The sequence below is a fragment of the Neobacillus sp. DZ-9 genome, from assembly GCF_059587065.1.
On the sequence record NZ_JCAIOL010000006.1, the window covers coordinates 1 to 115,343 of the forward strand.

Below are 115,343 nucleotides of genomic sequence, written 5' to 3' on the forward strand. Positions count from 1 at the left end.
TTCCAGAACTCAGGCAAGTGTTTAAAGATGTAACGTGCAAAGGGGCAATCGCAACCCTTCGTTTATTTCCTACACCGGATGAGATTTCTTCACTAGAAACACTTGAAGTCATGATGGGTTGGAAGTCTTTAATGAAACGACAACCAGGACCCAAGAAGGCTCAATTACTAATCAATCTAGCAAAATCCTCTATTGGGACCGGACAAGCCCTGGATGCTTATAAATTCCATTTAGAACAATTATTAGAGGAATATGACCTCGCTGCAAAACAACTCGAAAGAGTTGAACAACAAGTTAAAGAAGTTCTCTACAAAATACCATTTGCCAAAAAGCTACTTATGATTAAAGGAATAAGTGACATTTCATTAGCCGGGATACTAGGTGAATCAGGAGATCTAAGTGGATTCTCTCACGGAAACTCTCTATTACGTCATGCGGGATTACATCTAGCTGAAGCAAGTTCAGGCAAATGGAAAGGACAGATTGTCATTTCAAAGCGTGGAAGGTCCAGACTGCGACGATTCCTCTACTTAGCAACAATGAGCCTTGTGATGAATAACCCTGAATTTAAAGCCCTCCATTCCCATAATGTGAAGGTAAAGAAGTTAAAGAAAATGAAATCAATCATGAAATTGATAGGAAAACTAGCAAGGATTTTTGTAGGAATAGCACGACGAAACGAGTCTTACTGTCCAAATAAAGTCCAAGTATTAATCCCTTTAGCAGCATAGAATTAAAACATTATTTATATTAAATGTATCTTTTAAAATAGGTAACTTTAATTTTGAATGTTGTCTTATTCGTAGGATTTCAAATATGTACGGAGTACCAGGTTTATTCAACAAAAGGGCACAGTGACCCATCAGGTTAGCATAACTGGCCTCCACCCCTTGGATAGGCATGACGAAGGAATGAGAGGGCAATTGACCCGTTGAGACATGGGAGGGAAAGCCTCCAGGGGCGGCGTGGAGATGTACATTATATGGTAAAATATGGAGTGGTAGCTGACTCCTTTATTTAACTATGCCTTCACGAAGCCAAAATGATCTGAACTCATTTCATTTATCCGAAAATCCAATTAAAAGGGTTATGAAATCCTGCGAATTAGGGAGCATTCGAGAGATATTCGTATTAAACTGAGGGAGTTAAATAAGGGGTTGGTTATGAATGTCGTATTTGACATAATTGCGACGAAAAAAAATCCAGTTTACCTACTGGATTTATTACGAGTTATGAATAATTGGAAGCCATAAATTACAAAAGCATAGCAAATGGCAGTGTAAAAGATGTGTTTTGGCTTAAAGTTTACCAAATTCTACACTTTTAATTTTTGCAATAATAAATTGACTGGGTAGGCTAGAAATAAATCCATCAACGTATTAGTCAAAAGGTATAACTAAAACTTTCCGAAAGTAAAACGAAAAACCAGATGGTTCCAATAAAAAATGGTCCTAATATAAAGCTCAAATCGGAAACCAGATGGCAAAGACATCTGGCTTACTAGCAGGCTATCATACCCGCCTCTCCTAGTAATGTTGCTAATATGGATCTCTTCTACTAAATAGCAGTATGCCCTGATTTAGTGATTAGTCTACTTGACCTTATTTTTTTGTCCAGTTAAGTGTAGCTGATTCAACGCATATATATATATAAATGGCATCAATTTGCTAGGACACCTTGATACTCTTCCTTACTTTCAAGAACACTTTTTGCGTAAGGACATACAGGAATAATATATAAGTTTTCCTCTCTAGCATATTCAGCTATCTTGTTTACTAATTCTTTGCCTAATCCACGACCATTATGTCCCTCGTATACAACTGTATGGCTTACAATAATTAAATTTCTTCCATTTACATCTTTTCCGCTTGGGATAAATTGAATTCTTGCAATAATTTCATTAGATTCCTCAATATAGAATTCATTCTTGCCCATTTTAATTTCAGTCATTTCCTCATTCTCCTAACTTTTTTAGTTCTGTTTATTTTTGCTCATAAGTAAGTGCTCTGCTTGGACAACGATCAATCACTTCCATGATTTTTTCAGCTGTTGCATTCTGTGGTGATACCCAAGGTCTTTTCTGGGTATTGAATACACCTGGCAATCCCTTTACACATTCTGCTGCATGTGTGCAAATATTGGGTTTCCAATATATTTTGATACCGTCAGCTTCATAAGTTTTAATATTTTCGCTCATAATATCCTCCTTATAATAGTTCTGTGGAAATTATAATTTTAAATTACTCTTAATTCTTCCTCTGATCTAAATTTCACAAAACTGTATGATGGGTTTTTACCAACAAACAAGCCACTTGGTAGCAACATGATAAATTTTTAAAAAACAATATTAATTTAATAGTACTTTATGTTATGAGGAATCTCCAATTTGAGACTTGTTATTTAAAAATAAAATAATGTAGACGTAGTGAAGTCAGTTATAATTGGATTTTATTCCACAGAAATATAAACAGTAAAGGGGCAGCATTCCTGTTTAATGGGTAGTTTCTCGGTCAGTAAAAAAGTTTTATATCTATTTGTTTTTGGAATGTTATTGATTGCTACTTCGTTATTCCTATTAACTTCGAATAAGGCTACTGAAATAAGTAGTCTTTTCTTTTTGTTTACATACAGAACCTTTGTTCGCATATAATATTATAGAGGTGATATTATGTCGATAAGAGATCGGGGTAAAAAGAAGTGGCAGTTTGCGTATGGTATGCCGGAACTAATTAAGGCGCAACGTGATATGTGGCACGATACTGAGCGGATAGGTAAGCCGATAATTGACGAACACGAAGCGGAGGAGTTTAACTTGCGCATTATGTACGCAATGGAATACGGTCATTCAGTAAAGCTTAGCGTGTGGGATGACGGATTTACTTCGGAGATGACCGGACTTGTTCATTACGTGGATCTATTGACAAAGGAGCTGCGGATAGAAGTAAAGGCGGGAGAGTTTGAGCGTGTGGTTTTCGATAGTGTTGTCGGAGTGAAGGTTGTAGGCTGATGTTATTCAACGTGACAGTATAGCGTAATAACCTACATTATTCCTTGTCGCAAAAAAATGGCAATTTTAAAGGGGATACACCGTTCTGAATGCTTTCAGTTAAGGTGTGAGGTATACAACGAAAAAAGTAGGAGAATAGCTGCCGAATTACTGGCTGAAGAGGTAGGGAATGAAGTTGTGTTTGCAAGATTTTTAGGCAACCTTAAATGGGAAAATGAAAATCGAATCATAATCACTTCAAAGACAAGTGGTTGGAAGTCTGAAATTAACCTTTAACAAGTTCATTAAATTCTTATAAATAACGGTGTCTTGGTCCAAGAAGGAATAAGACACATTTTTATTGAGGTTCTTCTTAAGCTAACTGGGCAGGTTTGTTGAAGAAGGAATTGCTAATAGGCAAAATTCACTTTGAATAAAAAAATCATATTATAAGAGGTAATGTCAAATATTATCACAATTAACTTTTCCTTGAATAGAATATACCAAGGACAAGTCCGAGAATAAATCGGGACAAGTCCTTTAGGAAAAAATAAGGAGAAGAATATATGGCAGTAATTAGGGTCACTAATACCAATGATAGCGGTCCAGGTTCACTTCGTAATGCTGTTGATTCAGCAAATCCAGGTGATGAAATTCTAATTGTTGTGCCTGGTACCATAATTTTAAATAATTCGATAGCTATTAATAAAACCCTAACTATACATGGAGTCATACCTAGTGGTTCGACAATCAGCGGCGGTAGTAATACGCGTATCTTTAATATTATCGGATCAAATACAACAGTAAGAATCGTTCGAATAACCTTTGAAAATGGTAATGATCTCACACTATATGGTGGAGGGGCGATCTTAAATGAAGTTGCCACATTGATTGTGATTGATTGTAAATTTTCAAACAACAAAGCTTTTACTACCGGCGGGGCTATAGCAAATCAAAATTCTGGTAGGGTTCATATTGTAAGGTGTTCTTTCACTGGCAACACCGCTCCTTCTGGCGGTGCTATATGTAATTTTACTTCACTTGCTAGAGTGGATATTAGCGAGAGTAGGTTTAGTAACAACAGTGCTACGACTGGTAAAGGTGGAGCTATCGTAAATGATGGCGCAACACTTACTGTGAATCAAAGTACGTTGGATCATAACAGTGCTCCGAAGGGCGTTGGTGGGGCTATTGCAAGTGATGGGAAAGCTACCATTATAAGAACATTGATCGAACGCAACACCGCTACGAGTGGTGGGGCTATAGCGAATACACCTCCTGGTACTATTACAATTATACAAAGTATTATCAGATTAAACAGTCTTCCTCAGACAATTGGTGTTGTACCCGTACCATCAACTGTTGATGAATCAAGTTCAGACAATTCCCATCATGACCAACATCACCATCATGATGAAAGTGATGACGAGAGTAGTAGTTGAAATTTGAATATATAATGAAAAACCGTTCTAACTTTTTAGATCTTTCTTTTGGGACAAGGTTTAACCTTCTAAAATGTCAGATTAACCATGTATGAACTCTTTGAGATGAAGATCTTTTTTCTTACTACAAAAAAGTTTGTGAAATATTGCACTTAAACAAACGGGTGCTAGAGTTAAAGATTGGGATGGCTGCGGCTATCCCATTTTCTTATTGTGCTATCGTAGCAGTTTAGTTTAAGAATGAATGAAAGGAATTTGTTGTAAATATATTGGTGATAAAGCCTAAATTGTGGTGGTGTACAATGAAAAATATTCCAAGTTTATTAACTTTTATTTTCCTTTTGATTGTTACAGCTTGTGGTGGTCCTTTTTCAACCACAACTTCCGAATTGAATATAGTAAAAAAAGCACATTCAAAGGATTATGAAAAAGCCTGGATAATTGCATTTGACCCCAACAGTATTACAGGTAAAAAGGAAATAAAAATTATGGTCAATGAACCAATGGTGTGGAACTTGATCGAGGTTAATAAAACTTATCTTACAACTTACTCGAAGGAAGGAGATACTCCTTGGGTTTTAGAGGAAATTGCACATCGTGGTGACGATGATACCATAAGATGAAAAAATTATTTAATAAGTTTTATTAAACTAACTGAAGGGTGCTTGAATTTATGAATATTGGCTGCTGCGGCAGCTTTTTCTTTTTCGACTAACAGGAGCAGTTTAGTTGAACAATCGTCATTAGCTTTTATTCTACAATCGGGACAGATTGTTGAATGACAATCTCAAATAAAATTGGATATTTATGTTGAAATAAGTTTATTAAGGCTTATACTTATGAATGGTGTAATATGGAATTTCTTTTGGTATTGTTAGTTTGTCCTATTGAATGTTAATAAGGGTAATACAAACCATTTTTTAAATAAGAATATTCCAATAATTGAGGCGACAATCACAAGAAAATAAGCGTTAAATGGGGAGATGTGGAGAAATGCAAACAATTTTAGTTGATGTCCTTACTTTTATAGTGCTGGTAGGTATAGGTGCAATTATTACAAAAAGCAGAAAGAACGAAATATAGAATAATTAGAATAATAAAAAATATATACAAAAGGAGTAATTTATGATGATACATATCATTAAAAATGAATTCTTTAATTCATTTAAAAGCTTTAAGTCTATAATAATTATCTCATTTTTCACACTTACTTCGTTTCTTACGGCTTCATTTTTATCTAAAAATGCATCTTTATTAGGAAAGTTAAACACTGACACTGGAACGGCATATACATCTAGTATAAAATTTTTAATCTTCTTCCTAGGCTTCCTTTTTGTGTTCTCCGTTTCTCATGATTTAATCAATAAAGAACTTGACTATCAAACAATTCGATTGTTGGTCACTAAAACCTCAAAATTTAATATTATCTTTGGAAAATTTTTGGGTGTTTATATGTTTTGGCTAGCTTCTATTACCATTAGTTTTGTAATTGTATCCGTTTATGCCCATTTCTGGTTTATTCTGGATTATATTACAGTACTTGTGTTCTTGTGTTTTATTGTTGGTCTTAATATTTTTCTTTCTACTATTATTTCTAAACCCGGAGTAACTATGTTTTTAGGAATATTTATAGGGATTATAGCTCCTATATTAGGGCTATGGGCTGCTTTTTCAACAAAATGGTACTTGCTCCCTTTTCGTTATACTCTCCCTTACTTTTATGTAACTAAATCAAACGGGTATTTAATCCTTCCGTTTGTTATGGGAATAGCTTTATTATACTTTTCTTACCTTATCTTTCAAAGAAAGGATTTATAATTATGTTTGCTATCGAAGTTAAAAACTTAGAAAAACAGTACCGATCTAAAAATGTACTAAAAGGAATTAATTTAACTGTCAATCAAGGAGATGTCTTTGGTCTTCTTGGACGAAATGGAGCAGGTAAATCCACTTTTATTCATATATTGACAGGAATCACTCAAAAATCAAACGGGTATTTAGAAATCCTTGGTGAACCGGACCAAAACCTTGATCTAATTAAAAAGAGAATAGGCGTTATGCCCGATACTTCAAATTTATATCAGCACATGAAAGCCCTGGATTTTCTTAAATACATGGCTGAATTAAAAGAAGATAAAAGTGATCGTCAAGGTTTAATAGCCTTATTAAATCAAGTAGGTCTTTTTAATGTAGAAAAGGAAAAAATAAAATCTTTTTCGTTTGGTATGAAAAAGAAAATTAGCATTGCACAAGCACTTTTAGGAAATCCGGAATTAATATTTTTAGATGAACCTACTTCTGGATTAGATCCTGAATCAGGTATTGAGATTCAAAAACTTATATTAAGTTTAAAAAACGATGGAAAAACTATCTTCTTAACTTCACATAATTTAAATGAAATAGAAAAGGTTTGTGACCAAGTTGCCATTATGAACGAGGGGAAGATTACAAAGATAGGCACAGTCGAGCAACTGAAAAGAAGTGCTAAGGAGTCAATACAAATTCATATTCGCACCAGCCCATTAATTAATAAACAACAGTTTAATAAATTGTTTCCTACATCTCTAGACTTACAAGCTAAATATATTAAACAACATCAAAACTTCAGCATTATTGAGTTGAATGATGAAGAAATAATACCTTCTATAGTGGAACGATTAGGAGCAAATAAATTTAAAATATACGAAGTTAAAATAGAAACCCAAACGCTGGAAGATGTTTTTATGGCTGTTTAAGAAAGTATTTGTATTGTTATATGATAAGCTTTTTTAGTGAACAAAAAAGAACATCAGAAGTTGAAAAGGAGATTAAGGAACTGTTGAAGTGACAATAGAGGTTACTCCATTAAAGGGCGCTTTTCTTGAGTAAGAATGCGTCTTTTTGATATTCCCCTACACATTAAGGGATTAGATTTTGTTAAGGTGAAAAAATTTGTGAAGATTTTCACTTAAACTAATGGGTGCGATTCTTCAATAAGGAAGGGTCGTTTTTTCTTATTAAAGTAACGAAGCAGTTTTTTGAATAAACAGGTTAGAAAAAGTTAAGAGTTGAAATAATTGCACTAATAGATTTTCTATTAACTGGGGATGAAAAGCATGTTAATGATTATAAGAATAATCCTTTTTATTATTTTATCGGTTTATGGCATTTACAGCTCAATCACGAATAATTTTGCGATACTTCCGTACATGATGGGTTTATTAGGGGTATTTATGGTTATTACGGGCATTTCAGAAATTCGCGAGCATAGAAAAACGACGGGTATTATTTGCTTCATTGCCACAGCGTTCGTATTGTTTGTTATTATTCAAACTACGCTATTTCGCTAACGGGTGCGATTCTTCAATAACAAAGGATCGCTTTTTGCTTATTGAAGTAACGAAGCAGTTTAGTTGAACAAAGAATTTTGATAAAATTGTTTGGATAATTTAATAATTGGTGATGTTGAGGTTTTTTCTTAGTAAGGAGAGAACAATGGTAAAATATAAAGAATTTGAATTAATAACGGTTGCATACGATGAATATGAGTTTCATCCATCATTTACTTCGAAGATGACAAGTCAACTTACAGAAAGCGGCAGTAAACTTTTGGAGGAACCCATTGCTAACTGTGTATGTGCACTCTTTATTAACGAAGATAAGGTGATTTTTGATAGTAATGGGAATGGCTTTTTAAAGGGGGAGGTTATAGATTGGAGTAGTTTTGGAAGAGATGTTACAGTCACATGGAGTTCTTCTATTAAAATGAATGTTCTACCAAGTGATAATGTTGAGGATTTAGATATAACATTCAGTTGGAGCGAAGATTTCCCAGTTAGTTCATTAAAAATAGGTAGCAAGAAAAAGACAAAAGTTGTTGACACAACTTCATATCTATTTGTAGTGGAATATTCAGGTTATCTCGAAACAGATGTTTCCTTTGAAATAAGTGTAAGTAAAAATAAAAGTGATGATAATAGTCAAATTTTAAAAAACACATTTAATAAAGCAATATGTAATTGGAATGATGATTTGAAAAGAACAAATGGTAAATTTATCAACTATTTAGGAGAATTTAAGAAAATAAGGGGAAAGTACAAAGTCCATATTGATTTAGGGAATGGCGGACATCAAGCAATAGATTATATATTAAATACATTAGCAGTGGAGTGCGTGGATTTTATCGAAAAAATTATAATTAAGCAAAGTTAACCACTGAATTGAGGAGTCAGCTGCCATTCCTAGGCAGCTTTTCTTTGTTAAGATAAGGTCAGGTTAATAGAAGAAGGAATAATTATTTACAATATAGAGGTTGTTCAATAAGTAAACGAAGTTCTGAAAAGGGGTTAGTAAATGTTTAAGATTAATTTTCAAATAGAAGACACACCATCACTAAGAAGTTGGCTAACCGAACCAGATTTTGACCCAGCATTACATTTAAATGGATTTATAGATATAACCTATAGAGAAAATAACTTCTTTTTGAATTACTTACAAACACCTTTGAACGGAAGGATTCCTTTTGAATCCAAAATGAAGTATCTAATTGTTAATATAGTTAATGATTTGTTGTATTTCTTAGCAGAATCAGATAAACCTGGCTTATATGAATTAGGTGAATCACCTAACATTTATAAGCTAGTCCTGGTAAATGAAAATAACCAAATTCAATTGTTTATGTACACCGATTTTGAGGACGTTGAAGAAGATATAAAAGTACATTGGTATGACGGTAAGAATATTTTATTTGAAGAAAATATGCCAATAAAGAGTAACTTTATTATCGATAAAGAGGAATTCTTAGATGGAGCGTTAAAATCAATCCAAGATTTTTTCAATACTGTAACTGATAAATTTCCTGAACTGATAACTAATGAATACTTTATTTTATTAAAAAGAAAATATAATAAAGTGAGAAAAATCTAATGCTGTTAAAAGATTTTTTGTGTGATTGTTAAAAAATATACTTACGCTAACTGGGTGCTTGAGTTCTAAAATGGGATTGCTACGGCGATCCCATTTTTCTTCTTCAACAAACGGAGCAGTTTAGTGGAAGATGGATAATGGTTTTTTATGGTAATATAAATTAGAGACGAGATTAAGGGGGCTGACTATGGAAGGATTAGATATATACGATTGGTCAAGATTAGTTTTTATTACACTTATGATCAGTTTAATTGTTATTTTCATTATTTTATTGATTCAAAGGAAACGAAGCAACATTGTTAATGGATTCACAGTTAGTATTATTTCAATAATTTCAATAATTGTTTCTGGTATTAATCTTATTATTATGGGATACATTGCTGATGAATTAGATTTAGCAGGGGACGCTATTTCCTCATATATGTTTCTTGTAATTTTAGGGTTAAGCATATTTAATTTGTTTATTTACTTTAAAAGTAAAACCAGTATTATTAGTGCCTAACAAAAAAATTTGTTCTTAAAATAACTGGTGCAGAAGTTGAAGAACGGAGTTGTCATTGTGGCAGCTTTTTTTATTGCGCTAACGGGCAGGTTAGCTGAAGAAGGAGAAATAAGAAAAAACAGCGAATTCATACAGGAATTGAACTAGGTTGGAGGAATAACGATTCGTGTAAAAGGAGAATTTTTAATGTTCAAGACCGTTGGTTGGCGTTTTTTTATAAATGCAAAAACTAAAGATAAAGCACAAAATGTTTTAACAAGAATTGAAAAAGTAGTTGGTAAACTCACAATTATTTCATTTGAACAATATTGGAAAGACAAATCACTATTTGAAATTGAATGTAAATCTTCGTTTCAGGAAAATGAACCAGAAAAAGCAATATTTAAAGTTCTCGTTTTGGTGAATCAATTAGGGCACGAGATAGATGTAATGGGTCCTCTTTTATATGAAAATGGACAAGTGGAATTTTCAGGTAATTGTTCAAGACCATCTATTGTTGGATTAAATTGGTTTCATTTTTATGTAGATAATTTCAGGTAAATGGTTTTTCATTTCAGGTTAGTTCTTTTCAATTAACGGATGCGTGTGTTGAACAGTGGGGTTACTGCGGCAATCCCATTTCTTATTCAACAAACGTGGCAGAATAGTGGAAGAAGGTATGTGGTATTTTTAAACTAAAAAAGTAAGGAGATTAGAATAGTCTAATCTCCTTTTTCATTAATCATTCTTTCTGCAATTAGTTTAAAATCTTTTTCACTTATTTCCAAATGGCCAAATCGAAAAGAATAACCCCAATATTTTGCACTCTTAATAAAAGAGAGTTGAGGAATTAATGGTTGGATGGACGTTTCGTTGCAAGAAATAAAATCTATATTTCTTCGGAAAGGAAAGAAGTTATTTCCTGCATCAAACTGAAAGACTACATCATCCATAACCCTTCCAATAGCAGTAAATCTTTGGTACGGAGCACTTTCTTTAAATTTAACTTTGGGAGAATAATAAATAATCCAATCACCAGAACTCATCTTTTTTAAAGGTTCTTGTTTGCCATGACAAAGTTGTGCAAATCCACCCTGAACTGCATTCATTACATGGTCTCGTGAAGAAACGCCAATCCAATACCTATTCAATTGCACTTGAATCAGCACCCACAGCTATCAGAAATGTTATCATTTTGAGACAAATCCGAAACAGGAAAGTTCATCTCTTTCCATGCCGCAATACCTCCGGTCAGTTCTTTCACTTTATAGCCACGTTCTAATAAAAATGAGGCTACTTTGACAGCTGTGTTACACCAAACATCCCAACAGTAAACAATAATTTCCTTATCTTTCGGTATTTCATTTAAACGATCTTGCAGCTCTTGTTGAGGAATAATGTGGGCATCCTTAATTGTTAAAGTTTTTACATGATCAGGACCATTTCTAACATCAATCAAAAAGTATTTATCTGGCTCAATTGATGCCAATCTTAAAAAATCCATAGGGCTAATTGTTGCTTCTAGACGTGCATTAAAATACTCAAGTGCATTCATAATTAGTACCTCCAGTTTTATAGGGTAGTCCAAATTTTAATAAGGAGCTCCTTCAACAATTGTTTTTCTTGATCGCTTAAAGGGGCTAAAACTTCTAATTCTGTATGGATTAAAAACTCCCAACGTGAATCTAATACATCTTTTCCTTTAGCTGTAATCAAAAGACTATAAGACCTTCTGTCATTTTGATTCCTTGTTCTCTCTACATACCCTAAACCTTCTAAGAGGTCAATATGACTAACCATTGTTGTTCGGTCGATTTGTAGTTTTTCAGAAATATCTTTTTGTGAAGAGTAAGGGTTCCCTTCAATAAATAAAAGAACCCCATATTGTCTAGCATTAATTTCAAATGGGGAAAGTCCTTCAACAAATTTAGTTTCCATTTTTTGAAGAACTTTTCCAAGCAAAAAACCATAAGATTGATTCCAATTTTCCAATAATTAATGTACACCTCCGAATATTAATCAGTTAAACATATAATCAGTTTAACTGATTAATTTCCGAAATTCAAGTAGATATATTTAATAAAAATTTAAAATATCAAAGAAACTGTAAAATAAGTTTGTGAAGAAATGTACTTAAACAAACGGGTGCAAGAGTTCAAGATGAGATCGCTGCGGCGGTCTTTTTCTTGTTCAGCTAACGGAGCAGTTTAGTTTAACAACGAAAAAAGTCTATATATAAAGGATAGTAATTTGATATAATTTGGAATATAAGAGAAATTTTAACTGCAACAAATGAGGAGACGATAAAATTGAATTTATTCCCTAAAAAATTTCCTAACGATGAAGATGGACAAGTGTTAAAAATGCTTTATAAGGAAGGTATTGACTTTAAAAAACCACAAAATGTTGATTTCTTTGTAGCGGTTCCAGATAAAAAGAGTGGCGAAGCAGTATTAAAAGTATTAAGCGAGGAAGAATTTAATTGCGAATTAGAACAAAATGAAGAAACTAAAGAATGGACTTGTTATTGTTTTGTAAAAATGCTTTTAATTCACGAAGATATTGTTGATATCCAAAAAAGACTAGATGAATTAAGTAAACCTTTTAATGGATACTCGGACGGATGGGGAGTAATGGTTGATTAAATAAATCCTACTTTAACTAACGAGGTGCTTGTGTTTTTTAAAGGATTGCTGCGGTGATCCTTTTTTGTTATTCAGCTAACGTGGCAGGTTGGTTGAAGAAGGAATTTCTCTAAACTTGGAAGAATTAATATTCAAAAATATGTTAAGGAGCTTGTGAATTATATGAAATCCATTAGCAAAAGCGAAGTGAAACTACGAGATATCACAGAGGAAGATCTTCCTATCTTTTTCGAACAACAACTAGATTCAACGGCGAACTATATGGCTGCCTTTACAGCTAAAGACCCCACTGATAAGGACGCATTTTTTGACCATTGGACAAAAATTATCGCTGACGAGACTATCACAATTAAGACTATATTATTCAATGGCATTGTCACTGGACACGTCTCGAACTTTGAACAGTTCGGCGAACCCGAAGTAAGCTACTGGATTGGGAAGGAATATTGGGGTCATGGTATTGCAACTAAAGCGTTGTCAGAGTTTCTGGGGTATATTAAGGTACGCCCGCTCTATGCTCGTGCCGCTAAAGATAACCTCGCCTCCATTAGGGTATTGGAAAAATGCAGATTTAAAATCATCTCTGAAGATAAGGGTTTTTCCAACGCAAGAGGCAAGGATGTTGAAGAATTTATTTTGAAGCTCGAACCTTATGATAGGTAATTTAATACCGTAATACGATTGGAGCGGTTATTGACTAAGAAACCTTCTGTTGTTTAACTAACGGGTGCTTTAGTTAAATAGGAATAAATAACAAATACACAAAATTCACCGTGCTAATTTCTAACGGGTTCCATTTCCTATCACAAACATTAAAAATGTAATGTAAAATGACCGACAAATTGTATGCCAATTTGTTGGTCATTTTAGTTTGATATAGAGGGATTTTAGTTATAATTTTAAGTGAATTTTTAGTACAATTTGCATATGGAAATGTATGGGTACAATAGCCAGTGTACCCATACAAATTACACAACATTTTTACTAACATATTGGGATACAAATATTTACTCTAAATTAGGGAATGGTTGTAATACCTGTTACTATACCTGATGGTTTTGATAAAAAAATATACAATTTAGAAAGTTAGATGGTGGGTAGCACACTTTGTATCAATATTTTGATACTTCTAGTATGTTGAATATTAGAAATAAACATATGTATGAACAATGGAATGGTTTCCAAAAAGCGACTATGAACTAAATTACATAAGAAAAATACCCGTCTAGGGATTACAATTGAAGAATGAAGGTGGAAGTAAATGTTTAATCGAAAAAAAATCAATGCTGATGTGAATGAAGGGTTTCCAATTGAACGAAACAAACGGCTGACGGCAATTGCTGCTACTGTACTTTTTGTTCTCATCATAGCGGAGTTTGTCACTATGGCGAACCTAGTTGAACTGATTTCTTACCATATTTATGTCGGTATCTTAATAGCTGGACCCCTTGTTGTCAAAATGTGTAGTACCAGTTACCGATTTTTTCGTTACTATACAAAATCTCCTGATTTTGTAAAAGCAGGTCCACCAATTATATTACTTCGACTCTTAGCCCCGTTCCTTGTTGTCATTACCGTTTTGGTAATGGTTAGTGGGTTTGGACTCGTATTGGGCGGACATGTCCATGAGGGATTGTTTCTTAAAATCCATGCTATTAGTGTAATTTTATGGTTGCCGTTACTGGCTGTCCATATTTTTGCCTATATTCGTAAGGCTTCTGGTCTAATTGCAAATGATTGGACCAGAAAATCTAAATACCGAGTACCAGGTCGGCAAGGGCGAATTGGTATTAACGTTGCAGCATTAATAGTGAGCGGAATTGTCGCTAACATCCTGACTCCGTTGTATCGGGGGGAGCCTGAACATGGAATACCTCCACTTGTTTTAGGAATTGTGGCTACCGTAATTGCGGTCATCATCGCTAGAACACACTTAGGTGTAACTAATAAAGGACCACGGTTATAGGTATCTATAATGAAACGACTTCTTTAAGTATATTGGTTTTTATGATTACTCTTTTGGAAATGTCTTTTTTAACTAGTGTGTGGGCTTGATTATACTTACTTTTTATTCAAGTAACGGGTGCAAGAGTTAAGGATTGGATGGCTGCGGCGATCCCGTGTTCTTAATGTGCTAACGTAAGCAGTTTAGTTTATGAAGGAATTATATATCCATTAATAGAATATTGATATAAAAAGTTGAGCTCTGGGAGAGTGTGAAATGGATCAATTAACACTAAAGGTAGAAAAGAGTAGCTGGGGCTATAGTAGGGAAAATGTACAAATATTTATTAATGGTGAAAATCTAATTAATATACTAAAAAAAATTTAAAGTCAATATGATACAGAAAATCCAGGTCATTATAGGGGACTAGCACCTGAAGACGTATATTTTCCTTCGACACATTTATTAGGTACATCTCATGAATTACTCTTTAACTACAGAGATAAATGTGTGGTATTAATTTGTGAATGTGGAAATCCAGGTTGTTGGGATTTTCGGGTGAAAATATCAACAAAAGACGATATAGTTTTATGGAGTGAGTTCGAACAATCATGCCGTCGCTGGAAATATGAAAGTTTAAGCCCCTTTGTTTTCGATAGGAAACAGTATGAATCTGAGCTCAATAGAAATATCTAATTCAACTAACGTGTGCATTACTTGAAGATTGGGCTGCCAGAATTGGCGGCTTTTTTGTTGTTCAACTAAAGGGGCAGGATAGTTGAACAAGAACCACTTCAATTTCGCTTGAGTATTGTATGTAAATCTAGTTTACATAAATACCGTTATCGGCAATAAAAAAAGGACCTTCCAGGAAGATCCTTTTTTTTGCTGCTTCTTCAACTAACGCACCCCAAATGAGAAATTAGGTTTTTTCATTAATAGAAAAAGACTTATAAGTATTTTTCACTAATCACTTTCATATGGTGTAACTCGTGCCCGGCAATGCCATATGCAATGGTACCTATCGAAACTGGACTGTTCATTACAGTTCCATTACGATCCCACGCTGCATCATCAATGGTTGAAATAAGGCTTAACGTGTTGGAGCGTACCGTGTCTAAACCAGCTAGTAGCTGCTCCCAGGATAATTTGTTGAAGTTTGCCGCAGAAACGTATTGATCCTGATCCATTGCTGGGAGTGGTGCACTTTCATTTCGTGCAATGGCAAGCATTCGATACGACATCACACGTTCTGAGTCGGTCATATGCCCAATCACTTCTTTTAAAGTCCATTTTCCTGGTGCGTACGCCTTCCTTGCTGACTCCTCTGATACGGTGCTTAAGAGGGTAATGGTCTTAGTTCGTTGCTTACTAAGTATTTCTAAAATATCTCCATCTGGCACAAGACTAGCATACCTATAATGCTCTGGATTTTCAATAGATAATGGTCGTGGACGCACAAGAATCCTCCTCATCGGAATAGTTAATTATGGTTCTAGGCAAATATTCGACTGTCAAGAAGATATTTCCTTTATTTTTGATATTTAATTTCATTACCGCAAAATAATTGCAAATTAAACAACTTTTTCGATACATATATTTTGAATTTCTTATGCAACTAACGGGTGCATTACTTCATAAAAGGGGTAATGCTTTTTTTATTGAACTAAATGTGGCAGGTTAGCTTAAGAAGGATTACAAAAATTGTATTTCTCTTCTCTGATACAAATACTAATATAGACGATTAGTATTTCTAAGGAGAGAGTTGTATGAAGAAATTGATAAGTGTGGGATTCATGGTAGGAATTTGTCTACTTTCAAGTTCACCAGGTTTGGCAAGGGAAAATGTAGGTACCACTAAAATAGAATCTCCACCTGAAGCACCATCAAATTATGTCTTTAAAAATCCAGACGCTAAAGCAAAAGCATCAACTGGTGATTTCTTTAGAGAAGTTAGTGGGAAGATGCAGGCTATTTTTAAAAAGTATGATGATGGGGAAATAGACGAGGCTGAAGTTGCTAGATTAATTAAAACTGAAATTTCTCCATTATTACCTAATAAGGAATTTGAAATAGCCCTTCAACTAAGTGAAAGTAAAGCGAAACAAGGTAAATGAAGAATTCATTTGTGAAATTCTACACTTAAAGTTACGGGTGCAATAGTTAAAGATTGGGATGGCAGCGGCGATCCCCTTTTTATTGCACTAACGAAGCAGTTTTGTTGAAGAGTAGTGTTTAACTTGTGTTCAACAATCGGGCCATTTAATGGAGTAAATTATTTTTAATTAAAGAAGTTAGATAGTTGGACAAAAGGTGTATTTATCTAAAAATTCATCCTTTTCTGTATTATTATGGTAAAATTTGAATTAGGGGAGGTGTTATCTGGGTGTTCATGAAAATATTAAATTGTAATGGGTGGAGGAATTTTAATGGATTTGTATTTCGAAGTTAATGGTAATGGTCATCCTGTGGTTCTCCTCACTGGTGGTGCTGATGTACGGAACTGGAAATTTGTCGCACCACTTTTAGCGAAACACTACAAGGTCGTTGCTTTTGACGGACGTGGGACCGGGAAATCACCGTCCCCTTTAGAAGATATCACCCCTGTTGAAGATTTGCTGTCACTGCTCGACCATCTAGAAATCAAACAGGCGACACTCATTGGCCACTCAATGGGTGGCCAAATTGCCACTGAATTCGCTCTGAATTATCCTGCAAGGGTTTCAAAACTTATTTTGCTTGCGCCTGGATTATATGGGTTTAGCTATTCAAAGGAATTTGAAGAGAATATGAAAAAGATTCATGAAGCTGCCCCCGATATTGATAAGATGGTTGAGCTTTTGCTCAGTGATGCATCGTATCGTGTAGTAACGGTGAGTCCTCACCGAAATTTGATGGTTCAAATGCTCCGGCACCATATGAACCGAATGTTTGAATGGCCGGCTGTTAAATTGATTTGGCAGCAACCACCGGCCATCGAAAGATTAGGAGAATTGACAGCCAAAACATTATTGATAATCGGTGAGGAGGATTCATCCGATAACCTTCGGGTTGCCAATTACTTTCGAAAGCATTCAGACGTTCGAATCATAGAAATTCCAGGTGCTGACCATATGGTCAATCTCACCCATCCCGAGAAACTGTATCTTCAAATAACTGGTTTTATGAAGGAATGAAAAGTTTACTATGCCAAGGACTCCGGAAGATAAGGAGGCACTATCCCTCCGTTATTAGTAGGTAACGCATGTAACGTTAGAATAGGGGCTTGAACTTAGTAGTAGGTGGCGATTTTCTTGAATAAGAAGGCGTCTTTTTGTATTGTACTGGATTCTGGAACAACACTTATTAGGGATTGGAGTTATATTAATGAGTAGAAAAGATTGTGAAGGATTACACTTAAACTATTGGGTAGCTTTAACGCAATAAGGAATAAAATTAAAGAGCCTAAAATATGCAAGTTTTTATGCACTACTTGCGTATTTTGGCTCTTTTTACATTCATAAAAGATACTGCCATTTATTGCATTTTTTTATTGCCAAATATACTGCGTTTAGGTTTCATTTCTTTGTTTAATGATGTGTTGCCAATTTGGAGGAAGATCGTGTGTTTCAAGATGATTAAATTTCATTAATTTAACTTTACCGGGTACTGGAGGAGCTATTTCAAATGTCAACCTGTCTTTTCCGACGGATATGTGTGGTCCGACAACTGGTGTAACTTCCAATGTAATTAAAAAGTGAAAGGCGCGAAATCTACCAACTCTTTTTACATTTACAATATCAACTTGATACGGATATACCGTGGGTAATTCAGTTAAATATTTGGAGTAATAATCACTGACGGCTTTTTCAATTTCATCATCTAACAAAACCATTAATATATCATTGATCATTAATGGTTTTGAATCTTTGGGAGGTTCGACATTTTCATATTTCCATCCGGCAAGGATCCAATCGAATAATACTGCTGATTTCAATCGAGTGCTCTGGTTATTTTGGGTATAGATTACTTCGTCATCTGCTAGCGTGCAGATATTTGTTTGGTTTTTACTGGAACAGTTGTATGCCGGTTCGACTACCGCAACTTCTCCATTTTTCATCGCCAATTTTAAAACGGCGGGACTTTTAATTTTGACATTAGCTTTTTCTATAGCCGGCATTGCTTCGTTAATCAACTCAACAACTTTTCTAACTACAGGTTCTTCATATCCATCATTTTCTCTAAATATGCGTGTTCCTCCGGATAAACGATGTACTTGAATATATTCGACATCCTCAGTTTTTATTGGAGAATTTGCCTTTGCCGACGAAATGGGGGCAAAAAATCCAGCAAATATCAAAATATAAATAAGGTTCTTTTTCATGTTGAACAAACACCTCTGGATGTTCAGACTTTTAGCCAACTACCCTGTATTTAAACGTTTTTCAAAATCCGCCTTAAACAACAGAATAGCATCAATATTTACAGCAAAATCGTGGTCACTGATATTAAAATTAGTTATAAACTCGTCAGACCTCTCACGCACCATAATTGTCGGACGGATATTGTCTCCAATAGAGTCCTGAGTTACACCACTTCCATAAAAATACCAGTTAGTTTCAGTAGGCTTATTTGCTGCATTTTTAGATAAGTCATTTTTTATTATTTCGCATAAATTACCCATAAAATCTTCATTAAGATTAATGTTTTTTCCATATTCACCATCAACAGTTATATCGGCATCTCCATACCAAATATTCCTGCTTGATCGCTTACCGTCATTTGAAGTGTAAGTTTCATCAAACAAAATCTTCATTTTCATTACCACCCCGTTAAAATACAATTTCTTCACACTATTATACACCAATTAGAAATTGTAAAATAGCTTGCTGTTAGTCTCACTAAACTTATAAGAGTTAGGCAAGCTAACTTCATAGTAGGGTTCCTCCTAAAGTTGTGAGTTAGAGTGGTGTCTATACTCGTATCTTACTGAGGAGCCCAATTTTTTAATAGAACTTATTAAGCTAAAGGGCTGTTTAGTGGAAGGTTTGGTCAATTTTATATAAAAAATCACCGGTTAGAATACTTACCATAAATAAACATTAACTTAATATTTGAAATATTAAATCTTAATAGGGTTAAAGTAAGATAAAAATAAAAAGGAGGAAAAGAAATGGAAATCGAGAAATATCGGCATCCAATTTTGTTCTATGGATTATCCATTGTAGTTCCGTGGATATTGTGGTTTATTGCTGCATATCTCAGTCATATTGAACCCAGTAGAAATCTATATGTTATTTTAGTAAGCATTTTGGGGCTTATTGGCTTATCGAGTCCATTGGTCATTGCTTGTATTTTAATACTCCCAGATTCTTACTTAAGAAAGGATTTATTGAACAGATTTTTTAATTTCAATACCATAAAACCATTTTATATTATTGTAACCTGCTTTCTTATGATCACGAGTATTCTTCTTGCACAGGCAATTTCCTTGCTTTTCGGATATAGTGCCTCTCAATTTGGACTCGCAGGAAAGTCTTCATTTTCAGCAGGTATTTTTCCAGCCTGGTTTTTGCTCTTTTTTGCTCCAATACTAGAAGAATTGGCTTGGCACTCATATGGCACAGACAGCTTACGAAAACGATTTAATCTTTTCACTGTTTCTATGATTTTCGCTATTTTCTGGGCATTTTGGCATTTCCCTCTAGGTTTTATTAAAGGTTATTATCAAAGCAATCTAGTCGAAACAGGGGTAATATATTCTATAAATTTTGTGGTTAGTCTCATTCCCTTTGTTCTATTGATGAACTGGTTATACTATAAAACAGGACGAAATATTATTGTTGCAATCGTTTTTCATATTTCAGCGGGGCTTTTCAATGAATTATTTTCAACACACCCTATGAGTAAAGTCATACAAACCGTTCTTTTACTTATATTAACTACAGTAATAGTAATAAAAGATCGGAATTTCTTTTTCAAGTTAGAATATCATGAAAAATGATATAGTTTTGATATTGATCCTAAAAATGAGAAACAACATCTAATAATCTATAAAGACCGCCTTCTAATAGCGGACTTTTCTAGTTAAAAAAAAATTATCGGCTACATAGTGAAGGACTTTAAATAAAAATATCTGAAATATGTAACAATTAAGTCACCTTCACAGGTGACTTTTTATTTATGTAACATAATACAAGTTTTGTTACATTGGAAGAATTTCAGATTTGTTGCTTATTAAGCTAAGAGGGAAGGTTAGTGTAATACGTTGAGGTAAAATAAAAGGCTGTTTTCATAAGTTGCTGTATTTTAAAAAAAAACGATTGAATTTACCATTAATTTACATTAATATCCAATTAGGGAGGGGTTTGAATGAAAAAGAATACTTTCTGGATTCCAATAATTGTATTTATCGTTACAACTTTTGTATTATATTTGTGCGGTCATTTGTTCAATATTGAATCTTTAAAATGGTTCAATTTTGAGGAAACCTCAAATGGCGGATTTACCTTTGATGGATCATTGAATCCAATTATCTTTGGTTTTGTTATTGGATTCATTGCGGAATGGATATATAAAAGCAGGAATAAAAAACGCACAGCTTAGTATAGAATTAGGTTTAAGAACATCTCCCTGGGGTAAAAAGAGATAACCCACCTAAAGAATTAGAGTGATAGCAGAAAATGTAGGAATAAAATTAAGTTTGGAACCCCCGTATACATTATTAACTTGGAAAGAATTAGATGAATACTTAGCGAAATATCACTATATAGAATAAAGAAAAAGGAAAGACCCGTCAAGAAAGAGGAAATAATATGTAGTGAGAGGATGAAGAAAATTTGGAAGCAAGTAACCATATCATTCAGATAAAGTCTTGGGAAGATAATGACCTTGATTTACTTTTTCGTATAAACGCTCCAGAAATGATGCAGCATCTTGGCGGTCCAGAGAGTAAAGAGCAGATTTTGAAACGACATAAACGATATCTTGAGCTTGGTAATAAAGGACGTATGTTTAGCATTATATTGTTACCAGAACTACAACCAGTAGGTTCTGTGGGTTATTGGCAAACTACTTGGAATACTGAAAGTGTATATGAAACTGGATGGAGCGTTCTACCTTCTTATCAAGGGAAAGGAATAGCTACAAAAGCAGTAAAGTTAGCAATTGAAGAAGCATCTCGTGAGAACAAATATGAATACATTCACGCATTCCCATCGATTGATAATCCTGCTTCTAATGCAATTTGTCGGAAGATTAACTTTCAGTATATCTCTGAATGCGAATTCGAATATCCTCCAGGAAGCTTTATGCGGTGCAATAATTGGCGTTATAACTTAATTGAAAATAGCTGATATACCAATAATGATGCCAATACGACTGTCATTTCGGCACGTATTTTTAGAAAAGACCTCAAACCGGAACCCTTTATTAAAAGGGTAGGAGTTTTTTTAATTTCGTTGTTTTTAACTAAATTTTTGTCTTACATATTTTAAATTTTCTAAAGGCCGAAAATATACAAGTTTTATACACTGTATATTTTCGGCCTATTTTCATTCAAAAAATATAGTACATTAACAGCTTTTATTTACTTCTCAATTAAGCGGATTGTTTTTTGTTTCGTTTTGTTCGTTCTTCTTCCTTTTTATTTGATTTAGGCACTCTAAATAATAATATCAATCCAGCATTAAACATAAGAGTCCATACGAGTGCGAATTTATTACCACTAAAATATATTCCTAAAACAGGTATTAACAGTAACGTGATGTTTTTCACATAATAATTTATTTTAGGATTAATAACCATAAAAACTGAAATAATCACAAGCACCGAAGCTATGATGTTATTTCCCAAAAAGGATTGATTCGGGTAATTTACATAGCCGTAGTACCCAAATGATCCGACTATTGCAAATAAGGAAAGATAAAACCTTATCAATGAATTTTTATAAAACAGGATCCAAACGGCAAGTAAATTAATACCCGCACACAATCCAAATACAATTATGGTATCCGTAAAATTACTAATCGGATTTTTCATATAGTTCAGAAGGTATTTGAAGTTGAAGTAAACTGCTCCCACTACCAAAATCTTAAAGACTAGTTTTAACCAGAACATCTCCAGCTTCTTTTTCTTATTAGACGAAGGGAACCTGAATTTCGAAAATACCCTTGCAAAGCCACCATCAACGGCTTTTTTCTTGTTCCTCCCCATGGACAATTCTTTATCTTCTCTTTTTTCTCGTTCCCTTTTTACATCTTGCCTCGTCGGGTAATCTCTTTCTATATATTCTTCATCATAAGCATTTTCTAATTGTTGGTCTGACTCTGAATTAAAATCCAATGCGTATTCACCTCAAGTATTTTAATTATGTAATAATATCATATTTCTTTAAATTAAGTTATTCTAAGCTGTTCACTAGGGCTGTCCACTTTAACCAAAGATAAAAATACAGATTAGTACTTTTTTCATAGCATATTTAACCAAAGTAGTAACATAGTTTAAACAGGGAACTATTGAGATAATATTCCAATAGGAGTAAATATTTACATAAACTAATTTCATCGTCCCAAAATTATCTGTATATTAATCAATCAATTTACGTGAAACGAAGGGGGAAATAGCATGCCAACTTTAACAGGGTTTCGGCCCAGCTCAGCCGGATTTAAATTTAGTAACAGCTTTCCACGTGTACCTTTAAAGACAATTAATGTTTTGGGTCAGCAGCTTTCGATAGGGGATGCATCTAACGGCCTTTGTGGCGGGATGGTTTTTGCTGCGAGGGATTACTTTGAAGCAACAATGCCGATCCCGCCGAATCTAACAGCTCCTTCTTCTGGTCCATTTTTTGATTATATTGCTAACCGCCTGATTGATAGCTTTAATTTGCCCGGTGGTCCACTTAAGTATATGGAATTGATGAATCCTACACTACCTGACCATGAAACAGCAGCTAGTAAAATAGGTCTTGCGCCACACGGAAGGGCGTGGAGAATGATCAAAGAGGAATGGCCAAGAATAAAAAGTGATCTTGATAACGGAAAGCTTTCACCGCTTGGTTTAGTAAAAGTAAAATCCCTAGATCCTTTTCAGCTTGGAAAAAATCATCAAGTCCTTGCATACGGTTATAATTTGAATCAAAACGATCTGTCTATCAACATCTATGACCCTAATTGTCCAAACGATGATAATGTAACCATTTCCTTAAATATTGGGAAGCCAGAATCCACAACAAGCGTTGTTCATTCCAGGTCCACTACTCCCATTTATAGTTTCTTCCGAACAGATTACACATTTAAAAGGCCGGTGGATTACAATTGGATTTTAAGCGGCCCGTTTGCTTCAGGGGAAGATATGCAGCCTGGTGAGAAACTTCAGTTTGATCAGGCCATTCACTCTAGCAGTGGTACTTATGCGTTTGTTTTCCAAGGAGATGGAAATCTCGTACTCTATAAAAACATCCCCAATAGTTCAAGAAAAGCGATTTGGGCTTCCGGCACCAACGGCAGGGGGCAGGTGGGAATCTGTATCATGCAGGGCGACGGGAACCTCGTCATTTACGACGCTTATCAAAAACCGATTTGGTCATCTGATACTTGGACACACCCGGGCAGCAGGCTTGTCGTTCAAAACGATGGTAACGTGGTCATATACCGGCCTGATGGAAGGGCAGTCTGGGCTACGAATACAGTTCAACGGTAAAGGTGTTTAGTTTGATTGCTAAAGTTTGGTACGTATTAGGAGATGAAGGAGAAGCAAATGCAGACCGTCTAAAAGCGGCAGGTGTACCAGTTGACGTAATAATATAAAGGATTAAACTAAATTCCAGAGGTATATATAAGGAGAAATCCAGCAATTAAAATTGCAGAAAATCCTCTTAAGAAAGCTTTTCATGCTGAAAATAATATAGTTTAATGTAAGTTTAAGAAATAACAAAAAAGAGACTCCAATTCCATTATGAATTGGGGTCTCTTTATGGTGCGTGAAAACTGTCCCCTTGTGTCTCATATGCGCGAAAATTGAAATCGTTTCCAAAGAATTTAATTGTTTACCCTTGAGCAAGTTTCAGGTTATAATAAAATTTAAAATTTAGGATAACGAAATAAATACAACAAGAAAAAAATATTTCTTTAATAGAAAGGCGATGGACATTGAATAAACCTAGTGGAAAAAAACGAATACAGCTTGCAATACTTCTTGGATCACTTGGACTGTTAGGACCTTTTACAATCGATACGTATTTACCGTCCTTTCCAACGATTGTAAACGATTTTCATACAACTGCTTCACTCGTACAAATTAGTTTAACTTCCTGTTTATTAGGATTGGGATTAGGGCAATTGTTTATTGGTCCTTTTAGTGATGTGAAAGGTCGCCGACAACCCTTGCTCATCTTTATCACATTGTACTTACTTGCTTCTATAACATGTGCGTTGGCGCCCAATATCTATTTTCTTATCGTTGCTCGATTAGTCCAGGGCTTTGCTGCGGCCGGTGGACTTGTGATCTCTAGAGCGATTGTTCGAGATCTTTTTAGTGGAAGGGAACTCACGAAGTTTTTTACGATGATGGTGTTAGTGGGTAACCTCGGGCCGATCGTGGCACCGATTGCTGGAGGGGGCATTCTTGCTTTTTCCAATTGGCATGGGGTTTTCCTAGCATTGGCTATTATAGGTGCGGTGTTGCTCTTTATTGTTGCTTTAAAATTAGAAGAATCGCTTCCAGAAGAAAAGCGTGTCCCAAGCAATTTCCCACAAATCATGAAAAACTTTGGTTCATTATTCAAAGATCGAACGTTCATGGGGTACGCACTAACGCAAGGTTTTACTACGGCAGGGATCTTTGCCTATGTATCTGGGATTCCGTTTGTCTATCAAAATATTTACGAAGTCACACCCCAGCAATTTAGTTTATTATTTGGAACAAATGGATTAGCCTTAATTATTGGAAGTCAGTTGGTCGGCCGCTTGGCAGACATTATTCCGGAGCGGACTTTCTTAAAGATAGGGTTAGCCATCTCTACCGTAGCAGGCTTATTGTTACTCATTGCACTGTTATTAAAAGCTCCGCTATTCGCTGTAGCTATTCCGATTTTCTTCTTTGTCGGTTCAATCAGTATTATTGGAACCACATGTTTTGCCTTAGCGATTGAAACGCAAGGACATATTGCTGGAAGTGCCTCTGCATTATTAGGTTTATTGCCATTTGTCCTTGGCTCATTAACGGCTCCACTTGTGGGAATAGCAGGGGCGTATACAGGCGTTCCTATGGGCGTGGTCATCTTTTGCTCCAGTTTTCTAGCTTTCCTTTCCTATTATTTGTTGGTACGAAAAGCTTCACTGCGTATTCAAATATCCAATGACCATGGCTCAGTAAAGAAACCCAGTATCTAAAAATTTTTAAAAAAGGAGCACACATTTCGTTAACCGCAAATGTGTGCTCCTTTTTTTTCTGCTAGTAATTTTATTAAGAAAATATAATTTAGGATCATATTGACTTGATCAATGTTGATAGATGTTTATACGTCAGCTACACCAACAAGTTTAAGCTGCCACGTCTCTACGTGTAAAAATAAGCCAGGAAATCAGATTAAACACAAGGAAATAGACTGCGAGCACGACGATGGAAAAGGACAATGTCATTCCTTCTTGGAAAGGATGTCCGGCCAGGTACTGGGTGAGATCGGTATTGGCGAACAACAAGTACTTGCTCCAATCGAACCGATGCAGTGCCCCGAGAACAATATTGCCTGCAAACAAGGCACCGATGGAAAAACCGATCGCCATCGCACTGCTTCGGAAGGCGGATGAGATCATAAAGGCCATGGTAATGTACATAACCGTGGATACACCATTAAGCATATACGTCTTCCACAGATTGAGGACCATAATCTTTTCAACGATTTGCCCATCCGCATTCATGCTGACCAACGGCAGTTCCATATATCCAAAGCCGTATAAGATTCCGTTCACCAGGACGGATATGACAAACAGAGTGAGTAACAACAGCATACCGAACAACAGAAAAGAGATATACTTGGAGAGGAGGATCTTTACCCGGCTAGCCGGCCTAATGAGCAGCAGCTTGATGGTACCGGATGAAAATTCACCCGCCACACTGTCTCCCACAATGATGATGGTGAAAATGGTAATTAAGATCATCATATTGGCCGAACTGTTCACGCCATCCCACATCGTGCCGTCCGTCGAGCGAATATTCTGCTCCAAGTGATAGTGGTTTAGGGCAATCTGCTCCTGATAGAACTTTCGGTCATCATCGCCAAGATGGGGCTGCTTCAGATTTTCGCTCCATTGCTTATTCTTCAGCTGCAGTTCTTGCCGCCATCCTTCGCCTTGCGCCTTTTTTCCATCGGAGTGCCATTCAATGATGTTGACGAAAAGCACAAAAGCGGCCATCAGTCCGACCAGGATCCATGTTCGTACCCGTCGGTAAATCTTCATATTTTCATTGAGTACTAGATTAACCAATTTGTTCAACCCCCGTTATTTCTAAGAATCGATCTTCTAAAGACTGGGAAACCATCTCCACGCCATAGATGCGAATATGGTTCTGCATCAGCACTAACAGAATGTCCGGGATACGCTCCCGCTCAGTTGTGACCTCGATGATTCCTTCCTGAGCAAGCTTGACCTCCTGTACGCTGTCCATGTGCTTCATCGTTGCCAATGCCTGTTCCGCTGGCTGTGCTTGGATTCGATACGTTTGAACTTGATCGTTCTCCCGGGTAAAATGCTGTACCGGCATTATATTGACTAGCTTGCCCCGCTGGAGGATGGCAACCCGGTCGCACATGAGCTCCATCTCGGACAACAGATGGCTGGAGACAATCACCGCGATTCCTTCTGTACGGGTCAAATGCCGCAAATAGTCGCGCAGCTCACGAATCCCCGCCGGGTCAAGACCGTTTGTCGGTTCATCGAGAATCAGCAGGGAAGGGCGATGCAGCAGCGCTTGGGCAACCCCCAGCCGCTGGCGCATGCCGAGCGAGTACTTTTTGACTTTGTCGTGAATGCGGTTTTCCAGCTTGACTAGCGATACCACTTCGTCAATTCGTTCCTTGGTTACCCCCGGGACCATGCGGGCATAATGAACAAGGTTGTGGTACCCGCTCAGATACTTATACATTTCCGGACTTTCCACGATGGCGCCGACGTGGCGGATCGCTTGCTCGAATTCAGTTTTGATATTTTTCCCCTTAATCAGGATCTGCCCCTTAGTTATCGACATCAGTCCGACGATCATTCGGATCGTGGTAGTTTTACCGGCGCCATTTGGACCAAGGAAGCCGAATATTTCGCCTTTTGGTACATCAAAGGTAAGATCGTTGATGAGGGTGGTCCGGCCAATGCGTTTCGTCACATGACTTAAGCTGATGATAGGTTCGTTGTTCATATTTGTGCTCCTTTAATAATGGATTTTGAACTAAATTTTATATAGAGTTTCTCTTAAAGATATGATTTCAATGTCTGTACAATAAAAGTGTAAGCTATCATCCTCGTAGTCTATTACTTCAAAATACTTACCTTCCCAACCTCTATCCCTTATATCATAAATCCCGATTGACAATTGATGATAAATACCCCCGCTTTCAAAATCGATACTATTGGGGTTGTAGAAGCGAAAGGAGGCAATATATTGTTTTTCTTTATCCTTCATAAAAAAATCTATGTCGAGAAAACAATTACCTTCAAACGTCTTATTTTGAAAGTTCAATAAGAATCTATCAATGCACTCTATGTTTTGTAATGAAAAATTGTTTATTTGATCAGTTATAAGGCTAATATTTTTTATCAATATGAATCACTCCTTGGTGAATCGTAATTGTTTTAAGTCATTAGGCTTGGGTGTCATCATCACTACGGTGTTCTAAAATATCCCCAGGTTGACATTCTAAAGCCTTACAAATCGCGTCTAAAGTGGTTAATCGAATCGCTTTTGCCTTGCCGTTTTTCAAAATAGATAGATTAGCCATCGTGACCCCGACCCTCTCTGAAAGTTCTGTTACGCTCATTTTCCTTTTGGCCAGCATCACATCAATATTGATTATCATTGCCATTATCATCCCCTCAGACGATTAAGTCATTTTCCGATTTTATATCAATTGCCTCTTGTAAAAGTCTTTGAAGAACAGCAGCGAATACGGCGATTACGATTGAAGTAAAGATAGGGACCATTCCGATTATGATGAGACCAGGTGCATCGTCTAGATCTGCAACGCGATAAACAAATGGCAAAATCACCACATACAAACCACTGATTGGCAATGCACAGATTTGATAATCTTTAGTGCTTTAACAGACATTTCAGAGAAAGCTTGGTTTTTGTCAATAAAGTTTAAAAGTTTAAAAGACTGATACAATGCCAAGAAATACGGTAATACTGATACATACACACCGATTAAAATGGGATATAGGATATGGTCATAATCAGGATTGACTGGGTTTTTAGCTAACCAAGGCAATCCAAATATGCACAAAGCAAGGACGGGAACTCCCATTAGAATAACAGCCGTCTTTAAAAAGAGAGTTGATCCTCGTTTCATAAAAAGCACCTCACTAAAATTCATTAAATTGATTATAAGAAAATATTTATCGAATTTCAATAAATTTTTTCTCTCATTTAATATTTTATTATCGATATATTAAATTCCATTCAATTTTAAAAAAAGAAAAACCACCCTTAGATTATAAGGATGGCCTCAAAATACCTTATGGATGTTTTCGACTGTTAAGCATTCTTCATAATAATTATTTCAAATGTATTAGCCACGGATTTACAGCCGTTAGCAATTTCTTCTAGCCCTTCATAAATTTGTTTGTATTTAATAATTCGAATAGGGTCTTTTTCGAAGGTAAACAAATTTTTAATGGATTCACGGAAAATCTGGTCACAATTGGATTCTATTTCTTTAATTTTGATTGCATGTTCTCTAATATTTAGCAATTTCTTTTTAGATAGGAGTTCAATCGCTTCATCAATTTCGGATGTACAATTTTTGATGGCATCAACAAATTTAAGCATAAAATCGTCCATTTCCATCATTGAGTACATTTCAAATAGGGCAGCTGTATGATATAGACCGTCCAAAATATCATCCATGCATATTGAAAGAGCTAAAATATCTTCACGATCTATTGGAGTGATGAAAGTATTATTAAGTTCGCTAATAAGATCATGTACTATGGTATCTCCGTTAGATTCAAATTCTTTCATCTTTTCAGAAAATACTTTAAGATCATTAACATTATTTAATTTATAATCAGCAAAATAGTTAGCGCTTACTTTTAAATTTAAAGAAATACTCTTTAAATAATTAAAAAACTTGTCTTCCTTTTTTGCCATTAAATTACCCCCACATTGTCCAATCAGTGTAACTGCAAAAAAGATTTTTATAAAACCTTGATCAGTGCGCTTTTAAATGCAGTTACTATAATAAATGCAACGATCGGTCAACTCGTAACGGCTTACGTCCAAATCCCAAAAGGTCGCTTAGATTATCAATAGGAAAATGTAGGCTTTTTTTATACTTGGGGCTTCTGATAATTCCCAAAAGAAGGAAATGTGAATAAAATAAATCCCAAAGATCAATGACTGTTGCTTTATTTTTACGAACATTTACAAGTAAAGGGGAGAGTCACTATGTCAGCCAAAACAGGGTTTCTGCCCAGCTCATCCGGTTTTAAATTTGAAAACAGCTTTCCGCATGTTCCATTAAAGAAAATTAATATATTGGGCCGGAAGATTTCAATCGGTAATGCATCGTACGGCCTATGTGGCGGAATGATTTATGCTGCCATCGATTACTTTGAAGCAAAAGAGCCGATCCCGGCCAATCCGGAAGCCCCTTCCTCTGGACCATTGTTCGACTTAATCGTTAATCGTCAGATTGAAAGCTTTCATTTGCCCTTTGGTCTTATTAAATATCTGTTTTTGATGAATCCCATTATCCCGGATCATGAAACAAAAGCTAGTAAACTAGGAGCTGCACCGCATGGTAGGGCGTGGAGAATGATGAAAAAGGAATGGCCGAGAATAAAAAATGATCTTGATAATGGCAAGCTTTCACCGCTTGGCATAGTCAGAGTAAAATCCTTTAATCCTTATCAGATTAGACAACATCATCAAGTTCTCGCATATGGCTATGACTTGAAAGAAAACAATTTATCAATTAATATCTATGACCCTAATTTACCAAACGATGATCATGTTACTTTATCTATAAATATAGAAAAGCCCGAATCGACCACAACCGTGGTTCATTCAAAATCATCTGTACCGATTTACAGTTTCTTTAGAACTAATTACAAGTTTAAAAGGCCGATAGATTTTAACTAGAATTCAAGTGGCAGTTTGCTTCAGGGGACGATAGGGAGCACAGGCTTTTAAAGAAATAAATATTCTCTAGCCATCTAAAGACTAGGCTTCAGTCTAGCGTAAACTTTATCGGCGATTTTCGTCCATTTATCAGCGAATATACATCATTTATCGGCGAATTTGGAAGTTATAACGGCGAATCGACATAGCAACCATTTTTCTCCTCCACTTTATATTTCTAATCTCGCAGTCTATTAAAACCAATGCTTTTTTCGAGTAAAAGGAGCAAGGTACTTGGCGTATTTCATGGCCGGCAGACTAATAACCTTTTGGCTAATTGTAAGCGCGTCTTTTTCAATGCGGCGACGTTGAAGGTTCCGCTGTTCTTCATCAGACGCATCGAGAAGTAGTTCGGAATTGTACCATACCGCAGTCCTGCAGTGAGACAAGATGATCGATGAGAGGGATTCATCTTGTCTGCCCATAACATAGTCAATAACACGGATAAAACGGGCATAATAATACGACAGTTCGTCCTGCACCAGATCCACAAGGTCAGCTAGCACGTAGTTGATCCGTTCATGATCCTGGCGGCGGTGTAGCATTTTTCGAGCGTCGGGCCAAGCCTGTTCTTCAGACAGAATGCTATACATGACCATCGGCAGGTCACTGTTAATATGTGCATTTATGCCAAGTAGGGCATCCTGCAAGACAAAACCTTGCTTTTCAGAAGCTTGACGGAAGGCAAGCTCCCATGCCGGCGGACATGGCCGACCTTCCGCAAAGGCATCGATTGCATGAAAATAATATTGTGCAAAGCCAACAAGAACACGCTCCAGCCAAACTGGATCCAGAAAAAATCCGGATGAAAGACGCTTTTGCATTTCCTTTGTCATCAAAAGGTAGACACGGTGAAATACGACCCGATGATCACCGCTTTGCTGAAAAACACGAAGCTGCTCCGTCATCACCTCGATTACATCATCAATTGTTTCCATTCCGGCTTTCTGTTTGCTAACCAATTCCATTCATTTTCCTCCTCAGGGATCGAACCTCACACGTGAAAATAATATATTTCTACTATTTTTATGAGAATAACAAACACTTATTGCTTAAAGAATTTTTTCCATCAACAAGAGCCTCCCGATGAAAAACAATTAATCGGCGGAGCTCCTGATGTTCCTCTTTTCCCAAAATTTTCTCTATTTCTGATATCCGGTTAAAGATTGGCAAGATAAAATAAATTCACCCTTCATCCCCCGACCAAGTAGCCCACTCGTACTTTGTCCAAGCTAATACAGATTAGTAGAAAAGACCTTCAGGCAAAAGTCCTCCATTTTTTAACAATATCTTAAAAAAAGATTAATACCCCTTATACCTTCATTAAGTACTATTTTCATAGTAAGGGTTTGTAAACCTTTTACATTTGTTTCAACTAAATGAAAAGGAGACAGAAAATGGAACGAAATTTTAGGGGGAAATCAAAAAAATTAGCAGCTTTTTTAGTATCAGCAAGTATTTTCGGCAGTATTTGGATAGCACCAGTGGATGGACCAACAAAGGTTCAGGCCGCGGAACTGACTCTAACACAGGAGAATTTCAATCAAATCACAAACGGTCAGCTACCTGCAGGCTGGAAGCTTGTACAGGGAGATGCCAAGGTCGTGGACGGTAAGCTGGTGTTAACGTCACCATCCTCAGGCGCACCTGCCAGAGTAGTGATTCCTTTAGGAAACCAAACAGGGAACTACGTTTTTGAAGCGGATATGACGTTTCAAAGTGCAGTTGAAGACACCCGATGGGCTTCGTTAATGTATCGTGTCCAGCCAAATACATATCCGTATTATCAATTCGCCATGCGCAAAGGCACTACGGCGCTGAACGGACTGGAGTTCGCCATCAGAAATGAAAGCAATCAATGGGTTGTGCCGGAAACGAATTTTTATCCAGAAAATATGGCCTTCAATAAGACTTATCATGTCAAAGTGATCGCAAGCGGAAATCGTGTGCAGCAATTTATCGATGGCCAGCTTGTAGTTGATACGGATCAGGCCGGCAAATGGACAAAAGGGGATGTCGGCTTCCAAGCGAACGGTACGACCGTTCAATTCGATAATGTAAAGGTCAATACCTATTCAAATACACTTCCTCCATTAGGGAGTACGAACGCCTTTCTTCCTCAAGAAGTGAAAACGAATATCGTGAATCCGCCAACGATTATTTCGAAAACCGTTGCGCAGGAAGGTGCAGCTTCCGTGCTCCTGCAGGCAAAGCGGAACGAACAGGGGATATGGACGGTTGAAGGGGCACCAATTGAAAACGCCCTTAATAATATTAAAGGAAAATTCATTCCGATTATCCAAGTGGAAGAACATTCTGATATAGAAGGCCTTGCAAATGCCCTGAAAGAAACCCAGACACAAGATTTTCAGATTTTATCCAGTAATCCCACGATCGTAAAAGAAATGCGAAGTTTTATTAAAACAGCCCGCGGTGCCCTTCTTTACAACAAGGCAGCTTTCAATAAGAATGATATGGCGGCTTTCGCACGAGACATTCATAAAAACGATGCGATGGTAGCGGTAGTACCACAAAAAATTCTGAGCCCTGAGAGCGTTCACTATTTGCATAGCCGTGCCATATCCGTTTGGGGAATCGGCGCTGAGGATGTGCAAGCTGCCCATACGATGATTCATCTTGGAGTGGACGGCATTGTATCTGAAAATCCTTCCGCTTCCATTGAAGCTCTGGGACAGTATCCTGAGAATACAATTGTACAGCGTCCGGTCGTGGCAGCACATCGTGGTGTACCTTCCATTGCACCTGAAAATACGATGACTTCCTATCGAAAGGCCTATGAAATGGGAGCAGATATGATCGAGACTGACGTACAGAGGACCAAAGACGGGAAACTGGTTATTATGCATGACTATACCGTGGACCGTACCACGAACGGAAAAGGAAATGTAAAGGATTTAACACTCGAGCAGATTCGAGAATTGGATGCCGGTAGCAAGTTCAGTCCTGAATTCCAAGGAGAAAAGGTACCTACATTTAAAGAGTATTTAGATGAGTTCAAGGGGAAAGATGTGGTCCTGCTTGTCGAGATTAAAGCAGATGGCATCGAGAAGCAAGTGATGGAGGAGATCGAGCAGGCAGGAATGGTTGATCATGTAGTGATTCAAAGCTTTAATTCCAACCATATCCGAAACACTCGCGCTATCAACCCCGGAGTGGGCACGGGCTATCTTTACTCTGCAGCTGTACCATCTACGATTGACGGCAAGCTGAAAAAGTCCCAGCAAATGATGCAGTACGGTGCCAGCATGAACGCGACCTTGAATGCTGACTATGGCAGTCTGAATCCGGAATTCATACGCTACATGCGTCAGCGTGGTTTCCTGAATATGCATTGGACATTTAGAAATGAAGATCATTTTGGACAAGCCTTGGAGGCTGGCGTTGTCGGACCGATCACGGACTATACGCAGTGGTTGACGGATGCCCCTATTCGTTTGGAAATACCGAATAAAAAGGTCAACCTGAATGTCGGCAAATCGGCAACGATTCGGGTCAAATCCTTTGTGGACTATCGTGAAGCCAAAACAGAAAATATTTCGACGACTCTCTTTGTTAACAATGGAGAAACGAAGGTTAAAGTCGATGGCAATACCATAACAGCGCTTGAGTCTGGAAAGGTGAATGTGTTCGCGATGCATACATTCCAAATGCTTGGCAAGGAATGGCATTTAGTATCTGAGCCAATTGAAGTGACCGTAACAGAATGATAAGTTATAAAAATGCGCCCACAATTTATTGGAGGCGCATTTTTTGATATAGATTTTTAGTTGATTTGTAGGACAGTCATTAATAAGATACTTTTGCTAGCATAATAGAGGAGTAGCATGAGGGAGGGGATAATATGAAAATAAACTTAATGTACGAAATTTAAAGATTATCAACGATTAGTGATAAAAGCAATAATATGCCCATTACAGTTCCTGTAAAGATAGCCTTTTTCATACTGGTTGTTTTGGATAATGAACTTGTTTTTCTCCTTGTTAGTGCCGTCCGAAAATATAGAATGGTGCCAAGTGTGATCATTGCTGCTTCTAGACTTAGGCTAACAGCAGGCCATTCCCAAAGACCGATTCCTAACAGTGGGAACCTACCCATATTTCCAGGGAATATGGGTAAATCCGCCCGGTGTACAAATAGATCTAAAATCCAGTGACTAAATACGGTTGCGCTAATCACAATTCCGCCGTGTTTTCCCCATTTGATCCTAGCCAACACCCCAGCTAAGCAGGAGATTATCAAAGCACCAAATAAGGAGTGAGTATACTCAGCATGAATTAAAATCTCCTTACCGCCAATGCCAATAGACTCTATCGTCTCAACGCCGGAAATAAACAAAGGGACAAAAATAATGTCGAGCAATTGGGTACTAATCATTAGTGCCCATAGAGGTACTGTAGGCTGCTTAGCTTTAACTGCGGCTGCAAGTCCGAAATGTCCAGCAAACACTTACTCCACTTCCTTTCACTTTTGTTTCAAAAATTTTGAGTCCAACCAACCACACAACACTGTAAAAAGAAGGATAAATACAATAAAAGTCACACCGACTCATCTCCTTGATTTTATAAAACTAATAATGTTAGTTTAATAATAACTAATGATATTAGTTTTATCAATGGTTAATTTGGAAAAAAATGCTTAGATGTGTTATAACTTCTTATCCAACTTTATTAAATGTGATGAGGAATGGGCCGGTATTAAAGTTGAAAAGGTAAATGAAGAAATGAAATCAAAAAATAAATATTATTCTTTTTCCCAGCTGTAAACTTGTCACTTGGGTTAATTAATGTGCGGAAGAAGAGAAGGGCATCCATGCGGATCTGGCAAGATATATGAAGTTTGCACTTGAATCTGATTCGGATGAAAGTGCCGTTGAAAAACTATTAACCGGTATTCGAGAATTTATTACTAAATTGGAGATTCCAAAACTAAAAGATTTGCCAGGTATCCGAAAAGAAGATTTTTCGCGATTAGTAGAACTTGCCGTACAAAATAATTCCACGCCTAGTAACATTCGAACCATAGGTGCTGATGATTACCGGAAGATTCTTGAGCAGGCATACGAGGATATTTTTTAAGATATTACGAACCTCTTGATTGTACAAGGGGTTTTTTTATTATTAAAAAAAAGGGGGTAGGGGGGACAAATTTAAATGGCCTGTAAAAAAGACGCTCTCCTTTAATAAAATGGATTGCGTCTTTATTTGTCTAACCGAAATCTAAAAAAACAATAATAATTTACATTTCCAGAAAAAAGTCCTTTGTAGTTTTACGATTCGTAACTCCTAAGGACTTTCTTTTTTATGGAAAAGGTGCGGTGCTTCAATGAAAAAACGTGTTTTAGTCATAATCTGCAATTCAAAAAAGTAAACATATTATAAGGTTTTCCTTTATTCTTCTAACAACGATTATGAGTATTACTTTTCATGATAAAGGAGGAGTTCCAGGTGAAAACGGTTGGAATCTTAGGCGTAGGTCAAGCAGGTGGAAATATGGCAGAAATTGCATCCGTCTTGGGTTTTCAAACAGCTCTGATTAATACAAATCAACGTGATGGAGCCGTAAACACCAGAGTGGAAAAGAAGTATTTTGTCCCAGGGTATAATGGTGCAGGCCAAGATAGAACTTTAGGAAATCGTGCGGTTCAGGAAAAATATCGAGAAATGATTGATTTTGTAACCAGCTCCTTTAAAAACGTAAAGCTGCTATTGGTCGCTTTTTCAACAGACGGTGGTACGGGTTCTGGAATGAGCCCGCTATTGATTGATCTGTTAATCGACCAATTGCCTGGTATTAAAGTTGGGGCCATTGCCATCTTACCTGAACGAAACGTATTAGCGGGGAATCGAATCAATACGGCAGAGTGTATCCAAGAGCTTTCCCAAATAGAAGGCATTTCTTCCGTTTTCTTGGTAGATAATGATCAGATGCGCAAACAGAAGCCGCAATCCAGCAAACATGAGATTTACCTCTCTGCTAATCGTCAAACGGTGGAGGCCATTAGCCATATCCTAAAAATTACAAATAAGAGTTCGTTTTACGGGAACTTCGACGAAACTGATCTTATGAATATTCTTGAAACAAGAGGAGTTACCCTTATCTCTTCCGCTGCTATTACTGACGCGAAAACCAGTTCGGATGTCTCAACGAAAGTACAATCCTCATGGGAAAACTCGATATTCTGTCCTGTTGAATCGCAGGGTGTCATTCGTGCAGGACTAATATATGAAGGACCAGAGAATATTTCAAAACTCATTAATGTTCCTTCCATCTTTGAAAGGATAGGGGAGCCAGTACAATTATTTGAAGGGACCTATCTCTCAGAAACGGACCCTACCGTTACAACCATTCTAGCTGGGCTCTATTTCCCAAGCCGTCGACTGCAATCCCTGGAAGAATCTCTAGAAAAGAATAAAGAACGATTACAGAACCTTGTTAAAAAGGAACATACACAAAAATACGAATCCTCCGTAAACTGGGCTTCCAACTTAAAAGTTAAAAAGTCAGAAAAACAGACTGTATCCATAACATCCAAGTTAACGAAGTATAAGAAATAATGGGGACTAAAAAGAAACACATCGGAACGATACAATCCGATGTGTTTTTTTATATTTTTGCAGTAAAAATGAACCTTTTTCGCATCATTGTGATGCAAAAAAGGTTCATTTTTATATCAACTATACTTTCCAAATCATTAGTTTTGGCATGTAACAAATCAAAATACATTTGATTTTATAAGGTTTTTGGTTAATCTTTTGAAAAAACTTTTTCCTGGCACAGAAATTGCAATATAAATAGTGACGTTTCAAAATGTCCAAAGAAAGGAGTGAACATAGTGGCCCAATTTAAAAATCTGTTTTCTGAAATTCAAATTGGCAATACCTATATAAAAAATCGAATTCTTAGCACTGCCCACCAAACCAACCATGTGGTTGACGGTATTCCAACTCCAGATATGACAGCCTATCATGTAGAACGAGCGAAAGGCGGAGTGGGTCTAATCGTTCTTGAAGCTGCTGCCGTACATCCATCCGGGATGCTGACCGATTATACCATTGCTGGATATGACAAGAGGGTCGTACCTGCATATGCAGAAATGGCTGCACAATTGCATCAGTATGGTACGAAGGTATTTGCCCAGCTTTTTCACGGCGGAAGGGAGTTCATCGCGAGCGACTACCGTCACGCAGCTTGGGCACCATCTGCAGAACCAAGTTTGCGGTTTGGAACGATGCCAAGGCCAATGAGTTTGGATGATATTGAAGAGGTTATCAATGGGTTTGCATTATCAGCTAAACTGTCTAAAGAAGCAGGATTGGATGGAGTGGAAATTGCCTGTTCCCATGGATATTTACCTGCTCAATTTTGGTCAAGTCATACCAATCATCGAAACGACCAATACGGCGGAACGTTTGAGAATCGAATGCGTTTTATCCTTGAAATTATCCAGCGGATTTGGAAGACGACAGGGGAAGACTTTACTGTCGGAATCAGGATCAGTGCGGATGAAATGACAATGGATGGTAATACCGTAGCAGATGCCATTAACATAGTTGAATATTTGGTCGAACGTGTTCGAATTGACTTTATTAATGTTACGGCAGGAGATTCAAGTACCTATTCGGGTTCTACCCATATAGCACCAGGATCTCCCATGAAGCATGGATATAATGCACCTCAAGCTTTTAAGATTCGGATGGCGGGAGCAGTCCCTGTATTTGTAGGAACGCGAATCGTCGATCCTGTAGAGGCTGAACAGATTATCAAAACCGGAAAAGCGGACATGGTGGGAATGACCCGTGCCTTAATCGTGGATCCCCAAATGCCAAATAAAGCGATGACTGGAGAAATTAATGCCATTGATGCCTGCATTGGATGCCTCCAGGCTTGTATTGGCCACTATCATAAAGGCCTTGCCATTGGCTGTGTCCAAAATCCTATTGCAGGTAAGGAGAGACAGCTGAATCCCATGCTCCAAAAGGTAAAAACCAAACAACATGTCGTCGTCATAGGTGCGGGTCCCGCGGGTCTGCAAGCAGCCATAACTGCGGACCAACAGGGGCATCAAGTCACACTTGTGGAGCAGCAACAGATGATTGGCGGTCTCCTGCAAACCATGAAAAAAGCCCCCATGCGGCAGGAACTAGCCGAAACCATGCTGGATAACTATTCTAGGAAGCTAGAAAAAAGCAATGTAAATGTTCAATTAGGAAAAAGAATCTCCAGTGCCGATTTAGTAGAATGGAAGCCTGATGTCATCATTTGTGCGGCAGGGTCCAGACCATACCTTCCACATGTGCAGGGTATTCATGATGACCGAATAAAAACTGTAGATGAGCTACTTAGCAGTAAACCGACGCAAATAGGAAAACGGGTACTCGTGTTTGATTTTTCCGGAGACTGGCCGGGAATGGAAGCGGCTATTTTTTTACAGGAAAAGGGCCATGAAGTAACTCTGTTTTCTACAAAACTCCATATCGGACAGGAGGTACATCAGTACCTTAGAAACGAATATATTAAGAAGCTTTACCAGTTAAATGTTAAAATGCGTCCCCATTTTGATTTCGGAGGAATCGAACAGGACCAAGTTACCATACGAAATCTATTTACCCATGAAAGGGAAGCTGTGGGTGACTGGGATACTATTGTTTTAGCTTATGGTCGAATCCCTAATACCGAATTGTATGAGGAAGTAAAGGGTTTAGCTCCTGTGGTTCAACAAATTGGTGATTGCCTTGCACCACGCACCCTGGAAGAAGCTACCTATGAAGGATTAACGACTATTCTAAATCTAGGGTCCATAGAAGTAGAAATACCAGGTTAGAGGTCCAATCACTATATTTACTTTAAAAATATAGTGATTTTTCCGAAAATTCAATGTATTATTACTTTTGATGAAAGCCCTTACAAAACTAATAATCTAAATGCTAAACCGTTACCCTTATATTCTTTATCAAATTTAGGGGAGGTGAACATGAAATCTAGCACTTAAAATGGATGGATGGCTCTGGCGGAATTTGATTATGTTTGAAGGGGGAAAGAATATGACTGATCACTCAAATGTTGAAATTCATTCTGCTTCCGTGCATTTACCTATTAACCCAGAAGGATCACAGAAATTAGAAGATATTTTAGCAGAAATGTCTGACGAGAAGAACCTTGGCGATGATTTCAGCAAGAGGGATTACTTTTACCTTGTCCTTGTTGGACTCGTCATTCCTTTCATCCTAATGATTTGGGGGTGGTTCTTATGAAAATAAAAAATGTTGAGCTATCTATTTCACAAGAAGTAGCCCAAAGCAGCTGGCCTTTACCGAAAAATCAACGAACATGGTCTTCTTGGGGACTCATGGGAGTTGCCCTTAGTGCGGGAGTTGCAGCCTGGAGTTATTCGATCGGGGGTTATGTAGCCTACTACTTAAATGCAACCATGGGTACGATTGCCATGATTGCAGGATGTTTAGTTGGAATGTTTTTTGTCGCACTTGCTACTGTTCCGGTTAGTATAAAATATGGTGTAGAAAATATTGCTTCCAGCAAACCTATTTTTGGTGAAAAGGGTTCGATATTTGCCATTTTTCTTCAATATGCCTCGATTGTCGGCTGGAATTGTTTGTTAATTATTTTATTTGGGAAAGCCGTAAGTCAAGTTTTAATCGCTACCGGTATACTCCAATCATCCTCACAGCAAATTGTAACAGCCGTTAGTTCTCTTGCCGCATTAGCCATCAGCTGGATCTCGTTACGAGGCGGTTCAGCTTCTGTAAAAAATTCTTCTCTTATTATTAGCATCCTAGTTGCTTTAACTGGCATTTTAATTATGTATAAATTAGTCAGTACTGTTGGCATTAGCAAGATTTTTACTGCAAAACCGCAAGCATCCTCAGGGGACCGCCTTTTGAATTACACGACTGGATTTGAAATATTAGTAGCAAGTGTCCTTTCATGGTGGCCCTATATGGGCGGTATTGTCCGAATGGTTCCAAGTTCCGGGAAAGCTTTATGGCCGACGATCCTTGGAATGGGCCTACCTACTGGTGTTATTAGTTTAATTGGGCTCTTTTCCGCGCTTGCAACGGGAAACTATGATCCTACTAAATGGTTTGTAGAAGTAGGCGGAATCGGCTTTGGAATCATTGCCCTCTTGTTTTTAGCTCTGGCCAATATCGGCACTGCCATAGTGGGTGCCTATACGACAGGAATTGGTCTAAGGCAAATTAAATGGATCGAAAGGAAAACGACATGGAATCAAACCACTCTGATTGTCCTGCTGCCGGTTGCACTCATCAGCTCCTTTTTTCCAGATCAATTTTTAAATTCGATTCCATCTTTTCTTGCCTTTCTTGGTGTTGCTTTTGCGCCTGTCATCGGTATTCAAACTACCGACTATTTCCTTCTAAGAAAGCAGAGAATTTCTCTTGATCAGCTTTATAAGAATGGTCAGCAATCCGACTACCATTTCTGGAGCGGCGTAAATGTGGTTGCGTTTATTTCCTGCATTATTGGATTTTTCTCCTATATTTATTTACTTGATCCTATCAGCTATGAATCGGCATCCATCTTTAAATATATCAGTGCTTCGATTCCTGCCATGCTAATATCAGGAGTTTGCTATTACCTTCTAACCAAAATCATCGTGATTCCGATGAAGAAAGGTGGATACGTCATTAAGGAGTAGAATCGCAGTTATTTTATCAAAAATTGGTGCTATAAAAAGATGAGGAGGAACTTTATATGAAACAAACCGCTTCAAAAACGTTATACGCTAAGACGTTTATTAATGGAAAATGGATTGATGGTGAAGGTGATCTTGTCAACCTTACTAGTCCCGTTGATGGAAATGCTCTAGGTTCCTATCAAAATAGTTCATTGGAACAAGTGGGGTTAGCGATTAAGAGTGCAAAAGAGGCACAAAAAAAGTGGGCAGAGGTTCCATTATTGGATAAATTGGATTTACTGCAAAAAGCCCATGAAATTGGAATGAAATACGGGGAAGAAATAGCTCGAACGATTACATTGGAAATGGGGAAAACGATTACTGAGGCACGGGAAGAAGTGTATGAACTCGGGATTTCCAATTTTGAACATACGATCGGGGAAGTCCAGCGTTTTAGGGGATGGACCTTGCCAAGTACGTTTGAACGAACCAATAATAAGAGAATCTATGTAACCCATGCACCAATCGGGGTGATTAGTGCGATTACCCCATGGAATTTTCCGATATCGCTGGCAGCTGAAATTATCCCTTATGCCTTGGCGGTCGGCAATACCATCGTCTTCAAACCATCTGAAACGACTCCGTTTAGCGGGGAATGGTTTGTGAGGCTGTTTGATGAAGCCGGTTTTCCGCCAGGAGTAATCAACTTGGTCCATGGGAAAGGGGATGTCGGCAATAAATTGGTCACTCATCAAGATGTCCGGGGTGTCTGTTTCACAGGCAGCGCGGCGGTTGGAGAAAAAATTGCTCAAGCGGCAGGGTTAAGAAGAACGTTGTTGGAGCTTGGCGGAAACGGTCCGCAAATTGTGATGGAGGATGCAAATCTAGAAGAGGCGGTAGAAGCTGCGGTTAATGGCTGTTTTTATAATGCCGGCCAGGTATGTACGGCAGCGGAACGTGTTCTCGTTCATGAAAGTGTCCATGACAAATTTGTAGAGTTATTAATTGAAAGAACGAAAAAAATCCGTTTGGGCAATCCTTTAGAAGATGACACGGAATTGGGGCCTTTATCCAGTCAAAACATTGTAAATAAGATGAATGAGCATATTGAAGATGCCGTCAGCAAGGGAGCCCATGTAGTTTACGGAGGAAATCACGACGGTCTTTACTATAAACCTACCATTCTTATCAATTGCAATCAATCTATGCTTCTGGGAAAAGATGAGACGTTTGGTCCCATTGCTCCCATCATTAAATTCAGAACCAGGGAAGAAGCCATCGAGATTGCCAATGATACTCAGTATGGCTTAACTTCTTCTGTCTTTACATCCAACCTAGAAGATGCCTGGTATATGGCCGACCATCTTGAGCATGGCACGGTTCATATCAATGAATCTACCAACTACTGGGATTTCCTTGCCCCATTTGGCGGAATGAAAAATAGTGGAAATGGAAGAAATTTGGGTCAGTGGGTTTTCCAACACTTGACTGAGATTAAACAAATTACCTTTGACCCGTCCAAAACGAAGAAAAGGTAAGAATTTATAAAGAAATACCAGTTGCTTCCACTTTGTTTGTGGAGGTAACTGGTTTTTTCCATTATTATAAAACTACATATCTCGAAAAAATAGCAGAGGGGGGCAGGGATATGAATCTTGAATATCAGACGGCTAACACCATTTTGAGTCAGACGACATTAGGAGAAGTGAAAGATTCAGTTAAGCATTTATCTTTTCCTTTAATAATTGTTAATTACAATCACGAAATCCAGGGGATCGTCAAGGAGGAGCATTTTTGGAGAGGGGCTTCCCTACATGGTTGGGATGAAAAAGTAGACAAATATATCGACCCAGATTTTCGGGTTTATGATTCATGGAACCAAATGCTTTCTGAAAACGGTCAGTGGTGTACCTATTCGATTTTAAAAAAGATTCACGAGGTTCAAATTTATTCAAAGGCCTTTTTACTTCAATATGCATATGTGGAATTAAAAAAGGATTTTGCTAAAGCTGAAGAGGTGCTTGAAGAGGCGCAACAGGAAAATAAGGATTTTCTTCAAATCATAAATGCTTCCTATGACGAAATCTTCGTCTCAAATGGCGAGGGTGATGTTTTATTCGTTAGTGAGGCCAGCAAAAAAGTAACCGGGTATCCACCTGAAATTTTTATAGGAAAGAATATGGTTGATTTGGTTGAGGAAGGGATTATTTCTAATTCTGTGACCTTGAAAGTATTAAAATCTAAGAGGACCGAAACGGTTCAGCAGGAGTATCAAAATGGCAGGAAAGTGATTGTAACCGGAAAGCCTATTTTTTCTCAAGATGGGGAGCTTCATCGTGTGATTATCAATACAAGGGATATTACAGAGTTAATCGAATTACAAAATAAGCTCGACGTGGCGCATGCAATTATGAAAAAAAAGAATGTTTCTTTTACAAAGGAAGGGAATTTGATTACGAGATCAAGGCAGATGAACAAAATTCTTGAATTAATGGAGAGGGTGGCACCTCTTGATTCGTCCATCTTAATAGAAGGAGAATCCGGAGTTGGGAAAGGGGTCCTCGCCAAATTCATTCATGATTTAAGCCCTAGAAAAAATAAAGAGTTTGTACAAGTGAATTGTGGTGCTATCCCTATATCATTAATTGAATCAGAACTGTTTGGGTATGAAGGAGGAGCTTATACCGGGGCAAAAAAAGGCGGCAAAAAAGGGTTGGTTGAATTAGCGGATGGCGGAACTTTATTTTTGGATGAAATTGGGGAGCTTCCGTTGGACGTCCAGGTAAAATTACTGAATCTGGTTCAAGATAAAGTCTTCAAACGGTTAGGAGGGAATTTAAGTAAAAGAGTGGATATCCGGATCGTTGCAGCCACGAACCGGCAGTTAAAAAGTATGGTAGAATCGGGGAAATTCCGTGAAGATTTATATTATCGTTTACATGTTGTTCCTGTAAATATTCCTCCTTTAAGGGAAAGAAAAGAAGATATTGAACTCTTGGTGCAGCGTTTTCTTTTTAAATACAATAAAGATTATCATTTAGATGTCTCTTTTGACGAATCTGTTATTGATGCCTTAACTGAATATAACTGGCCGGGGAATATAAGAGAATTAGAAAATTTAGTCGAACAGCTGGTCGTAACCTCCCAAAACCAACTGATCCATCCAGAAGATTTGCCTTCCTATTTACAACCGAAGATGAAAGAAGAGTCGGTAACAGCAAAGGGAATCATTCCTCTTAAGCAGGCAGTGGAAGAGGTTGAAAGGCAAATCCTAAGACAAGCCTTAAAAAAGTACCATTCCTCAAGAAAAATCGCACATGCTCTTGAGGTTAATCAAACGACGATTATAAGGAAGTTGAAAAAGTATAAGATGAATGTTCATTTAGGTGAATAAAAAAGACTTGAACTATTCAGAATATTTCTGTAAAATAGGATTAAGCTTCATCCTATCCGCTTAACCAGCTGAAGGCAGTGAAGTAAACCTTTTAAACATTTGAATATTGACTGATCAGTTTCCACTCCCAGCCGTAGCAGGCTGGTCACATTGGATCGTAAAGCCAGTCCATATTACACAATCGTGTGTATTTGGGCTGGCTTTTTATGTTTTTTTAAAGGAAGCCTGGAGGTGGCAGTATGGGAGGAGCGTTAGAAGGAGTTAGAGTATTGGATTTAACAAGGGTGCTGGCTGGACCTTATTGTACGATGATTTTGGCAGACCTTGGTGCAGATGTCATTAAAGTAGAAGGCCCGGGCGGAAGCGATGAAACGAGGAGCTGGGGGCCTCCATTTCAAAATGGTGTAAGTGCCTATTATCTTTGTGCCAATCGAAATAAGCGAAGCCTTACTGTCAATCTGAAAACGGAAGAGGGCCGAGAAATTATTCGGACATTGGCAAAGGATGCTGATGTTCTAATCCACAATTTTAAATCAGGTTCTATGGAAAAATGGCTGCTAGACTATGATTCTTTGCAAAAAATCAACCCGCGGTTAGTGTATTGCTCTATTACTGGATTTGGGGAAACAGGGCCATTCCGCCATTTACCCGGATATGACTATATTATTCAAGGGATGAGCGGACTAATGAGTATAACCGGGAGTGAAGAAAGTGGTCCTATAAAAATTGGCGTAGCTATGGTTGATATTTTGACAGGTTTATATTCTGCCATTTCCATTGAAGCGGCGCTATATGAAAGGGAAAGATCCGGTCAAGGTCAACAAATAGACATGTCACTTATGGATACTGCCGTCAGCTCGCTGGCGAATGTCGCCAGTAATTATCTGATTTCAGGAAAAGTACCGCAAAGATTGGGAAATGACCACCCGAATATCGTCCCATACTCCATATTTAAGGCTTTAGATGGTGAAATGATTATCGCAGTCGGAAATAACCGGCAGTTCACTACCTTATGTGAAGTGGTGGGAAATAAAGAACTAGCCGACGATGAAAAATTCCGTACCAATGAAGCCAGAGTTAAAAATAGGGCTGAACTTACGAGAATATTAGAAAATCTGCTTCTAGCTAAAACAGCAAATGGGTGGCTGGAGCTATTGTCGGAAAAGAACATTCCGTGTGGTCCCATTCATTCCATGGATCAAGTGTTCGAACATCCACAGATGCACGCTCGAGAAATGGTTGTAGGTGTAGATCACCCGGAAGCAGGACCCGTAAACCTTGTCGGATCACCTATCAAACTATCTAGGACGAAGGTGAAAATCGACAGACACCCTCCGATTGCGGGGGAACATAACAGTGAGATCCTTCAACAAGCTGGCTTTTCCAAAGAAGAGATCACCCGATTAAAAGAGAACAAAATCATTTAAAACTTGGCTGTATTAAAAGCAATTGTTAACTTATAACAAAGTTGATTGGAGCGGAAGGCGCGAAGAATCCTGCGGGAGTACGGGGCAGGGAAGACCCCGCAGGCGCCAAAGCGCCGAGGTGGCTTCCCGGCACGCCCTCGAACCGCTCGCGCCTGGAGCGCAAATCAACAACCAATTATAACAGATTCGAAAACTAAAAAATCCAGGAGGTAGTAGGTCATGAATTTTGAATTCACAGAAGAACAAGAGATGTTAAGAAAAATGGTAAGAAGTTTTGTCGATAAGGAAATTATCCCAAATATGAAGGAATGGGATGAACAAGGAAAATTTGATCCTGTCATATGGAAACGGTTAAGAGATTTAGATTTGATGGGGGTTTGTATCCCTGAACAATATGGCGGCAGTGGTATGGATTATAATTCACTTGCGATTGTTTGTGAAGAGCTTGAAAGAGGCGACACTGCTTTTCGTACGGCAGTTTCCGTTCATATCGGTTTAAATAGCTTAACCCTATTGCAATGGGGATCAGAGGAACAAAAACAAAAATATCTCGTCCCACAAGCCAAAGGTGAAAAAATCGGGGCCTTTGGTTTAACAGAACCAGGAGCTGGTTCAGACGTGGCATCCCTTGCGACCACGGCCATAAGAGACGGTAATGATTATATTCTAAATGGGTCCAAAACATGGATCTCTTTATGTGATATTGCGGATCATTTCATCGTATTTGCTTATACGGATAAAGAGAAAAAACATCACGGCATTTCCGCCTTTATCGTGGAACGTACCATGCTCGGCTTTTCATCCAAAGCGATCAAAGGGAAGCTGGGAATTCGATCTGGCAATACAGGTGAATTGTTCTTTGATCAAGTAAGGGTTCCAAAGGAAAATTTATTAGGTCAAGAGGGAGAAGGCTTCAAAATTGCCATGGCTGCATTAGATAATGGCCGCTTCACGGTTGCCGCAGGAGCCGTTGGCCAGATTATGGCTTGCATAGAGGGAAGTGTAAACTACTGTCATGAACGAAAAACCTTCGGGAAAGAAATTGGCAAACATCAGCTAGTTCAGCAAATGATTGCCAACATGGAGGCTGGATTTCAAATGAGCCGTCTATTGGTTTACCGGGCAGGAGAACTTAAAAACAAAGGGAAGCGGAATACCAGGGAAACTTCACTTGCCAAATGGCAGGCATGTGATTTTGCGAATAAGGCTGCTGACGATGCCGTTCAAATTCATGGAGCGTACGGATTTTCTAGTGAATACCCTGTTGAACGTTTCCTTAGAAACTCAAAAGCACCTGTTATTTATGAAGGAACGAGGGAAATTCACACGATTATGCAGGCAGAATATGTTCTTGGTTACCGTGAAGACAAAGTATTAAACAAAGTGCTGCCAGCCTGGCCATTAGAAATAGAAACTGTCAAAAACAGTTAAGTAAATAACAAATAAAAAAGCAATGCATTTCATTTCACATATGAAATCGCATTGCTTTTTTATTGATAAATTAAACAGTAATTACCACTTTACCTTGAGCATGACCTTCCTGAAAATATTTGAATGCTTCAGTTATTTCATTTAACCTATACCGTTTATCAATTATTGGTTTAACCTTGCCAGTCTCAAGTAATTCTTTTACATCATTTAAGTCTTTTTGGTTTGCTCTCTGTAACAGGTTACTTATTTTCTTGCTTCCAGTTTTTGAAATAAAAGGTCCAAGAAATAATGTTTGATACAATTGGGATTCGGAACCTCCTACGTGAACAAATTTCCCATTTGATTTTAGTGCACGTTTATAAGCTGACATGGAATTAGAACCATTCACACCAAGGATCAAATCGTAACACTCCTCATTTTGAGTGAAATCCTCTTTTGTATAATCAATGATATGGTCGGCTCCTATTAAACGTACAATCTCTAAATTTCTCGTACTACAAACCCCAGTTACTTCAGCCCCAAATGATTTGGCAATTTGTACAGCAAAAGTACCGACACCACCTGATGCCCCATAAATTAATACCTTCTGTCCCGATTTGATCTTACCTTTATCACGTAGTCCCTGTAAGGCAGTCACACTTGCCATAGGTGTCGCGGCAGCTTCCTCGAAGGAGATATTGGCTGGCTTTATGGCTAAAGCATTTTCGGGGACAGCTACATATTCAGCAAAACCACCCCAGCCACAACCAGAGAGGTCGCCAAAAACTTCATCACCTACTTGAAATAACTTAACGTCCTTACCAACAGATTCAACTGTACCAGATATGTCTCCTCCTGGTATGGCGTATTTTGGTTTCGTTAGTCCGAAGGCAAAACGGGCTAAAAAAGGTTTGCCTTTCAAAAGAACCAAGTTACCAAAGTTCAAGGATGCTGAATGAACTCTTACCAATACTTGATTATCGGCGGGTAAAGGTTTTTTTATCTCTATTAATTTAAGTACATCGGGTGAACCATATTTATCACAAACGATAGCTTTCAAAAAACTCCCAGTTTTTTATGGTGGTTATTTGAAGATTTGTTTGGTTGCAGCTTAGCGGTGGGGAATATTGTGAAATGTGGATTTCATCTATTGTAAAATTTATTTTTTTTCATTCGCTTTTTTATTCTACTTAATGATTCAGGAGTAATCCCAAGATAACTAGCCAATTGATGCTGTGGAACACGGTCAACTAACTGAGGACGGTTCCTTACAATGGAATCGTAGCGTTCTTCCGGAGAAGAATAGATAAATTCTCCAAATTGTTCTTGTATTTCACCAAGGTTTATCTCCATCATTTTTCGTATCATTGTTTCAAGTTGTGGATATTTGTTATACATCGTTTTTTCAGAATCAACGTCGCCTACAACTAATAGGCAGTCTTCGACACACATTAAGGAATACTTTGATAAATCATCTTGATTCTGTTGGTTGATAATTGGAATAGCTTGTTCTTCCGTAAAAAAATTTGTTGTGACCTCTTTACCTGATTCATCTATAAAAAACTGCCTAACACATCCCATTAATACGAAATAACATTTAATAGCAGATTTTTCCCCTTGTCTAAGAAGGTATTTTCCTTTTTTAATTTCATCAATTCGTATACTTTCAGAGATTGCCCGTTGTTCATCTTCGCTGAGTGAAGTAAAATCAGACATGTATTTCAAGAGAATTTTCTTCATATTACCTTCCCTTCTAATTGAGTTAAGTTAAATGTCCCTTAATCATTTTAACATTTTTATCCATATTTTTGTTTATAAAAATCGAGGGGATGGAAGGAAAACAGTTCCTTCCATCCCCAGGGAAAATCGTCACCATCCCAAACTCAATTAAGTAAGAGATTCATATTGCTTAAAAAGGTCTTTTAATGCAGCAATCAGGGCATTATTTGCTTTTCCTAAATAGCCCTTTTTTAACTGATCAAGAGGGGATTCTATTCCATTGCGTAAGCTATGGCCTTTTAGGAGCCTGGAGACATAATCCCTGCCATGTTCGGTGGCCAGTGTACATGATGCATCGACAATGACTCCATAATGTTTATCAATTTCGGCAGTAATGGTTAATGTTTCGAAAACATTTTTGGCAGCCATACCCGTAGGAAGCTTAGCATGACCGGCAATAAAGATTGTATTCATTTCATCCTACTCCTAAAAACTCATTTTATTTTTATGAACGGCTAACACCTTACATATTTGCGTTTGAAACCAAGCTTTCCTCTATCTAATTCTTTTTGAATATTTTCGGAAGCAAGCAGGATGCTGCTCTTTTTCTTGTCCCGCTTGATTTCGACTGGGCCAACAGCCTTAGCAGTTTCAACCGCTTTTTCATGAAGCGGAACATAGGAAATCGCGACGGTATAGATAAAATTATTCATAGCTGATTTAGTTCGATCAGGAGAATTATGAATCGACTTTTCAACCTGATCGAGCATATCAGCAAGCTTGCTTGGGTTAAATTCACTGTCTTTGCGATTACCCAAAAGCCAGCAGTAACAGCTCCAACCTGCAGACATTTTCAGTTCTTCACCGCTTGCAATCCATTTATCGGCCACTTCCTGTGCAATATCGGTTTCTGCCAAAGTTACGGCAACGACATAATCGGAAAGCATATAAAAATACGCCGCATCGATCCAACGGTCAAAATCTGCCTCCGTCATGGACTTCGGGTCCGCAATGACGCCGGCAAAATACATGGCATCATAATTTCCGGTGGAATAAAGCTCTTCGGCTAAAGGCTGATTTTTCTTGATTTTCTTTGTGATCGGCTTCATGGCCCCTGTTGCCACGCCAAAAAGCGGTTCGTGTGCACCATTGCTTATGTAAGTCTTTTTCATTCGTTCCTTACCGAGTGCTTCTAGTTCCTGCATAACCATTTCGAAATCCATTGTTTTGCACTTCCTTCCTTCATAATCATATCTTCATAATTTCTTGAAATTAAATCCGTATTCCTGCCAGTTTAAAAAAAGTTGCTCCATAAACAGCATTCAGAACGTATATTCGTAATATACCATTTATTGCACGTGTATGGAAGAACAATAAGAGGGGCCAGGTCAATAAACATCCAGGGAATATTTAAAATGAAACAACCATAGAGATATTTGGTAGTCTTCTATTTTAGAAAGTTTTGGAAAAAACCAAGAAGGTCCAAAGGAGTTTTGGGCATCAAAGAAGAATACATTTGGTAGCGCTTACAATTATAAACTCCATTGTACCATTTTATTTTAAGGGAGTGATTTAAGGATGGCATTAAATCAACAATCCGCAGGCGTGGTTTATTTTAAAACAATTAGAATCTGCCGGTGCGCCGCCATTAGAGTTGCTGACACCTGAACAAGCGAGGCTGGGTGCTGATTTCCGCCTTTTAGCTGGAGCTCCGGAAAAGGTAGAGAAGGTCGAAAACAGGACGATTCCGGTACCAGGAGGGGAAATACCTGTCCGGATCTATACGCCTGCCGGGGAAGGGCCATTCCCAGCATTGGTTTACTACCATGGCGGAGGCTGGGTGATCGGCAATTTGGATACTGTTGATGTACCTTGCCGAATGTTAGCCAACAGGGCTGGCTGTGTCGTGGTATCAGTTGATTACCGATTGGCCCCGGAGCACAGATTCCCGACTGCTGCTGATGATTCATATGCGGCAGTTAAGTGGGTAGCGGAACATGCTCCATCCATCCAGGTAGATGCTGAACGGATTGCCGTTGGCGGTGATAGTGCAGGTGGAAACCTAGCTGCTGTCGTAGCCTTGATGGCCCGCGATCAAGGAGGACCATCTCTTGCGTATCAAATGCTTATCTATCCGGTGACTAATCACTCTTATGACACGAAATCGTATCAGGAGAATGCTGATGGGTACTTTTTAACCAAGAATACGATGGTATGGTTCTGGAATCATTATCTGCGTGATCAGCAGGATGGTCAAAATCCGTATGCTTCGCCTTTATTGGCTGAAGACTTAAGCGGACTACCGCCAGCGCTCGTGATCACGGCCGGTTTTGATCCGTTGCGGGATGAAGGAGAAGCCTATGCCGAGGGTCTAAAGGCAGCGGGTGTACCAGTTGAAGCGACGCGCTATGACGGCATGATCCACGGTTTCTTCTGGATGCCAGGGGTGTTGGTACAGGGGAATGCGGCCATTAATCAGGCAGCAAATGCTCTTAAGCATGCTTTTCAAGTTGTAAAAACGATTAGATAGATTATAAGTTAAATAAAATCATTTAACCCCTTGAATTAGCAAGGGGTTTTTCCGCTCTTCTCAGTTATCTACTTTTGTTAAAATCCCACTTAAAATCGTCCTTATGAACTTTTGACTTTCTTCTACAAGATCAAATTCCTCTCCAAATAATGCCCAATCGTATAGGGTGCCTCTCATACAGCGTGTAATCAGCATCGTAATTTCCTGGGAAGATAAATATTTCTTAAATTCTCCATTTTCTTGACCTTCGTTAACAAACGAGTGAACAATTTTAAAAAGAGTCCGATCCGTATTAGAAAGGAATTTGGGCTGATTGGGAATCAAAGCACTCATATAAACGGTTCTTATTAAATCGATTCCTAGGCAGTCTTTTAAATAAATCATTTGAGATTTAGTTAAAAGTAGAATTTTTTCATAAGAACCAATTTCCTTTGGGAGTGTTTCCGTGAAATTTTCATAAAACTCGTCGATTTCTTTGAATTTTTCGAGGAAGATTTCATATTTCGAATTAAAGTGTACATAGAATGCACCTTTGGAGGTGTTACTAACCTGTACAATTTCATCCACGGTGACATGATCGAATCCTTTTTTGCTAAAGAGATCCAACGCTGCCGCCACAATCCGCTGCTTTGTTTGCAGCGCTTTTGTTTGTCTAAGGGAAGGTGACATTCGAACTCTCCTTTTTACTTTACTATGTAAAGGCTTACATCTATTAAAAAATGAAATCCAATAAAATTCAATACTATTAGATAAAAAAGTTCACTCAATAAAGATTCGCAAACCTATTTAAATATATCTAATTTTATTATAATTTAGAATATTTGAAAAATATGTTGACGCTATTAAATCGGTTATATAATATTAATTACAGACTATAGTCTGTGAAATTCATTTTCAGTTGTAATGTAACCGCTTTATACGAGTTTGAGCGACAAAAACTTGGAAACGAAAAGGGGGAAAGGTCTATGGATATTGTCGGCAATAGGACGTTACGAGATTTATTAAAAGAAAAAGTAGAAATGAATCGTGATAAAACGTTGCTTCTATTTGAAGATCAAGAACAAAAAAAGTTCGAGCTAACCTACGGTGAATTTGCTGAACAAGTGAATCGTCTAAGTAATGTGTTCCTTCAATTGGGTGTAGTGAAAGGCCAACATGTAACCTTGCATCTTCCAAACTGCCTCGAGTTTATGACTTCTTGGTTTGCACTTGCCAATATTGGAGCAATCATGGTTCCAACAAATATTTTGTCTTCTGGAGATGAAATGGAATATATCCTAAACCATTCAGAGTCCGTGCTTCTAATTACAGAAGAAGAGTATTTGGACAAGTTTATCAATAATCGTAAAAATCTGCCGTATCTAAAAGAGATTTTATTAGCGCGCTACGAAAAAGAAGAACGTGAAAAGCAAAATTTAAAACACTTGATTGCCTATGCAAGCTCAGAGACTCCTACTATTCCTCTAGATTCAGAAGATGTTGCGGCAATGCTTTATACTTCTGGTACAACTTCAAAGCCAAAGGGCGTTCAAATCACCCATGCAAATTATATTTATACTGGTGAGCTAATGTCGAAATCGATCAGACTGACTCCAGATGATCGGCAATTCATTGTTCTTCCTTTGTTCCATGGAAATGCACAGTATTATTCTACGATGTCAGCCCTTGTGATCGGAGCAAGTATTGCCTTTACAGAAAAATTTAGTGCATCACGGTATTTTAAACAGGCTATTAGCTTCGGAGCAACGGTTGGCTCCCTGTTTGCTGCTCCCATCCGGATGATTCTTGCAAAAGAATTTGACCCTGCAGACCGTCAAAACTCCTTAAGGGCGATTTGGTTTGCTCAATCCGTTACGGAAGAGCAATTAAAGAGGTTTGAGGAAAATTATCAAGTCAAATTATTGCAGATGTATGGAATGACAGAGACTGTAGGTGTCCCTTTAATGAACCCAATCGATGGAGCACGTAAAAACATGAGCATTGGGAAACCCACCATTGGGTATGAAGTAAAAATCGTCGATGAAGACGGTTATGAAGTTCAAAATGGTGAAACCGGACAAATCACCGTAAAAGGAGTTCCGGGACGTACCTTGATGAAAGGGTATTTTAAAAATCCGGATGCAACGGCAGAGACCCTAAAGGATGGATGGCTGTACACCGGTGATAATGCAAGATTAGGAGGGGACGGTTACTTTTATTTTGTGGACCGTATTAAGGATATGATTAAGCGCGCAGGAGAAAATGTTGCTGCTAACGAGGTTGAAAGTGTTCTTGCTGATCATCCGGAAGTTTACGAAGCGGCTGTCATTGGAATCCCTGATGAGATGCGTGATGAAGCCATTATTGCCTATGTGATTTTAAGAGAGAACTCTTCCATTTCAAAAGAAGAAATGATTCTTTATTGTCGTGAAAGATTAGCAAAATTCAAAGTACCCGATACAGTTGAGTTCATTGATGAGTTTCCTCGCACTTCAGTAGGTAAAATTCAAAAGCATATTTTACGAAAAAATCACCTTGAGGCAGCTCAAACTTCAAAATAGTCATAATTTTATTATTTACAGCTATTATCCTATTTATCTATTGAAAACATTGAATCTTATTCAAAGCAGTTATTGCTGAAAGGGGTAGCTTTATGAACAAAGCTCGTGTTCTATTTGCAAGTGTTTCTGGTTCAGTCATTGAATGGTATGATTTTTATTTATATGGTACTGCTACTGGATTAGTATTTTCCAAACTCTTTTTTCCAAGCGCAGATCCTGCCATCGCACTTCTTTTAGCTTTTGCTACATTCGGAGTGGGTTACGCAGCGAGGCCAATTGGCAGTCTGATTTTTGGCCATTATGGAGACCGTTTAGGAAGGAAAGCCAGTCTCATGTTAACGCTTCTAGGAATGGGAGGCAGCTCCTTGCTGATTGGTCTCGTCCCGACCTATGAACAGGTCGGCCTCCTAGCCCCTATTATTTTGGTTCTCCTACGTCTGATCCAAGGAATTGCCCTTGGAGGGGAATGGGGAGGAGCCGTGTTGTTGGCCACCGAATATGCCCCAAAAGGACTTCGTGGACTTTATGGCTCCATTCCTCAACTCGGTGTACCATTAGGATTAGTGCTTGGGACGTTTAGTTTTACCTTTATAAGTTCCTTAACGACAGATGCTCAATTTTTGGCATGGGGTTGGAGGGTTCCTTTCCTTTTTAGTGCAGTACTCATTGTTTTAGCACTTTGGATTCGAAACGGTATTGAAGAGACACCTGCTTTTAAGAAGCAAAAAGAAAGCGGGGAACTGGCAAAAGTTCCAGTTGTTGAAACATTTCGCAACAATGCGAAAAGCGTATTTCACTTAATCGGTTTAAAGCTTGGTGACGGAATGTTCAATGTCTTTTCAATGTCTTTTATTCTTGTCTACGCCACTACTCATTTAGGTTACTCTAGAGAAGTTGCCTTAACCGGTGTCACAGTCGGCTGTGCCACCATGATTATTACGATCCCGTTAATTGGTTATCTTTCCGATTTTATTGGCAGGAAGATTATTTATATTAGCTCGTTAGTTTTGTTCCTTGTACTTGCTATTCCTTACTTTAGCAATATTTCAAAGGGTCCTGTTTCTTTCTATTTTATGCAGGTGATTCTCCTAGGAGTTGTCTGGGCGTCGATCTTTTCTACACAGGGAACCATCTTTTCAGAACTGTTTCCTGCGAAAGTCCGCTATACGGGGTTATCATTCGGTTACCAGGTTTCCGCCGCGCTAGCCGGTTTTGGACCAATGCTTTGGACACCAATGCTAGAAAAGTATGGAGCTTCACCAATGGCCTTTGGGGGATTGATGATGGCAGGGTTTGCCTTTTCTCTCATCCTATCTTTCTTTGTGCCTGATACGAGAAAGATTTCTAAGTATGAGGATAGTAATGTAAAACCAATTAATAATAAGAAAATATCAATCTAATAAATTAGGTTAGAGAAAATTCCATCAGTGTTCATCCACTGATGGAATTTTAATAAGAAGGGTACGATTGCCCTGAAGGAGAGTACCAAATGAATAAAGTTGCAGTATCTGGATTGGGGATTACCCCATTCGGTAAACATGAGAACACCTCATTAAAAACATTACTCCTGGACGCTTGTCTGGATGCATTAAGGGAGGCGAATTTCCCTAAAATAGATGCTGTTTATATCGGAAATTTCATGTCCGGTTCTTTATGCAATCAAGAAATTTTAGGAGCAATCACGGTGAATGATTTAGGGTTGGGTCCCATCCCGGCTGTTAAAGTAGAGGGGGCTTGTGCATCAGGCGGCATTGCTTTTCGACAGGCATTCCAAATGATTCAAAGTGGTGAATATGATCATGTTTTAATAGCAGGTGTGGAGAAAATGAAACATGCCACAACAGAGGATTCGACAAGGGCCATAAATGCGGCAATGGATAATGATTCGAATGAAAAACATGCCGGATTGACCTTTCCAGGATTTTTTGGCATGCTAGCCAATCGATATTTTTATGAAACAGGTGCTTCCAAAAAGCATTTAGCGATGGTCGCTTTGAAAAATCGGGAGTACGCGATGAACAATCCCATTGCACAATTTAAAAGCTCGACAAGTTTGGAAGAAATTATGAATGCCAGGATCATTACTGACCCTTTAGGCTTATTTGATTGTTCCCCAACAACTGATGGTGCTGTTGCAGTTGTCCTTTCAAAGGGAGAAAAAGGGGTAATTGTTCGGGCATCCGCACAGGCATCCGGTATGACCCAGTTGCAGGAGGCAGAGGATATATTAAGTTTTCCAGCGATAAAAGAATCAGCGAATCGTGCCTATCAAATCGCCGGGCTTGGTCCTGAGGATATTGATGTAGTAGAGTTGCACGATTGTTTCTCGATGACAGAAATAATAGCCATTGAAGAACTGGGCTTTTTCAAAAAAGGCACTGGCTGGGAAGCGGTAGAGCTTGGACTAACAAAGCATGGAGGAAAAGTACCTGTGAATACAAGCGGTGGTCTGCTGTCTAAAGGGCATCCAATTGGGGCGACAGGCCTTGCACAAATCTATCAAATTGTTTCCCAGCTTCGCGGTACAAGCTGCAATCAGGTTGAAGGGGCAAACATTGGATTGGCTCAGAACCTAGGTGGAACGGGGGCATATTCAACCGTCCATATATTCGAAGGGGTGAGATCGTCATGGAAATGATTCAAGTATATGAATGTGCACAGTGTGAAAAAAAGTTTATACAACGTAAATGGATTTGTCCAAACTGTAAAAATAGCGAATTTCGTCAAAAAAAGATTAGTAGTGAAGGAAAGGTTTTTTCACATACAACGATCCATGTTTCTTCAAAAGAGTTTTCTCATCTCACACCTTATTCAGTCGCTTTAATCGATTTATCAGAAGGACTTAGAGTGACTGGACGGGTAACGGATCAAGTTGTGATCGATGATAATGTAAAATGCATTTCATATTTAGACAATACTTACGTATTTGCAAAATGTTAATTGCAGACATGCATAGGGAATAATATTTTTGTCCAACTCATGGAGTGTTTCCTTACGGTCGATTAATTAACCAGAAAAGTTTATCACGGAATCTGAAAAGCCGTTTCCTGTCGGAAACGGCTTTTCAGTTTAAAACGAAGGTTTTAAAATCAAAGTCAAAAAAGAAGAAAGTTAATTGATTTCCATAAGTTCAGTCTTCAACAAGTGGGCCAGATATTGGGATAAACTAAAAGGACAGTTAGATAGGGTTTCTTTATCACAAAACCATTCAGTTGCTTACATTTGACGATCAACTGTAAAGTTACATATACTTGTCAGATTACTGCAGGGATGCTTATTTTCAAGGAGGTAAGACATGGATTACATTTCACCGATAGAAGCGGTGTTAAAGGCGAAACGGTGGCCTAAAGCTACCATAGCGGCGGGGCGTCGTCATACCGTAGGGCTTAAATCGGACGGTACGGTGACGGCTGTGGGTGATAATAAATATGGCCAATGTGATGTAAGCGGCTGGCGCGAGATTGTGGCGGTCGAGGCTGGTAATGTTCATATGGCGACGAACACGGGTAATGCTCATACAATCGGTCTTAAATCTGACAGTACTGTGGCGGCTGTGGGTTGGAATAAGCATGACCAATGCGAGGTAAACGACTGGCGCGATATTGCAGCGGTTGCGGCGGGTTGGTGTCGTACCATTGGGCTTAAATCGGATGGCACGGTGGTAGCAGTGGGCCGAAATAATGAAGGTGAATGCAATATAAGCGGCTGGCATGATATTGTGGCGGTCGCGGCGGGTGACTGGCATACCATCGGTCTTAAATTGGACGGCACGGTGACGGCTGTGGGTAATAATCGGTATCGCCAATGCAATGTAAGCACCTGGTTCGATATTGTGGCGGTTGCGGCGGGTTATCTTCATACCATCGGTCTTAAATCGGACGGTACGGTGACGGCTGTGGGTTTGAATAAACATGACCAATGCGATGTAAGCGGCTGGCACGGTATTGTGGCGATATCTGTGGGTAGTAATCATACCATCGGCCTTAAATCGGACGGTACTGTGGCGGCTGTGGGTTGGAATGAGTATGGCCAATGTAATGTAAGTGATTGGCGCGATATTGTGGCGATTGCGGCGGGGTGTGCCCATACCGTCGGTCTTAAATCGGACGGCACGGTGCTTGCTGTAGGTGATAATAAATTTGGCCAATGCGATGTAAGCGGCTGGCGCGGCATCCAACTCCCCGACATTGTGTAAGATCTATTTAATGGACTGAACGGTAATTCCGCTCAGTCTCTTTTTATGATCAAATGGGTTTATCCTATTAAAAAACTTTCAGCTACTTGATTTTACAAAAGAAATTTTTTGAAAAATTAACAAATACCTATTATAATAAAACTAATCATTTTTTATGACCAAGTCCTAATATTTAGTAATAATTTTTAGATAACTGGAGATCAAGCATGCCAATCGAGACGAAACAAAGGAAACCAAGTATATCATCCTATTATAAGACACTGAGAATCAAGGACTGTAAAAGCAAGCGCAGCTATTGGAAGCACGTTAGGGGAGTAGATTCAGTCTTGGCCGAGGAACTTGAACCGTTACTTTGCCGTGAGAAGCAGGGGAACTTTTATGAGGTAAAGAATGCTTCACTGCCTTTCAGTTTGGCAGTGGAATCATGGACGATGTCCTATCATAAGTCTATCCTGACTTGGATTAACCAGCAAAAACAACTGAAGCCCAAGCGAATTTTGGAAATCGGTTGTGATAATGGGTTATTGGCATGCTGGTACGCTACTCGTTTTCCGGATGCGGAGATTATTGGAATTGATCAGTCGGAGAATGGAATCCAGTGTGCCAACGAGCTGGCTAAGCAGCTCGGACTTGCAAATGTGAGCTTTTATACAAGTGAATTTTTGGATTTAAGGGACCGTTTTTTGATGAATTCTATTGATCTCATTATTTCTGTGCGAACCTTTCATGAGATTATGGGGCCAATATTCTTCCCAAAGTATTGGTCCCTGCCAGATTACTTGAAGGAAAATCCAACGTATAGAAACTGGAGATATTTACAAATAGTCGATGATTTGTTAACTGCGGATGGCACCTATCTCTCTTTTGAGCGATTGGAAAATCCCGCAGATCTTGGGAAGTGGGCAAATTCACTGAACCAAGCAAATCTCCATATCCAATGGGATAAATGCGACATTATCGATTATAATGAGTTTGGAACGGATAAGTGTTCTCCGATAGTTGTGGTGTCAAAAAGGGAGACAGGATTAGCAACCCTAGAAGGTATGGAGTGCCTTTATACGAAAGATCATTCAATAGTATTAGAGGCCGGGAAATCTTACAGCGGGGCAAAAGCTGAGATTACCTACCATCGGTTGGGGAAGAAAACATTTAAATCAGGCTATTACCTGGATGTGCCCAACCACTGGCATGTGTTTCGATTTGAATTTTGGGAGACTAAGAGTTTTCTGCTTGTCTATAGTTATGGGAACATGGGGCATCGTCATTTGGAAATTCTTCCTGCCGGGGCATACGAAGATGCCCAATCGCTGATAGAGGAAGTAATGGGGCAGTTTAGTCACTTGGGACCAATGGTTCAGTATGATAATTTAGAAGACAATAAATATATTATGTTAACTGATTAACTGCATTTAAGATCTAAAGTCATGTACTCGGTATTTTCCAAGCATTTTTGGAGGAGATACCGGGTATTTTTATTAAACGTAAAAAGATAAATCCTTTTCCAACAACAATTTTTAAGTTAAATTTATTATTAATAGGAAATACGGTTTGAATTGGATGGTGAAAGTGTATGAAGGAAACAAAAAAGCTGCAAGAAAAAGATTTGTATAAACCAATTCAGACGTTTTTTGTAAATGATGGGTATGAGGTTTACGGTGAAGTAAAAGATTGTGATATGGTTGCTGTTAAAGGTGAGGAGTTAGTTGTTATTGAATTAAAGCTTACGTTAAGTGTTGATTTACTTATTCAGGCTGCCAAACGTCAGCGTCTGACCGAAAAAGTTTATATCGCCATTCCAAAACCAAAGCATCGATTAAATTCTAAACGCTGGGCAGATAAATGCCATTTAATTAGAAGAATGGAGTTGGGATTAATTTTGGTTTCGAGCCCAGGGAAACGGGCAAAAGCAGAAGTCATCCTTCACCCAGCTACGTTTGACCGGCGTAAAAGTATGGGGCAAAGCAAGTCAAAGAGAGAATCTGTTTTAAAGGAAATCAATGGGCGAAGTGCCGATTTCAATATTGGCGGAAGCAATCGGACCAAAATCATGACCGCCTATAAAGAAAAATGTATCCAAATTTCTTGTTACCTACAAAAATTTGGTCCCTTATCCCCAAAAAACTTAAATAAAATGGGCACAGGAGACAAAACTTCATCCATTCTAATTCAAAACTATTATGGCTGGTTCGAACGAATCAAGAGAGGGACCTATGTAATAAGTGAGAAGGGCATAGAGGAAATAAAGGAGTATCCTGATCTTATGAATTATTACTTGAATGATAGTTTCAGTGACGAAAAGCTACATAATTAAATTTTAAATCCAAGATTTGAAGAAGCGGGATATGAAAATTTATTTAACTTCCTTAGGACTTTTTGATTAAATATCGTGAAAAATGTGGAATTTTGGAGAAAAAAGCAGGATTTTTAGCTTTAAAAAGGAATATATAAAATATTCAAATAATCATATAAATTCTTTCACCATAGAAGTAATTTGACCTATTAAGACAACAACTTCGAAATAAAAAGATAAGGTGTAGTGCAATTTTTTTCATCAATTCTATCAAAGTTCGAAAGAAGGTATACGAATGATTGAAAATTTCTTTGCTGACTATAAAAAGTTTATTGTTGTACCGGAAGATGAAAAGCGAGCGGTGAATAAAGTCTTTGACCCCAAAAATTATGCAGCTTATTATATTTTAACTCTGTCTATTTTTGATTCTCGTTTATTATCCTGGAGAGATGCAAGTAAATTTGATATAGATATTGAAAAAAGCATCAAAACAGTCCTGAAGGATTTCAATCAAAATCAGCATGAGAACTATCATCTTCAATTACTGGAATTAGATAAGTTTAAAAACTATTTTATTCTAGCGCTATCTTCTAAAACTAAATTTAATCCAGGGGAAGAAAAGGGTCGAATCTCTTTTATAATTGATCGATTGTTAACGAATCCATTTTATGTGGCCCAAAATTGGTTCAATCTAATTGGTGAGAAAGGAAGAGTTGAACGGAAGCTTTTTTGCTGCTCTTTTAAGGAATATGAAGTGGAAGACAAAAGAGATGAAGGATATGAAAACATTAGTGAACTGGTCCCGAAACATGGAGAGATTAAGTTGATAAAAAACTCACCAAAAAGAGAAATTCTTTAAAATACAAAACAATGTAAACCCATTATTAGCCTTCCTTAAGAAGGCTTTTATTTGTTTTTATCTAAAATTTATTTTAAAATATGGCAATCCTATAATATATCTATGCCGATTGATAATAAGCATTAAAAATCAGAAATATAGATAACTTCAGTGCTAAACATTTAAGGTTATCAGGATAGATTCTTACATATATAAATGGAACTCTTTAAGAAATGAGGAAATATGATGATTGTCATTGAAAATGATTGGTTAAAGGTTGATATAGCAAGGAATGGAGCAGAAGTACGTAATGTGAAGCATAAGAAAAATGGGCTCGACTATATGTGGACAGGGGATAGCGCCTACTGGGGACGCATTTCACCGGTCTTATTTCCGATTGTTGGCCGGTTAAAGGAAGATCAATATCATCTGAATGGTCAAACCTACAAGATGTCACAGCATGGCTTTTTACGTGACGTTGAATTCGATGTAGAAAAACAGACAACAACTAACGTTTCTTTTGTGTTTGAATCTGCTGGACGCTTCATGGATATTTACCCTTTCGAATATAAAGCTACTATTCACTATTTACTAAAAGAGGACTCACTAATTGTAGAATGGGAAATAGTGAATGAAAACCAGGAAGAGATGTATTTTTCCATAGGCGCCCATCCTGCTTTTAGGATTCCGCTTGTAGAAAATGAAACATTAGAGGACTATGTTTTGCAATTTACACCTGCTGCAAATAAGAATGTAATGGAATATGAGCTTGAGAATTCCATCATTCATGAGAAAGGAACGGCTAATGAAATCTCAACGATGCAGCTTACACCATCTTTATTTGCACATGATGCTTTAGTTTACAGCAATATCGATCAAGTTACATTGGTATCGAATAAATCAAGTCATGGTATAGAGGTCATGTTCAAGGATTTTCCTTTCGTTGGGATTTGGTCGAAGTTTAATGAAACTGATGGTACAATGGCTCCATTTGTTTGTATTGAGCCTTGGTACGGCATAGCTGATACCACTCATGCATCCGGGAACTTGAAGGAGAAGGTTGGAATAAATAAGCTTTACGCAGGAAAAACCTTCAAGGCTGAATATAAAATGAAGTTTAAATAAAAGAAGTAAGCACTTAACAAAATATTCAAAAAATATTGACAACTATTTGAAAGGGAGGTAAATTATATATAAACAATGTAAATAGTATAAGATTATAAAGTTATAATATTATAAAAAAGGTGACTAAATCATGAAAATTGATAAAAATAATCACGCACCTCTTTATCGACAAGTGGAACAGGTGCTCGAAGAGAAAATCATGTCAAAGCAATGGGAAGTAGGCTATCAGCTGCCGACAGAGCATGAATTGTCTGAGCTTTTTGATGTAAGTACGATTACAGTGAAACGAGCTGTAATTGAACTAGTGAATAAAGGATATCTTTATAGACAGAGAGGCAAAGGGACTTTTGTTGCTGGCTCCACAAATGAACAAGACATCAATGCCATATTTTCATTAACAACTGATGAAGAGGAACATCCTCATGAATTAATCAGTTTTTCCATTGAAGATTCAGATAACGAGGTAGCCGAAAAACTGGGTTTGAATCCAAGAACAAAAATCTTTAAGATCAAGCGTGTAAAGATCGATAATCATGAACCAGTAACCCTTGAATACACCTATCTTCCATATGAAATTTGTCCCGGTCTAACACCTGATGATATTAATAATGAACTTATTTACAATATTCTAAGAAAAAAATTTCATATTTCCTTAGGCAGAGCCAAATTAATAGTGAAACCTTACATTGCGGAAGGGGAAAAGGCAGAAAGGCTGCAAATTGAATCCGGTACACCCGTTTTTAAATGGGAGAGGTTTACCTACACGAAACAGGGAGAGATCATTGAATACTCGAAATTTTATGACCACCAGGATAAAACCACCTACTACACAGAAATCAATTTTTAACATAGACAGTTGAAAATTTATAAAACTATAAAGTTATAATATTATATCTTAAAAGATTATAATATTATATTTTTTTAATAGTTAATTTCTGAAAATTGGCAATATTATATTGGTATAAAAAATGTTGTCCTAAGTTGAAAAGGGGGAGTGAAACAGTTGTAAATACCCTTCAAGGTCACAAATCTAAAAAATGAAATGAAATGAGGAGGAATTAGGATGAAGAGAAAAACGTTGCTTTTTGGGTTCATTTGTTTATTGCTAGTTGTTGTATCTGCATGTAGTAGTGAAACAGGCAGCACCTCCAAAGAAACTGCGGGAAAAGCTGACAAAACCTTGGTGTTGGCGGCTTATGGGGGAAGCTATGAGAAAAAAATGAAGGAAACCGTTATTCCTAAATTTGAAAAGGAATTTGGTGTCAAGGTCCAATATATTACCGGAAGCTCTGTTGATACATTATCTAAGCTGCAAGCACAAAAGGCTAAACCTCAAATTGATGTAGCCTTCATCGACGACGGTCCACAAGCCCAGGCAAAATCCTTCGGCCTGCTTGCACCATTAGATAAAAAACTGGTTACTAACTTAGCCAATGTTTATGATATTGCCAAGGATAAGGACAATGTCGGTGTCGGTTTTGGGATTATTACCACAGGACTTGCTTATAATAAAAAGGTTTTTGAGGATAACAAGTGGGATCCTGTCACATCCTGGAATGATTTAGCAGATCCGAAGTATAAAGGAAAACTTGTCTTACCATCCATCTCTAATACTTACGGAGTCCATATGCTTCTTATGGCTGCTAAGGCAAATGGCGGTAGTGAAAAAAATATCGAACCTGGATTTGAAAAACTAAAAGAAATTGCTAAGAATGCTGTGACATTTGATAAAACAGCAGATGTATCCAATTACTTTTTGCAGGGACAGACTGTTGCCAGCGCGTGGGGCAGCAGCAGGGTATTCACGTTAAAACAGTCTGGATTCCCTATTGAGTTTGTAATTCCGAAAGAGGGCGCACCTGCATTGATGTCGACTGTTAGTGTCGTTAAAAATGCTCCGCATCAAGAGCTTGCACAAAAATTTGTCAATTATGTTTTAAGCGAAGGAGTACAAACAGAATTTGCTAATTCCTTATTTGATGGTCCAGTAAATAAAAACGTGAAATTAAGTGGCGATATTTTAAACCAAATTATTTATGGACAGGATGAAATTTCGAAGCTCGTGAAGGTAGATTGGGAATATGTGAATCAAAAGCGATCTGAGTGGACTGAAAGAGCAAACAAAGAAATTGAAGTGGCCCACTAATAAAGGGGAGATACGATGAGCTATTTATGTCTTGAAAATGTAGTGAAGACGTTTAATAAAACAGAGGTCGTCAAAAAGATGAACCTGGAAATCAAGAAGGGAGAGCTTGTTTCCTTTCTTGGTCCTTCAGGATGCGGCAAGACCACGACGCTAAATATGATTGCAGGCTTTTTGGATGTTGATGGCGGAAGTATTGTGGTGGACGGGAAACCCGTTCACCTGCTTCCTCCCAACAAAAGAGAAATGGGCATGGTTTTTCAAAACTATGCTCTTTTTCCCCACATGACCGTGTTCGATAATGTAGCCTATGGACTTAAACTTCGCAAAGTCCATAAAAGTGAAATCAATCAACGTGTGTTGGAAGCGCTAGAAATGGTCCGATTATCCGGGTATGAAAAACGGTATCCGAAGGAGCTTTCCGGTGGACAGCAGCAGCGTGTCTCATTGGCCAGGGCCTTAGTCATCAAACCAAAAGTGCTGCTCCTCGATGAACCATTAAGCAATCTGGATGCCAAGCTACGCCAGGAAATGCGTGAAGAAATCGTGGAAATTCAAAAAAAGGTGGGCATTACCACCATATTTGTTACCCATGACCAGGAAGAAGCACTGGCTATTTCAGACCGGATCGCGGTTATGTATGAAGGGAGAATTGAGCAGGTTGACAACCCAGTGGCCATTTATAACCACCCACAAACCGATTTTGTTTCGAGGTTTATTGGAGAAGTGAATCAGATCCAAGGCCATGTTGTTGAAACGTACAGCGGTAAACAATGTAAGGTATCCTTTCATGGATATCACCAGGTGCTTTCATGTCATGGTATGAAAGATGCATTGGTCGACTTTTATCTAAGACCTGAAAAAATCCAAATCTATCAAGAACATAGCGAGGGACTTCGTGTTCGCGTAGAAAGAAAAATGTTTTTAGGTGCAAAAACACGATATATTTTACAACTAGCAGATCAACAGTTAATTGCGGATATTTCCAATACTGTTCTAAACCCCGATCAAATAATAGAAGGGCAGGACGTATTGGCTGTATGGAATCCAGAGGAACTATTAGCTACTAAAAAGTGAGGTGACTTCGAATGCAGGCTGAACTGGAAATGAATCAGGAACAAGAGATTCAATACAAGCAAATGAAAAAGAAAAAGTCGAAGAAAAGGCTTGATTCATGGTTATTATTACTTCCAGCGCTCAGTATTTTTATTTTTTTCTTTCTGCTGCCATTGTTTTTTCTTTTTATCACAAGCTTTAAGACCTTCGATGCAGCCACTGGAATTGGTCATGACTGGACCCTACAAAACTATGCGAAGTTTATTACAGATCAGTTTTATCTCGGTGTTTTATGGAGAACAGTAAAAATTGCCTTAATCACCACATTGGCAGCAGTTGTCATTTCGTATCCAGTAGCTAATCAGATTACGAAAGTTAGAGGAAGAATGAAAAATTATTTAACTCTCCTCGTCTTATCTCCGTTGTTAATTAGCATGGTTATCCGTTGTTATGGCTGGGTCATTTTGTTATCCAATAATGGTGTCGTGAATAACGCCCTGATGAAGATGGGCTTGATTGATAAGCCGCTTACCTTACTGTATACAGAGTTCAGCGTTGTGATTGGCATGGTCCACGTTTTATTTCCATACATGGTGTTAAGCATTATGGGATCACTTGAAAGAATTGATCCTAGTGTCATTAGAGCTTCGCAAAATCTTGGTGCAGGACCTATTCGAACCTTCTTTTCCGTTATTTTGCCGCTGACACTGCCAGGTATCTTTGCCGGTTCGGTCATGGTGTTCAGCCTAGCGGTGAGCTCCTTTGTTACTCCGGCCATTCTTGGAGGTCCTCAGGTGAAGGTGATGTCGTTCCTTACATATGAACAGGTTTCGACTATTTTGAATTGGCCTTTTGGTTCAGCTATCGGCTTCCTGCTAATCTTTATTGCTACGATTACCATTATTATTTATAGCAAGTTACTTACCAGATCTGAAAAAGGAGTGGCCATTCAATGAGAAAGGTATTACCAAAAGCCGGCTTGAATTTCTTTTGTATCCTTGTCTACATTTTTCTGGCTGCCCCAATTGTAGTGGTTCTATTATCATCCCTAACCACAACGGAGTACATCGTCTTTCCTCCCAAAGGGATCACGCTCCGGTGGTACGCAGAGCTGATCAACCATCCAGAGTTTATGCAGTCCTTCACCCTAAGTATTATGGTCGCTTTGGGAACTTCAATTATTTCGACGATCATCGGAACAATGGCTTCGATCGCTGTTGTTCGGTATGAGTTTAGAGGAAAAACAGCCATAACCCAATTAATCGGGTCACCCTTATTGATTCCATCTGTCGTATTTGGGGTAGCTTTACTGCAGTTTTATTCCTGGATCGGTTTGGCAGCAAGTCCCATTGCGTTAGTGATCGGGCATTTTATCTTAACGATTCCTTTTGTCATGAGATTGGTTGTGGCCAGCTTAGTAGGTTTCGACCGCTCGATCGAACTGGCGGCCAAGAATTTGGGTGCTGGAAGTCTTAGAGTATTCTTTCAAATTACCCTCCCCGTCATAAAATCAGGCGTGATTGCAGGGGCTATTTTTGCCTTTATTACCTCTTTTGACGACTTAACTGTCGCTTTGTTTATTGTCAGCACAGATGTCGTCACTCTGCCGGTTCGAATTTATACCTATATGCAATACCAATATGATCCTATCATTACATCGGTATCCAGCATCATGATTTTACTAACCGTCATCTTAATGGTGGTCATTGAAAGGATCCTTGGTGTTGGAAAAGTGTTTTCGTCGAAAAATTAAGAAGAAGGTGTTTGTAAATGCATATTCAACATCATCCTGTATTAGGCGGGCAGCTTCAAAAACCGGTAACAATCTTTTTTAATGATCAGCCCTACAAAGCATATGAACAGCAAACCGTTGCGGCCGCCTTAATGGCTAATGATATTAAAAGGCTGGGGTTAAGCAGAAATTTGGTTCAGCCAAGGGGTCTTTTTTGCACACGGGGGAGATGCTGCAGTTGCTATATGACGGTAAATGGGGAAGATCATGTCCGAACCTGCATGGTCAAAGTGGAAGAAGGAATGAAAATCTATCCGAATGATGAAGATCCGGACGTAAGGAGGGAGTTCTGTGGAGACTGATATTCTAATAATTGGCGCCGGTCCGGCTGGTCTTGCGGCTGCCTTTGAAACGGCTTCGAAAGGATTAGATGTAACGATTGTAGATGAATCCTTAACAATGGGCGGACAATTAAACCAGCAAACGCAAGTTATTCCTTTCTTACCTTCCTCGTTTCAATCGATGCGCGGGTTTGAATTGGCAGCACATTTAACCAAACAGTTAAAAGAATACGATATTCGTTATTTGCTAGGCCATCGTGTCATTGGTTTTTACAAGGATGGCGGTGTTGGCATTACGGATGAGCGGGACGTATTTCCAGTTAAAGCCAGGAAAATCATTGTGGCTACTGGAGCGGCAGAAAATGCAGTCGCCTTTCCAAAATGGACGCTTCCTGGGGTGATGACCATCGGAGCGGCTCAAACTTTAATCAATCGGGATTTTGTTCAACCGGGCAAGGAAGCAGTAATCGTTGGCTCAAGTGATTTTGCCTTGGATGCTGCCCTGCAGCTTTCTGAAGTGGGAGTTCACGTCAAGAGCTTTATCGAAAAAAATGCCGACATTCTTTCCAGGGATTTAGAAAAAATAGAGCAGGTAAAAAAAATGGGCATTCCCATCTATTTAGATTCTTTTATCAAGGAAGCTAGGGGAATGGGTGCCGTAGAAGAAATTGATATCGAGATTGGGACACGTGTTTTAACGGAAAAAGTGGATTTAGTTTGTGTAGATGGGGGAAGATCTCCAATCCTTGATATCTTTTACCAGTTGGGCTGTTCCTTTGGATATCAAAAAGAACTCGGTGGCTGGGTTCCGCAATACAATCACCATTTTCAAACCGACTGTGAGGATATTTTTTTAGCTGGGAATGCCGCTGGAATTAGTACACAGGGAGTTCTATTAGTAACCGGTATGCTGGCAGGAATTAACGCTTGTGAAGCCTTAGGCGCTATAACTAAGACCCAGGCAGATGAAGAAAAGTTCTTTTTTTGGAAAGAGTTGGAGATTCTTGAAACGAAGTACAACCCAGAAATCTGGGAGGCAAGAAACTTGCATATAGAAAACTTCGCGCATCCGGTGATAAAGGAACAATTTCTCTCTTAACTCAAATAGATGAAGAGACAGAAGGTGAATGAATTGGATAAAAGCACGATAATTTGTCGATGCGAAGAAATTAACTATGAAGAAATTGAGGATGTCCTGACCAATGGGGCAAAAACATTTGATGATATTAAACGGTTAACAAGGTGCGGCATGGGGCCATGCCAGTCAAAAATATGCCATTCTCTCGTCGCCGCCATGATCCACGAAAAAACAAAAACCCCTATTTTCCAGATACCGCTGCCGCGAATGAGGATGCCGCTAAGTCCTATTAAACTTGAGACATTAGCGACCAATAGCACTTCGTTTTCATCTGTAAAATCAGTTATGGATGAGGTGGAATTAGAGGACGGGAAGGTGAGATAATTGGATACAAGTTACGAATCGATCATTATCGGCGGCGGGGTGGTAGGCAGCAGTATTGCCTATCACCTCTCAGAACAAACCAAAGAAGGAATTCTTGTTCTGGATCAAAAATTCCCATTGTCAGGCACCTCCGGATCCACCCAAGCCTGGGTATGGGTTCACAACAAAACCCCTTCCTGGTATGCTGAATTTAGCATGTATAGCGCCGAGCTTTACTCCTATCTTTCCAAAAAAATCGGCGATGTGGAGTTTAAACGAACAGGAGGTCTTTCACCGATTTTCAATGAAGCAGACCGTGAAAAGGCTGTGCGGCTGGCTGAGGCGTACGAGTCGATTGGGATAAAGATTAAGGTTTTATCCCGGGAAGAGGCACTTGAAAAAGAGCCATTTCTCAACCCGGATGTTGTCGGTGCGACATATAGTGCCATTGACGGCAATGTAAATCCTTTTCGGTTAGTTGATCGTTATATGAGAGCGGCAAAGAAAAACGGCGTTCAATACTCTACCTATAATAAAGTAACCGAAATTCAAAAGCTGCCTGAGAAATTCATTGTGGTGTCAGAAAAGGGAACGTTCGCTTGTAAAAACCTTATTCTTGCTGGCGGTACATGGTCTAGGGAATTAGGGAAGCTGGTGGATGTAACTATTCCGATCAACCAATTAAGAGGGCAAATTCTTGTGACTGAGCCCTTGAAGCCTTTTTTAAATTATACGATTAGCGGATTAAGACAGGCTTTTAACGGAGAGGTGTTAATTGGTTATTCAATGGAACAAGAAGGGTTTAATAGGGCAACCACACTTGATGTGATTCAAGAAACCGCCAATATGGCTGTCCATTATGTCCCATCATTGAAAAAAGCGAAGGTGGTTCGAGCTTTTTCAGGTATCCGGGCCATGCCGGAAGATGGTTTTCCGATTCTCGGGAAAATCCCAGGAGTTGAAAATCTTTATGTTGCCGCTACGCATAGTGGCGTAACGCTTTCTCCACTCATTGGAACGCTTATGACGGAGTTGATTTTGGAGGGAGAAACCTCGATTCCAATAGACCGATATTCAATCAGCAGGTTTGCATGATGAAATTTTTTAAAAGCTTAGGAGGAAATTAGAGTGCCCCATTTATTTATTAGAGGAATTTCAGTAGAACAGGTTAAAGCGGTCAGCCGACCATTAGTACAGGAATTAGCTGAACTTTGTGAATGTGGAACAGACAATTTTACGTTAGAGGTGGTCAACTCAACCTTTGTGTTTAATAATGACGAGGTACCTGGATATCCGTTTATTGAAGTTAAATGGTTTGAAAGAGGCCAGGAGGTACGAGACCAATTTGCTAAAATTGTCACGAAACAAGTTCACTCGCTCGAAATCCCGGAAGTAGAAGTTGCCTTTAGTACCTTTAAAGAGTCGGATTATTATTTTAATGGGAAGAGTTTTAATTGAAACTAAATGTCTAAATCCCTTGAAGGGAACCGTTTATTTATGGACCGAACCATGTTGCTGCATGTTCGGTTTTTCATTTAGTTCCTATTTTTGAATCAGTTAATATATTTAAGGCACGATAATATTTGTAACGAAGAATAAATAAAGGGGCAACTAGTATTGGACATTGAAAATACACAAAAAGTCACATTTAAGCTGGAGAATGACATTGGGAAGTTAGAAGTAAAAGGTGAAATTATGGGGGAAAGCCAAATCCCATTTTTTGATGATTTAAAGTTTAAAGGGGTAATTGCTTTACTTAATTCCATTGATAACCAAAACTTTATCGAATCAGGGAATCATCAACTATTTGATCATTTTATCACGGAAATAGAAGAGACCCTCGATGAAATGAAAACATATGACCAATTTCAGGGGAAAATTTTTTAATGGAATAAAAGGGACTACTACATAAGTGATGAAAAAAGGGAGCCCATTGCAGGTTCCCTTTTGAAGCATTAGTGCATGGAATTCATCGCCGCTTGGTTGACTCCCATGTGAATTTGGCTGATTTACTCTTCTTCCAAGCCATCTATTGGGACAAGACGTTTCTCATCGTGGGTTCCCCTTTGAGTGACAAACGCCATGCCAGTTGTATCTTGAATGCTTTCGATCCATACAGGAATACCATGATATTTAACGGAAATCTCTTCATCTGCTGCAAAAATCTCTTTCACTCTATTTAGGTTCATTATTTTCACCTCAAAGTTATTTTTCCAAATTTGTTTCAACAATATAAGTAAAATCATATTCCGTATAAGGAACGGTATTTAACACAAAATATGATAAATTTGAGTTAAATGGGGGATTCAAATGTTAAATGAGAACAATAAACCCGAAAATTCTTCGGACCCGAGCGTTATGGAGCAGCCATTACTATCAACTGGTTCTACTGAAGCAGGTTTTAATTGGAACCCTGACGACAAGGAAAAGGCTCAAAAACCGAGGATTGGTAATACCGTAGTTGGGGATGAAGGGCAGTAGTGTTGACCTTAAAGTTAAAAAAACTATTTACGTATTTAAAAAAAGATATTGAAAGGACAACAAATAATCCATGAAAAATCAACGAATTCCAGAGCATAAATTGAATACAACAAACACGGTGGGGCAGGCAATTGAAAATATAACAAGCAATGATTTAACTGTATCAAATTCAACAGAAAAAATTAATAAACAAAGTACTAATAAAGCTAAATAAGAATGTATGTTCTAATAAATATTTTAGACTCTCTCTTGAACTTGCCTTTGAAACGTGATGTTAATCACAATCAAGAACTGTAGTTTGCACTATAATGATAATAGAAACTACACTTTCAAGGAAAAAGAGGGAATGGTTTATGGCTGTAATATTAGAACAGAAAAAAGTGAATGAGTTGGTAGACCGCTTCTACGAAAAGTTACTAAAGGATTCCTATTATGTAACCATGTTTAATGAAAGAAACGTGGATATTGAATTGCTGAAAAATCGGCAAAGAGTATTTATAAACCGCTTAGTTTCTGATGAGTCTGCACAGGAACAAAGTAAGCAGGAATCACAGGTAAGGGAAAGACATCCGTTCCAAATAGATCCGGAAAGGGCCGAGGTTTGGTTTGGAAAAATGAAAGAGACAATGGATGAAATGGAACTAGATCCTGATGTAAAAGAGCATCTTATTGAAAAAGTAGATGTTTTGTTAAACAAGATAATAAAATGAGCTAATTGAATAGATTAAATTTATTGGACCGGACATATTGTTCGGTCTTTTTATTTTATCGAAAAAAAATAATCCACCCTCGACTCAGGTGGATTACTTTTATTTTTCTATTTATTCATTGGTTAGTTTAACTATATTTATAAATGCTTCTAAAACGATCATATGCTCATGAAATGGCTATAAGCCAGGTTCTGTTCTTCCGTACTGCAATCGGCAGCAAGCCTCGCACTGGAAGTAGCAGTCATGTAACTATCGGCCTATGACCGATTCATCCGTTAGGTTCATTTTCCGCAGGATGATGCCCCTACCTAAATTTGGGTTGCTCGCTCGTGGGGTTTACCCGTTCCACCTTTTCCGTTTCCAGAAAAGCCTCGTCACTGTGGCACTTTCAGGTTATTCTCAGCATATCCCAAAGGACTTAGCATGATTTCACCGCCGTCTGTCAATATCAATATCGACAGCCCACCTTTGCAGATGGCACGAACACTACAGGCATCTCAGCACTGTGCGAGCCTGGACTTTCCTCAGCTCCGTAAAGGAACCGCGACTACTCACCATTTCATGTTTTTCATTCGTTCAGAAGCGACAATGAATACTATATCAGGTTGAATCGGATAAATCTTTAGTTGTTTATTTCCAACTTTTCCAATCAATAAACCCTTATATACTTGTACATATTTAGTATTACCAATATAGTTTTATGGATATACAGGACTTTTGGACTACCAAAATTTACAGCTAGTCCTCAATTCTTATAGATGATATATTTTTGTCATAAGTTCTTCACGGAACTTTGCGATTTAGTTTTTAATAAAGAGAAGTACTGAAGAGGCGCCCCTGCTAAGGGTGTAGGTCGGGTAACCGGCGCGAGGGTTCAAATCCCTTCTTCTCTGCCATAATCATGGCGGCTGTGGCGAAGTGGTTAACGCATCGGATTGTGGTTCCGACATTCGTGGGTTCGATTCCCATCAGCCGCCCCATAATATTTCCCAGTAGCTCAGCGGAAGAGCTATCGGCTGTAAACCGGTCGGTCGTAGGTTCGAGTCCTGCCTGAGGAGTCATAGTCCAACAAGGACACTAAGAACTTGGTCAGGGCGGGAACGCAGCAGCCATAATTAGTGAAATTGTGTGGACTATTACATAGACAGAAAGAGAAAAGGGCTAAACTCTATCTATTTTGAGTTTAGCCCTTTTTATTTGTATAAGAAATTTCCACTTTACCTATGTCCCTTTTTTGAATCAAGAATAATCATAGACGCATCTTGTCCCATGAATATTTTATTTCCTGTATAAAAAGTTTTGAATTTAATATCCCTAAACCCTATTTTAGTCATAATGTCGGTTAGCTCTTCTGGATTAAATCCGTTATGAACAATATCTGAAACTATTTTTTCATTTTTATTAAAATCTACAACCAGCAGATGTCCTCCTTCATCAAGAACATCAAATAATCTTGATAAAACTAATTCAACATCATGAATATGGAGTAGAACCTGAGCCATAAAAATATAGTCGGCATGTAAATTCGATAGACTTTCCTTTTCAATATCAAAGCATAATGTATCTACATTCTGAACATTAAATTCAGTTATTTTTTGGTTTATTTGATTAATCATGTTTTGTGACGTATCCAAAAAAAGCATAGAATTAAACTCGTTTAACAAGTTCATTCCTACAAGACCAGTTCCACACCCAAAATCAATTGCATTCTTACTTTTAGTGTCAACCAAATACTTACGGATGGCATCGGATGATACCTTTGCGATTTGGATTCTTTCAGGAGTATCATATTTATTAGCTATCATTTCAAACTTATCAGTATTTCCCATTATTATCTCTCCAATCAGGCTTATTAAACAAACCTAAACATAAAAAACTTGTCATTATATAGGATACGATTCTGCATATCACAATTCAACTAATTGCTTCTTTAGTTGAATACCCGATCCTATGGCAACGATATATAGGGAAGAAGATACTTTTCCTATAATTAATACATGAAAAAGGACAATCCACAAGGACTGTCCTTTTTTGACGCCTTTATTCTTTAAGCAGGAACCCATTTTGTAATATCGTGTTCCTGATTTTTTCTTGGGAAAGTTCATTCTCATTGTACTCTATTTTTACTTCTCCATCTTCAGTATCTACTAATGCCCTTTCAATGCCATCCATTCCGGATAGAATCGTTTCCAGCGTCTGAATAGACTGAATTTTACCTGCTTCCTTTAAATTAACAGTCATGTCTGCCAATGGGGATCATCCTTCCAGATATTCTACATATTGACTGGATTTATTGCTTTTTTTCATTCACAGCCTTGTTTAGTAATCGGTTATTTTCTAATCCATTTTCGCTAAAAGCGTTGTCGTTATCTAAGCTATTGGTTATACTTGCTTGATCTAAATTAGTATCTTTGTCAGTTGGTTGAATATTTGTTGTTTTCGCCATCTGTCTTCATCCTTCCTATCTTATAATTTTTGCACCTTTTAATTTTGCCTTTTTTGAAGCTAAAAATGTAACAAGTTTGAAAAATTGACTAACTTCCTGTCAGAAAATAGATAAAAGGATTTGGAGTTTTACACACCAGCTGTCATATTGATAGCTTTTTTTATTTGGCTCTGTTAAAGGTAAATGTTGATATTGATAGCGTATTCCGCAGAAAACTCAAGCAAATATACAAAAACACTGTTACTTACAATAGCTGAATTGGAGGAACATTGTAAAAATGGATCCGAGTTTTACTAAATATGTGTTGGTTCACAAGTAAGGAGAACCTTGACAATAAAGATTCCCCTTTAGATTCATTAATTATCAACATTAAAGTTTAACAGAGCATTATATTTTAATGACAGTAGAAACGGACAAGTTTCGACTTGGACGGTGTTTTATAATGGTTATTGTTGGAAGGGAAATGAGAAAAGCCAAAAAGGCATATAGGGAGGTTTTGAAAATGACTATACTGTTTGAGAAGAATGGGAAGGTTTGTACAATTACCATAAATCGGCCGGAGGTTAAAAACGCAGTTGACCGAAAGACAGCTAAAGAGCTTGCGGATGCTTTTCGAGAATTCGAAAAGGATGAAACGTTACGAGTTGCCGTCTTACATGGAACTGGCGGGACCTTTTGTGCTGGAGCTGATTTGAAAGCCCTATCTATAAATGAAGGAAATGAAATGAATATGAACATGTCAAAGGATGGTCCGATGGGTCCCAGCCGAATGCATTTATCAAAACCTGTGATTGCAGCAGTTTCAGGATACGCAGTTGCCGGGGGAATGGAACTTGCAATCTGGTGCGACCTGCGCGTGATGGAACGGGACGCGGTATTTGGTGTGTTTTGCCGTCGCTTTGGTGTTCCGCTTGTGGACGGTGGGACTCAAAGGCTTCCCCGGCTTATTGGAATGAGCCGTGCTCTGGATCTGATTTTAACTGGACGTCCCGTCGAAGCGGAAGAGGCATTGATGATCGGTTTGGCTAACCGCATCGTTGAACCAGGTACAGGCAAAGAGGAAGCAGAAAAACTAGCTGCAGAAATCTCCGAGTTTCCTCAGCTTTGCATGCTAAGTGACCGAGAAGCCGTTTATCATGGATTTGATCAGGACTTTGATAAAGCGATGCAGCTGGAGTTTCAATTAGGATTGAATGTCGTAAACAGCGGAGAAACCCGTGAAGGAGCGACACGCTTTTCTAACGGACAAGGAAAGCATGGGCGATTTAAATTATGAACACTTAGGGGGGAAATGAAAAAATGAATGCTGCGGAATTAATAAAAAGAGGCGCCAGATTTTATCCAAATCATACAAGCGTTATTTTTCAAGGAGAAAAATTAACCTTCGACCAAGTATTTAGAAATAGTAATCGGTTGGCCAATTCCTTGTTAAGCCTTGGACTTAAAAAGGGAGATCGAGTGGCTTTTTTATTGGCCAACTCCTTGCAAAGCGTCGAAATTGATTTTGCTCTCTTGATAACCGGGATTATTAAGGTTCCGTTAAATACGAGGCTTTCAGAGAAAGAACATATTCATATGATAAAGGAAACTGAAGCAAAGGCGCTATTATATACAGAAGAATTCAGCGAACGGGCAGAGCAATCAAACTACATTGTGATAAACTCCACTTTTTTTGCCAAATGAATGGAACGTCAAAGGAACCATGGATGCTAAATATGCATGAATTTATTCAAGGGGTTTCTGATGATGAACCAGCCGTAAAAGTTTTTGAGTCGGATCTGGCAAACATTCAATATACTTCCGGAACGACGGGAATGCTCAAAGCTGCCGTCCATACTCAGGAAATCTGGGCCGCCATTTGCAATAACATTTTGACTTCAATAGAAATTCAAGAAGGGGATACGATGCTTCACGCAGCTCCTTTAACTCATGCATCAGGTGCCTTAGTGCTTCCACATTGGATTCCGGAGCAGCCAATTTCATCCTGCCAAGCTTCGATCCCGAACATTACCTCCAAACCATTCACGATGAAAAACCAACAACCTTAAATTTAGTCCCAACCATGATTGTGATGCTTTTACATCACCCAAATGTAGAACAGTATTCCTTTGAATCTATCAGGAATATTATTTACGGAGCTTCACCAATGCCACGTGAGGCTCTGAAACGAGGACTTGCCTTATGGGGTCCGAAATTCCTTCAATACTATGGTCAAACAGAAGCACCGCTATTTCTTTCGATTTTAAATAAGAAGGATCATACAGGTGAGGGAGAAGAAGCTGAAAATCGATTGTTATCATGCGGCCGTCCCGTACCAACAGCTTCTATCAAAATTGTAGATCAAACAGGTGAAGATGTACCAGTAGGAGAAATAGGTGAAATCCTTGTGAAATCGAGTCAAGGGATGGCTGGTTACTGGAAATCTACTGAATTAACACAAGAAACAATTAAAGACAGGTGGATTTATACACAAACATCCCTATAGGTAATTTATGGTATAATGAAAGAAAAATAGAAAGGCGGGGAAATATGGTTTTTAAAAGGTCTCTCAGCCGAAATGTTTTGCCGATCTTGCTATTGTTAGTGTTGACTGCAAATTATACTTTGTACCATACAACATTGGGAATACAACTGATGCCAAATCAACCTAATTTAGTCATTGCGGCATCCATGTTGGATTTAGCCTTGGTTTCTCCGATTTTATTTTTGGCCTGGAAACGAAAATCAAATAGGAAAAACCTGATTTTCGGAATTGCCGGCGGACTAATATTTGTGAGTATCTTTATTCCAAAGGATTATTTAGCGCCATTTAAAGCTGTAACATGGATTGGTTTCGCAATTGAAGGCGGACTGCTCTTACTGGAAATATTAGTGCTCGTTTCGTTGTTTAAATATTTGCCATCCATCGTTCGTTCTGTTAAAAAAAGTCCACTGCCAATTCTCTTTTCATTTTCGAACGCAGTCGAAAACCAAGTCAAATCCTATCCTATTATTCGAATCATTTGTTCAGAAATGCTCATGTTTTACTATGCATTTGCAGCCTGGAGAAAGAAACCCCAACAAGACACAAACATGTTTACGTTGCATCAAAATTCAAGCTTGATTGCCTTGCATGTGCTGTTAATTCATGCCACAATCCTTGAAATGGCTGGGCTTCATTGGTTAATACATGAAAAGTCTGTGATATTGTCGATTGTTTTACTCGTAATCAACATTTATACCGTTATTTTCTTTTTAGGAGATATTCAAGCCGTACGCTTTAATCCTTTGGTTATTACCGAGGAGAAGATGTACGTTTCATTAGGCCTGTTAAAGCGAATCGAAATAATGTGGTCCGATATCGAAGAAATCATCGATGAACCATCATATTTAAAACAAAAACGGTCAAAAGATACAATTGAATTCATTGCACGTGATTTTGAAGATTCCCATCCTAATTTCATATTAAAATTAAAGCAGCCTGTTGAAGCTACTTTAATCATGGGGATAAAAAAAGAATATTCACAAGTTGCGATAAAAGTAGATAATCCGAATCAATTTAAAGTGGGTCTAAGGAAAAAATACGAATTAAATTGAGGGTCTGAATAAATGTCCGATTATTTCTTTCTAATTAGTTTTGTTGTAGGTTTGAATTTGATTGTCGGTGTATTATTGGGCATGTCTGGCATTTCCGGCTTTCTCCTTCCATTAATTTATGTAGGATTTTTAAAAATGCCTGTTCACGATTCACTTGCATTAAGCTTCTTATCCTTTGCCGTCTCCGGCATCATCGGTACTATTTCCTATTGGAAATCTAAAAATATGAATGTTAAACTAGCACTATATTTGAGCATCGGAAGTCTGCCAGGGGCATTTTTGGGAGTCCAAATAAATGTGTTAATATCCGACTATTTTTCAAAACTCCTTCTCTATATTTTCGTGCTATTAGCAGGAATATCCATCTTACTAAAGAGAAATAAAGATCCAGCTATTGAAAAAAGACCATCAAAAATGTTAGATTATTCTTTTCTGGTCATTCTACTTGGGTTCATTACAGCGGTCATTTGTGCCTTAACAGGAGCAGGAGGCCCTATCTTACTAGTACCGGTTTTGGCTGGTCTTGGGATTAATATTAGAACAGCAGTGGGTGTCAGCCTATTGAACTCCATTGTTATCGCTATTCCTTCTATTTTAGGTTATTTTTCCCATGCAAGTGTCGGATTTAGCCCTATGGTGATTTTAGGTAGTTTAATAGGGACGATTGCAGGGATTGTGATAGGTGTCCGCCTTGCCAGTAAGGTGCCTCTGCCTCAATTGAAGATGATGATCGCCATCATTACGATCCTATCTTCGTTCTATATGCTCGTAATGTTACATATAAGGGCTTAGCCCTAGGGTTTTGGAGGTTTTGATGAGTAAATTTTCTGTTAATCTTTCAACCATTTTTACGGAAGACCCTTTTTTGAGGCGTTTTAAAAAAGCCCGAAATCATGAATTTTCTTATGTTGAATGTCAATTTCCTTATGCACTATCAATTGAAGAAATCCAGAGGGAGCTTAACCAAAATCAATTATCGATGGTGTTATTGAATTTGCCGCCTGGGCAATGGGAAAAGGGAGATCGGGGCTTAGCAACGGATGCTAGCAGGGTCAAAGAATTTAGGAGTTCAGTAAATAAGGGAATAAAGTATGCAGCAGCATTAAATGTTACTAGGATCCACTGCATGGCTGGCATTGTTGCTGAAAGTGATAAAGAAACAGCAAGGGACGTGTATATCCATAACCTTCAATATGCTGGAAAGGAAATGGCCAAGCATGGTTTGACGGTATTGATCGAACCAATTAACCCATTTGATATGCCCGGATATTTTTTGAACGATATTTATCAGGCAAAAGAAATTTTAGAGGCAGTGGCTTTGTCAAATGTAAAACTTCAATTTGATTTTTACCATATAGAAAGAATTCATGGGAACGCACTATCAATTTATAAACAATTTGCTGATTTGATTGGCCATGTTCAAATAGCTGACGTTCCGGGTCGGCATCAGCCGGGCACAGGGGATATGGATTATCGAAAGATTTTTCAATTTTTAAATAATGCATATGACGGTTACGCCGGCCTGGAATATACACCAAGTGGAAAAAGCGACGAAAGCTTCGAATGGCAATCATGGATTGGATTGGGAGGAAAATAAGATGATGATTGGATTTGTTGGAACTGGCGTGATGGGTTCAAGGATGGTGAAAAAGCTGCTTGCCAATGGATACCAAGTAGCTGTTTATAATCGTACCAAGGAAAAGGTAAAATTACTGGAGGAACATGGAGCTTTCATTGCAGAATCCATTTCCTCACTAGCTCATTCTAGTGATATCATTTGTACTTGTTTATCTATGCCTGAAGATGTAGTAGAGGTTTATCTAGGAATTTCCGGTCTCCTTGAAAAGGCACGACCTGGAACCATTTGTATCGATTTTACGACAGTTGGAGCAGAGACCAGCAAAATAATCTTTGGACAGGCAAGTGAAAAAGAAATCGCTTATCTCGATTCTCCGGTTAGCGGCGGACCTGAAGGGGTGGAAAATGGAACATTAACCATTATGGTCGGAGGCGAGAAGCAGGCATTTGAAAAAATTCATCCAATAGTGAACGTTCTGGGAGAGACGATCGAGTATCTTGGTCCGTCCGGTTCAGGGAGCATTGCAAAACTTCTCAATCAATATCTTGTTGCTGTCCATTCGCTGGCGGCATCGGAAGCAATGGTAACAGGAGCAGCATTTGGCCTCGATTCGGAACAGCTGTATAAAATTTTGAAGGTCAGCTATGGGGATAGCCGGATTTTACGAAGGCATATGGAACAATATGTGTTCGACCGCCAATTTCAACCTGGCGGGGCCGTAAAATATGTCCATAAAGATGTCCGTTTGGCAAACCAATTATTACAAGAGACAGGAATGAACCAATTCACTGGTCAACTGGCAGAGAAGGCATTTGGCCATGCGATCGACGAAGGTCTTCAGGAATTAGATATGTCGGCTGTGATCCAGCCGTTAGAAGAGAAATGCGGGGTAATCGTAAAGAAAACGAGTTTACTTTAGTTAGAGATGATAGAATTTTAAAAACAAATAATAAATTCAGAAAATTAATTGAATTTTACCTTTTCAAGTGTTTAAATATAGGTAAGTGGTTTTACTTATCAGATATGTGATATCTGAAAGAATGGGGGGAGATTCGTGCAGGTAAAAAAAATCCCGGTCCTGAAGGTGTCTGATTCCGTTGCAGAACAAATTGAGGAAATGATCCATTCTGAAACGTTTCAAGCCGGTGAAAAGCTTCCTTCTGTCAGGGAACTATGCGAGTTATTTGGTGTTGGCCGATCTGCTGTCCGCGATGCCATTACGACATTAAAAGGCAAAGGGATGGTAGATGTAAAGCGGGGAAAGGGAACCTTTATTCTCGAATTTGATTCAACCAGACTCTTTAACAGTCATCTGCTGCTGACCAGTCCCAAGGATATCAAAGAGCTTTTTCAGGTTCGGAAAATCCTGGAGCCTGGAATTGCGGAAATGGCAGCCGTTCATCGTTCTGATGAAGATCTAAATCTAATGAAAGAGATTTTTTCCAATCAAACTATTAAAGGGTGGGAATCGGATTATCTTTTACATAAGACAATTGCGGAAGCAGCAGGCAATAAAATTATCAAACAGTTCCTGCAATTTATCTCCACAACGATGAAAAATGCCATGATCGATTTTCACCACTATATTGAGAAAAATCCAGTAACTGCCAAGATGATTGAAAAACAACATTTAGAAATCTATGAATCCATTAAGCTAGGGAAACCTCAGCAGGCGAAACAAAAGATGATGGTGCACTTGGATTTTGTTGAAAAAGAGCTTTTGAACAGTCATGTTATCCAGCAAACAGCTGGCCGATAAAGGAAAAAAGTAATTTTTTTGCAGATAATTCGAAACGCTGTTGTGCATTACGAAACATCGGAGGTGTTGGTATTGATAACTGCAGATCTTTTTGCAGAGTTAAACGCTATTTTATCAGCAGAGCGAATCAGCGAAGGGGAGAATAATCATCCCCTTGGAAATAGCGGACAGGTAAAGGTCTTTCCTCAAACTGAGGAAGAGATCTCTGCTATTCTTCAATACGCGAATGAACATGGTAAAAAGGTATGTGTTGAAGGGGGCGGAACCAAAAGAGGGTTCGGCGGTTTGACCGAAACAGCCGATATTTTACTTTCGCTAACGAACTATACAGGCATTGTGGAACATGTGGTAGGCGACATGACGTTAACCGTTAAGGCTGGAACCAAATTTAAAGAATTACAGGAGTATTTGGCTCAGTATACTCAAAAAATTTCACTCGACCCCTACTGCCCGGCATCAGCAACCATCGGAGGAATTGTCGCATCGAATGACAGCGGTCCCAAACGGCTTGGGTATGGCTCTTCAAGAGACGTTGTCATCGGGTTAAGAATCGTATACCCAGATGGAAAAGTGATACGGTCCGGCGGAAGGGTCGTAAAAAACGTAGCCGGCTATGATATGAACAAATTATTTATCGGCTCGATGGGTACGTTGGGCGTCATATCAGAGGTAACAGTAAAACTGCGTCCGCTGCCTAAATATGAGTGTCTTAATTTACTAACATTCCCACAAGGAAACATGGACGAAATCCGGTCGTTTGCCACAAAGCTCCTTGATTCGACGATGGAGCCTGTAACTCTGGAACTGCTTAGTCCAACGCTATCAGAAAAATTGTTAGGACGCAGCTGTAATACAGTAGCGATCGGACTCGAGGATGTTGAAACATCTGTTCGGTATCAAGAAAACTTTATCCATAGCATTCAGCCAGCCCATACAGAATTGAAAATTCTTTCCGGCCAGGATGTCCAAACTTTTTGGAATCAATTTTATTCCCTTAATCCAATTTCCCCTACAGACAGCAGCACTTCAACTCAGACTTCCTTGAAAATTGGTGTAATCAACATGGACGTAACCAACATCATAAAAGAAAGCCATCTCCTTAGTGATACACACAATATACAGGTCGAAGCCAATGGAGGATTAGGCCACGGTTTATGCCAGGTAAACCTGAAAGGCGCAAAGGAAGATATCATATCCGCTATTCAGCAAATAAGGGAGTCCGTTACAAAACTTGGGGGATACACCGTTGTGAAGCATCTGCCTTTTTCATTAAGACAAGAAATAGACACTTGGGGGAAAAAGCCTTCCCATTTCTTCCTATTAGAAGGGATCAAATCCAAGGTTGACCCGAATAGAGTTCTTAATCCTAAACGATTTGTGGGAGGGATTTAATGATGAGTATCAAAGAAGCCGATTTAAAGAATGATCCGGCTTGTTCGACCGGTTTAAGCAATTATTTTGCGAAAGATCATCCGGATGAAAGTAAATGGGCGGACTGTGTTCATTGCGGTATGTGTTTAGAATCGTGCCCGACCTATGAGATTACCGGTATGGAGCAGCATTCCCCCCGCGGACGCGTCCATTTGATTAAATCGGTGGCGGAAGGCAAACTCACTGTTAATGAAAAGTTCATGGATCCTGTATTCGCTTGTCTGGATTGCCGTGCCTGTACCACAGCCTGTCCGGCGGATGTTGAAGTCGGCGGCCTGATCGAGGAAGCCCGGGGGCAAATACGCCAGGCCATCCCATTAACAGGCCTGAAAGGTGCTGTAAGCAAGGTGGTTCTCCAAGGATTATTCCCGCATCATAACCGGTTGAATAGACTCGGGAGCCTGCTAAAATTTTATCAAAAAAGCGGCATACAAAAGGTAGTCCGGAAAACAAAGCTGATCAATATCATGCCGCAGCATCTTGTCGATATGGAAGCGATCATGCCAGAAGTGAAAGAGCCGGTCCGAAAAAAATATAAAGATGTTAACGTCATTAAGGCAATGGGAGAAACCAAGCGTGAGGTATCTTTATTAACCGGCTGTGTAATGGATGTCATGTTTAGTGATATTAATGAATCAACGATTAATGTCTTAACCCGAAACGGCAATGACGTAACAATTCCGAAGAACCAAACCTGCTGCGGGGCGCTCCATGTCCATGCAGGTGACCGTGAAACCGGAAGAAAGCTGGCCAAACAAAATATTGAAGCGTTTATGGATTCCGATAAGATAATTGTTAACGCTGCCGGCTGTGGCTGTGCCCTCAAGGAATATCCGGAATTGTTCCGTGAAGAACCTGAGTGGCATGAAAAAGCAGAAGCGTTTGCCGCCAAGGTGGAGGACATTTCAAAACATCTTTATGATACAGGCTATTGCCTTCCAAAAGCGGAATTAAAAACTCGGATTACGTATCATGATGCCTGCCATCTGGCACATGGACAAGGAATCCGTCAGGAACCGCGCGATCTTTTGCTCAATATTCCAGGGGTGGAAATGGTCCATATGCCAAATTCGGACCGCTGCTGCGGAAGTGCAGGAATTTACAATATTATGAATCCGGAAATGGCATCTGCTGTGCTTGATAGCAAAATGCAAAATGTCCCTGAAGATGTCGAAATGATTTCGATGGGCAACCCTGGGTGTATGCTTCAGATGGCAATGGGGGTACAAAAAAACGGTAGAAACCAAAAAATTGTGCATACCGTACAGCTGCTCGATTGGGCTTACCAAAAAGAAGACGGCAAGGGGGAATGGTGATGGCGGTCAAGGGAATCAAATCAAACGATCGACATATTTTAAATCTTGCAAACATCGTAGGCGATGCCCGATCGATCATTTACCATAAGGAAGATCTTATCGCCTATGATTGCGATGGCTTTACCTTACACAAGCATTTGCCAAAAGCAGTTGTTTTTCCGAAAAACACTGAGGAAGTGGCAGCCCTTGTTAAATATTGCGCCGAGAATCAGCTTCCATTTCTTGCCCGAGGAGCTGGAACTGGTCTAAGCGGCGGGGCCATCCCTTTAAATGGTGAGGTCATTATTAGTCTAGTACTCATGAAAAAGCTTCTTAGTGTGGACTATGAAAATCGACGTGCTGTGGTACAGCCAGGCTTCGTCAATTTGAAACTGACGAATTCCATTTCTGATAAAGGCTATTATTATGCTCCCGACCCTTCAAGTCAGTATTGCTGTACAATAGGTGGAAATGTCGCGGAAAATGCCGGAGGTGCTCACTGTCTTAAATATGGAGTGACAACCAATCATATCCTTGGGCTTGAGGTGGTTTTGCCAAATGGTGACATTGTTGAAATCGGAGCAAACGGCATCCCAGATGAACCCGGTTATGATTTGCTGGGTCTGTTAACAGGTTCTGAGGGGACACTGGGTATTGTAACGAAAATAACAGTCCGGATATTGAAAAACCCGGAAGCAAAGAAAACGGTGCTGGCCTATTTTGATAAGGTGGAAGACGGCAGTCAGGCAGTTTCCGATATTATTTCGGCCGGGATTGTGCCGGCTGCACTCGAAATGATGGACAAAACAGCGATCGAAGGGGTGGAAGCGGCCTCATTTCCAGTAGGACACCCTATCGATATTGAAGCCGTGCTCCTAATTGAAGTGGATGGAATTGCAACAGGATTGGATGAGCAAATCAATCAGATTCTGGACGTTTGCCAAAAAAGAAACGTGCGAGAGGTCAGAGCCGCAAAGGATGAGGCAGAACGCGGTAGATGGTGGGCGAACCGGAAAACAGGATTCGGTGCCATGGGTGCAATTTCTCCTGATTACTTAGTACAGGACGGGGTCATTCCTCGGAGCAGACTGCCTGAAGTTTTGAGCCGCATTAATAAAATTAGCGAAGAATCCGGTCTACGGATTGCGAATATTTTCCATGCGGGAGACGGGAACCTTCATCCGTTAGTTCTTTTTGATGCCAGGATTCCTGGACAAAGTGAAAGGGCTTTAGAAGCTGGCAGTGCCTGTCTTCAGGTGTGTGCTGATGTAGGCGGCACCATCACTGGAGAGCATGGGGTCGGTATTGAGAAAAGAGAGGAAATGCGCTTCGTCTTCACCGATGAGGAAATTATCGCACAAACCGATATTCGCGCGGTCTTCAATCCTGATAATCTATTAAATGCAGGAAAACTATTCCCAAGCCCAGGAAGATGTGTGGAGATCAAGAGGGAAATGAAAGAAAGAAGTTCATGAGGACAGGCACGTTGTGAAACCATTGGGTTTTGTCCGCATGAAGGGCTTATGAGGACAAAACCGCATAGAAATCAGCGGAAAATGTCCACATGAAGGGTTCATGAGGACAAATACTACACAGAAACCAGCGAAAGCTGTCCGCATGAAGGGTTCATGAGGACAAATACTACAATGAAACCAGCTGAAGCTGTCCGCATGGAAGGTTCATGAGGACAAAACCATAGAGAAACCAGCAGACTATGTCCACATGAAGGGCTCAAGTTTCGATCATCATCCCTAACCAAAAAATAATATCTATATTTTCTTAAAATTATTGAAATAAATTGGATAATCATGCTATTATTTTTTTATGAAATAGCGTTTCGTAATAACAAACAAGTCCAAGCATTTTTAACGAGATTACTGTTTTAATAGAAATCAAAGGAGGAACGTACGATGACAAACTATGTAAACAAAGGAAAACTTCAGGTAGCTCAGGAACTCTATGAATTTATCAATTCGGAAGCCCTTCCGGGAACTGGTGTGAATGTTGACCAATTTTGGTCCGGTTTTGAAGCGTTGATCAGTGAATTAACACCGAAAAATAAAGAGCTGCTCGCTACTCGTGATGAAATTCAAAACAAACTGAATACATGGTACCGCGAAAACAATGAGAATTTTGACTTCGAGGCCTATCAATCCTTTTTAGCGGAAATTGGTTATCTTGAACCGGAAGTGGAAGATTTCGAGATTGCTACTACTAATGTCGATGACGAAATCACCGTTCAAGCTGGCCCTCAGTTAGTCGTCCCAGTTAATAATGCCCGCTACGCTATTAATGCGGCCAATGCCCGTTGGGGAAGCCTGTATGATGCCCTGTACGGAACAGATGCCATCAGTGAAGAGGACGGCGCCACTCGTGCAGGCGGTTACAATCCTGTCCGTGGTGCAAAAGTAATTGAGTTTGCCAGAATTTTTCTTGATCAATCAGCTTCATTAAAAGGTGCTTCCCATAAGGACGCTGTTTCTTACACAGTAACAGATGGCGCCCTAAAAGTGACTCTAAATAATGGTGCCATTACAGGCCTATTGGAAGAATCTAAGTTTCTCGGCTATCAAGGGACTCAGGAAGCTCCAACCGCGATCTTGTTGAAAAATAACGGACTTCATTTTGAAATCCAAATCGATCGGAGCCATCCGATTGGCAGAAACGATAAGGCGGGCGTCAAGGATGTGCTCGTTGAATCCGCGATTACGACCATTATGGACTGCGAAGATTCTGTCGCTGCAGTAGATGCTGAGGACAAAGTGCTGGTCTATCGAAACTGGTTAGGGCTAATGAACGGTACCCTCTCCGCTACTTTTGAAAAGGGCAATAAAACGATGACTCGTACGCTTAATCCGGATCGCCGCTACCAATCTCCTGATGGCGGGGAAATCACATTAAATGGCCGTTCCTTGCTTTTCGTCCGCAACGTAGGGCACTTAATGACCAATAGCGCGATTCTCGATCAAAACGGCGAGGAAATTCAAGAAGGAATTTTGGATGCTGTCCTTACAAGCCTTATCGCTAAACATACGCTTTTAGGTAATGGTCCATTCCAAAACACTGAGAAGGGTTCAGTTTATATCGTAAAACCAAAAATGCATGGCTCAGAAGAGGTTGCCTTTGCGAATCAGTTATTTGACCACGTGGAAGATCTGCTTGGACTTGAGCGTAATACCCTTAAAATCGGAGTAATGGATGAAGAACGGAGAACAAGTTTGAACTTAAAGGCATGCATTAAGCAAGTAAAAGACCGGATTGTATTTATTAATACCGGATTCCTTGACAGAACAGGCGATGAAATTCACTCTTCGATGGAAGCGGGTCCAATGATTCGCAAAAATGATATGAAATCATCTAAATGGCTGCAGAGCTATGAACAATCCAATGTAATTGTCGGCCTTTCAACGGGTTTTAAAGGAGTAGCGCAAATCGGCAAAGGCATGTGGGCAATGCCGGATTTAATGGCGGAAATGCTAAAGCAAAAAATCGGCCACGTAAAAACCGGAGCCAATACAGCTTGGGTGCCATCTCCAACGGCTGCGACCCTGCACGCGTTACATTACCATGAAGTCGATGTTAGAGAAGTACAAAACCAAATGCTTAATCAGACTGCTGACTTCCGAGAAGATATCCTGCAATTCCCAGTTGAGAAAAGCCCTTCCTGGACAGCTGAGGAAATCCAGTCAGAACTAAACAACAACTGTCAAACTCTTTTAGGATATGTTGTCCGCTGGGTAGACCAGGGTGTTGGCTGCTCGAAAGTATTAGATATCAATAACGTGGGATTAATGGAAGACCGCGCAACATTACGGATTTCCAGCCAGCATTTAGCAAACTGGCTTCACCACGGCATTTGCAACAAAGAGCAGGTTCTTGAAACATTGGAGCGCATGGCTAAAGTGGTAGATGAACAAAATGCCGGAGATTCATTGTATCGAAATATGGCTCCGAACTATGATGATTCCGTAGCATTCCAGGCTGCCTGTGAATTGATTTTCGAAGGCTATGACCAGCCAAATGGCTACACCGAGCCAATTCTTCACCGCAGACGAATTGAAGCGAAGGCAAAGTTTGCAGTGAAACAATAATAAAGAAATCCAAGGCATTCTATTGTTTAGAATGCCTTGGGATTTTCACACAGAGTTACTTAAAAAAGAGGGGAGAATGACAATGAAGTTTACTAGATTTACTCAAGGTTCAACCGTGTATTCCGGCGTTCTGGTAGAAAACTCTATCCAGGAAATTAAAGGAGATATTTTTGGAGATTGGGAGTATACAGGAAACATATTCTCATTGGCTGATGTGACACTGCTTGCACCTCTACAGCCTAACCAAATCATTGGAATTGGAGCAAACTATGTTTCGAAAATTGAAGACCGTCCATCGGAGCTTCCGGAAATTCCGGTTTTCTTCTTTAAACCAACCTCATCTGTTATTGGTCCTGAAGAAGAAATCGTCATTCCGGCAGGAATCGAACAAGTTAAGTTTGAATCCGAGTTGGCGATCGTGATTGGGAAAGAAGCTAAAAATGTTTCTGAATCTGAAGTATTAGATTATGTATTCGGATACACCATTGGAAACGATGTAACTGCACCACAATTTTTCCATCAGGATGGTCATTGGACCATCGGAAAATCCTTTGATACCTTCACGCCGCTGGGCCCAGTTATTGAGACAGAATTGGATCCATTTGCAGTGAAGGTCGAAGCTAAACTGAATGGTGTGGAGAAGCAAAATAGTGCAACAGAGCTCATGATAATTCCAATACGAAGAATGGTATCGTATTTGACAAAAGTGATGACACTTAAGCCGGGCGATGTTATCCTAACGGGAAGTCCTGTTGGTGCTGAGTTTGTCGGTGCCGGGGATATCATCGAATGTGAGATTAAAGAAATCGGTACACTACGCAATTCCTTTGTATTGGCAAAAGAGCACGCTAAATCTTAATCTTGCCAGCCAATGACCGGTGAAAAATTTGTGCTATAATGTTAGCTATTATGGACAGCAATTTCGAGGTGAGCAATTGTGGAGAGAGAGAATATGGTCAAATCTGTAAGCCGGGCATTGGATATCATTACTTTGGTTAGCTTAAAAAAAGGCGGCCTCGGTGTTACAGAGATTGCCAACCAAATAGATATTAATAAAAGCTCCGTTTACCGGATTCTGTCAACACTAGTCCAGTATGGTTATGTTGAGCAAGATGAAGATACCGGCCGCTATAAGCTTGGTTATAAATTCTTAGAAGTAAGTTCAAAGCTGCTAGAATCCATTGATTTAAGGTCTGAGGCAAAGCCTTTTCTGCAGGAATTGGAAAGCGAAACCAATGAAGTGATCCATCTTGTCGTTTATGATCAAGGGGAAGTAGTTTATATCGAAAAATTAGAAGGTAATGAGACACTTAGGATGCATTCCAAAGTAGGAAAAAGGGCTCCAATGCATTGTACTTCAGTTGGCAAAGCAATCCTTGCTTATCTTCCTTCGCAAGTTGTACTGGATATCCTTGAGCGTAAAGGCATGCCGGTGCACACAAATAAAACCATTACGAATAAAGAGGAGTTTATCCGAGAATTGGCAGATGTGAAGCGGAATGGCTATGCACTGGACTTAGAAGAAAATGAATATGGCATCACGTGCATTGCTGCACCTATCTTTGACCACTTAGGGAAAGCTATTGCAGCCGTCAGTATCTCGGGGCCGACGATGCGAATGACAGAGGAGAGGCTAAAAAAGCTCCAAGCTCGAATGATTCACATTGGTAAACAGATTTCAGCGCGGCTTGGTTTTGAAAGCAGAATTATGTAAGAAAATAAAACATTTGGCCAAAAAAACAGTATATTGGTCAAATGTTTTTTTATTTCCCAATAGATAGAATCTTCTAAAAATTATTGAAATTAAGGTAAAAAGTTGTATAATGAAGAAGGATTAAACGCTGTTATTTTCCAAACGATATTATGGTTCTATAACAATGTTTCTTCCTATGCAACAAATCAAAAACACTGTTTCGCAATAAGAAACAAAGGGGGTGTTCAGTTTCAAATTGAAAATGTATTGATAGAGTAGCCGCTTCTCGGGTCACTTACATATGTATCAGTCATCATAGATCCTATTCATCTTTTCCATCAGAACAATGAATCTGATGAGGGAACAAATTATTTTATATGATGGGGGATAAACTATGACCTTTACACAAAATTTTACAGCGGTAGGAGATAGTCTCACGCTGTCTGCTTTGGTAGCACTTATACCAATCTTATATTTTTTCTGGGCTTTAGCCGTTAAACGTATGAAGGGCTATGTGGCCGGATTAACAACACTTCTGATTGCCTTAATTTTAGCAGTGGCTGCATTTAAGATGCCTGCGGGGATGGCTGTCATGTCTGCCACACAGGGTGCAGTATATGGAATCTTGCCAATCGGCTGGATTATCATTACATCGGTTTTCCTCTATAAATTAACTGTTAAGACAGGCCAATTCGATATTATCCGCAATTCGGTCGTCTCACTTACGGAGGACAGACGTCTCCAAGCTCTTTTGGTAGCGTTTTCATTCGGAGCTTTCCTTGAAGGAGCCGCTGGCTTTGGCGCACCTGTTGCCATTTCGGCTGCACTTCTTGTCGGTCTTGGGTTTAATCCTCTATACGCTGCCGGCCTTTGTTTAATTGCCAATACAGCACCAGTTGCCTTTGGTGCAATCGGTACTCCAATCATTGCGGTTGAAGGGCCTACAGGAATTTCTGCGATCGAAATTTCCAAAATGGTGGGGCGGCAATTGCCATTCTTATCCTTATTTGTTCCGTTTTATTTAGTTGTCATTATGGCTGGCTTTAGAAAAGCAATGGAAATTTTACCGGCCATTTTAATCACTGGGATTACTTTTGCAGTGACCCAATACTTGACCTCCAACTTCCTTGGACCAGAACTTCCCGATATTTTATCCGCATTGGTTTCCTTATTTGCCTTAGCCATTTTCTTGAAATTTTGGAAGCCGAAAACGATTTTCCGCTTTAAAGCCGAACAGGAAATGGCTTCTGCTGTTACCGCCCGCTCGCTTCAAAATAAGCAACTAAAATATTCAGGAGGCCAAATTTTTAAAGCCTGGTCACCGTTTCTAGTATTAACTGCCTTTATTACGATTTGGGGAATTCCAACAGTCAAATTGGCTTTGACTGGTCATTATGAAGGAACGAACGCAATTTTGAAAGCGGTTAATTTGATTGGTCATGCTTTAACATTTGTTCCTGAAGTTCCCTTTTTAAATAATAAAGTCATTAATTCTGCTGGTGCTCCTGTCCCAGCCATTTATAAGCTTGAAATTCTGGGTGCTGCTGGTACTTCGGTGCTTATTGCTGCCTTTGTCACGAAGTTTATTGTTAAAATTTCATGGAAGGAATGGGTGGCAACTTTTGGGGAAACGTTAAATGAACTAAAGTACCCAATCATTACAATTGCAGCAGTAGTAGGGTTTGCCTATGTGACAAACGCTTCTGGGATGAGTACGACTCTGGGAATGACGCTCGCTAAAACAGGTTCCTTATTCGCCTTTTTCTCTCCAATCCTTGGATGGTTAGGGGTGTTTATTACTGGATCTGATACTTCATCGAACCTTTTGTTCGGTGCGATGCAAAAGGTTACCGCGCTGAACCTTGGGATGGACCCGGTATTGGCTGTCGCGGCGAACTCATCAGGGGGAGTAACCGGAAAAATGATTTCTCCACAATCCATTGCTGTAGCGTGTGCAGCCGTAGGTCTCGCAGGGAAAGAAGCCGACTTGTTTCGATTCACCGTTAAGCATAGTATCGTGCTGGTTGTGATCGTCTGTATCATGACATTCCTGCAAAATAGTAGTTTGTTAGGGTGGATGGTTCCTTAAAATCTCTTTTAAAAAAGCAAAAAAGCCTGAATTAGGCTCTTTTGCTTTTTACGACCTATTTCTCTTAACCAGAATCACATAAGATAGTACCGCTCCACATCCGGCGCAAACAATAACAATACCCATCGGAATGGCTGTCTGACCTCCGCCGATTCCAACTAATGGAGCGGCAATTCCGCCAAAGGCAAATGAAGTAACACCCAGTAATGCAGAAGCACTTCCGGCATTTTTCCCTTGTGATTGCATGGCAAGGGAAAACCCTGCTGTATTCACCATACCCACACTAGATACAACGAAAAATAAAGGAATCAAAACGAAGATTAACTTTACCTGTAAAAATAAAAGAAGCAGCAGAATGATACCAGCTATTGAGGACATTCCCAAGCCAAATTTGAACAGTTTCGATTCATGGACTTTCCCTGCCAATCTCCCAGCCGTTTGGCTATTGATCATGATTCCGACTGCGTTGATGGCAAAGATCAGGCTAAACATTTGCGGGGAGGCTCCATAAATATCCTGAATGACAAATGGTGAACCCGAAATATAAGCAAACATACTGGCAAAGACCAATCCTTGAGCTAAAGCATATCCCATAAAGCTCCGATCCATTATCAGTTTTAAAAAAGGATAAAAGGTATTCTTAATGCCTCCAGCCGAACGCTTTTCTTCAGGCAGCGTTTCTGGTATACCGAAAAGAATGACAAAGAACATTACGAGTCCAATGATACTTAAAACAATGAATACACCTTGCCAAGGAAATACTTTAAGCAGCTGTGCACCTATAACCGGAGCGAGGATTGGGGCAAGCCCGTTCACCAATGCGAGCAGTGAAAAAAACTTGGTTAATTCGCTTCCAGAATATAAATCTCTTACAATCGCCCTCGAGATCACAATTCCTGCTGATCCAGCAAAGCCCTGGATGAGCCGCAATATAATCAACCCCCAAATGGAGCTGCTAAATACACATAAAAGAGAAACGATAAAGTAAATCATTAAGCCAACCAAAAGTGGTTTACGGCGTCCAGTAACATCACTGATCGGTCCAGTCAACAGCTGCCCTGATGCTAAGCCGATCACGAAAAACGACAGGCTAAGTTGAACTGACGAGGCGTTTGTATGGAAATCTTTTGCGATATTTGGCAGGGCCGGTAAATACATATCAATGGATAAAGGGCCAAACGCGGCAAGTGAACCCAGTACAATCGCCATCCATATCCGTTGGGAACGGGAAAGCACTGCCTGATTATTCGCAGGCTTTTGTAATATATCCCTCATAAAGTTAGTCATTCCTTCCATTTATGTAAATTCAATCTAGTTACCTAAGATTTAACCATTCTATGTTAACAGATTAATCCAGATTAAGGAATTCAAATGATTTTTAAAAAAAACAACTAATTTAAGATACTATTAAAAAAATTGACATTTTAAGTCAAGGATTGGTACTGTTTTTATCAGATAATTCTTAATATTTTAAAAAGAAAAATTCAATCAATGGAGGAGGGAATAATAAATGACACTGATAAATTCTGTCACTGGACAAGTTGATTCATCTGAATTAGGAGTGACCTTGGTTCACGAACATATGCGTGTTCGTTCTGAATCTGTATATGTCCAGTTTCCACATTTGTATGATGAAGACAAAGAGTTTGCTAAAGCAGTGGAGCAAGTAAACAAAGTCAAAGAACTTGGCGTTAAAACCATCTGTGATCCCACTGTGATGGAACTTGGCCGGGACATCCGCTTTATTGAAAGGGTGGCTCGCGAAACAAGTATTCAAATCATTGCTGCAACCGGAATCTACTCCTATCACTATATCCCGCCGCACTTTCAGAATCGTAATATTGATTATATGGCGGATCTATTTGTCCGCGATATTGAAGTCGGAATTCAAAATACATCCATAAAGGCAGGCTTTTTAAAATGTGCGACGGATGCACAAGGGATTACTCCGGATGTTGAAAAGGTTATTCGTGCTGCCGCACGTGCTCATAAACGGACGGGAGTTCCGATTATGACCCATTCCCACCCTAAAAGCGGGACCGGCCTAAAGCAACTTGAAATTTTTCTAGAAGAGGGAGTTGATCCAAAACGGCTCCTTATAGGTCATACTGGGGATACCGATAACATGGACTACATACTGAAGGTTCTCGATTATGGTGCATTTATTGGTATGGACCGTTATGGCTTAACTAGAGAGTGTACAATCGAGGACCGGAACACGACCGTTATCGAATTAGCCAAACAAGGCTATGCAGATCGCATGTTCTTATCCCAAGATTATTGTTGTACCCTTGATTGGTATCCAGAAGGAAACTCTGAGAAAATGAACCCTAAATGGACGATGAGCTTTGTTCTCGAAGAGGTTATCCCGGAATTAAGAAGTAATGGTTTAACCGGGGAACAAATTAACGATATGATGATTGATAATGCTCGACGTTGGTTTGAAGGTTATTAGAAATTTATCAATATAAAGTATAGGCTGCCCATTTTTCTCGTAGGGCAGCCTTTATTATTAACCGGATTATTTATTAGTTAAGTTATGCTTGCAGGAGGAGCTATGAGAAACACAAGGAATTTCTACTGCTTATATTAACAAACCGAATTGAATTTTTAAGAATATTCTTTAGAAATCCATGTTTGCACATATGTTAAAAATATTTGCGCAGAAGTTGAAAGCATTGTTGTGTCTTTGACGGCAACTCCTAAATCTCTATATGATGGAATTTCTAATTCTTTATATACTACCTTGCGAGATGTATTCTTTAATACTAATTCAGGTAAAATACTAATTCCTAACCCTTTTTCAACCATAGCAATAACTGCATAATCATCTTTTTCGACAAAGTGAACATTTGGCGTTATTTGATGAATTGTAAATATCTCTGATATCTCATCATCGGCACCTTCATAAAGTTTTATGTATGGATATTTTGATAAACCTGAGATTGGAAAAAATGCGTCATGTGCACGAGGATGATTTTCAGGCAACACAACGACTATGGGGTCTCTTCTTAGGAATATCGTCTCTAACTGCTTATTAGCGGGCACTCGAACAAAAGCGCAATCTAGTCGCCCATCCATAAGCCACTTTCCATTTTCTTGATACGTACCATGTAATAATTCAAATTGAATGTTTGGAAAGTCCAATCTAAAATTCTTTATCATGCCCGGAAGCCATTGTGCTGACACACTAGTAAATGTTCCAATTCTGATTAGACCTGATTCTAATCTATGTATCTCGTCTAATTTGTTATTCAGATTATGTTGACCATTCAATACGGCCTGAATATATGGTAATAGTTGCTTGCCATCTGAAGTAACAGTAGCGCCTGAACGGTCACGGTTCAGAAGCTTCAGTCTGAATTCACTTTCCAATGCATTTAACATATGGGTGATCCCAGACTGGGTGTAACCTAGAGTCTGTGCAGCTTTTGTCAAACTCCCTAGTTCAATTGTTTTCAAAAAAGCCTCGTATTGTGAAATATTCAAAATCAGCCCTCTCCTTCATGAGTAAATCTCATGATTTTCATTAGAAACATGATTTTTACTAATTTAATAATGCGAATTATAATGAAAACACAGGAAATTATCAAGAGACAAAGCGGTTTACAAAAGGATAAGGAAAAGGAATTACTACCGCTCTCGCTTAATACACGTCGAGATGAAAGTTAGGTTCCTTGTGTAATCCTCCAGTTTTATTGTATGTTTCCATGCAGATTGTCTGGAAACAACGCGCACCACATATCTCGGCTGAACCCCAATTAAAGTAAATGATAGAATCAAAAGATATAAAAATTAAATATTGTAGAAGTAAAGACGATTTTGTAGTAGTAAAAGGGTTATGAAATTACAAATTATAAACAACGAGGGAATAGAGATGAAAATACAATTAAAAGCTGATTTAATGCTACTAATGGTTACATTTTTTTGGGGTGCATCCATCTTACTTACTAAGGTTGGTCTCAAATACATAGAAGAATATAATTTAATAGCATTACGATTTATTATTGCTTTTCTTTTATCAGGTATAGTATTTTACAAGCACTTAATCAAAATTGATTTTAAAACTGTAAAATATGCGTTTATATTAGCTTCTATTTTATTTATAGTTTATATTTTTGCGACTTTTGGTACAAAGTATACAAGTGTTTCTAATGCCGGTTTCTTATTGGGTCTCACAGTCATTTTTATTCCAGTATTATCATCTATAATTTTAAAGCAAAGACCTGAAAAAAAAATTGCATTAGGGATTGTTTTAACCATAGTAGGAATAGGATTATTAACGTTAAATAACGAATTAAAGATAGCTAATGGTGATATATTATGTATCTTATCTGCTTTATTTTATGCGGTACATGTCATCGTTACTGGAAAAATGACCAAACATGTTAATTCAATTACTCTTGGGGTTGTACAACTAGGTTTTGTCGGACTATTCAGTCTCATTTTCTCAATGTTTATGGAAACCCCAAAACTTCCTGACACTGTTGAATCATGGTTTTCAATCTTAGCCTTAAGCATATTTTGTACAGCAATAGCTTTCATTGTTCAGGTTATTGCACAGCAATATACTAGCCCTACACATACAGGTCTTATTTTTTCATTAGAACCTGTTTTTTCAGCAGGTTTTGCTTTCATTTTCACGGGTGAAACGCTCACATTTAAAGGCTACTTAGGTGCAGTACTCATATTATTTAGTGTATTAATTGCTGAGCTAGATTTTAAAAGTCTATTAAAACTAAATTATAAAAATAATATGGAATAGACATTTCGCCAAGGTAGATAATATACCTCTAAGACAATAAAAACCCCATTTTATTATGTAAACACTTTTGTGGTACCAAAAATTACAACTTCCGTTTAATTGGAATCCATGATATATTTCTCTTGTAAGTTCTTAACGGAACTTCTTAGTCCAACAAGGAAACTAGGAAACTGGTCAGGGCGGGAACGCAGCAGCCATAACGAGTGAAATTGTGTGGGCTATTACATAATATTAAAAGATCTAAACGCTAAACTCATTGATGGAGTTTAGCGTTTTTTTGTTCCATAATTCCGGAATAACAATAGTCATATCATAGTAAATTTTATAAACACTTCTTTGGCAATTCATTGAGAGGGCCTAGTTTTTTTCAAAAATTTAAAAGGGGTTTTATAAAATGAATCGAACAAATCTACGTATTATTGATCTAAGTGTGCCATTGGACAATAAAGCAAAAGAGCCATTTCCACCTGAGATTATCTATGAATCGCATGAGCAGGGAGCTAAGCAGGCTGCTCATTTTTTGGGCTTAAAACCTAGTGATTTTCCTGACAGTGCAGCCTGGGCCGTCGAAACGGTTACCTTAACGACACATACCGGTACACATGTGGATTCACCTTGGCATTATGCTGCTGCTACTGCAGGTAATCCGTCTCGAACGATTGATGAACTTCCTCTAGAATGGTTTTACGGAAATGGTGTTCTTTTTGATTTTAGTCAGAAATCTCCAGGGTACGAGATCGTGATTGATGATTTTGAAAAACAGTTGGGAGAAATGGAGTATCAATTACAGCCTTATGATATTGTCCTTGTCCGAACGGATGCGGATAAAAAATATTATCAAGAAAATTATGCGGCTGTCCATGCGGGTGTATCGGCTGAAGCAACACGATGGCTGATTCAAAAAGGGATTAAGGTAATGGGAACGGATGGATGGGGATGGGATATCCCGCTATATAAACAGGCGGAAGATTATAAAAATAATCCGCGTGACGGAGTCCTTTGGGCCGCTCATTATGTTGGAAAAGAGGCTGAGTACTGTCAAATAGAAAAATTAGCAAACCTGGAATTACTCCCACAGAGATATGGTTTTAAAGTAGCCGTATTTCCGATAAAAATAAAAGGCGCCAGCGCGGGATGGGCGAGACCTGTTGCTATATTTGAATAAGGTTTTGTCAAGGTCGAGTCTGCAAAAGAGCTTAAAGGACACGGCAACAGATTTTTGTCATCCTCAAGTCCGCAAATCAAATTTAGAAGTAATTTTTCTTTATAAAAAACATTGTTTATTAGTTTTTTGAAAATTTTGTCTTGATTATTCTTAAAAACCATTATAGAATAAGAAAAATCAAAAAATTCAAAACTAAACACAATGATTGGGAATATTAAGGAATATTTATTGTATAGAGAGCTGTCGGCTGGTGAAAGACAGTCAATAAATTCCCCAACTCGCCCAGGAGTGGTAAGGCTGATATGTAGGCCTTAACGGTTGACCGCCGTCATCAAGTCGTAAAGTGGATTCGTTTAGTTCGTATTCGAATCAAAAAGAGTGGTACCACGTAGGCAAAGCCTGTCGTCTCTTATGAGATGATGGGCTTTTTTATTTTAAAAAAATGAAAAGGTGGCCGTGACGATGAAAAATGTTGAAAAATATGCAAGAGGATATTTTATGCCCCCGGTGAAAAGCATGAAATGGATACAAAAGGAATACATAACAGAAGCTCCGACCTGGTGCAGCGTGGATCTAAGGGATGGAAATCAGGCGCTGGTCGTTCCAATGAGCCTTGAGGAGAAGCTGGAATATTTTCAATTACTTGTTGAAGTGGGCTTCAAGGAAATTGAAGTTGGCTTTCCTGCTGCATCCGAAACAGAATATGCCTTTTTACGTACGTTGATTGAACAGGATTTGATTCCGGAGGATGTAACGGTTCAAGTACTAACACAATCAAGAGACCATATTATTGAAAAAACCTTTGAAGCACTTCGCGGTGTGAACAAGGCAGTAGTCCATCTTTACAATTCGACATCTGTAGCACAGCGTGAGCAGGTATTTAAAAAACCACAGGAAGAAATCATCAATATTGCGGTAACCGGTGCGAAATTGCTGCAAAAATATGCAGAGGAAACCGAAGGGAACTTCCAATTCCAATATTCACCGGAAAGCTTCACAGGAACAGAGATGGAGTTCGCCCTTGAAATATGCAACCGGGTCCTAGATATTTGGCAGCCTACAGCTGACAACAAGGTGATTATCAACCTTCCAGCAACGGTGTCCATGTCCATGCCGCACGTGTACGCAAGCCAAATTGAATTTATGAGCGATCATTTGAACTACCGGGAAAATGTAATCCTGTCGCTTCATCCACACAATGACAGAGGAACAGGAGTGGCAGATGCAGAATTAGGAATGCTTGCAGGGGCACAAAGAGTCGAAGGAACACTGTTTGGTAATGGGGAAAGAACAGGCAACGTCGACCTTGTTACACTTGCGATCAACATGTTTTCACACGGGGTAGACCCGCAGCTTCATTTTGAAAATATCCGAGAAATCATGTCTAAATATGAGAAATTGACGAGAATGAGGGTGCATGAAAGACACCCTTATGCTGGTGAACTGGTCTTTACGGCCTTTTCAGGCTCTCATCAGGATGCGATTGCCAAAGGGATGAAATGGCGTGAAGATGAAGAGCGGCAGTATTGGACCGTACCGTATCTATTGATTGATCCAATGGATATTGGCAGAAAGTATGAAGGAGATATCATCCGCATTAACAGCCAATCCGGTAAGGGGGGCATTGGGTATATACTGGAGCAACATTATGGGTTTGATCTTCCAGCTAAAATGCGTGAAAGCTTTGGATATAGCGTGAAAAATGTATCGGACCGCTTGCACAAGGAGCTTATGCCAAATGAAATCCTTGAAATTTTCAAAGAACAATATGTAAATATCCAAACACCAGTTGAATTTATCAAATACAGATCTACACAAAATGACCAATACGAAACAATCGTTTCCGTCCGAATTGACAGCGATGTTCACGAATTTATCGGTACAGGGAATGGAAAACTGGATGCCATCAGCAACGTGCTTCAAACCAAACTGGGCATCCATTATAAGGACTTAGTCTATAAGGAGCATGCACTAGAAATAGGCTCCCAATCTAACGCTGTATCTTATGTTGGAGTTACTGCCGAGAATGGTACCGTTTATTGGGGCTGTGGAATTGACGCTGATATTATGACCTCCTCAGTAAAAGCTTTGTTTAGTTCCATTAATAACATGATTTCCAGCGAACAGCTAACAATTGAAGGAAGATTTTCCATTTCAAAAAAATAACAACCGACGAAAAGGCATGTTTCAAGATAAGCTCTTGAAACATGCCTTTTTATTGGGAACAATGACCATTTATTTGCATACACTCTTCTTGTAATGGTTAGATTTTTGTTATTGAGGAGATGGAGAAATGAACTTCGAGATGCAAAAAGCGAATATGTTGGCAGAAAATATAAAGGACTTTATCAAATTTGTCGATAATAGTTATCAAAATAAAAACAGCTTTCGATTTAATACCGATAAATTGTATCAGGTTAAATTGATTATAGAGGACTTTAAATTCCAAATCATCGCGGATGAACTTCATCGAATCAATGAGTTCGATTGGAATGAAAAGTACACTCATTATTTAGTTGATCAATTTCAAAAGGGGATTAATATTATTGATGAATTCGTTCATAATAATAACAATGATTTATTCCTCCTTACAGCACGTATACACACATTAAAAAGTCTTAGTAGTAATCTAAGCAATAAAGATCAAATAACCTTTGTGTAAAAATAAAAAAGCTTGTAAACAGTAGTTTACAAGCTGAATACCATTTTTTATTTTGCAAATACATGATGCCCAATGGTTTTCACAACAGTGCGTGTTCGAATCCACTTATCGGATGTGATTTTGGGATTATAAAAATATAGGGAATCACTTAAACGATCTTTTCTAGTTAGTGCTTCTTCAACCGCTCGCTTCGACTCATCTGATGCCTGCTTATTAATTTCACCGTTTTTTACTGGTGAGAAGGCATAAGTATCGCCTACTACTTGTTTAATGACACCCGTAACGGTGTTTGGAAATTGAGGAGAATCAACGCGGTTTAATACCACTGTTGCAACGGCTAGTTTTCCTTCATAGGATTCGCCTTTTGCTTCCGCTTCGACTAATCGTGCAAATAAATCTTTCTCTTGATTAGAAATGGAAACAGCTGGCTTTTCAGGTGCTTGTTTAACCGTTTCAGTTTTCATATCTACCTTTTGTGCGTCTGACTCTTTCTTAATAATCTCTATTTTAGCCTTATTATTTTCTTGTGGATCCACTTTAGTCGAATCGGCCTGTCCAGGCTGATAAAGATTCTCTTCATTTATTACTCGATTTTCGGTGATCGCCTCAACCGTACTACTCTGCTGTATTAAAAAGGTAAATGTAGCTACACAAGCTACAATGATTGTCTTTATATAAGTTTTTTTCATGTGTGCTACCTCCCGGAATTTTTGTCTGATATAACACTAACATGAAAATATACCTGTATTACAGAACGGTACGGTTACAAATCTTTATAGTTTGATGTACAACATTACAGGAAAGATGGAAATATGACATTAAGCCTATATTCCTGTCATAATCTAGGAAATCGTACGAAATAGAGGAATATCTTACCATAAAAAAATACTGCAGCTAAAGATAGCTTGCAGCATTTTACATTTATAGTTCTAACTTAAATATTTGTAGTAATCCTGTGAATGGTAGCTTCTAAATCCGCATGATTCATAAAGCCTAAGGGCATTGGCATTTCTTGCTTCCACCTCCAGGAAAATAGAGAAGCCTTTCTCCGTTTCCTGTAATACTACTTTTGATAAGGCTTTTCTACCAATACCTTTACCCTGCAGTTCGGGAAATACCGCAAATCCATAAATCCACGCTTCGTCATCCGATTCGGAAACACGCATTTTCCCAGCGGTTTTTCCATTTGCTTCAATGATTAGATTTTCTTCTCCGTTGTTCGAGCGGAGTATTTGATTAAACTCCCGCGCTTCCTTTTCACTAAATCCAAAACACGAGACCTCCAGTTGTATTTCCGCTTCCCAATCCTTTTCTGATACCGAGGGCCTTAAGGTAACATTCGGATCTTCAGATATTTCGGTTTTCTGCCATTTCATTTGATATTCTGAAACAGAATAAGAACAAGGAATGGTACTTAAAAACTCTTTTCCAGATTCTGATCCTGACGGAGCATTTAACAAAATAGTAGTGGCATTATGTTTTTTAGCCTCTTCAAGTCCCATTTCCAGTAACCTTGAAAAAACCCCTTTTCTGCGGTAATCCGGATGGACCATCCCGCAAAGCTCTACTTTATTTCCAAATCCATAGCTTCCAAGGAAACCGACAAGCCTTCCGTTTTCATAATGGAAGAAGTCTTCCTTACGGTTTTCGGCGCGGTTCTCCAGCATATCAAAATTCAGCTTTAGCTGAAATCCTCCAACTTTCTCACAAATCTCCTGAAGAGCTTTGATTTCTAAAATTTGTTCTTTCGTCAGCATTTCATTCACCCCTGTTCATTGTCCAACTATACCTATTCTTTTCTAATATTGAATATTCCTGCTTTTTGAGTAAAGCCGTACTAGGAGAATAATATATTCGTGTCCGCAAATCCCAACCACAAGAGGACACGGCAGCGTTAATTTTACGCTGTCTTTTTTGTGGTCTGAAACCCTCTACATCTGAAGTCTGATATAAAAATCAAGCTCTAGCACAAATACGAAGGCTTTAGAAAAAAGGTAATATGAATTCAAGATAACAACAAATCAATCCCTTGCGTGGGTACCACATAATTTTACGGTAATACCCAAAAAGAGTGCGGTTTTTATCATGGTCAATTTAAGTAAGATGTAACACAAGGGTATTCAATAACAAATAACCACATTTTGGGGGTGGAAAATGATTTTTGTATCAAAAGTGTATTCATTGGAGTCGGGAGATTTTGGCGTTAATTTCCGGAGGAGGAATGTAAAATGAAAAGGTTAGTTTTACGATTGGTTGTTTATGTATTGATTTTCGCCGTGTTTGAGGGAGGGGTGGGCTTCCTTGGATTTGTTCGATCAGAGAATGATTTTTTCAAGAATGTCCGCCATGAGCCAGTTCATTCACTACATGGTATTAAACCACCAAAGTATGATCCTAATAAACCTACAATAGCCGTTCTATTAGCGAATGTAGACACTGAAGTATTTGATTTTATGATTCCCTATGATTTGTTTTCTAGAACAAACGCTTTTAATGTATTTGCTGTTGCTCCAGACAAAAACGTAAAGACATTATCGGGCGGACTGGATGTAGTACCACATTACACTTATAAAGAATTAGATAAATTAATAGGCAAAAGTCCCGACATTATCGTGGTTCCTTATATGCCGATATATGATGAAAAGAAATATCAACCAACACGGGAATGGATTAAACAACATTCCAGCAGTAAAACCACTATCTTAAGCATTTGCAGTGGATCAGAGAATCTTGCCGATGCACGTTTATTAAAAGGAAAATCAGCCACTACACACTGGCAAGGGATTTCTTTACTAAGCAAGCAATATCCTGACACTCATTGGAAAGAGGATGTGCGGTATGTCCAAGATGGTAACACCTTAACCTCAGCGGGTCAAACTGCAGGTATCGATGCTGTGCTGCATCTGATAGCTCAAAAACTGGGCGAACCCATGGCAGAAAAAATTTCGAAGGAAATCAGTTATCCTTCTTATCACTTCGTTCAAAACCCAAAAGTAGAACCTATTCATAAGGACATCTATTTTGCAACCTTTTTAATGAATCTTGCCTTCCAGTGGAATAAGACAAAGGCAGGAGTACTACTATATAACGACATGGATGAAATCGCATTATCTTCTATATTTGATACTTATGCAGCCACAGGAACGACACAAGTCTTGACCGTTTCAAGTTTGGATGCACCCATTGTTACAAAACATCACCTTAATATAGTGGCTAGGCATCAAATATCGAACGCTCCAAAATTGGATAAAATGTTCATACCAGGTGGCAACGCAAAATCCCTAGCTGCAACCGATGTAAAACTTTGGAGTGAAAAGGGTAATGCCAGAGAAACACTTTTGATTCATAGTGATTCACCAAACAGATTTGTATTTGAAGCACCATTAGAAGACTTCGCAAAACAAGAAGATCTTATGACTGCCAAGCATGACGTGAAACGACTCGAATATCGTGCGAATGCTATCCATCTTGAGGGCAAACCATTTCCTCTTGAAACTTACGTCAATATACTTCTAACCGGTTTACTAGCTTTGTTGGTAGCTTACTGTATTGATAGACGATTCATTATGAAGAAAACAATTTTTAAATCGTATAAACATTTCAGATAGTCACTAAAGTTAAAAGGTGCGTTTCTACATTAAGTGGAAACGCTTTTTCTTCTTGAAGTAACGGAATAGTTGGATAAGTGAATGACGATCGCCCTCACTTTTGAACCATTTATTAATCCATTTGGAGAATTTAAAAAGCAAAAGTACCATATAAACTTATGAAAGGAGGATAGTCATAACATGCAGATTATGAATAAATATTTTCGTAGAACTGCAAGTATGGTATATATGATGACCAATAATGAAGTAATGAATCAAATCATTGCTTTTTACAGAGACATGAATGGGATGCTCACTTTTGCAGGTTCCTATCCAACTTATGGTAAAGGTACTGGTACAAAGGAAGTATCCACGGCAACGGCAAACGATGGTGTCGATCCCCTTACGTCACAAGGAGCCCTAACTTTGTCTCGAGATGGACGTTTCCTTCTTGCAGTGAACGCAGGGAGCCATAGTATCAGCAGTTTCATCATTACTGACAACGGCACTCCTGTTCTCGTGGATGTAAAGCCATCGGGAGGTGCTCAGCCCAATAGCGTAGATGTGTTTGGTAATCTTGTCTATGTTGCCAATGTAGGTAATCCCGCAAACAATTTTACTTCCAATATCACAGGCTTTCGCATCGATGATAACGGACGCCTTACTCTTTTTCCCGGGTCGACCCACTTCCTTAGCACTTTCAATGCTCAACCGGCGCAGGTTCTCTTTACTCCTGATGGGAGTAAAATCCTTGTAACCGAACTTACTTCAAATCGTCTCAGTATATTCCATGTTAATAATAATGGTATGGTTACAGGACCAATCGTTAATGATTCTAATGGGCAAGGACCATTGGGCGCTTATTTTTTATCCTCTGGAATCCTCTTAGTTACTGAAGCAGATGCAAATGCATTGTCATCTTATTCAATGAGCGATGACGGGATCCTTCATGTGATTAGCGGCTCTGTACAAAACGGATATAAGACTGCATGCTGGGTTGTACCAACAAGGGATGAACGATTTGCATACATTACCAACACTTTAAGCGGCACCATCTCCACCTACCGAATCGGGCCTAATGGATCGCTGTCGGTGGTAAGGCATATTACCAGTACACCGCCTGGTACAACACCTGGTCTGCCGATGGATGTCAGAGTGAGTAAAGATGGGCGGCATTTTTACACCCTTAACGGAAATCAGGGGTCAATCTCAGTATTTAATATACAAGATGATGGTAAACTGGTTAGAGTGCAGGTTGCTGCCTGGACTAATATTCCTTATCTTGGATCACAAGGGTTGGCAGTTCTTTGATTTTTCCGTTCAATATAAACAGTGAATAGACGAGTGGCTAAAAACAAGGCAGCCAATATTGGTGACTTACTTAATTACTTAATAATAGGCTAGGTGGGAACTTAATGTCATTCAAGTTCCCACTTTTATTTTATTCAGCGGAGAATTATTTTAATGTTTTCAGCCATGCAGCCATTCCTGGCGCATCCTCTTTGGACACTAAACCAGACGGCATATTGCCTCGGCCGTGTTGTACGATGTTCTCAATTTCCTTTTCTGATAAACGGGAACCGACTCCTTTTAAAGAAGGGCCGACTCCTCCTTGGTATTGATCTCCGTGACAGCCTACACAGGTGGTCTTATAGATGGATTCACCGTCCACTTTGGATACTGCGCCTCCCTCTTTTTGACCTTCATTTTGAGCAGGCGGTTCTTTGGCCTCATTCTGACCAGGTGTTTCTTTTGCCACTTCTCTTTGGTCTTGCACATTCCTGAGTATAAAAAATCCGCCAATTCCTATCACAAGGATAGCCAGGGTAATCAAAACAGTTTTCATAAAATCGCCTCCTAATTATCTTTTTTCGGTACAAGAAACGAAAATGATGTGCAAACTCAATCAATCCTTACAAACGAAAGGATTTTGCTTCTTATGTAAAGAAAGATGTTGTTTGTGCGACCACTTGTTCTTGAGAACAAGTAAGCAAAAATACCCTTTGATATAAGTATGGGCAGTTAAATGGAAACTACGCATGAAAGAGGAAAAACAGCAAAGAACGAGAAAAGATTTTCTCTAAACAGCAGATGCAAGATTAAGGAGAATCAGTAAAGAGGAGGAAATAGTTCTTGTCGAACGTGGAGAACATATTACTTTAACCGCCAAGTGAATTGTGGTCTTTTTCCTCTATAAGTAATTTATTAAAGATAATATATTGACATTATACCTAATGGGGTATATTATAAAGCTTGTCAATGAACATTGTTTCATTGAAGGAGGCTAAAATGACATTATTCATTTTATCGGGTATCTTTATTACCTGAAAAGAATATTGGAATACATTGCTTGAGAAAAAAGGATTTTTTGAGTTCTTGGATATACAATTATTAATCATCAAAAGTTATTAATAAAGTAAAATTCCTTGAAAACCAATTGTTAAAGGAGGCATAATCAATGGATTACAATGATCAAATGAAAAACAGAGTAAAACGTATTGAGGGACAGTTAAGAGGAATTTTAAAAATGATGGAAGAAAACAAGGACTGCAAGGAAGTTATCACCCAATTATCTGCAACTAGAAGTGCCATTGATCGCACTATTGGTGTAATTGTTAGTTCCAACTTAGTGGAGTGTGTTCAAAAAGCGGAAATTCAAGGGGAAAAAAGCATGGAAGAATTAGTAAAAGAAGCTGTTAATTTGCTAGTAAAAAGCCGATAAAAAAGGGTTGACACCCTCTTTTATTTTTACTAATATATATACCCATAGGGGTAATTGTAATAAACTATGAGGAGGAATTAATAATGAATGTTACAAAAGTAGTTGATGCCAAAGGTTTAGCTTGTCCGATGCCAATTGTTAAAACAAAGAAGGCGATGAATGAACTTGAATCCGGTCAAGTATTGGAAATCCATACTACGGATAAAGGCGCTAAGAATGATCTTACCGCTTGGGCTAAATCGGGTGGTCATGAAATATTGGAACATGAAGAAGAAGACAAAGTATTAAAATTTTGGATTAAAAAAGGATAATTTTTTTAAATCAACCTATACCCATACCGGTATGAGTTTGTGAATAAACTATCAGGAGGTCACAAAATGACAGAAAAGAAAAAGACAACAATCGTATTATTTAGCGGAGATTACGATAAAGCGATGGCTGCTTATATTATCGCAAATGGAGCAGCTGCTTATGATCACGAAGTAACCATTTTTCATACGTTTTGGGGATTAAATGCCTTACGTAAAGATGAAAATATTCCGGTAAAAAAAGGGTTCATTGAAAAAATGTTTGCGAAAATGATGCCAAGAGGCGCTGATAAAATGGGTCTTTCTAAAATGAACTTTGCTGGGTTTGGTCCCAAAATGATTAAAGATACTATGAAAAAGCACAACGCGTTGCCTTTACCTCAATTAATCGAAATGGCACAAGAGCAGGATGTAAAACTTGTAGCATGTACCATGACAATGGATTTGTTAGGACTTAAACAGGAAGAGCTATTAGATAACATTGAATATGCTGGAGTCGCTGCTTACTTAGCAGATGCAGAGGAAGGTAATGTAAACCTGTTTATTTAATAACAGAAGGGTCTTCACCTTCTTAAAAAGGATGTTGCCAAATGGAATATGTAAATTATCTTGTTGTAGCACTATTTCTATTCATTATATTAAAGAGGTTTTTACCAACAAAAGGTGTTAACAATATTTCAACAACAGAATTAAAAGCCGAATTGAACGACAAAAACAAACAATATGTTGATGTCCGTACACCCGGCGAGTTTAAAGGAAACCATATTAAAGGTTTTAATAATATCCCTCTTCATCAACTTACTCAAAAAGCGGTGAAAGAACTATCGAAGGAAAAAGAAGTAATCTTGATTTGTCAAAGTGGTATGAGAAGTGGGCAAGCAGGTAAAATTCTAAAAAAATTGGGATTTTCAAAAGTAACAAACGTCAAAGGCGGCATGAATGCTTGGTCTTAAACAAAATAGAGGGAGGAATATAAAATGAAACAATTGACAGCAAAAGAGGTTGAAACATTATTAAACGAGGGAAAGAAATTAAATATCATTGATGTGCGTGAAGTGGATGAAGTTGCAGCTGGAAAAATTCCAGGTGCAGTAAACATTCCATTAGGATTAGTTGAATTTCGTATGCTTGAATTAGATAAGTCAAAAGAATATATCATGGTATGCCGTTCAGGAGGCAGAAGTGGTCGTGCAACGCAATTTCTTGAAAGCTATGGATTTAAAGTAATCAACATGGCTGATGGGATGCTTGCTTGGGAAGATAAAGTGGAATAAATTTTTTTACCCAAAATAATACCCTTGTAGGTATAAAAACAGGAGGTCTATTATGAATAACATAAATGCAAACGTAACTTTAGATGCAAAAGGATTGGCATGTCCAATGCCCATTGTAAAGACAAAGAAGGCAATGAATAACTTGGAGGCAGGGCAAGTATTAGAAGTTCAAGCGACAGATAAAGGGTCTAAAGCAGACATGAAAGCATGGGCTGAAAGTTCAGGTCATCAATATTTAGGAACTATCGAGAAAGGCGAAGTTTTGAAGCATTATCTTCGGAAATCTTCTAATGATGATTTCAATGAAAAAAATCACCTAAATGTTATCAATAATGAAGAACTAGAGAAAAAGCTTGATGCAAATGAAAATATCGTAGTAATAGATGTAAGAGAAGCTGCAGAATATGCTTTTAACCATATTCCTAACGCGATTTCCATTCCATTAGGTGAACTGGAAGACAGATTAAATGAATTAAACAAACAAGATGAAATTTTTGTAGTCTGCCGGGCAGGTAACCGCAGCAATCTTGCAGCACAAAAATTAACGGAAAAAGGTTTTACTAACGTTATTAATGTTGTACCGGGTATGAGTCAATGGACTGGTAACACAATTGGTATAAATAAATAACGGAAAACTAGAACGCTGATTAATGAAATAGCCATGTTTTTTTTAATAAATTAATACCATAGGGGGTAACTAGAAAATGACTGTAAAAGTAATGACTTCAAAAGAGATAACGAAAAAGGTTTTAAATAGAGAAGAGTTATTTATTCTTGATGTACGTAATGAAACTGATTTCAATGATTGGAAAATTGAAGGCGAAAACTTTAAGTATTTAAATATTCCTTATTTCGAATTACTTGATGGTGTAGAAGAAATCATTGATAAAATTCCTACTGATAAAGAAGTATTAGTGGTTTGTGCTAAGGAAGGCTCATCGGTAATGGTAGCTGAAATGTTTTCTGATGCAGGGTTAACCGTGTCATATCTTAAGGGTGGAATGAAAGCATGGAGTGAACATTTAGAACCGGTTAAAGTGGGCGACCTAAATAATGGCGGCGAAATGTATCAGTTTGTTCGAATCGGCAAAGGATGTTTATCTTACATGGTGGTTTCAAACGGAGAAGCAGCATTGATTGATGCAACACGTATGACGGAAATGTATCTTGATTTTGCTGAAAGTATCGGCACTAAAATTACTCATGTATTTGATACACACCTTCACGCGGACCATATTTCCGGGGGTCGTACAATTGCTGAAAAAACTGGTGCTACCTATTGGCTTCCACCAAAGGATGCTACTGAAGTAACCTTTGATTACCAACCATTAGAAGACGGTAATGACATTACAATCGGAAATACTATTCTTAATATTCACGCATTATATTCTCCAGGTCACACGATTGGCTCCACTTCCTTTGTAGTGGATGAAAAATTCCTGCTATCTGGTGATATATTATTCATTGATTCAATCGGAAGACCTGACCTAGCAGGTAAAGCAGAGGATTGGGTAAGTGATTTAAGAGAAACTCTGTATAAACGATACAGAGAATTATCAGAAGACCTGATCGTTCTTCCAGCACACTTTATGATTCTTGATGAGTTAAATAATGATGGAAGTGTATCAGAAAAATTGGGCACACTTTTTGCCAAAAATCATGGGCTCAATATTGAAGATGATAATGAATTTAGAAAATTGGTGACTGAAAACTTACCACCACAACCAAATGCGTATCAAGAAATTCGTGAAACGAATATGGGAAAAATCAATCCTGACATGGATCAGCAACGAGAAATGGAAATCGGTCCAAACCGTTGTGCGGTCCGTTAATCATAAAGTAGGAGGCAATATAAATAAATGTTGTTCTAAAATTCTGGATAAAAAAGGGTTAATTATAATAATGGGGAACCAACCAGGGTTCCCTTTTCTAAAGAGGTGGACATCATGGATATTAGCTTAATGATTACGCTCTTCCTAATGGGGGTTGTAGGCTCTTTTATTTCTGGGATGTTAGGGATAGGTGGAGCTATCATCAACTATCCGATGTTGTTATATATTCCAGTCATGCTTGGTGTGGGTCATTTTACAGCACATGAAGTTTCAAGTATTACAGCCATTCAAGTGTTTTTTGCAACAATTGGCGGTGTTTTGGCTTACCGTAAAGGTGGTTATTTAAATAAAACACTTATTGTATACATGGGGATAAGTATATTAATTGGAAGTTTTATAGGAGGATTGGGGTCCACTCACATGCCTGAAAGAGGAATAAACATTGTATATGGAATCTTAGCGTTGATAGCTGTGATCATGTTGTTTATACCAAAGAGAGGAATTGATAATCTTCCGTCGGAACAAGTCAAATTTAACAAATGGCTTGCAGCGCTGCTATCTTTCATCGTGGGGATTGGAGCTGGTATTGTAGGAGCCGGAGGAGCATTCTTGTTAGTTCCGATCATGCTTGTTGTGTTAAAGATTCCAATAAGGATGACCATTGCTTCTTCCTTAGCCATTACACTTATTTCATCGATTGGGGCTGTTACCGGTAAAATCACAACAGGACAAGTGCCAATTTTACCTTCACTTATCATGGTTGTTGCCAGTTTAATTGCTTCACCAATAGGAGCAAACGCTGGGAAAAGAGTTAATACCAAATTGTTGCAGGTCATTATGGGAATTTTAATTTTGGCTACTGCAGTGAAGACATGGATAGGAATTTTGTAAAATAGATATTTTATAATTAACATTTCTAGGTATCATTTTAATTATGTAATCTTCAAAGCACTTTCTAAGAAGCATTTTGCTATTAGAAAGTGCTTTTTTTATGTGAAGACTTGTACTAACCTAAAGTAATACAATAGCGGGGACAAGGGAGCGGTAAGCTCTATCCCATGTCCCAAGTGCAGATCAATCATAGCGTACACGATCTATTCCCTCAATAATTAACTCAAGTTCTGTATAAAAGTTGAGTTCAAGCGGGTCAGGTAAGCGCTCAATAATTTGTCTAATTTCATTAAGATTTTCTGCATCTTCTATAGTAGAAGGAGGTTTTTCTAAATGATGATACCAAATCTTTAATTCATCGATAAACTCATAAAAATGCATCTCAAACCGTTCGGCCCAATCTTCGCTTTCATCCTCGGAAACTTTCTTCATCATTTCCCAATCTTCAAGGGCAGTTTCCAATTTCTCTTTAAGAGGATTCATTATGTTATCACACCTTGATTTTTTAAATTATGGTACTTCCACTGAAAACTCAATAAAGTAGTTTAACTACCATTTAGTTAGTTAAATATAAGGAAATCACAGAAGAGAAGTGCTAAGCATGACACTTCTCTTCCTTTTATGAATAGCACCATGGGTGGTTCTAATTCATTATTGAATAGCAGTTTTTTTGGACCCCGTTGGCCAGAAATTGCCGATAATTGCACCAACTACTGCTGGTAATATCCATCCTAGACCGATACTGTAAAGCGGTAAATATTCAATATACGCTGCTTTAATGGATTCGAATAAATAAATGGTCGCCCCCGGCAAGCTTCCAACTAACGTGCTGTAACCATCAAAGAAACTTACACAAAAAGTAAGGAGCATAGACGCTGCATATACACTTTGCTTATGATTAAAAAATGATGAACAGAGCGTCAACAAAATCAGAACAATCGCCAAAGGATATAATAACATTAATACTGGAACAGCGAATTGAATAATATTGTTTAAGCCAAAATTAGCGATGATAAATGACATAAGGCTTAGGATAAGCACGAACATTTTATAGCTTACTTTTGGAAAAATACTATTGAAAAATTCACTACATGAGGTAATGAGTCCAATGCTCGTTTTTAAACATGCCAGTACAATTATAATTGCAAGAAGGATCGCACCAAATTCTCCAAAGTAATGCTGGGCGACCTTAGCAAAGATTAATCCACCATTATCGAATGTACCGATGATAGATACGCTTGATGCCCCCATATAAGTAATGAGGCCATAGATTAACATCATTAGTGCCATAGCGAAAATGCCTGATTGCCATGTTGCCTTTGCAATTGTCTTCTTATCGGTAATCCCTTGTCCCTTAATAGCATTGATGACAACAATACCAAATGCTAAAGAAGCGAGGGCATCCATCGTGTTATAACCCTCTTTAAAACCAGTTATAAATGCCAATTGGCTGTAATCACCCGTTGGAGTTTCGAAGGGTCCCATAGGTTTGACAATCGCGATAATAATTAAAAAGAATAAAAATACTAAAAATGCAGGTGTTAGATATTTTCCGATATAGTCAATAATTTTCGCAGGATTTAATGAGAAATAGTAGACGATGGCGAAAAATACAAAGCTAAAGAGCCCAAGATATAAACTGACGTGCTCTGGATTAATAAATGGTTCAAAACCGACCACGAAAGGTACTGTTGCTGTACGTGGAATCGCGAAAAACGGGCCAATGGTTAAGTAAAGGGCCATGGCGAAGACGACTCCAAATTTCGGATGGACCCGTCCTCCTAATTCACGAAGTCCATTACTTGCAGATAGTCCGAATGCTAAGATCCCCATAAAGGGCAAACCAATTGCTGTTACTAGAAAACCAATTAAAGCTGGCCAAAAGTGAGTGCCGGCGACCTGTCCCATCTGAATAGGGAAAATCAAATTTCCAGCCCCAAAGAACATACCAAATAACATCGTACCGATGACTGCGTATGTTCTGAATGATATTTTTTGATGCATACATGTTGCTCCTTCTAGATGAATTTCATATATTTTACCACCATTTAGAATTGTTGGCTATCATATAATGATTGCTATTTTGTAGGCTACGCAGGCGAGTGAGGAAGAATTGATTCTTTTTTTAAGGGGAAGGTTGGAAAATAGGATGGTTTTTTTTATTATTCCTATTTATTGTTGGAAGCTATGCCGAATGTATGATCGATTAGAAAAAGAGGAATAATCGAGTATCTATTATTACCAAAACCATAACGTTGACTGTACGGTTTGAATTGTGATATAGTTAACATATCTATAGAAAGGGGTGAGTAAGTTGGGAAGTTGTATCGGATTGGTAAAATAGCCAGTTTAATGAGCATTTCAAAAAGAACGATTGATTATTACACCCAAATAGGCTTACTGACCCCTGTTAGGTCGGATTCTAATTATCGAATGTATGGAGAAGAGTCTATTCAGATATTGGAATTGGTTGAACATTATAAAACTCTTAATATGCCGCTTGAGGAAATCAAATCTTCTATTAAAATGATCAATTCAAATAATTCCATAGATAAAGAGAAAGTAGAAAAACATTGTGAGCAGATGGCTGTTCTTATGGAGCATCTTAAAGAGGAAATAAAGGTAATGGAGCCAATTCTTCAAAAATTAAACAATAATGAAAAAGAAATGCTCGTTAATAAACTATCCTTACAGGGAGTTTCATTAGCTCAAACATTGTTATTATTATTTGGTTAAAGAGGTGAATGTTTAGATGTTATTCCATCCAATGGATATATTAATCTTCATTGCTTTTGGACTATACATCTGGGCGCAGTTTAAAGTAAAAGCTAACTTCAGTAAATGGTCTAAAAGTAATAGACTAACTTTGTTTACAAACTAGGAGGTGTATTCCTTACTTAACTATTAAGTAAGGAGGCTATTGATAATTATTAATTTAATTACAATTGCAATGTTAATTGCTTTTACGGCATTTTTCGTATCATTTGAATTTGCCATTGTTAAAATCCGAGGTACACGAATCGATCAACTTGTTGGAGAAGGAAACAAAAATGCTATTGCAGCAAAAAAAATTATTTCAAATCTAGATGAATATTTATCCGCATGTCAGTTAGGTATTACAGTAACAGCATTAGGTTTAGGTTGGCTGGGTGAACCAACGGTGGAACATATCCTTCACCCATTGCTGGTAAGTCTTAACTTGCCAGAATCCGTTTCAAACATTGCATCATTTGTTATCGCCTTTGCTTCTGTAACATTTATTCACGTAGTAGTAGGGGAACTTGCTCCCAAAACGGCAGCAATTCAAAAAGCGGAAGCTGTCACATTAATTTTTGCACGGCCAATGATTCTAT

Annotated in this window: 121 protein-coding genes, 3 tRNA genes, 3 other RNA genes, 3 pseudogenes and 1 other annotated feature (1 of these 131 running past the window's edge); of the genes and pseudogenes, 96 read left to right on the plus strand and 34 right to left on the minus strand. The window is 38.5% G+C overall.

Annotated features, from left to right (window positions below; all coding sequences use genetic code 11):
• Positions 1–731: transposase (locus tag AC59HZ_RS17435; protein ID WP_496547076.1), on the plus strand; the 731-nt coding region annotated here is incomplete at its 5' end.
• Between the two features lie 928 nt (positions 732–1,659).
• Here AC59HZ_RS17435 and AC59HZ_RS17440 read toward each other — a convergent pair.
• Positions 1,660–1,950 (minus strand): GNAT family N-acetyltransferase, encoded by a 291-nt coding sequence (locus tag AC59HZ_RS17440; RefSeq protein WP_496547077.1) that lies wholly within the window; start codon positions 1,948–1,950, stop codon positions 1,660–1,662.
• Positions 1,951–1,981: 31 nt separating this feature from the next.
• Positions 1,982–2,197 carry a (4Fe-4S)-binding protein gene (locus AC59HZ_RS17445; protein WP_496547078.1) on the minus strand — a complete coding sequence of 72 codons (216 nt, stop codon included), beginning with the start codon at positions 2,195–2,197 and terminating at the stop codon, positions 1,982–1,984.
• 519 nt (positions 2,198–2,716) lie between these two features.
• On the opposite strand from AC59HZ_RS17445, the gene AC59HZ_RS17450 reads away from it, so the two are divergent.
• The 11 genes and pseudogenes from AC59HZ_RS17450 to AC59HZ_RS17500 all read left to right on the plus strand — a co-directional run bounded on the left by AC59HZ_RS17450 (position 2,717) and on the right by AC59HZ_RS17500 (position 10,375).
• Positions 2,717–3,007 (plus strand): YolD-like family protein, encoded by a 291-nt coding sequence (locus AC59HZ_RS17450; protein WP_496547428.1) that lies wholly within the window; start codon positions 2,717–2,719, stop codon positions 3,005–3,007.
• A gap of 42 nt (positions 3,008–3,049) precedes the next feature.
• Positions 3,050–3,283, plus strand: a pseudogene (locus tag AC59HZ_RS17455) (hypothetical protein); the annotation flags it as partial.
• Positions 3,284–3,552: 269 nt separating this feature from the next.
• A complete protein-coding gene (locus AC59HZ_RS17460; RefSeq protein ID WP_496547079.1) occupies positions 3,553–4,428 on the plus strand; it encodes a right-handed parallel beta-helix repeat-containing protein in 876 nt (291 codons plus the stop codon).
• Between the two features lie 302 nt (positions 4,429–4,730).
• A complete protein-coding gene (locus AC59HZ_RS17465; RefSeq protein ID WP_496547080.1) occupies positions 4,731–5,051 on the plus strand; it encodes a hypothetical protein in 321 nt (106 codons plus the stop codon).
• Between the two features lie 502 nt (positions 5,052–5,553).
• A complete protein-coding gene (locus AC59HZ_RS17470; protein ID WP_496547081.1) occupies positions 5,554–6,246 on the plus strand; it encodes an ABC transporter permease in 693 nt (230 codons plus the stop codon).
• Between the two features lie 2 nt (positions 6,247–6,248).
• On the plus strand, positions 6,249–7,163 hold the full coding sequence (locus AC59HZ_RS17475) for an ABC transporter ATP-binding protein (protein ID WP_496547082.1): 915 nt from the start codon (positions 6,249–6,251) through the stop codon (positions 7,161–7,163).
• A 360-nt stretch (positions 7,164–7,523) separates the two neighbouring features.
• Positions 7,524–7,757, plus strand: a complete 234-nt coding sequence (locus AC59HZ_RS17480; RefSeq protein ID WP_496547083.1) for a DUF3953 domain-containing protein — start codon at positions 7,524–7,526, stop codon at positions 7,755–7,757.
• Positions 7,758–7,902: 145 nt separating this feature from the next.
• On the plus strand, positions 7,903–8,619 hold the full coding sequence (locus AC59HZ_RS17485; protein WP_496547084.1) for a hypothetical protein: 717 nt from the start codon (positions 7,903–7,905) through the stop codon (positions 8,617–8,619).
• Positions 8,620–8,760: 141 nt separating this feature from the next.
• Positions 8,761–9,333, plus strand: a complete 573-nt coding sequence (locus tag AC59HZ_RS17490; protein ID WP_496547085.1) for a hypothetical protein — start codon at positions 8,761–8,763, stop codon at positions 9,331–9,333.
• A gap of 187 nt (positions 9,334–9,520) precedes the next feature.
• Positions 9,521–9,835 (plus strand): hypothetical protein, encoded by a 315-nt coding sequence (locus AC59HZ_RS17495; protein ID WP_496547086.1) that lies wholly within the window; start codon positions 9,521–9,523, stop codon positions 9,833–9,835.
• A 186-nt stretch (positions 9,836–10,021) separates the two neighbouring features.
• On the plus strand, positions 10,022–10,375 hold the full coding sequence (locus AC59HZ_RS17500; RefSeq protein WP_496547087.1) for a hypothetical protein: 354 nt from the start codon (positions 10,022–10,024) through the stop codon (positions 10,373–10,375).
• A gap of 161 nt (positions 10,376–10,536) precedes the next feature.
• Here the strand turns inward: AC59HZ_RS17500 and AC59HZ_RS17505 are convergent, their stop codons facing one another.
• The 3 genes from AC59HZ_RS17505 to AC59HZ_RS17515 are packed head-to-tail and all read right to left on the minus strand — an operon-like array spanning position 10,537 to position 11,806.
• The gene (locus AC59HZ_RS17505) at positions 10,537–10,971 is read right to left on the minus strand and encodes an EVE domain-containing protein (protein ID WP_496547429.1); all 435 of its coding nucleotides are present in this window, start codon (positions 10,969–10,971) and stop codon (positions 10,537–10,539) included.
• A 5-nt stretch (positions 10,972–10,976) separates the two neighbouring features.
• Complete coding sequence (locus AC59HZ_RS17510) at positions 10,977–11,369, minus strand: rhodanese-like domain-containing protein (protein ID WP_496547088.1); 393 nt, start codon at positions 11,367–11,369, stop codon at positions 10,977–10,979.
• 17 nt (positions 11,370–11,386) lie between these two features.
• Complete coding sequence (locus AC59HZ_RS17515) at positions 11,387–11,806, minus strand: MarR family winged helix-turn-helix transcriptional regulator (protein ID WP_496547089.1); 420 nt, start codon at positions 11,804–11,806, stop codon at positions 11,387–11,389.
• A gap of 317 nt (positions 11,807–12,123) precedes the next feature.
• On the opposite strand from AC59HZ_RS17515, the gene AC59HZ_RS17520 reads away from it, so the two are divergent.
• From AC59HZ_RS17520 to AC59HZ_RS17530, 3 genes are all read left to right on the plus strand, one after another.
• On the plus strand, positions 12,124–12,459 hold the full coding sequence (locus AC59HZ_RS17520) for a ribonuclease E inhibitor RraB (protein ID WP_496547090.1): 336 nt from the start codon (positions 12,124–12,126) through the stop codon (positions 12,457–12,459).
• A 162-nt stretch (positions 12,460–12,621) separates the two neighbouring features.
• Positions 12,622–13,122, plus strand: coding sequence for a GNAT family N-acetyltransferase (locus AC59HZ_RS17525; protein ID WP_496547091.1), 501 nt, complete (start codon positions 12,622–12,624; stop codon positions 13,120–13,122).
• A gap of 598 nt (positions 13,123–13,720) precedes the next feature.
• Positions 13,721–14,425: a hypothetical protein gene (locus AC59HZ_RS17530; protein WP_496547092.1), complete on the plus strand. Its 705-nt coding sequence runs from the start codon at positions 13,721–13,723 to the stop codon at positions 14,423–14,425.
• Between the two features lie 929 nt (positions 14,426–15,354).
• On the opposite strand, the gene AC59HZ_RS17535 is transcribed toward AC59HZ_RS17530, so the two are convergent.
• Positions 15,355–15,864, minus strand: a complete 510-nt coding sequence (locus AC59HZ_RS17535) for a DinB family protein (protein WP_496547093.1) — start codon at positions 15,862–15,864, stop codon at positions 15,355–15,357.
• Positions 15,865–16,173: 309 nt separating this feature from the next.
• Here AC59HZ_RS17535 and AC59HZ_RS17540 point away from each other — a divergent pair, with 309 nt between their 5' ends.
• Positions 16,174–16,521, plus strand: coding sequence for a hypothetical protein (locus AC59HZ_RS17540; protein ID WP_496547094.1), 348 nt, complete (start codon positions 16,174–16,176; stop codon positions 16,519–16,521).
• A gap of 312 nt (positions 16,522–16,833) precedes the next feature.
• Positions 16,834–17,580, plus strand: a complete 747-nt coding sequence (locus AC59HZ_RS17545) for an alpha/beta fold hydrolase (protein ID WP_496547095.1) — start codon at positions 16,834–16,836, stop codon at positions 17,578–17,580.
• Between the two features lie 374 nt (positions 17,581–17,954).
• On the opposite strand, the gene AC59HZ_RS17550 is transcribed toward AC59HZ_RS17545, so the two are convergent.
• Positions 17,955–18,767: a DUF3888 domain-containing protein gene (locus tag AC59HZ_RS17550; RefSeq protein ID WP_496547096.1), complete on the minus strand. Its 813-nt coding sequence runs from the start codon at positions 18,765–18,767 to the stop codon at positions 17,955–17,957.
• Between the two features lie 39 nt (positions 18,768–18,806).
• Entirely contained in the window at positions 18,807–19,199 is a 393-nt protein-coding gene (locus AC59HZ_RS17555; protein ID WP_496547097.1) for a hypothetical protein, read from the minus strand.
• 357 nt (positions 19,200–19,556) lie between these two features.
• Here AC59HZ_RS17555 and AC59HZ_RS17560 point away from each other — a divergent pair, with 357 nt between their 5' ends.
• From AC59HZ_RS17560 to AC59HZ_RS17570, 3 genes are all read left to right on the plus strand, one after another.
• Positions 19,557–20,387, plus strand: a complete 831-nt coding sequence (locus AC59HZ_RS17560) for a CPBP family intramembrane glutamic endopeptidase (RefSeq protein ID WP_496547098.1) — start codon at positions 19,557–19,559, stop codon at positions 20,385–20,387.
• A 368-nt stretch (positions 20,388–20,755) separates the two neighbouring features.
• Positions 20,756–20,989 carry a hypothetical protein gene (locus AC59HZ_RS17565; protein ID WP_496547099.1) on the plus strand — a complete coding sequence of 78 codons (234 nt, stop codon included), beginning with the start codon at positions 20,756–20,758 and terminating at the stop codon, positions 20,987–20,989.
• A gap of 233 nt (positions 20,990–21,222) precedes the next feature.
• On the plus strand, positions 21,223–21,738 hold the full coding sequence (locus AC59HZ_RS17570; RefSeq protein ID WP_496547100.1) for a GNAT family N-acetyltransferase: 516 nt from the start codon (positions 21,223–21,225) through the stop codon (positions 21,736–21,738).
• A gap of 244 nt (positions 21,739–21,982) precedes the next feature.
• On the opposite strand, the gene AC59HZ_RS17575 is transcribed toward AC59HZ_RS17570, so the two are convergent.
• Positions 21,983–22,726, minus strand: a complete 744-nt coding sequence (locus AC59HZ_RS17575; RefSeq protein WP_496547101.1) for a hypothetical protein — start codon at positions 22,724–22,726, stop codon at positions 21,983–21,985.
• 282 nt (positions 22,727–23,008) lie between these two features.
• On the opposite strand from AC59HZ_RS17575, the gene AC59HZ_RS17580 reads away from it, so the two are divergent.
• Entirely contained in the window at positions 23,009–24,085 is a 1,077-nt protein-coding gene (locus AC59HZ_RS17580) for a hypothetical protein (RefSeq protein ID WP_496547102.1), read from the plus strand.
• A gap of 449 nt (positions 24,086–24,534) precedes the next feature.
• Positions 24,535–25,776: a Bcr/CflA family multidrug efflux MFS transporter gene (locus AC59HZ_RS17585; RefSeq protein ID WP_496547103.1), complete on the plus strand. Its 1,242-nt coding sequence runs from the start codon at positions 24,535–24,537 to the stop codon at positions 25,774–25,776.
• Positions 25,777–25,926: 150 nt separating this feature from the next.
• Here AC59HZ_RS17585 and AC59HZ_RS17590 read toward each other — a convergent pair whose 3' ends face one another.
• The 6 genes and pseudogenes from AC59HZ_RS17590 to AC59HZ_RS17615 all read right to left on the minus strand — a co-directional run bounded on the left by AC59HZ_RS17590 (position 25,927) and on the right by AC59HZ_RS17615 (position 29,746).
• Positions 25,927–26,871, minus strand: coding sequence for an ABC transporter permease (locus tag AC59HZ_RS17590; RefSeq protein ID WP_496547104.1), 945 nt, complete (start codon positions 26,869–26,871; stop codon positions 25,927–25,929).
• Entirely contained in the window at positions 26,864–27,796 is a 933-nt protein-coding gene (locus tag AC59HZ_RS17595; RefSeq protein ID WP_496547105.1) for an ABC transporter ATP-binding protein, read from the minus strand. Before AC59HZ_RS17595 ends, AC59HZ_RS17590 begins: the two co-directional genes overlap by 8 nt.
• 30 nt (positions 27,797–27,826) lie before the next feature.
• Positions 27,827–28,060, minus strand: a complete 234-nt coding sequence (locus tag AC59HZ_RS17600) for a hypothetical protein (RefSeq protein ID WP_496547106.1) — start codon at positions 28,058–28,060, stop codon at positions 27,827–27,829.
• Between the two features lie 178 nt (positions 28,061–28,238).
• The gene (locus tag AC59HZ_RS17605; RefSeq protein WP_496547107.1) at positions 28,239–28,460 is read right to left on the minus strand and encodes a helix-turn-helix domain-containing protein; all 222 of its coding nucleotides are present in this window, start codon (positions 28,458–28,460) and stop codon (positions 28,239–28,241) included.
• Between the two features lie 10 nt (positions 28,461–28,470).
• Positions 28,471–28,970 (minus strand): annotated as a pseudogene (locus tag AC59HZ_RS17610) (DUF2975 domain-containing protein).
• A gap of 161 nt (positions 28,971–29,131) precedes the next feature.
• On the minus strand, positions 29,132–29,746 hold the full coding sequence (locus AC59HZ_RS17615; RefSeq protein ID WP_496547108.1) for a DUF47 domain-containing protein: 615 nt from the start codon (positions 29,744–29,746) through the stop codon (positions 29,132–29,134).
• A gap of 297 nt (positions 29,747–30,043) precedes the next feature.
• Between AC59HZ_RS17615 and AC59HZ_RS17620 the strand changes: the two genes are divergently transcribed.
• Positions 30,044–30,739, plus strand: a complete 696-nt coding sequence (locus AC59HZ_RS17620) for a hypothetical protein (protein ID WP_496547109.1) — start codon at positions 30,044–30,046, stop codon at positions 30,737–30,739.
• Between the two features lie 233 nt (positions 30,740–30,972).
• On the opposite strand, the gene AC59HZ_RS17625 is transcribed toward AC59HZ_RS17620, so the two are convergent.
• A complete protein-coding gene (locus tag AC59HZ_RS17625; protein ID WP_496547110.1) occupies positions 30,973–31,746 on the minus strand; it encodes a DUF5995 family protein in 774 nt (257 codons plus the stop codon).
• Between the two features lie 429 nt (positions 31,747–32,175).
• On the opposite strand from AC59HZ_RS17625, the gene AC59HZ_RS17630 reads away from it, so the two are divergent.
• On the plus strand, positions 32,176–34,506 hold the full coding sequence (locus AC59HZ_RS17630; RefSeq protein ID WP_496547111.1) for a glycerophosphodiester phosphodiesterase family protein: 2,331 nt from the start codon (positions 32,176–32,178) through the stop codon (positions 34,504–34,506).
• Positions 34,507–34,666: 160 nt separating this feature from the next.
• Here the strand turns inward: AC59HZ_RS17630 and AC59HZ_RS17635 are convergent, their stop codons facing one another.
• Positions 34,667–35,245, minus strand: coding sequence for a permease (locus AC59HZ_RS17635; protein WP_496547112.1), 579 nt, complete (start codon positions 35,243–35,245; stop codon positions 34,667–34,669).
• A gap of 371 nt (positions 35,246–35,616) precedes the next feature.
• On the opposite strand from AC59HZ_RS17635, the gene AC59HZ_RS17640 reads away from it, so the two are divergent.
• The 9 genes from AC59HZ_RS17640 to AC59HZ_RS17680 all read left to right on the plus strand — a co-directional run bounded on the left by AC59HZ_RS17640 (position 35,617) and on the right by AC59HZ_RS17680 (position 47,705).
• Positions 35,617–35,874: a hypothetical protein gene (locus AC59HZ_RS17640; protein WP_496547430.1), complete on the plus strand. Its 258-nt coding sequence runs from the start codon at positions 35,617–35,619 to the stop codon at positions 35,872–35,874.
• Positions 35,875–36,243: 369 nt separating this feature from the next.
• The gene (locus AC59HZ_RS17645) at positions 36,244–37,353 is read left to right on the plus strand and encodes an FtsZ/tubulin family protein (protein ID WP_496547113.1); all 1,110 of its coding nucleotides are present in this window, start codon (positions 36,244–36,246) and stop codon (positions 37,351–37,353) included.
• A gap of 278 nt (positions 37,354–37,631) precedes the next feature.
• Positions 37,632–39,620, plus strand: coding sequence for an oxidoreductase (locus AC59HZ_RS17650; protein WP_496547114.1), 1,989 nt, complete (start codon positions 37,632–37,634; stop codon positions 39,618–39,620).
• 220 nt (positions 39,621–39,840) lie between these two features.
• Complete coding sequence (locus tag AC59HZ_RS17655) at positions 39,841–40,050, plus strand: hypothetical protein (protein WP_496547115.1); 210 nt, start codon at positions 39,841–39,843, stop codon at positions 40,048–40,050.
• Positions 40,047–41,474 (plus strand): purine-cytosine permease family protein, encoded by a 1,428-nt coding sequence (locus AC59HZ_RS17660; RefSeq protein ID WP_496547116.1) that lies wholly within the window; start codon positions 40,047–40,049, stop codon positions 41,472–41,474. Before AC59HZ_RS17655 ends, AC59HZ_RS17660 begins: the two co-directional genes overlap by 4 nt.
• 56 nt (positions 41,475–41,530) lie before the next feature.
• A complete protein-coding gene (locus AC59HZ_RS17665) occupies positions 41,531–42,991 on the plus strand; it encodes an aldehyde dehydrogenase family protein (protein ID WP_496547117.1) in 1,461 nt (486 codons plus the stop codon).
• A gap of 110 nt (positions 42,992–43,101) precedes the next feature.
• The gene (locus tag AC59HZ_RS17670; RefSeq protein WP_496547118.1) at positions 43,102–44,847 is read left to right on the plus strand and encodes a sigma-54 interaction domain-containing protein; all 1,746 of its coding nucleotides are present in this window, start codon (positions 43,102–43,104) and stop codon (positions 44,845–44,847) included.
• A gap of 239 nt (positions 44,848–45,086) precedes the next feature.
• Positions 45,087–46,274, plus strand: coding sequence for a CaiB/BaiF CoA transferase family protein (locus tag AC59HZ_RS17675; RefSeq protein ID WP_496547119.1), 1,188 nt, complete (start codon positions 45,087–45,089; stop codon positions 46,272–46,274).
• Between the two features lie 219 nt (positions 46,275–46,493).
• Positions 46,494–47,705, plus strand: a complete 1,212-nt coding sequence (locus AC59HZ_RS17680; RefSeq protein WP_496547120.1) for an acyl-CoA dehydrogenase family protein — start codon at positions 46,494–46,496, stop codon at positions 47,703–47,705.
• A gap of 70 nt (positions 47,706–47,775) precedes the next feature.
• Here the strand turns inward: AC59HZ_RS17680 and AC59HZ_RS17685 are convergent, their stop codons facing one another.
• The 4 genes from AC59HZ_RS17685 to AC59HZ_RS17700 all read right to left on the minus strand — a co-directional run bounded on the left by AC59HZ_RS17685 (position 47,776) and on the right by AC59HZ_RS17700 (position 50,626).
• Positions 47,776–48,744, minus strand: a complete 969-nt coding sequence (locus AC59HZ_RS17685; RefSeq protein WP_496547121.1) for an NAD(P)-dependent alcohol dehydrogenase — start codon at positions 48,742–48,744, stop codon at positions 47,776–47,778.
• A gap of 83 nt (positions 48,745–48,827) precedes the next feature.
• Positions 48,828–49,424: a Crp/Fnr family transcriptional regulator gene (locus AC59HZ_RS17690; RefSeq protein WP_496547122.1), complete on the minus strand. Its 597-nt coding sequence runs from the start codon at positions 49,422–49,424 to the stop codon at positions 48,828–48,830.
• A gap of 147 nt (positions 49,425–49,571) precedes the next feature.
• A complete protein-coding gene (locus tag AC59HZ_RS17695) occupies positions 49,572–49,877 on the minus strand; it encodes a DUF3870 domain-containing protein (protein ID WP_430067870.1) in 306 nt (101 codons plus the stop codon).
• A 41-nt stretch (positions 49,878–49,918) separates the two neighbouring features.
• Positions 49,919–50,626 (minus strand): DNA alkylation repair protein, encoded by a 708-nt coding sequence (locus AC59HZ_RS17700; protein WP_496547123.1) that lies wholly within the window; start codon positions 50,624–50,626, stop codon positions 49,919–49,921.
• A gap of 365 nt (positions 50,627–50,991) precedes the next feature.
• On the opposite strand from AC59HZ_RS17700, the gene lipP1 reads away from it, so the two are divergent.
• Positions 50,992–51,933 (plus strand): LipP1 family hormone-sensitive lipase, encoded by a 942-nt coding sequence (lipP1, locus tag AC59HZ_RS17705; RefSeq protein WP_496547431.1) that lies wholly within the window; start codon positions 50,992–50,994, stop codon positions 51,931–51,933.
• Between the two features lie 60 nt (positions 51,934–51,993).
• Here the strand turns inward: lipP1 and AC59HZ_RS17710 are convergent, their stop codons facing one another.
• Positions 51,994–52,602 (minus strand): TetR/AcrR family transcriptional regulator, encoded by a 609-nt coding sequence (locus AC59HZ_RS17710; protein WP_496547124.1) that lies wholly within the window; start codon positions 52,600–52,602, stop codon positions 51,994–51,996.
• A gap of 296 nt (positions 52,603–52,898) precedes the next feature.
• Here AC59HZ_RS17710 and AC59HZ_RS17715 point away from each other — a divergent pair, with 296 nt between their 5' ends.
• The 20 genes from AC59HZ_RS17715 (at position 52,899) to AC59HZ_RS17810 (ending at position 71,521) form a co-directional block, all read left to right on the plus strand.
• Positions 52,899–54,473 carry an AMP-binding protein gene (locus AC59HZ_RS17715; protein ID WP_496547125.1) on the plus strand — a complete coding sequence of 525 codons (1,575 nt, stop codon included), beginning with the start codon at positions 52,899–52,901 and terminating at the stop codon, positions 54,471–54,473.
• 92 nt (positions 54,474–54,565) lie between these two features.
• A complete protein-coding gene (locus AC59HZ_RS17720; protein ID WP_496547126.1) occupies positions 54,566–55,873 on the plus strand; it encodes an MFS transporter in 1,308 nt (435 codons plus the stop codon).
• An 89-nt stretch (positions 55,874–55,962) separates the two neighbouring features.
• Positions 55,963–57,111, plus strand: a complete 1,149-nt coding sequence (locus AC59HZ_RS17725; protein WP_496547127.1) for a thiolase C-terminal domain-containing protein — start codon at positions 55,963–55,965, stop codon at positions 57,109–57,111.
• Positions 57,102–57,413 carry a Zn-ribbon domain-containing OB-fold protein gene (locus AC59HZ_RS17730; protein ID WP_496547128.1) on the plus strand — a complete coding sequence of 104 codons (312 nt, stop codon included), beginning with the start codon at positions 57,102–57,104 and terminating at the stop codon, positions 57,411–57,413. Before AC59HZ_RS17725 ends, AC59HZ_RS17730 begins: the two co-directional genes overlap by 10 nt.
• A gap of 355 nt (positions 57,414–57,768) precedes the next feature.
• Positions 57,769–58,668 (plus strand): RCC1 domain-containing protein, encoded by a 900-nt coding sequence (locus AC59HZ_RS17735; protein WP_496547129.1) that lies wholly within the window; start codon positions 57,769–57,771, stop codon positions 58,666–58,668.
• Positions 58,669–58,874: 206 nt separating this feature from the next.
• On the plus strand, positions 58,875–60,071 hold the full coding sequence (locus tag AC59HZ_RS17740) for a methyltransferase domain-containing protein (RefSeq protein ID WP_496547130.1): 1,197 nt from the start codon (positions 58,875–58,877) through the stop codon (positions 60,069–60,071).
• 167 nt (positions 60,072–60,238) lie between these two features.
• Positions 60,239–60,979, plus strand: a complete 741-nt coding sequence (locus AC59HZ_RS17745) for a DUF2161 domain-containing phosphodiesterase (RefSeq protein ID WP_496547131.1) — start codon at positions 60,239–60,241, stop codon at positions 60,977–60,979.
• 274 nt (positions 60,980–61,253) lie between these two features.
• A complete protein-coding gene (locus AC59HZ_RS17750; RefSeq protein ID WP_496547132.1) occupies positions 61,254–61,817 on the plus strand; it encodes a hypothetical protein in 564 nt (187 codons plus the stop codon).
• Positions 61,818–62,039: 222 nt separating this feature from the next.
• Positions 62,040–62,921 carry an aldose 1-epimerase family protein gene (locus tag AC59HZ_RS17755; RefSeq protein ID WP_496547133.1) on the plus strand — a complete coding sequence of 294 codons (882 nt, stop codon included), beginning with the start codon at positions 62,040–62,042 and terminating at the stop codon, positions 62,919–62,921.
• Between the two features lie 130 nt (positions 62,922–63,051).
• Positions 63,052–63,768 (plus strand): GntR family transcriptional regulator, encoded by a 717-nt coding sequence (locus tag AC59HZ_RS17760; RefSeq protein ID WP_496547134.1) that lies wholly within the window; start codon positions 63,052–63,054, stop codon positions 63,766–63,768.
• A 216-nt stretch (positions 63,769–63,984) separates the two neighbouring features.
• A complete protein-coding gene (locus AC59HZ_RS17765) occupies positions 63,985–65,067 on the plus strand; it encodes an ABC transporter substrate-binding protein (RefSeq protein WP_496547135.1) in 1,083 nt (360 codons plus the stop codon).
• Positions 65,068–65,082: 15 nt separating this feature from the next.
• A complete protein-coding gene (locus AC59HZ_RS17770) occupies positions 65,083–66,141 on the plus strand; it encodes an ABC transporter ATP-binding protein (RefSeq protein WP_496547136.1) in 1,059 nt (352 codons plus the stop codon).
• 11 nt (positions 66,142–66,152) lie between these two features.
• Entirely contained in the window at positions 66,153–67,076 is a 924-nt protein-coding gene (locus AC59HZ_RS17775) for an ABC transporter permease (RefSeq protein ID WP_496547137.1), read from the plus strand.
• Positions 67,073–67,873, plus strand: a complete 801-nt coding sequence (locus AC59HZ_RS17780; protein ID WP_496547138.1) for an ABC transporter permease — start codon at positions 67,073–67,075, stop codon at positions 67,871–67,873. The genes AC59HZ_RS17775 and AC59HZ_RS17780 overlap by 4 nt, the downstream gene beginning before the upstream one ends.
• A gap of 17 nt (positions 67,874–67,890) precedes the next feature.
• Entirely contained in the window at positions 67,891–68,214 is a 324-nt protein-coding gene (locus AC59HZ_RS17785) for a (2Fe-2S)-binding protein (protein WP_496547139.1), read from the plus strand.
• Complete coding sequence (locus AC59HZ_RS17790) at positions 68,204–69,292, plus strand: NAD(P)/FAD-dependent oxidoreductase (protein WP_496547140.1); 1,089 nt, start codon at positions 68,204–68,206, stop codon at positions 69,290–69,292. Before AC59HZ_RS17785 ends, AC59HZ_RS17790 begins: the two co-directional genes overlap by 11 nt.
• 9 nt (positions 69,293–69,301) lie before the next feature.
• Positions 69,302–69,655 (plus strand): (2Fe-2S)-binding protein, encoded by a 354-nt coding sequence (locus AC59HZ_RS17795; protein ID WP_496547141.1) that lies wholly within the window; start codon positions 69,302–69,304, stop codon positions 69,653–69,655.
• Entirely contained in the window at positions 69,656–70,729 is a 1,074-nt protein-coding gene (locus AC59HZ_RS17800; protein WP_496547142.1) for an NAD(P)/FAD-dependent oxidoreductase, read from the plus strand.
• A gap of 33 nt (positions 70,730–70,762) precedes the next feature.
• On the plus strand, positions 70,763–71,092 hold the full coding sequence (locus tag AC59HZ_RS17805) for a DUF1904 family protein (RefSeq protein WP_496547143.1): 330 nt from the start codon (positions 70,763–70,765) through the stop codon (positions 71,090–71,092).
• A 159-nt stretch (positions 71,093–71,251) separates the two neighbouring features.
• Positions 71,252–71,521, plus strand: a complete 270-nt coding sequence (locus tag AC59HZ_RS17810; protein ID WP_496547144.1) for a hypothetical protein — start codon at positions 71,252–71,254, stop codon at positions 71,519–71,521.
• 122 nt (positions 71,522–71,643) lie between these two features.
• On the opposite strand, the gene AC59HZ_RS17815 is transcribed toward AC59HZ_RS17810, so the two are convergent.
• The gene (locus AC59HZ_RS17815; RefSeq protein ID WP_496547145.1) at positions 71,644–71,823 is read right to left on the minus strand and encodes an H-type small acid-soluble spore protein; all 180 of its coding nucleotides are present in this window, start codon (positions 71,821–71,823) and stop codon (positions 71,644–71,646) included.
• 121 nt (positions 71,824–71,944) lie between these two features.
• Between AC59HZ_RS17815 and AC59HZ_RS17820 the strand changes: the two genes are divergently transcribed.
• The 3 genes from AC59HZ_RS17820 (at position 71,945) to AC59HZ_RS17830 (ending at position 72,825) form a co-directional block, all read left to right on the plus strand.
• Positions 71,945–72,115: a hypothetical protein gene (locus AC59HZ_RS17820; protein ID WP_496547146.1), complete on the plus strand. Its 171-nt coding sequence runs from the start codon at positions 71,945–71,947 to the stop codon at positions 72,113–72,115.
• A 70-nt stretch (positions 72,116–72,185) separates the two neighbouring features.
• Positions 72,186–72,329: a hypothetical protein gene (locus AC59HZ_RS17825; protein WP_496547147.1), complete on the plus strand. Its 144-nt coding sequence runs from the start codon at positions 72,186–72,188 to the stop codon at positions 72,327–72,329.
• A 139-nt stretch (positions 72,330–72,468) separates the two neighbouring features.
• A complete protein-coding gene (locus tag AC59HZ_RS17830; protein WP_496547148.1) occupies positions 72,469–72,825 on the plus strand; it encodes a globin domain-containing protein in 357 nt (118 codons plus the stop codon).
• Positions 72,826–73,000: 175 nt separating this feature from the next.
• Here AC59HZ_RS17830 and rnpB read toward each other — a convergent pair.
• An RNA gene (rnpB, locus tag AC59HZ_RS17835) (RNase P RNA component class B) lies at positions 73,001–73,384 on the minus strand.
• A gap of 255 nt (positions 73,385–73,639) precedes the next feature.
• On the opposite strand from rnpB, the gene AC59HZ_RS17840 reads away from it, so the two are divergent.
• From AC59HZ_RS17840 to ffs (AC59HZ_RS17855), 4 genes are all read left to right on the plus strand, one after another.
• Positions 73,640–73,721, plus strand: a tRNA-Ser gene (locus tag AC59HZ_RS17840).
• An 8-nt stretch (positions 73,722–73,729) separates the two neighbouring features.
• Positions 73,730–73,805 (plus strand) — tRNA-His (locus tag AC59HZ_RS17845).
• Between the two features lie 7 nt (positions 73,806–73,812).
• A tRNA-Tyr gene (locus AC59HZ_RS17850) sits at positions 73,813–73,883 on the plus strand.
• An RNA gene (ffs, locus tag AC59HZ_RS17855) (signal recognition particle sRNA small type) lies at positions 73,883–73,968 on the plus strand. Before AC59HZ_RS17850 ends, ffs (AC59HZ_RS17855) begins: the two co-directional genes overlap by 1 nt.
• A gap of 74 nt (positions 73,969–74,042) precedes the next feature.
• Here ffs (AC59HZ_RS17855) and AC59HZ_RS17860 read toward each other — a convergent pair.
• The 3 genes from AC59HZ_RS17860 to AC59HZ_RS17870 form a co-directional block, all read right to left on the minus strand.
• A complete protein-coding gene (locus AC59HZ_RS17860; RefSeq protein ID WP_496547149.1) occupies positions 74,043–74,654 on the minus strand; it encodes a class I SAM-dependent methyltransferase in 612 nt (203 codons plus the stop codon).
• A 211-nt stretch (positions 74,655–74,865) separates the two neighbouring features.
• On the minus strand, positions 74,866–75,066 hold the full coding sequence (locus AC59HZ_RS17865; protein WP_496547432.1) for a heavy-metal-associated domain-containing protein: 201 nt from the start codon (positions 75,064–75,066) through the stop codon (positions 74,866–74,868).
• 49 nt (positions 75,067–75,115) lie between these two features.
• Positions 75,116–75,271, minus strand: a complete 156-nt coding sequence (locus AC59HZ_RS17870; protein WP_496547150.1) for a hypothetical protein — start codon at positions 75,269–75,271, stop codon at positions 75,116–75,118.
• 502 nt (positions 75,272–75,773) lie between these two features.
• On the opposite strand from AC59HZ_RS17870, the gene AC59HZ_RS17875 reads away from it, so the two are divergent.
• From AC59HZ_RS17875 to AC59HZ_RS17950, 16 genes are all read left to right on the plus strand, one after another.
• A complete protein-coding gene (locus tag AC59HZ_RS17875; RefSeq protein WP_496547151.1) occupies positions 75,774–76,547 on the plus strand; it encodes a crotonase/enoyl-CoA hydratase family protein in 774 nt (257 codons plus the stop codon).
• Positions 76,548–76,570: 23 nt separating this feature from the next.
• Positions 76,571–76,954 (plus strand): AMP-binding protein, encoded by a 384-nt coding sequence (locus AC59HZ_RS17880; protein ID WP_496547152.1) that lies wholly within the window; start codon positions 76,571–76,573, stop codon positions 76,952–76,954.
• A gap of 23 nt (positions 76,955–76,977) precedes the next feature.
• Positions 76,978–77,319: an AMP-binding protein gene (locus AC59HZ_RS17885; RefSeq protein ID WP_496547153.1), complete on the plus strand. Its 342-nt coding sequence runs from the start codon at positions 76,978–76,980 to the stop codon at positions 77,317–77,319.
• On the plus strand, positions 77,229–77,756 hold the full coding sequence (locus AC59HZ_RS17890; protein ID WP_496547154.1) for a class I adenylate-forming enzyme family protein: 528 nt from the start codon (positions 77,229–77,231) through the stop codon (positions 77,754–77,756). The genes AC59HZ_RS17885 and AC59HZ_RS17890 overlap by 91 nt, the downstream gene beginning before the upstream one ends.
• Positions 77,757–77,800: 44 nt before the next feature.
• Positions 77,801–78,847, plus strand: a complete 1,047-nt coding sequence (locus AC59HZ_RS17895; RefSeq protein ID WP_496547155.1) for a beta-carotene 15,15'-monooxygenase — start codon at positions 77,801–77,803, stop codon at positions 78,845–78,847.
• Positions 78,848–78,859: 12 nt separating this feature from the next.
• A complete protein-coding gene (locus AC59HZ_RS17900; RefSeq protein WP_496547156.1) occupies positions 78,860–79,639 on the plus strand; it encodes a sulfite exporter TauE/SafE family protein in 780 nt (259 codons plus the stop codon).
• Between the two features lie 22 nt (positions 79,640–79,661).
• On the plus strand, positions 79,662–80,444 hold the full coding sequence (locus AC59HZ_RS17905; protein WP_496547157.1) for a TIM barrel protein: 783 nt from the start codon (positions 79,662–79,664) through the stop codon (positions 80,442–80,444).
• Complete coding sequence (locus AC59HZ_RS17910; protein WP_496547158.1) at positions 80,353–81,345, plus strand: NAD(P)-dependent oxidoreductase; 993 nt, start codon at positions 80,353–80,355, stop codon at positions 81,343–81,345. Before AC59HZ_RS17905 ends, AC59HZ_RS17910 begins: the two co-directional genes overlap by 92 nt.
• A gap of 135 nt (positions 81,346–81,480) precedes the next feature.
• Positions 81,481–82,185 (plus strand): FadR/GntR family transcriptional regulator, encoded by a 705-nt coding sequence (locus tag AC59HZ_RS17915; RefSeq protein ID WP_496547159.1) that lies wholly within the window; start codon positions 81,481–81,483, stop codon positions 82,183–82,185.
• 72 nt (positions 82,186–82,257) lie between these two features.
• A complete protein-coding gene (locus tag AC59HZ_RS17920) occupies positions 82,258–83,577 on the plus strand; it encodes an FAD-binding oxidoreductase (RefSeq protein WP_496547160.1) in 1,320 nt (439 codons plus the stop codon).
• Positions 83,578–83,579: 2 nt separating this feature from the next.
• Entirely contained in the window at positions 83,580–84,932 is a 1,353-nt protein-coding gene (locus tag AC59HZ_RS17925) for a (Fe-S)-binding protein (RefSeq protein WP_496547433.1), read from the plus strand.
• Entirely contained in the window at positions 84,932–86,386 is a 1,455-nt protein-coding gene (locus AC59HZ_RS17930; RefSeq protein WP_496547161.1) for an FAD-linked oxidase C-terminal domain-containing protein, read from the plus strand. Before AC59HZ_RS17925 ends, AC59HZ_RS17930 begins: the two co-directional genes overlap by 1 nt.
• A gap of 435 nt (positions 86,387–86,821) precedes the next feature.
• Positions 86,822–89,002, plus strand: a complete 2,181-nt coding sequence (locus AC59HZ_RS17935; protein ID WP_496547162.1) for a malate synthase G — start codon at positions 86,822–86,824, stop codon at positions 89,000–89,002.
• A gap of 82 nt (positions 89,003–89,084) precedes the next feature.
• A complete protein-coding gene (locus tag AC59HZ_RS17940; RefSeq protein ID WP_496547163.1) occupies positions 89,085–89,861 on the plus strand; it encodes a fumarylacetoacetate hydrolase family protein in 777 nt (258 codons plus the stop codon).
• Between the two features lie 78 nt (positions 89,862–89,939).
• The gene (locus AC59HZ_RS17945; RefSeq protein WP_496547164.1) at positions 89,940–90,716 is read left to right on the plus strand and encodes an IclR family transcriptional regulator; all 777 of its coding nucleotides are present in this window, start codon (positions 89,940–89,942) and stop codon (positions 90,714–90,716) included.
• 373 nt (positions 90,717–91,089) lie between these two features.
• Positions 91,090–92,784 carry an L-lactate permease gene (locus AC59HZ_RS17950; protein ID WP_496547165.1) on the plus strand — a complete coding sequence of 565 codons (1,695 nt, stop codon included), beginning with the start codon at positions 91,090–91,092 and terminating at the stop codon, positions 92,782–92,784.
• A 48-nt stretch (positions 92,785–92,832) separates the two neighbouring features.
• Here the strand turns inward: AC59HZ_RS17950 and AC59HZ_RS17955 are convergent, their stop codons facing one another.
• Positions 92,833–94,059 (minus strand): multidrug effflux MFS transporter, encoded by a 1,227-nt coding sequence (locus AC59HZ_RS17955; RefSeq protein ID WP_496547166.1) that lies wholly within the window; start codon positions 94,057–94,059, stop codon positions 92,833–92,835.
• Between the two features lie 235 nt (positions 94,060–94,294).
• On the opposite strand from AC59HZ_RS17955, the gene AC59HZ_RS17960 reads away from it, so the two are divergent.
• Positions 94,295–95,239, plus strand: a complete 945-nt coding sequence (locus AC59HZ_RS17960; protein WP_496547167.1) for a phosphotriesterase family protein — start codon at positions 94,295–94,297, stop codon at positions 95,237–95,239.
• A 155-nt stretch (positions 95,240–95,394) separates the two neighbouring features.
• Here AC59HZ_RS17960 and AC59HZ_RS17965 read toward each other — a convergent pair whose 3' ends face one another.
• Positions 95,395–96,273: a LysR family transcriptional regulator gene (locus AC59HZ_RS17965; protein WP_496547168.1), complete on the minus strand. Its 879-nt coding sequence runs from the start codon at positions 96,271–96,273 to the stop codon at positions 95,395–95,397.
• A 388-nt stretch (positions 96,274–96,661) separates the two neighbouring features.
• On the opposite strand from AC59HZ_RS17965, the gene AC59HZ_RS17970 reads away from it, so the two are divergent.
• The 5 genes from AC59HZ_RS17970 (at position 96,662) to AC59HZ_RS17990 (ending at position 101,376) form a co-directional block, all read left to right on the plus strand.
• On the plus strand, positions 96,662–97,549 hold the full coding sequence (locus AC59HZ_RS17970) for a DMT family transporter (RefSeq protein ID WP_496547434.1): 888 nt from the start codon (positions 96,662–96,664) through the stop codon (positions 97,547–97,549).
• A 143-nt stretch (positions 97,550–97,692) separates the two neighbouring features.
• An RNA gene (gene ffs, locus AC59HZ_RS17975) (signal recognition particle sRNA small type) lies at positions 97,693–97,776 on the plus strand.
• 167 nt (positions 97,777–97,943) lie between these two features.
• Complete coding sequence (locus AC59HZ_RS17980; RefSeq protein WP_496547169.1) at positions 97,944–98,714, plus strand: cyclase family protein; 771 nt, start codon at positions 97,944–97,946, stop codon at positions 98,712–98,714.
• Positions 98,715–98,906: 192 nt separating this feature from the next.
• Positions 98,907–99,127: a binding site (T-box leader), on the plus strand.
• 49 nt (positions 99,128–99,176) lie between these two features.
• Positions 99,177–100,880, plus strand: coding sequence for a 2-isopropylmalate synthase (locus tag AC59HZ_RS17985; RefSeq protein WP_496547170.1), 1,704 nt, complete (start codon positions 99,177–99,179; stop codon positions 100,878–100,880).
• Positions 100,881–101,007: 127 nt separating this feature from the next.
• Positions 101,008–101,376, plus strand: coding sequence for a hypothetical protein (locus AC59HZ_RS17990; protein WP_496547171.1), 369 nt, complete (start codon positions 101,008–101,010; stop codon positions 101,374–101,376).
• A gap of 47 nt (positions 101,377–101,423) precedes the next feature.
• On the opposite strand, the gene AC59HZ_RS17995 is transcribed toward AC59HZ_RS17990, so the two are convergent.
• Both AC59HZ_RS17995 and AC59HZ_RS18000 read right to left on the minus strand, forming a co-directional pair.
• Positions 101,424–102,065 carry a cell wall hydrolase gene (locus tag AC59HZ_RS17995; protein ID WP_496547172.1) on the minus strand — a complete coding sequence of 214 codons (642 nt, stop codon included), beginning with the start codon at positions 102,063–102,065 and terminating at the stop codon, positions 101,424–101,426.
• A 240-nt stretch (positions 102,066–102,305) separates the two neighbouring features.
• Positions 102,306–103,133 carry a GNAT family N-acetyltransferase gene (locus AC59HZ_RS18000; RefSeq protein ID WP_496547173.1) on the minus strand — a complete coding sequence of 276 codons (828 nt, stop codon included), beginning with the start codon at positions 103,131–103,133 and terminating at the stop codon, positions 102,306–102,308.
• Positions 103,134–103,604: 471 nt separating this feature from the next.
• Between AC59HZ_RS18000 and AC59HZ_RS18005 the strand changes: the two genes are divergently transcribed.
• Together AC59HZ_RS18005 and AC59HZ_RS18010 are read left to right on the plus strand one after the other, a co-directional pair.
• Positions 103,605–104,984, plus strand: a complete 1,380-nt coding sequence (locus tag AC59HZ_RS18005; RefSeq protein WP_496547174.1) for a DJ-1/PfpI family protein — start codon at positions 103,605–103,607, stop codon at positions 104,982–104,984.
• A gap of 180 nt (positions 104,985–105,164) precedes the next feature.
• A complete protein-coding gene (locus AC59HZ_RS18010; RefSeq protein WP_496547175.1) occupies positions 105,165–106,274 on the plus strand; it encodes a lactonase family protein in 1,110 nt (369 codons plus the stop codon).
• A gap of 145 nt (positions 106,275–106,419) precedes the next feature.
• Here the strand turns inward: AC59HZ_RS18010 and AC59HZ_RS18015 are convergent, their stop codons facing one another.
• Positions 106,420–106,809 (minus strand): c-type cytochrome, encoded by a 390-nt coding sequence (locus tag AC59HZ_RS18015; RefSeq protein ID WP_496547176.1) that lies wholly within the window; start codon positions 106,807–106,809, stop codon positions 106,420–106,422.
• Between the two features lie 612 nt (positions 106,810–107,421).
• Here AC59HZ_RS18015 and AC59HZ_RS18020 point away from each other — a divergent pair.
• From AC59HZ_RS18020 to AC59HZ_RS18055, 8 genes are all read left to right on the plus strand, one after another.
• Positions 107,422–107,685, plus strand: a complete 264-nt coding sequence (locus tag AC59HZ_RS18020) for a metal-sensitive transcriptional regulator (RefSeq protein WP_430140193.1) — start codon at positions 107,422–107,424, stop codon at positions 107,683–107,685.
• A gap of 83 nt (positions 107,686–107,768) precedes the next feature.
• Positions 107,769–107,996, plus strand: coding sequence for a sulfurtransferase TusA family protein (locus tag AC59HZ_RS18025; RefSeq protein WP_496547177.1), 228 nt, complete (start codon positions 107,769–107,771; stop codon positions 107,994–107,996).
• Positions 107,997–108,062: 66 nt separating this feature from the next.
• Positions 108,063–108,542: a DsrE/DsrF/DrsH-like family protein gene (locus AC59HZ_RS18030; RefSeq protein WP_496547178.1), complete on the plus strand. Its 480-nt coding sequence runs from the start codon at positions 108,063–108,065 to the stop codon at positions 108,540–108,542.
• 41 nt (positions 108,543–108,583) lie between these two features.
• Positions 108,584–108,946 carry a rhodanese-like domain-containing protein gene (locus tag AC59HZ_RS18035; protein ID WP_496547179.1) on the plus strand — a complete coding sequence of 121 codons (363 nt, stop codon included), beginning with the start codon at positions 108,584–108,586 and terminating at the stop codon, positions 108,944–108,946.
• A 24-nt stretch (positions 108,947–108,970) separates the two neighbouring features.
• Positions 108,971–109,267, plus strand: coding sequence for a rhodanese-like domain-containing protein (locus AC59HZ_RS18040; RefSeq protein ID WP_496547180.1), 297 nt, complete (start codon positions 108,971–108,973; stop codon positions 109,265–109,267).
• 52 nt (positions 109,268–109,319) lie between these two features.
• Positions 109,320–109,895 carry a sulfurtransferase TusA family protein gene (locus AC59HZ_RS18045; RefSeq protein WP_496547181.1) on the plus strand — a complete coding sequence of 192 codons (576 nt, stop codon included), beginning with the start codon at positions 109,320–109,322 and terminating at the stop codon, positions 109,893–109,895.
• Positions 109,896–109,971: 76 nt separating this feature from the next.
• Positions 109,972–111,099, plus strand: a complete 1,128-nt coding sequence (locus AC59HZ_RS18050) for an MBL fold metallo-hydrolase (protein ID WP_496547182.1) — start codon at positions 109,972–109,974, stop codon at positions 111,097–111,099.
• A 114-nt stretch (positions 111,100–111,213) separates the two neighbouring features.
• Entirely contained in the window at positions 111,214–111,990 is a 777-nt protein-coding gene (locus AC59HZ_RS18055) for a sulfite exporter TauE/SafE family protein (RefSeq protein WP_496547183.1), read from the plus strand.
• Positions 111,991–112,173: 183 nt separating this feature from the next.
• Here the strand turns inward: AC59HZ_RS18055 and AC59HZ_RS18060 are convergent, their stop codons facing one another.
• Entirely contained in the window at positions 112,174–112,473 is a 300-nt protein-coding gene (locus AC59HZ_RS18060) for a hypothetical protein (RefSeq protein ID WP_496547184.1), read from the minus strand.
• Between the two features lie 168 nt (positions 112,474–112,641).
• Positions 112,642–113,994, minus strand: coding sequence for a branched-chain amino acid transport system II carrier protein (brnQ, locus tag AC59HZ_RS18065; protein WP_496547185.1), 1,353 nt, complete (start codon positions 113,992–113,994; stop codon positions 112,642–112,644).
• Positions 113,995–114,312: 318 nt separating this feature from the next.
• Between brnQ and AC59HZ_RS18070 the strand changes: the two genes are divergently transcribed.
• From AC59HZ_RS18070 to AC59HZ_RS18080, 3 genes and pseudogenes are all read left to right on the plus strand, one after another.
• Positions 114,313–114,726: a MerR family transcriptional regulator gene (locus tag AC59HZ_RS18070; protein ID WP_496547186.1), complete on the plus strand. Its 414-nt coding sequence runs from the start codon at positions 114,313–114,315 to the stop codon at positions 114,724–114,726.
• Positions 114,727–114,742: 16 nt separating this feature from the next.
• Positions 114,743–114,838 (plus strand): annotated as a pseudogene (locus AC59HZ_RS18075) (zinc metallopeptidase); the annotation flags it as partial.
• Positions 114,839–114,910: 72 nt separating this feature from the next.
• Positions 114,911–115,343 carry the 5' portion of a hemolysin family protein gene (locus tag AC59HZ_RS18080; RefSeq protein WP_496547187.1) on the plus strand. It continues 872 nt past the right edge of the window, so the window shows 433 of its 1,305 coding nt (coding positions 1–433); its start codon is at positions 114,911–114,913; the stop codon falls past the right edge of the window.

Bases quoted from the DNA above. Each gene is read 5' to 3' on its own strand.
- brnQ (WP_496547185.1), bottom strand. From the start codon at position 113,994: ATGCATCAAAAAATATCATTCAGAACATACGCAGTCATCGGTACGATG.
- AC59HZ_RS17760 (WP_496547134.1), top strand. From the start codon at position 63,052: ATGAAAATTGATAAAAATAATCACGCACCTCTTTATCGACAAGTGGAA.
- AC59HZ_RS18005 (WP_496547174.1), top strand. From the start codon at position 103,605: ATGAAAAGGTTAGTTTTACGATTGGTTGTTTATGTATTGATTTTCGCC.
- AC59HZ_RS17660 (WP_496547116.1), top strand. From the start codon at position 40,047: ATGAAAATAAAAAATGTTGAGCTATCTATTTCACAAGAAGTAGCCCAA.
- AC59HZ_RS17625 (WP_496547110.1), bottom strand. From the start codon at position 31,746: ATGGAATTGGTTAGCAAACAGAAAGCCGGAATGGAAACAATTGATGAT.
- AC59HZ_RS17745 (WP_496547131.1), top strand. From the start codon at position 60,239: ATGAAGGAAACAAAAAAGCTGCAAGAAAAAGATTTGTATAAACCAATT.
- AC59HZ_RS17900 (WP_496547156.1), top strand. From the start codon at position 78,860: ATGTCCGATTATTTCTTTCTAATTAGTTTTGTTGTAGGTTTGAATTTG.
- AC59HZ_RS17935 (WP_496547162.1), top strand. From the start codon at position 86,822: ATGACAAACTATGTAAACAAAGGAAAACTTCAGGTAGCTCAGGAACTC.
- AC59HZ_RS17730 (WP_496547128.1), top strand. From the start codon at position 57,102: ATGGAAATGATTCAAGTATATGAATGTGCACAGTGTGAAAAAAAGTTT.
- AC59HZ_RS17880 (WP_496547152.1), top strand. From the start codon at position 76,571: ATGAATGCTGCGGAATTAATAAAAAGAGGCGCCAGATTTTATCCAAAT.
- AC59HZ_RS18060 (WP_496547184.1), bottom strand. From the start codon at position 112,473: ATGAATCCTCTTAAAGAGAAATTGGAAACTGCCCTTGAAGATTGGGAA.
- AC59HZ_RS17740 (WP_496547130.1), top strand. From the start codon at position 58,875: ATGCCAATCGAGACGAAACAAAGGAAACCAAGTATATCATCCTATTAT.
- AC59HZ_RS17960 (WP_496547167.1), top strand. From the start codon at position 94,295: ATGACACTGATAAATTCTGTCACTGGACAAGTTGATTCATCTGAATTA.
- AC59HZ_RS18025 (WP_496547177.1), top strand. From the start codon at position 107,769: ATGAATGTTACAAAAGTAGTTGATGCCAAAGGTTTAGCTTGTCCGATG.
- AC59HZ_RS17470 (WP_496547081.1), top strand. From the start codon at position 5,554: ATGATGATACATATCATTAAAAATGAATTCTTTAATTCATTTAAAAGC.
- AC59HZ_RS17555 (WP_496547097.1), bottom strand. From the start codon at position 19,199: ATGAAGATTTTGTTTGATGAAACTTACACTTCAAATGACGGTAAGCGA.
- AC59HZ_RS17905 (WP_496547157.1), top strand. From the start codon at position 79,662: ATGAGTAAATTTTCTGTTAATCTTTCAACCATTTTTACGGAAGACCCT.
- AC59HZ_RS17780 (WP_496547138.1), top strand. From the start codon at position 67,073: ATGAGAAAGGTATTACCAAAAGCCGGCTTGAATTTCTTTTGTATCCTT.
- AC59HZ_RS17825 (WP_496547147.1), top strand. From the start codon at position 72,186: ATGAAAAATCAACGAATTCCAGAGCATAAATTGAATACAACAAACACG.
- AC59HZ_RS17445 (WP_496547078.1), bottom strand. From the start codon at position 2,197: ATGAGCGAAAATATTAAAACTTATGAAGCTGACGGTATCAAAATATAT.
- AC59HZ_RS17795 (WP_496547141.1), top strand. From the start codon at position 69,302: ATGAAGAGACAGAAGGTGAATGAATTGGATAAAAGCACGATAATTTGT.
- AC59HZ_RS17865 (WP_496547432.1), bottom strand. From the start codon at position 75,066: ATGACTGTTAATTTAAAGGAAGCAGGTAAAATTCAGTCTATTCAGACG.
- AC59HZ_RS17820 (WP_496547146.1), top strand. From the start codon at position 71,945: ATGTTAAATGAGAACAATAAACCCGAAAATTCTTCGGACCCGAGCGTT.
- AC59HZ_RS17485 (WP_496547084.1), top strand. From the start codon at position 7,903: ATGGTAAAATATAAAGAATTTGAATTAATAACGGTTGCATACGATGAA.
- AC59HZ_RS17925 (WP_496547433.1), top strand. From the start codon at position 83,580: ATGAGTATCAAAGAAGCCGATTTAAAGAATGATCCGGCTTGTTCGACC.
- AC59HZ_RS17545 (WP_496547095.1), top strand. From the start codon at position 16,834: ATGGATTTGTATTTCGAAGTTAATGGTAATGGTCATCCTGTGGTTCTC.
- AC59HZ_RS17910 (WP_496547158.1), top strand. From the start codon at position 80,353: ATGACGGTTACGCCGGCCTGGAATATACACCAAGTGGAAAAAGCGACG.
- AC59HZ_RS17595 (WP_496547105.1), bottom strand. From the start codon at position 27,796: ATGAACAACGAACCTATCATCAGCTTAAGTCATGTGACGAAACGCATT.
- AC59HZ_RS17750 (WP_496547132.1), top strand. From the start codon at position 61,254: ATGATTGAAAATTTCTTTGCTGACTATAAAAAGTTTATTGTTGTACCG.
- AC59HZ_RS17550 (WP_496547096.1), bottom strand. From the start codon at position 18,767: ATGAAAAAGAACCTTATTTATATTTTGATATTTGCTGGATTTTTTGCC.
- AC59HZ_RS17495 (WP_496547086.1), top strand. From the start codon at position 9,521: ATGGAAGGATTAGATATATACGATTGGTCAAGATTAGTTTTTATTACA.
- AC59HZ_RS17700 (WP_496547123.1), bottom strand. From the start codon at position 50,626: ATGGATTTCGAAATGGTTATGCAGGAACTAGAAGCACTCGGTAAGGAA.
- AC59HZ_RS17580 (WP_496547102.1), top strand. From the start codon at position 23,009: ATGCCAACTTTAACAGGGTTTCGGCCCAGCTCAGCCGGATTTAAATTT.
- AC59HZ_RS17860 (WP_496547149.1), bottom strand. From the start codon at position 74,654: ATGGGAAATACTGATAAGTTTGAAATGATAGCTAATAAATATGATACT.
- AC59HZ_RS17785 (WP_496547139.1), top strand. From the start codon at position 67,891: ATGCATATTCAACATCATCCTGTATTAGGCGGGCAGCTTCAAAAACCG.
- AC59HZ_RS17490 (WP_496547085.1), top strand. From the start codon at position 8,761: ATGTTTAAGATTAATTTTCAAATAGAAGACACACCATCACTAAGAAGT.
- AC59HZ_RS17500 (WP_496547087.1), top strand. From the start codon at position 10,022: ATGTTCAAGACCGTTGGTTGGCGTTTTTTTATAAATGCAAAAACTAAA.
- AC59HZ_RS17955 (WP_496547166.1), bottom strand. From the start codon at position 94,059: ATGAGGGATATATTACAAAAGCCTGCGAATAATCAGGCAGTGCTTTCC.
- AC59HZ_RS17480 (WP_496547083.1), top strand. From the start codon at position 7,524: ATGTTAATGATTATAAGAATAATCCTTTTTATTATTTTATCGGTTTAT.
- AC59HZ_RS17875 (WP_496547151.1), top strand. From the start codon at position 75,774: ATGACTATACTGTTTGAGAAGAATGGGAAGGTTTGTACAATTACCATA.
- AC59HZ_RS17655 (WP_496547115.1), top strand. From the start codon at position 39,841: ATGACTGATCACTCAAATGTTGAAATTCATTCTGCTTCCGTGCATTTA.
- AC59HZ_RS17465 (WP_496547080.1), top strand. From the start codon at position 4,731: ATGAAAAATATTCCAAGTTTATTAACTTTTATTTTCCTTTTGATTGTT.
- AC59HZ_RS17600 (WP_496547106.1), bottom strand. From the start codon at position 28,060: ATGAAGGATAAAGAAAAACAATATATTGCCTCCTTTCGCTTCTACAAC.
- AC59HZ_RS18035 (WP_496547179.1), top strand. From the start codon at position 108,584: ATGGAATATGTAAATTATCTTGTTGTAGCACTATTTCTATTCATTATA.
- AC59HZ_RS17530 (WP_496547092.1), top strand. From the start codon at position 13,721: ATGTTTAATCGAAAAAAAATCAATGCTGATGTGAATGAAGGGTTTCCA.
- AC59HZ_RS18015 (WP_496547176.1), bottom strand. From the start codon at position 106,809: ATGAAAACTGTTTTGATTACCCTGGCTATCCTTGTGATAGGAATTGGC.
- AC59HZ_RS17725 (WP_496547127.1), top strand. From the start codon at position 55,963: ATGAATAAAGTTGCAGTATCTGGATTGGGGATTACCCCATTCGGTAAA.
- AC59HZ_RS17695 (WP_430067870.1), bottom strand. From the start codon at position 49,877: ATGAATACAATCTTTATTGCCGGTCATGCTAAGCTTCCTACGGGTATG.
- AC59HZ_RS17885 (WP_496547153.1), top strand. From the start codon at position 76,978: ATGCTAAATATGCATGAATTTATTCAAGGGGTTTCTGATGATGAACCA.
- AC59HZ_RS17765 (WP_496547135.1), top strand. From the start codon at position 63,985: ATGAAGAGAAAAACGTTGCTTTTTGGGTTCATTTGTTTATTGCTAGTT.
- AC59HZ_RS17460 (WP_496547079.1), top strand. From the start codon at position 3,553: ATGGCAGTAATTAGGGTCACTAATACCAATGATAGCGGTCCAGGTTCA.
- AC59HZ_RS17755 (WP_496547133.1), top strand. From the start codon at position 62,040: ATGATGATTGTCATTGAAAATGATTGGTTAAAGGTTGATATAGCAAGG.
- AC59HZ_RS17870 (WP_496547150.1), bottom strand. From the start codon at position 75,271: ATGGCGAAAACAACAAATATTCAACCAACTGACAAAGATACTAATTTA.
- AC59HZ_RS17995 (WP_496547172.1), bottom strand. From the start codon at position 102,065: ATGAAAAAAACTTATATAAAGACAATCATTGTAGCTTGTGTAGCTACA.
- AC59HZ_RS17690 (WP_496547122.1), bottom strand. From the start codon at position 49,424: ATGAAGAAAATTCTCTTGAAATACATGTCTGATTTTACTTCACTCAGC.
- AC59HZ_RS17770 (WP_496547136.1), top strand. From the start codon at position 65,083: ATGAGCTATTTATGTCTTGAAAATGTAGTGAAGACGTTTAATAAAACA.
- AC59HZ_RS18045 (WP_496547181.1), top strand. From the start codon at position 109,320: ATGAATAACATAAATGCAAACGTAACTTTAGATGCAAAAGGATTGGCA.
- AC59HZ_RS17615 (WP_496547108.1), bottom strand. From the start codon at position 29,746: ATGGCAAAAAAGGAAGACAAGTTTTTTAATTATTTAAAGAGTATTTCT.
- AC59HZ_RS17985 (WP_496547170.1), top strand. From the start codon at position 99,177: ATGAAAAATGTTGAAAAATATGCAAGAGGATATTTTATGCCCCCGGTG.
- AC59HZ_RS18000 (WP_496547173.1), bottom strand. From the start codon at position 103,133: ATGCTGACGAAAGAACAAATTTTAGAAATCAAAGCTCTTCAGGAGATT.
- AC59HZ_RS17605 (WP_496547107.1), bottom strand. From the start codon at position 28,460: ATGGCAATGATAATCAATATTGATGTGATGCTGGCCAAAAGGAAAATG.
- AC59HZ_RS17990 (WP_496547171.1), top strand. From the start codon at position 101,008: ATGAACTTCGAGATGCAAAAAGCGAATATGTTGGCAGAAAATATAAAG.
- AC59HZ_RS17775 (WP_496547137.1), top strand. From the start codon at position 66,153: ATGCAGGCTGAACTGGAAATGAATCAGGAACAAGAGATTCAATACAAG.
- AC59HZ_RS18055 (WP_496547183.1), top strand. From the start codon at position 111,214: ATGGATATTAGCTTAATGATTACGCTCTTCCTAATGGGGGTTGTAGGC.
- AC59HZ_RS17830 (WP_496547148.1), top strand. From the start codon at position 72,469: ATGGCTGTAATATTAGAACAGAAAAAAGTGAATGAGTTGGTAGACCGC.
- AC59HZ_RS17715 (WP_496547125.1), top strand. From the start codon at position 52,899: ATGGATATTGTCGGCAATAGGACGTTACGAGATTTATTAAAAGAAAAA.
- AC59HZ_RS18030 (WP_496547178.1), top strand. From the start codon at position 108,063: ATGACAGAAAAGAAAAAGACAACAATCGTATTATTTAGCGGAGATTAC.
- AC59HZ_RS17475 (WP_496547082.1), top strand. From the start codon at position 6,249: ATGTTTGCTATCGAAGTTAAAAACTTAGAAAAACAGTACCGATCTAAA.
- AC59HZ_RS17565 (WP_496547099.1), top strand. From the start codon at position 20,756: ATGAAAAAGAATACTTTCTGGATTCCAATAATTGTATTTATCGTTACA.
- AC59HZ_RS17630 (WP_496547111.1), top strand. From the start codon at position 32,176: ATGGAACGAAATTTTAGGGGGAAATCAAAAAAATTAGCAGCTTTTTTA.
- AC59HZ_RS18050 (WP_496547182.1), top strand. From the start codon at position 109,972: ATGACTGTAAAAGTAATGACTTCAAAAGAGATAACGAAAAAGGTTTTA.
- AC59HZ_RS17720 (WP_496547126.1), top strand. From the start codon at position 54,566: ATGAACAAAGCTCGTGTTCTATTTGCAAGTGTTTCTGGTTCAGTCATT.
- AC59HZ_RS18020 (WP_430140193.1), top strand. From the start codon at position 107,422: ATGGATTACAATGATCAAATGAAAAACAGAGTAAAACGTATTGAGGGA.
- AC59HZ_RS17930 (WP_496547161.1), top strand. From the start codon at position 84,932: ATGGCGGTCAAGGGAATCAAATCAAACGATCGACATATTTTAAATCTT.
- AC59HZ_RS17710 (WP_496547124.1), bottom strand. From the start codon at position 52,602: ATGTCACCTTCCCTTAGACAAACAAAAGCGCTGCAAACAAAGCAGCGG.
- AC59HZ_RS17560 (WP_496547098.1), top strand. From the start codon at position 19,557: ATGGAAATCGAGAAATATCGGCATCCAATTTTGTTCTATGGATTATCC.
- AC59HZ_RS17510 (WP_496547088.1), bottom strand. From the start codon at position 11,369: ATGAATGCACTTGAGTATTTTAATGCACGTCTAGAAGCAACAATTAGC.
- AC59HZ_RS17940 (WP_496547163.1), top strand. From the start codon at position 89,085: ATGAAGTTTACTAGATTTACTCAAGGTTCAACCGTGTATTCCGGCGTT.
- AC59HZ_RS17440 (WP_496547077.1), bottom strand. From the start codon at position 1,950: ATGACTGAAATTAAAATGGGCAAGAATGAATTCTATATTGAGGAATCT.
- AC59HZ_RS17525 (WP_496547091.1), top strand. From the start codon at position 12,622: ATGAAATCCATTAGCAAAAGCGAAGTGAAACTACGAGATATCACAGAG.
- AC59HZ_RS17620 (WP_496547109.1), top strand. From the start codon at position 30,044: ATGTCAGCCAAAACAGGGTTTCTGCCCAGCTCATCCGGTTTTAAATTT.
- AC59HZ_RS17540 (WP_496547094.1), top strand. From the start codon at position 16,174: ATGAAGAAATTGATAAGTGTGGGATTCATGGTAGGAATTTGTCTACTT.
- AC59HZ_RS17815 (WP_496547145.1), bottom strand. From the start codon at position 71,823: ATGAACCTAAATAGAGTGAAAGAGATTTTTGCAGCAGATGAAGAGATT.
- AC59HZ_RS17680 (WP_496547120.1), top strand. From the start codon at position 46,494: ATGAATTTTGAATTCACAGAAGAACAAGAGATGTTAAGAAAAATGGTA.
- AC59HZ_RS17950 (WP_496547165.1), top strand. From the start codon at position 91,090: ATGACCTTTACACAAAATTTTACAGCGGTAGGAGATAGTCTCACGCTG.
- AC59HZ_RS17735 (WP_496547129.1), top strand. From the start codon at position 57,769: ATGGATTACATTTCACCGATAGAAGCGGTGTTAAAGGCGAAACGGTGG.
- AC59HZ_RS17980 (WP_496547169.1), top strand. From the start codon at position 97,944: ATGAATCGAACAAATCTACGTATTATTGATCTAAGTGTGCCATTGGAC.
- AC59HZ_RS17450 (WP_496547428.1), top strand. From the start codon at position 2,717: ATGCCGGAACTAATTAAGGCGCAACGTGATATGTGGCACGATACTGAG.
- AC59HZ_RS18010 (WP_496547175.1), top strand. From the start codon at position 105,165: ATGCAGATTATGAATAAATATTTTCGTAGAACTGCAAGTATGGTATAT.
- AC59HZ_RS17665 (WP_496547117.1), top strand. From the start codon at position 41,531: ATGAAACAAACCGCTTCAAAAACGTTATACGCTAAGACGTTTATTAAT.
- AC59HZ_RS17670 (WP_496547118.1), top strand. From the start codon at position 43,102: ATGAATCTTGAATATCAGACGGCTAACACCATTTTGAGTCAGACGACA.
- AC59HZ_RS17895 (WP_496547155.1), top strand. From the start codon at position 77,801: ATGGTTTTTAAAAGGTCTCTCAGCCGAAATGTTTTGCCGATCTTGCTA.
- AC59HZ_RS17675 (WP_496547119.1), top strand. From the start codon at position 45,087: ATGGGAGGAGCGTTAGAAGGAGTTAGAGTATTGGATTTAACAAGGGTG.
- AC59HZ_RS18040 (WP_496547180.1), top strand. From the start codon at position 108,971: ATGAAACAATTGACAGCAAAAGAGGTTGAAACATTATTAAACGAGGGA.
- AC59HZ_RS17970 (WP_496547434.1), top strand. From the start codon at position 96,662: ATGAAAATACAATTAAAAGCTGATTTAATGCTACTAATGGTTACATTT.